Raw genomic sequence first — 115,343 nt, forward strand, 5'->3', positions numbered from 1 at the left:
TGACGTCGATCACTACCAGATCGGGTGTTTTATCTTTCGGTTGAGCTTCGTAAGCTGTAAGGGTACCAAATACTTCCACTTCATAATCAGACTCTCTAAGCACATATTCTACAATAAATCTGATGTCTTCATCATCCTCCACGACGTAAATTAGTTTACCCATATGTCCAATTTCATTTGTTTTTTTATTAACGAACCAAGATAGGAAAGGTTTAAATTAAATGTATGAAATTTTAGAAAAACACGACTGGAATCGAAGAAATGTACGTTTATTTCCAAAATAATATATATTTGGCGCTTAATTAAATAATCACAACATGGAAAAATTTTCAAAAATTAAAGAATTACTGGCTGCTGTTGAGGCGGATGCAGAGAAGTTTTACAATTCAGGAAACAACGCTGCAGGAACAAGAGTACGTAAAGCAATGCAGGATTTAAAGGTGCTTGCTCAGGAAATCCGTACAGAAGTAACAGAAAAAAAGAACAGCGATAAATAATATCATTTATTCTTATACCTGGAGGCCCTTAAAAGCTTCCAGGTAAATTTAACCATTATGTCATATACAGCATCCCCAACCAGATATCAAAATATGCAGTACCGCAGGTGCGGTAAAAGCGGCCTCATGCTTCCTGCAATTTCTTTAGGCCTATGGCATAATTTCGGACATGTCGACCAGCTGGAAAACTGCAGTGACATTCTGAAGCTGGCATTTGACAACGGCATCACCCATTTTGACCTTGCCAATAATTACGGTCCTCCTCCTGGATCAGCTGAAGAGAATTTTGGCCATCTTCTGCAAAGGGATTTTGCCGCGCATAGAGATGAAATGATCATTTCTTCTAAAGCGGGTTATACAATGTGGGATGGTCCGTATGGAGATTGGGGCTCCAAAAAATACCTGGTATCAAGTCTGGACCAAAGTCTGAAAAGGATGAACCTAGACTATGTTGATATTTTCTATCACCACAGGCCAGATCCTGAAACACCACTGGAGGAAACCATGTCGGCATTAGACCTTATTGTACGTCAGGGGAAAGCACTCTATGTGGGGATTTCCAATTATCGTCCTGCAGAAGCCGCCGAGGCATTTGAAATCCTTAAAGGACTTGGTACTCCCTGCATCATTCATCAGCCAAAATATTCCATGTTTGAAAGATGGGTAGAAGACGGTTTGTTAAATCTGCTGGAAGAACAGGGCGTAGGTTGTATTCCCTTTTCTCCATTGGCACAGGGGCTGCTGACTGACAAATACCTCAAAGAAATCCCTTCAGATTCAAGGGCTGCAAAGTCGCACGGCGCATTACAAAAAAATCAGATTACCAAAGAAAAAATACAGCAGCTGAACCAGCTGAATGCGATTGCGGAACAACGCGGGCAGAAATTAGCGCAGATGGCATTGTCGTGGATCTTGAAGGACTCACGTGTCACCTCGGTGCTTGTAGGTGCCAGTAAGCCAGAACAGCTTGCGGATTCTCTGAAATGCCTGGACAACATTGTTTTTAGTGATGATGAACTTCGGGATATTGAAAGTATATTATCCGGGTTAACCATGATTAAGCCTTAATTTTTATCTTTAAGCATGGAAGAAAAACAAACTTTGCCAGTATTGAATGCAGAGGAGCTTCGTGTACTGGGGGTGCTGATGGAGAAATCCAAAACTACACCAGAATATTACCCGATGACAATCAACGCTTTAACTGCTGCGTGCAACCAAAAAACATCACGCAAACCCGTTGTGAATTATGACGAACAGACAGTCGTCCTGACATTGGACGGGTTAAAAAGAAAGGGTTTGATTTCAACAGCTACGGGAGGATCAAGCAGAAGTATAAAGTATAAACATAATTTTGCCATTGTTTTTCCGGTACTTCCACAAGAGGTGGCAGTGCTTTGCCTGCTGATGCTCAGAGGTGCGCAGACACCTGGTGAGATCAATACCAATTCTGGCCGTTTATATGAATTTGAGTCGCTGGATGATGTGCAGGATGTGCTGGAGCGTTTGTCCGATCCTGAATTGCCTTACGTCATACAACTGCCTAAACGCGCAGGGCAAAAGGAGGTCCGGTACGTCCATCTACTTGGTGGAGTTCCTGATCTTCAGGCAGAAGAAGAATATGAAGCTCTCGGTGCCAGCAGATCTGCAGTAGCACTGGAAACACGGCTGGCAAAAGTAGAAGAGGAGCTTGCTGAGCTTAAAGCTGCATTCGATAAATTAATGGCGGAACTGAGCTGATCTGCTTATAACCAAACTCACTTTTTAATATGATTTGAGGCACTAATTTTAATGTCCCCTCAGCATAGATTTGTTGTATCCCACAACAATAACTCAACTATGCTTATGGAAAAATACGTCATTAAAAGAAACGGATCCTTTCAGTCTTTTGAGAGCTACAAAATTGAAGATGCAATTAGGAAAGCCTTCAGCAGCGTCAATGTTCCACACCAGCATGACCTTGTAGTGCGCGTACTTTCACTGCTCATCCGCAAAGAAAAATGGGCAGTAGAGGAGATCCAGGATGTGATTGAAAGAACACTGTTTGATGCTGGTCTTTTTGAGGTTACCCGTTCTTTTATGCGTTATCGCCATACCCGGAAAATGCAGCGCGCACATAGCAATGGGCTGAATGACGATACCACCTACATCGACAGTACACAGGCCATAGAAGAATATATCCGCCAGACCGACTGGAGGATCAATGCCAATGCCAATACTTCTTATTCCAACGCCGGTCTGGTCAATAATACAGCAGGTAAAATCATTGCGAATTACTGGCTGGACAAGGTCTATTCACATGAAGAAGGATATGCACACCGGAATGGCGATATTCATATTCATGACCTCGATTGCCTTACTGGTTACTGTGCAGGATGGAGCTTAAGGGCATTGTTGAATGAAGGTTTTAATGGTGTACGCGGGCGTGTCGAAAGTAAAGCGCCGGGGCACTTCCGGGAAGCCCTCGGGCAAATGGCCAATTTCCTCGGCATTCTGCAAAGTGAATGGGCCGGTGCACAGGCTTTCAGTTCTTTTGATACTTATCTTGCGCCGTATGTATTTAAAGATCGATTGTCCTATGTTGATGTGCTGAAAACTGTAAGGAGTTTCATCTATAACCTGAACGTTCCTGCAAGATGGGGTCAGTCGCCTTTTACAAACATTACATTGGACTGGGTGGTTCCGCAGGATCTTCAGGATCAGATGCCTACCAAAAAAGATCTCCATCTGTTTAAAGATGTTGAAGATCAGGGGTTGGTATCGGAAGCCATCGGGAGAGGAGCACCTGCACTTTCCGAAATGCGGTATGCGCATTTTCAGAAAGAAATGAATATGATCAATAAGGCGTACTACGAGGTCATGACAGAAGGGGATGCCAATGGCCAGCCTTTCACTTTCCCGATCCCAACGGTGAATATCACGGAAGACTTTGACTGGAACGGTGAGAATGTCGACCTCTTATTTGAGAACACAGCCAAGGTTGGTTCCTCCTATTTTCAGAATTTTATTGGCAGTCAGTATACGCTGGACGAAACCGGTCTAAGGGTAGAAAATCCCGAAGCATATAAACCAAATGCGGTGCGTAGTATGTGTTGCCGGCTTCAGCTGGACCTCAGGGAGTTGCTTAAACGTGGTAACGGATTATTTGGAAGTGCCGAGATGACCGGTAGCATTGGCGTGGTCACCATTAATATGGCCCGGCTGGGATTTCTGTATCATGGTGATCCGGAGAGCTTTTATGAAGAACTGGACCGTTTGTTATACATCTCGAAATCCACATTGGAGAAAAAACGTGTCTTTATTCAGGAGATGTACGACCGTGGCCTCTATCCCTACACAAAAAGATACCTGCCGCATTTTAGAAATCACTTTTCTACAATTGGAGTAAATGGCATGAACGAGATGATTATCAACTTCAGCTCGCATGAAGATGACATTACGACTGAGTCAGGAATGGCCTTTGCCGAGCAGGTGTTGGAGCACATCAGAAAGAGAATGAAAGAATTTCAGGAAGCTACGGGCAACCTGTATAACCTGGAAGCAACGCCCGCTGAGGGCACGACATATCGCTTTGCCAAAGAAGATAAAAAACGTTACCCGGATATTTTCCAGGGCGGAACCATTCAGAATAACTATTATACGAATAGTTCGCAGCTCCCCGCCGATTATACAGATGACCCCTTTCTTGCACTTAAATTGCAGGATAACCTGCAGTGTAAGTATACCGGGGGAACCGTACTGCACCTCTATATGAGAGAAAAACTCAGCTCTGCTGAAGCTTGTAAACGTTTTGTACAAAAGGTATTGACCAATTTCAGATTACCCTACATCACTGTAACTCCGGTCTTCAGTATATGTCCGGTTCATGGATATCTGAATGGTGAACATGAATATTGTCCTAAATGTGATCAGCTCATTATCGAAAATCATTTAAAAAAACTAGAATATGAAAACCACTGAAACAACAGAAGTCAACGAAATCCTGATCAAACATCAGAGAAAAAGAACCAAATGTTTAGTTTATACACGTGTAATGGGTTACCACAGGCCAGTAGAAACATTTAATATCGGTAAAAAAGGAGAACATCAGCAGAGAAAGTGTTTTGAAGAAGATCAGAAAGACAAATTCGATTTTTAGCATTACGCCATTTACGCTGCTGGACTATCCTGATAAGTTGGCTTGTATCGTTTGGTTCGCCGGCTGTAATATGCGTTGCATTTACTGTTATAATCCTGACATTGTACTGGGAAAGGGAAGGCTAAGTGCACCGGATGTCATTACCTTTCTGCATTCCAGAAGATTGCTTCTTGACGGCGTGGTGCTTAGTGGTGGAGAATGTACCATGCATAAAGACATTATTCCACTAGTGGCAGAAATCAAGAGGATGGGCTTTTCAGTAAAGCTGGATACCAATGGTTCCATGCCGGGAGTTTTAAAAAAACTTCTGGATGCACAATTGATCGATGCCATAGCCCTTGACTTTAAAGCGTTGCCTGGAAATTATGAAATGGTGACCGGAGCGGATCTTTTTCGACCATTTGCTGAGAGTTTATCATTGTTGATTCAGTCCGACATACCGTTTGAGGTACGCACCACCTTACACAGTGATCTGATTAGCGTTGATTACTTTCAGCAGATGATGTCCTACCTGCAGAGTAAACATTATAAAGGTGATTATTTCATTCAGCAATTCCGGAATAATGTTCCTGTACTTGGACAACTGAATTATTCCTTGCCTGAATTTGATGCTTCCCGGTTTTCCACATCTGAGATCAGGGTGTTGGTCCGGTAAATGAGGTTCTAATCATCTTCCAATACCGTTTTAAGGTTGATGAGTCCGGTTTGAAGGTCTTTGCCAATCATGTCATCCATATCCATAAACAACAGCATAATGTTCATCGGGTAAGTCATCCGTCCTTTAAACCCCCACTTCACCAAGGTCCCGGTATTTCCGTCATCTTCGGTAATGAGGTAGGCATCATCTTCAGCGTCAAATGGCTCCTTAAAACGGAGTTTTGTGTCTAGCCTTCTGCCATACGATACGCCTGTAATTTCCTGTTCACCTTTACCCAGATCCTTATTCTTACTGTCCCAGGTAGCAATGAAGCCGACTTTTCCGTCAATACCACTATACGTTTTTTTCATTGAAGGATCCATTCTATTCCATACGCTGAATTGATCCTGGTTGCGTAGCAGTCTGATAAAATTATACACTTCCAGCCTAGGCCGCTCAATTTCAATATGCCTTTCAACAGCATAGTCTTTTTTTGTAAATATCGCGGCGATGAGTGCCAGGACAATTAATCCTAATAGTCCCAATAAAATTCTTTTGATCGTTTTCATGACGCAGGTCTGTTATCTGGTTCGTTGCAGGCTAATTTAAAGTATTATTGACCATAAATGAAATTGGTGACTGCTCTTGTATCATTGCTGTATCTTTCATAACACTTATTCTTATAAATGTCTATATTCATATGTTAATCAACTAAAACGTTTTTAATTTATGTACCAACTGTCATGAACCGGATAATGACCATTTGTTCGATTGCTGTGGCTGGCTATTTGCACCAGCTTCCCGCATTTGCACAGCAAAAGACAAAGCAGATAAGTAATGTATCTGCTGTTTTGATCAACAAAAATCCATACATGGAACTGCCGCTTGGCGCAATAAAGCCAAATGGCTGGCTGAGGGAAATGCTGCAGCGTCAGAAAGATGGGGCTACTGGTCGTCTGGATGAACTCTATCCGCAGGTCATGGGTAAACGTAACGGCTGGCTTGGGGGAGATGGGGATCAATGGGAACGTGGCCCTTACTGGATAGACGGTTTGCTGCCATTGGCTTATCTGCTGGAAGACCAGTCAATGATTGCCAAAGTAAAACCCTGGGTAGAATGGGCCATCAATAGCCAACAGCCGGATGGATACTTTGGTCCCTCAAAAGATTATCCCTACGAGCAGGGCCTCCAGCGAGACAGCAGCAGGGATTGGTGGCCGAAGATGGTGATGCTGAAGATACTTAAACAATATTACAGCGCAACTGCCGACCCACGGGTTATTAAACTTATGACAGCGTATTTCAGGTTTCAGCTGAAGGAGCTTCCTTCAAAGCATTTGGATCACTGGTCGTTCTGGGCGAGGTATAGAGGCGGTGACAACCTGATGATGGTTTATTGGTTGTACAACATCACCGGCGACGCCTTTTTGCTTGATCTGGGAGAACTACTGCATAGACAAACTTTCGATTTTACCAATGCATTTGCGAATACAAATATGCTTTCATCACTATCCAGTATCCATACAGTTAATCTTGCACAGGGTATGAAAGAACCGGTAATCTACTACCAGCAGCATAAAGATCAAAAATACCTTGATGCAGTAGATAAAGGTTTGGCGGATATCAGAAAATATAACGGTATGGCGCATGGTGGCTATGGTGGCGATGAAGCGCTGCACGGCAACAATCCTACGCAGGGCTTGGAGCTCTGTACCGCTGTGGAGATGATGTTTAGTCTGGAAAGTATGCTGGAGATTACCGGAAAAACAAGTTATGCGGACAAACTGGAAAAACTTGCATTTAACGCGCTGCCAGCGCAGGTCACTGACGATTTTATGGCCCGGCAGTACTATCAGCAGGCCAACCAGGTGATGGTTACACGAGGTACACGCAATTTTGAACAGAACCACAATGGCACTGATGTCTGTTATGGACTCTTGACGGGTTTCCCATGCTGTACTTCAAATATGCATCAAGGCTGGCCTAAATTTACACAGAATTTATGGTACAAGACCGATGATCAAGGAATTGCTGCGCTTGTGTATGCGCCAAGCGAAGTGCATGCCCAGGTTGCAAATGGGATAGAGATTTTTTTTAAAGAACAAACAAATTATCCTTTTGAGGAGCGGATCAGATTTACATTGGAAATGCCAAAGAGGATCAAAAATCTTAGTTTTCCTTTTCATCTACGTATTCCGGAATGGTGCAAACGGGCAACGGTAAAGATTAACGGAAATACATGGAAGGAAGTGGATGGTAATCAGGTTGTAAAAATTAGTCGGCAGTGGAATACAGGTGATGTTGTGGAGTTATTGCTACCCATGGAAATATCCAGGAGCAGATGGTACGAAAATTCGGTATCTATAGAACGGGGACCGATTACCTATGCTCTTAAAATTGAGGAGGAATTGAAAATGGTAGAAAATACTAAAGATCCACAGGAATACGGGAGCAGCTACATAGAGATACGTCCAAAATCCGCATGGAATTATGGCTTGATTGACCACAAGGATGATCAACTAGAGACACTTTTTCAGGTGGAAGATTCTAATTTTAATGGAAACTTTCCATGGAACCTCGAAAATGCACCGATCAGCATCAGGACGAAAGCGAAACAAATTCCTTTCTGGGAATTATATAACGATATGACCGGCCCGCTGCCTTTCAGTACTATCTACGGGTTGGAAAACACTGCAACGACTGAGATTAAGCTAGTTCCGTATGGTTGCACATCTCTTCGCATTTCTCAGTTTCCAATTGTAAAATAGAGATGAAAATGAAATAAAAATTGAGACAGTGCTTATAAGTGCTTGTTCATATTGTAGTTAGCGTCTGACCTGTGGATTTGTTGATAACTAATTTGTGAAATGGAGGATCTGAATCGGTAAATTGTTGTTATGATATTGAGGTAAGAATAATTATAAAAAAGTCCTGTGAGCGGGCGATCCGTGAAGGGCAGGCAAAGCATAATCTGACAATTGTTAGAGCCCTTTAAACGAAATTCCCATTGTAAACACCTGCACGATCGAAGGTCATGCAGGTGTTTTTTTAATTTTTGGTGGTTACATTCACAAATTAAGCTGTTACATTTGGGGTATTACCATCCATGAAATTTTCGGAGTTAATCAATACCTAAGAAAAAACTCAATGAGCCTGATTAAGGATATTTATTCCCATGGTTTTTACAACCGTTTTGCAGCACTTGCACAAACAATAGTGCCGGATTTCGATCCTGAAAAGTTTGTCAACGAATGTTTATCTCCCTCATTTGAGACGATGGAGTGGAAAGCGCGTATGCAGCATACTACTGCAGTCTTACGTCAATTCATGCCGGCAGATTTTGCTGAGGCGACACCGCTACTCCTGAAATTAGTAGAAACACTGACGGTCCGAAATTTCGGAGTAGACAGTTTCGTATTCATGTTTTTGCCGGATTACATTGCTGCATATGGATTGGAGGACTTCGGAAACTCGACACAATTGTTGGAACGTTTTACCATGTTCGTAAGTTGCGAATTTGCAGTCCGCCCTTTTCTGCTTAAATATCCGGAAGAAATGATGGAAGTCATGGTCCGGTTTTCAAAACACCAGAATCACAAGGTGCGTCGTTTCGCATCCGAGGGAAGCCGGCCAAGATTACCCTGGGCAATGGCCATTCCATCGTTAAAAAAAAATCCTGCACCTTTGATTCCCTTATTGGAGAACTTAAAAAATGATCCTTCAGAATGGGTGAGGAGAAGTGTAGCAAACAATCTGAATGACATTTCCAAAGACCATCCTGACTTGGTCATTGAGATCGCCAGGCGATGGTCAGGAGTGACTAAGGAAACGGATGCAATCATCAAACATGGCTGCAGGACCTTACTAAAACAGGGACATATTGATGTGCTTGCCCTTTATGGGTTATCAAATGAAGGAATCGAGGTCTTGGATTTTGAAATTATAACTCCCGTGGTAGCGTTTGGTGAGTCTGTTGAATTTAAATGTATGATACGGAATCACACTCAGGTACCAAGGATGATCAGGCTGGAATATGGATTGTATTATCAGAAAGCGAATGGTCAGCTTAACCGGAAGGTATTTAAAATCAGTGAGAAGGTATATGATGCGGGGATTACTGGTGCAATATTTAGAAAACAATCTTTCAAGGCAATTACTACCCGCTTATTTCATCCAGGCGCACATGCGGTATCCATTATTGTAAATGGTATTGAAATACAGACGCTCCCTTTTGAACTCAAAGCTTAAAATTGGGCGGTGATGGTTCTGACAGTGTCCATACTGATGAACTTGTCCTGTTCTGTACTACGGTCTCCCTGACAATAAAATAACAGACTAATTTTTCAGGATTCACAATTGCGTCAATATCTCGTAAATGGGTGTTAGAATGTGAATTGAAGCATTAATCTCGACTTGGTTTGCTGTTGCCATCCTTATGTTATTTGAATTGATGTTTCATCTTTATAGATGGCTGTCTTTGCTCCTGTTGCGTCCGATACCAGGCAATCCGTTCGATATCGGACACTTATTTTTGTTTTATTGTTGTTAACTATCTGATAATTAGTTTATTATTATTGGTATCGCGCTTGCAATGACATAGGCAAACTAATAAGAATGGACAGACAAATTGCAGAAGAAGTATCTACTAAAAAAAAGAAAAAAACGCTGATCATCATACTTATTGTCGTCACTGTACTGACGCTCTCTCTACTAGCCATGAGGTATTACATAAAACCGAGTCTCCGCTCTTCGGAATTCAGCACGTCAATAGTGGAAGTTGGAGATGTTGCGAATACCATAAATGCAACAGGGGAGGTGTTGCCTGAATTTGAAGAGATCCTCACCAGTCCAATTCAGGGGGCGCTACGTAATGTGCTGATGGATGCTGGTGCACAGGTGAAAGCAGGACAATCTGTGCTGACACTTGATAAATCGGCGGCGCAGACAGAGTATGAGAAACTCCGGTTTCTCATTGAGTCTAAACAAAATGAAATTAATAAACTCCGACTTGATCTGGATAAAAGTTTTTATGACATCAGGTCCAACAATAAAATCAAGCAATTGCGCATTTCCAATTTCAAAGATGCCGTTGCCAGTGCTGAACGGTTGTTAAAAGCTGGTGGCGGGACACGGGAGGATGTTGAGCAGGCGGAACTGAACCTCAGCGTTGCTGAGTTGGAAAAACAACAGCTGGAAAACGAGATACGGAATAAACAGCAGACCATGAAAATTGAGATTCGTGAGGCGGAGTTGTCTCTTGCTATTCAGAAAAATGATGGACAGGCACTAAAGAGGAAGCTGGCACTAGCGGAAATTATCGCTACACGCCCGGGAGTAATCACTTGGGTAAACAAAAACATTGGCGCAAGCATTAGTGAGGGTGAATCATTGGTCAGGATTGCCAATCTAAGTAGCTACAAAATTGCAGGCAGTATCTCAGATAACCTGATGGATCGTTTGCATACCGGCATGCCCGCAATTGTCAGGATTAATGATGTCCAACTGAGAGGGCAAGTGATGAGCATTTCACCATCGGTCAGCAATGCCATCGGTTCTTTCGATGTGCAGCTGACCGAGAAGAATAACAAATTGCTGCGGCCCAATATGAAGGTCGATGTTTTCCTGATTACGAATGCCCATAGCAAAGTACTGCGTATTACAAATGGGCCTGCTTTTAAGGGCTCGGATTTACAGGACGTATTCGTGATGCAGCAAGGAAAAGCCCTACGCCGGACAGTAAAAACGGGACTCAGCAATTTTGACTTTGTAGAGATTCTAAGCGGACTAAAAGCTGGCGATCGGATCATCACATCAGATATGAGTAAATATGAATTTTCAAATGAAATTTCAATTACCAATGAATAAATTTATGAATTGCAAAGCGTATGGTCTGATACTGTTTGTTGTGCATTTATTTTGCATGACCGAGAATGTGGCTGGTGTTAATTTTATTAATATTCAGATCATTAAGTCTGATACATTAAAGCTTACTTTATATGAATTAGTACTTCAGGCTAAGGCAAATTCTATTGCCGCAAAGCAGGCACTAACCATCAAGGAGACAAACTATTGGAAATGGAGGACCTATAAATCCAATTACCACCCGCAGCTGGCGTTAACAGGAATTCTTCCGGGATATAATAGAACTTATGCCCAGGTCTTACAGCCTAATGGTACGGTTGCTTTTCAGCCTATACATAACGACAACTCATCCCTGAAGCTGGATTTCAGTCAAAGTATTGCCGTAACGGGGGGTACCATCTATGGTACAACTGAATTGCAGCGGTTCAATGATTTTGACCGTAGCAACGTGCTCTACAACGCTATCCCTTATGGGCTCGGCTATACCCAGCCGCTTATGCAGTTTAACAGTCTTAAATGGGACAAAAAGATTGAGCCGCTGAAGTATAATGAAAGCCAGCAAGGTTATATTGAATCGCAGGAAAAAATTGCAGTATCTGTTACTGATTATTTCTTTGACTTGTTGTTGTCACAGGTAAATCTCCACCTGGCAGAGATGAATTTATCAAATACGGGTAAAATTCTGAAAATTGCAAATACCAAATTTGAACTTGGCAAGATTGCTACCAATGAAATTCTCCAGTTGCAGCTGGAGGAAGTGAATGCGAAAAAAGCAGTTGGTGCGGCAAAACGGGACATGGAAATTGCAAGCCTTAATCTACGGAGTTATTCCGGTATCGAAGGGGACGAACGAATTGTGGTCATCATGCCCGAAGCGGTTCACGATATTGACATTTCCATAGATCGTGTACTGACGGAAGCAGTGGAAAACAGAAGTGATGCCATAGCCTTTGTACGACGTATTGCTGAGGCGCGGAGGGATGTTGCTAAAGCAAAAGGCGAAAATGGTCTCGTGGCAACTTTAAAAGCAAACCTTGGTTTTTCTAACGCGGCAACGCACCTGTGGGATGTATATCGGTCCCCAAAAACGCAGCAGTCGATAGAGTTGCAGCTATCCATTCCTGTCCTGGATTGGGGGCGATCCAAGTCAAGAACCAAGACTGCAGAAGCCAACCAACAATTGGTGTCCTACGAGGTGGAGCAAGATAAGCAAATCTTTAAGCAGCAGATTGTGACACAGGTAACGCTGTTTAATATGATGAAGGAACAGATGGTACTCACCGCTCAGGCAGATAGGATTGCCTCTGAAAAATACAAGATCGCAAATGAGCGCTATATACTTGGAAATCTGAGTATCACTGACCTGAGTATCGCCTTTGAGGCTAGCGATCGTGCAAAAAGAGATTACATTACGGCGTTGAGGGATTTCTGGGGTGCATATTATCAACTTCGCTACCTCTCGCTGTATGATTTTGAAAAGAACCAGAAAATTAGCTATAAATAAATATTATTCATTAAATATACATTATGATACGCTTAGAGAATATTGAAAAAGTTTACCGGACGGATACTGTGGAAACACTTGCCGTTAACGGAATCAGCCTGGACATTGCAAGGGGGGAGTTTTTGTCTATCATGGGGCCGTCTGGTTGTGGTAAAAGTACCTTGCTGAACATTATTGGCCTGCTCGACAGTCCTTCAAAGGGAGTGGTGAATATTGATGACAAGGATATTTCCGGATTTTCAGACCAGCAACTGGCAGGTTTCAGGAATCATACACTGGGTTTTATATTTCAGAGTTATCATTTGATTAATGACCTGCAGGTTTTAGATAATGTGGAATTGCCTTTGTTGTATCGACAAGCATCAGCAAAAGAAAGACGTGAGCTTGCCCAGGAGGCTTTGGGTAAGGTGGGGCTGCATAACCGGATGAAACATTTCCCTTCGCAATTGAGCGGTGGTCAGCGCCAGCGCGTTGCCATCGCCCGTGCAATCGTTGGCAAACCGAAAATTATACTTGCCGATGAGCCTACGGGCAATCTGGACAGTGCCATGGGAAATGGAATTATGGACATCCTCATCCACCTGAATAAAAATGATGGAACTACCATTGTGATGGTGACACATGATGAGCAGATGGCTCACAAGACCCATCGTCTGGTGCGTTTATTTGATGGATCTCAAGTACTATAGTCATGCTTAAAAACTACTTTAAAATCGCTATTGCCGTATTGAAGAGGAGAAAGTTCTTTACTTTCATCAGTCTTTTCGGCATTAGTTTTACTTTAACCATATTGATGCTAACAACAGCGTTTATCGACAAAATGCTGAGCCCTGATTATCCTGATTTCAAACGGAACCGCTCCTTATATGTATCCAAAGTAGAGCGGTTAAATACTAAAGAAGGTTGGTTCAATGGCGGTTCTGCTTCATATTATCTTCTTGATCACTATGTATCTAACATGAAAATACCTGAGAAAATTGGGATTTACACCTTCTCTGATCCTGTAAACTCATTTGTGAACGATAAAAAGATCGTACTTGAATTAAAATACACTAATGCCGATTACTGGGAAATTGCAGAATATAACTTCATTGAGGGGAAGCCATACCGTAAAGGGCAATTGGAGGCCTCCGAACTTGTTGCTGTTATTTCTGAGTATACAAAAAAGCAATATTTTGGCGACGTCCCTTCGGTGGCAGGAAAATATATTGAAGTTGATAATATCCGTTATCGGGTGATCGGAGTGGTAGCCAATATACCCAGAACCCAGCGGCATTTTTATGGTGACATCTATTTGCCTTACACGCTCTCGAAGGCCGACTATAAAAAGGTCGAGCCAATGGGAAATTTTGGCGCAGTATTGCTTGCCAGGAGTGCTGATGAACTGCCTGCAATGAAAAAAGAATACGAGCAGCTGATTTCAAAAGTACCCACAATGGACGAAGGCTATGACAAGATGTACAGCAACGCAGACACTATACTCGAGGGAATTACTAGAAATATATTTGGCAGTGGCAATGATTCTGGAATGGCCAAGTCAATGAGCTTTGTGACCGCGGTGATGCTGTTGTTTATGTTGCTGCCGGCAATAAATCTCATCAATATTAACATGACTAGAATCATGGAACGTTCGTCGGAAATAGGTGTACGTAAAGCCTTTGGCGCTTCCTCAAAAACATTGGTATACCAGTTCGTGGTGGAAAACGTAATATTAACACTGATCGGTGGTTTGATTGCACTCCTCATGTCGCTCCTGGGTATTTACATTTTCAATGAGTCGGACATGCTACCCGGTCTTTATCTGGAAATTAATGTGCGGGTGCTGCTGATGGGGGTGGCAGTATGTCTGTTCTTCGGCCTGTTATCTGGTGTTTACCCGGCATGGCGTATGTCGCGCGTGCCCGTCGTCCAGGCGTTGAAGGCGCAATAGTCTATTTACTTAACATATATTACGATGTACAAACATTTATTTAGGCTGATCTGGAACAAAAGAAAACAGAATTTCCTGTTTCTTTCTGAGATATTGGTGTCTTTCCTAGTCATTTTTGCGCTTAGCTCATTTCTGGTTTTCTATTTTATGAACTTTCGGAAGCCGCTGGGTTTTAAATATCAGCATGTATGGGCGGTTAGCTACTCAGAGCCCTTAAAAACTAAGAATCTGGATTCCATACGGACATTTTATGACCTCCTCAACGCAACGTTAATGTCAATGCCAGAGATTGAAGCGCACAGCCTGAGCAGCGGGAATTTTCCGTATGCCAACAGTGTATCTACCAGCGGATTTACAGTAAAAGGGAAAAACTATAGTTATATTCATAACTATACCGTAGAGGACAGCTATCTTCAGACCCTTGACCTGAAGTTGCTGGAGGGACGTTGGTATCGTCCGGAAGACGCCATCAGCAAGAACAGAAATGTTGTAATTAACGAAAGCCTTCGAAAGCAAATCTTTGGTAGCGCTCCGGCTTTGAATCAGGTGATGGGCGACAGTAAAAAAGAGAATGAAAAAATGAAAATTATCGGTGTTGTTAAAGATGTGAAGGCAAATGGTGACTATTGGCCTTCAGGAAGTGCTATATACTACAGAATGGACAGTAGCAGTTATACCTGGGTGGGGACGATGCTCATTAAAATACGTCCTGGTACCGGTGCGGCTTTTGAGAACAAGCTGCATAAAGTACTGGCTCAGCATATGAAAAATTCCAACATCGAGATTAAACATATGGATGAAATGCGCAGCTCTAAAAATGCAGATACAATCGTCCCAATGACTATATTTGTGATCATTGCCGCTTTTCTGATCATAAATGTAGCGCTCGGACTTTTTGGAGTATTGTGGTACAATATCAACAGGCGGAAGGGAGAGATTGGACTGCGGAGGGCAATGGGAGCCACAGCGAATTCCATTACAAGGCAGCTAGTGGCAGAGTCCAGCATTATGGCAACCATCTCAGTGCTTACAGGTACTTTCTTCGCCATACAATTTCCTTTACTCCACGTTTTCGACATTAACCCAATGGTATATGTCTTTGCTTTGCTCATCACTATTGCCTTTATTTATTTGCTTGTGGTGCTTTGCTCCATTTATCCGGGACGTCAGGCTGCGTCTATTCATCCGGCAGTTGCATTACACGAAGATTAATCACTATATTAAGCTGAACTATGATACTTATTGTTGACGATGATATTGCTGTAAGAACTTCTCTATCGCTGTTGCTCGAACATGCTGGCTATCAGGTATGCATCGCCGAGCATGCGCAAGCAGCATTGGTAGTGATAAAAGAGCAGAATCCGGAACTGATCATACTTGACCTTAATTTTTCCATGGATACTTCGGGGAAAGAGGGGATGGATTTCCTGGCAGACTTAAAGAAAATGGACAACGGTCTGCCGGTGATTCTGATCACAGGATGGGCAAGCATCGCACTGGCTGTGCAAGGAATGAAACTTGGTGCCAACGATTTTATTCATAAACCATGGAATAACGAACACCTCCTCCAGTCAGTCGGCACGCTGCTGGAGTTACATGCGTCAAAACCTTTATATGGGACACGCAAGCAAATCGATAAAAAGTATAATTTTAAGCAGATCATAGGCGAAGATCCTGCAGTGGTGTCCATACTGGAAACGATCGGGCAGGTGGCCCATACTGATGCTGCGGTTTTGATCCTTGGTGAAAGTGGTACCGGGAAAGAATTAATTGCGGAAGCCATTCACGAAAATAGCAGGAGGAGCAATAAGCCCTTCGTAAAAGTGAACCTTGGAGGTGTGTCCTCTTCGCTATTTGAAAGCGAGATGTTCGGGCATATGCGTGGTGCATTTACCGATGCGCGCTACGACAGAATAGGGCGCTTTGAGATGGCAAATAAAGGTACGATCTTTCTGGACGAAATCGGTGATCTGGAAGCTGGCAGTCAGGTGAAACTACTGCGTGTCCTGCAGGATCGTACTTACGAGGTGCTGGGGAGCAGTCGAAGTAAGATCGCAGACATTCGTGTCGTCTGCGCAACAAATAAAAATCTAAATGACATGGTAAGGGCAGGAACTTTCAGAGAGGATCTTCTGTATCGCATCAATCTGATTACCATCAACCTGCCTTCATTAAGGGAGCGAAGGGGGGATATTCCTCTGTTGGTCCATTTTTTTATGGAGAACCTGCGTGAGATCTACAATAGGCCGAATTTGTCCATATCTCCATCAGCAATGCGCTGGCTGCAGCAGTTAGATTTGCCAGGAAACATCAGGCAGCTGAAAAATCTGGTAGAGAGGTCTATTCTTATCAGCAGAAATGACCAGCTTGATATTGCTGACTTTAAATCTCAGCTGGAGGTGCTTCCGCAGAAAAGAAATGCCGATGGCCTCCCTGAGGTAGGAGCGCTTACACTTGAAGAAATGGAAATAGAGATGGTCAGGCGTGCCATGAACTACCATCAGAATAAAATCAGCAAAGCGGCAGCGGCACTTGGAATTACCAGAAACTCCCTCTATCGACGACTGGAGAAATATAAAATCTCTTTTAATGAAGCTGAGGACTAAGTATATCATTCTCATTTCTTTGCTGCACCTTATCTGCCTGGTGTTGACTTATTTTATTTTCTATGAGGAGCGGTTATTGTTTATTGTCGCTGAAATACTGATTGTCTGCTCAGTTTTATTGTCTATCAGTCTGTACCGACAGTTGATTCGTCCTTTACGCCAATTGAAAGAAGGTGTTCATGCCATTCGCGATCGCGATTTCAATGTTAAATTTATGCCAACGGGAAAGAAAGAGATGGATGAGCTAATTGATGTTTATAACCAAATGATTGATGAACTCAGAATGGAGCGGACTAAACAAGAGGCGCAACATTTCTTTCTTGAAAAGCTGATTCATACATCACCTACTGGAATTGTCATCATGGATTACGACCATAAGGTGACGCAGGTAAACCCAAGAGCAACAGCGATATTGGGAGCTGAGCAGCAATCTTTTCTGGATCAAACGGATAGCCTGGGTATCGGCGAGTCTAGGGTTTTCAGAAAAGAGGGGGGGAAATCCTATAAAGTGCAAAAATCTCATTTTGTGGACCGTGGCTTCCCAAGGGTATTTGTGATGATCGAAGAGCTTACTGCGGAGCTTTTCGAGGCAGAAAAGAATGCCTATGGGAAAGTAATCCGAATGATGGCCCACGAGGTCAACAATACCATAGGGGCAGTAAATTCCATCATTAGTCTCGCATTGGGCACTGAAAGCCTTTGGAATAAAAAAGAATACGGCTCCATAAAAAATGCGATGCAAATTGCTGTAGGGCGTAACCAGAACCTTAATCTTTTCATGAGAAACTTTGCTGACCTGGTCAAGCTTTCCCCCGTGAACCGTGTGCAGACAGACATGTGTGCGCTGGTTCATTCTGTAGCAGAATTTATGACTGCCAAGGCCGCTGAAAAAGAGATTGTTTTTGAATTTGACTTGCCGGAGTCGCCTTTTTATGTGTCCGCAGATGTTCAGCAAATGGAACAAGTACTAGTCAATGTCGTAAAAAATGCCATAGAGTCCATCGAAGATGCAGGCCGCATTTCCTTCCTGATGGATGTCTCCCGGAAGGAACTTGTGATCTCCGACACCGGCAGGGGAATTTCTACGGAAACAAATGAGCTTTTGTTTCAACCATTCTTTAGTACAAAAAAGGGCGGACAGGGGATCGGCCTGATGTTGGTAAGGGAAATCCTGGTGAACCATAACTTTAGCTTTTCATTGAAGACGATTGTTCCAGGTCAGACAGAATTCGTGGTAAAATTATAGGTAATGTGATCATTTTGAGCTTGCTTAGTCTGCTGGCTTTGAAAATGATATTGTTGAGCAGTGAGCTAGCTAGGCCTACAGCAGGCTTGTAATCTTTGAGTACAGGAGTTGCTGATCTACGGGCTTCGTCATGAAGTCGTCGACGCCTAATTCAAATACGCCTTGCCTTGTAGAGTCAACAAGATCGGCAGTCAGTACAATGATAGGGACTGAGACGTTCTGTATCCCGGCTTTTCCTGCGCGGATGCACGAAATGGCCTCGTATCCATCCATCACCGGCATTTGTAAATCCATGAGCACTACGTCTATACTTTCATTTTTTAATACGGTGAGTGCTTCTTCTCCCTGGTCAGCGAAGAAACATCTGGTATTTTCCCATTTGTTGAACATCATTTTGAGTACCATCTGATTCATTTTATTGTCTTCAACAACCAGCACATTTTTGCCAAGCAGATCATACCTGTCTACGGGAAAAACATTGTCTTCCACAGGAACATTGATGACAACATCATAGAAAAGGTCTACCGTGCAGATCGTACCCACGTCGATTTTGCTTTTAATGTTGATGGCTCCCTTATGCAGGTCTACTAATGTCTTGACAATCGAAAGACCGATTCCAAATCCACCGAATCTGCGTGTATTGCTGGCTTCCACCTGGGAAAAGATTTCGAATATGGTATCGAGCTTCGATGCGGCAATGCCAATTCCAGTGTCGGTGATGCCTATAGAGATCTGCATCCGCTGATCTCCGACCTGTTTTGATGTGACCTCGAAGCTGATGTATCCATGTTGGGTAAACTTGATCGCATTACCAAGAAGGTTGTTTAAAATCTGCTCCATACGGGCTTGATCACCCATCAGTAGCACTTCTTTATCGATGTCGATTTTTGAAATGAAAAGCAACCCTTTTTGTGTGGAATGAGAATTGAAACGCTGATTGATCTTCGTCAATACCTCTGGTAAAGAGAAAGGTACGGCATCAAGTGTAAGTTCACCTTTTTCAATCTTTACAAAGTCGAAAATGTCATCGAGCGAAGAGATGAGTGTATCGGAAGCATTTTTGATCAATTGCAGATTCGCCCTTGTTTTTACATCGCTGTTTTCGTCACTGATGATATCGGTTAGCCCAAGTATCGCATTTAGTGGTGTTCTCAATTCATGGCTCATATTGGACAGAAAGAAAGACTTCACATCATTCATCTCTTCCGATCGCTGTAAAGCAATGGCACTGAGCTCTTTTTCTTTCTCTTTCATTAAACTAATCCTGCTGGCCATGGACAATGACAAAGCCATAATCTGCAGTCCAATGCCAATCTTGGAAATATTGTCCATAAAGAACGCAGGAAGCATCAGGCCAAAGTTCCGCAGGATTACTAAAAGAAAGCACACAAACAGCACGGTTACACCGCCTGCAAAAAAGCGGTCTATGGGCTGACGACGCACTGACTTTACGATGATCCCCACAGCAATGAGGATCATTCCGCTTAAGGTCATCACATTGACCAAGGGATAACTGTACCTCAGGGCGTGTGGAAAAACGACTACTGCAAGGAAAATCAAGGCGAGAATGATGTACATGACCTGTAAACAGCGGTATATGCTGCGAAGGTCTCTTTTAATACTAAGGATCAGTTCGCTATATTTTCCAAAAAAATACGCGCCACAAATGGCAGACAGGATCACCGCATGGAGGTTTAGCCAGGAGTCGCTCCTGAGAATATACTGGTGAAAGAAACCATCTAGTGCGGCATGACATACCATTAGACTGATTACATATAATGAATAGTAAAGTAGGGAAGCCTCTCTTGTTGCAAAATAAAAGAAGGCGTAAGTGATGGCGATGATGAGCAATATTCCGTAGAAGATCCCCAGAATAAATTGTGATTCGTAAGTGGCCTTCAATAACTTTTCCTGACTGATCAGACTGAGTGGAAGTGTATTCTTCTCCCCATCATTTCGGACCTCCATAAGATATGCTTTTTCTTCGCCGGCTTTCAGATGAATTTTAAAAATGGTATTCCTAAAGGGTAGTGCCTTTGCAGAAAAGTTGTTATGATCCCCACTTCGTTGCACTGCCGACTGTCCATTTGTTCTAAATTCATAGAGATTGACATAATCGGTAACTGGTTCTGAGGACTCAAGGTAGTATAATACTGACTCCGCCGATTTGTTGATAATGTGGAACCTGACCCAGTAATTATGGTCAGTAAAACCCAGGTTTCCAAAATCCCCGGATAGCCTTTTAAATTTTAATTGAGTTTGATTGTTCTTGATCTCAAGGGCACTGTAAAGCTTGTACCCCGCATCTGCAATTTCGCTCTTATCCAAAATAGATACCTCTTCAGGAAGATGGCCATCCTGAAAAATATACTGTGCCCCGGCGCCGCCAGCATACATCAGGAAGATGCATACCAGACAGATCTTCTTCAACATTTGTCCCCCCTATGTATTTACCCCGGGATAATATTACAGTTTTTTTAAAAAACAACGATAAAGAAAGTGATAAAAAGATAAAATAAAATCACAAAAAGTACTTTGTTTTGAGTTTTTAACCCCTGTAGGAATTAAACGTAATCGAGGGCCGTTTAAATGAAGCTGATCTCGGTATTATGTTTAACCCACGCAATTCGCACAGACTGGTCGCTGCGAGGTGATTAAACAGCTAGCCTAAATTTTAGGTAATGTTTGGTTATTGGTGATCCCGCTGAGGCTCGAACTCAGGACCCATACATTAAGAGTGTATTGCTCTACCAACTGAGCTACAGGATCTGCAACGCCGGGATCAGAATGACCCGGCACGCATAGGCAATCTACAAAATAATTAACCTAAATAATCAATTATAAAGAATATAATTTCTAACATTTAAAATTTTTATTTGTGCTTTTGTTTGTATAGGAATTGTTGTCTGGCAAGCACCTAGGTTGCGGATCTAATGTGGTTTTTGGTATGTGTTTATCCAATGTTGCTGTGTTTAGGAGTTTAAAAAATATTTTATATGTTGCCATTCTGGATAAAACCAGAAGAATGTTGTTTGTTTTTAGCGAATCTTCATGCAAATTGAAGCTTATTCGCGTTTTCAGGTAATTAATAGATTTTGATTTTATATAATGAGCTTAATTTGTTGATGTTGTGACGATTGTCATATTAATTTTGGCTGTGGATGTGGACATTTGTAGGGTAATCTAATACATATCATCATGGAAACAGACACAAAGACTATCCTTTTTACTCCCGGAGAATGGAATTCTACAATTAACGTTTATGATTTTGTTGTCAAAAATATAAGTCCTTACCAGGGAGATGCTTCTTTCCTGAGTAAATCAACCAACAGAACCCGTCGTTTATGGGAAGCTTGTAAGGATGTGTTGTTGCAGGAGCGTGCTAATAATGGCATTCTTGCAATTGATACCGAAACCATTTCTGACATTACAGCCTTTAGACCTGGTTACATTAAACAGGATGACGAAGTGATCGTCGGATTGCAGACCGACCAGTTATTAAAGAGAGCTATGAAGCCTTTCGGAGGAATCAAGCTGGTAGAATCTGCAGTAAATGAGCGCGGATTGAAAGTGTCTGAACGTGTGACCGATATCTTCAGTTATGCTAAAAATCATAATGAAGGTGTGTTTAATGCTTACGATACGGAAATCAGAGGCTTCCGTTCTAAACATGTTTTAACTGGGCTGCCGGATAATTACGCACGCGGACGGATCATTGGAGATTTCAGAAGACTTGCATTGTACGGACTTGACCAGATCATTAAATCAAAAAAAGATGACCTGCAGAGAGTCAGTGGTGAAATGACTGAGCATAAAGTACGTTTGCGTGAAGAAATCAATGATCAGATCAGTGCGTTGAAAGACATGTCTACCATGGCAGCTGAGTATGGATATGACATAAACCGTCCTGCTGAAGATGCTACAGAAGCGGTACAATGGGTATATTTTGCGTACCTGGCCGCAGTAAAAGAGCAGGACGGCGCAGCCATGTCTTTGGGGAATGTATCGTCATTTCTGGACATCTTCATCCAAAGAGATCTGAAAAGTGGAATACTTACTGAAGCAGGTGCTCAGGAACTGATTGATCAGTTTGTTATGAAACTCCGTGTCATCCGTCACCTGCGTCCGGCTTCTTACGACGAGATCTTTGGTGGAGACCCAACATGGGTAACCGAATGCCTGGGAGGAATTCTGCATGACGGCCGTACAAAAGTAACCAAAACCTCATTCAGGTTTCTGCAGACCTTATATAACCTAGGCGCCTCTCCTGAACCCAACCTCACTGTGCTGTGGTCAGATCAACTTCCGGAGAACTTTAAGAAATTCTGTGCCAAAGTATCCATCGATACTTCTTCGATCCAATATGAAAACGATGACCTGATGCGGCCTAACCGTGGTTCAGATGATTATGGCATAGCCTGCTGTGTATCTTATCAGGAAATCGGTAAATCTATCCAGCATTTTGGTGCAAGGGCCAACTTACCTAAGGCACTGCTGATCGCCCTTAACGAAGGTCGTGAGGAACATGATGGTGTGAAACTTATCAATAATATTCCTGCAATTCCTGAGGGTGTGCTGGACTATGATATCGTATTTGATGTCTTCAAACGTTCACTAAGTGAACTGGCAAGGGTTTATGCCAAGGCCATGTACATCATTCACTACATGCACGATAAATACTACTATGAAAGAGCACAAATGGCTTTTGTAGACAGCGACCCAAGGATTGACATTGCTTACGGTGCTGCAGGTATCTCCATCATCGCAGACTCACTTTCTGCCATTAGATATGCAAAGGTAACTCCCGTACGCAATGAAAAAGGGCTGACTGTCGACTTCAACATTGAAGGTGAGTATCCTCAATATGGAAATGATGATGACCGTGTAGATCAGATTGCTAAAGAGGTGACTAACTTCTTCATCAATGAGCTTCGCAAACACGCTACCTACAAAGAATCTACACCAACATTGTCGTTGCTTACCATTACTTCTAACGTGATGTACGGCACCAATACAGGAGCGACACCTGATGGCCGTAAAGCTGGTGAGCCTTTTGCGCCGGGTGCAAACCCAATGCACGGCAGGGATGGCAGTGGCGCCATTGCTTCATTGAATTCTGTATGTAAACTGGATTATAATGATGCACAAGATGGGATCTCCAATACTTTCTCCATGGTTCCAAAATCATTGGGAGACAGTGCGGAGGAACAGGTTGCAAACCTCGTTGGTACCTTAACAGGATACTTCAAACAAGGCGCACATCATCTGAATGTCAACGTCCTCAACCGTGAAACGCTGATGGATGCCTATGAACATCCTGAGAATTATCCTCAGCTGACCATCAGGGTTTCTGGATATGCGGTTAACTTCGTAAGGTTGTCCCGCGCACACCAACTGGAGGTCATTACGAGGACCTTCCACGAGACCATGTAAAAGCCAAAGTTTAATATTTGTTAGCATGGAGCCAGGTCGTTACAGATCTGGTTCCTTTTTTTCTAGAAAATGTACTTCCCACTCCAAGACATCGAAGCTGCCGCCCTCAACATGAATGACCCGCAGCATTTACGCATCCATTCACTGGAAACTTTCGGAACTCACGATGGGCCCGGAATCCGGATGGTGGTGTTCGTCCAGGGCTGTCAGTTCCGTTGTTTATATTGCCAGAACCCAGACTCGCTGGATGTTAAAGGTGGTCGTCTGGTTGAAATTGATGAGCTTGTCAAACGGGCATTGAGACAGAAAACCTACTTTGGGGAAGAAGGAGGCGTAACCGTTTCTGGTGGTGAGCCATTGCTGCAAAGAAGCAAGCTGACTGCCTTTTTTAAGAAACTTCATGAACATGGAATTAATACCTGCCTGGATTCCAATGGAAGAATGAATACTCCGGAGGTACATGAACTCATGGAGCACACTGACCTGCTACTTCTTGACGTTAAACATATCAACGAAGAATGGCACCTCCGGCTTACCGGACAATCCAACCGCACCTCACTTGGGCTGGCTGCTTACCGTGAATCCATCGGCCGTAAAATGTGGTTGCGTTACGTACTTGTTCCAGGTTGGACCGATCAACCTGAGTATCTGAAGGCATGGGCACAACATTTTACCAGTTACAAAACTGTAGAACGGGTAGAAATTATTCCATTTCATCAATTGGGCATGCATAAATGGGAGATGATGAATATGGCATACCCACTCAAATATACACCTACACCAGCCCTGGAACTTAAGGAATCCACACTCGAGCTGTTTAATCAGTACTTCAATCAGGTTATCCTCAAGTAACCATCGGTCAATTTAGAATTATTCTTTTTTAGTAAAACTGATGGTCATCAACTCATGCATTGTCTAACGTCATTTATATAGTGTAATATGTACACTATCTTTATTAAAACAAGGAGCTTGAATAGCAGGGCTTTGAGTGAAATAATTTCAAATCGGAATGCATCTTATGATAAGGTGATGTAGGATGTGTGCCACATTAATTCCTTTACAAATGGAAACAAATGCAGAAAAGTTAATTAAAAAAATTGAAAAGATCAGGGAAGCGCAAGTGCAATTCTCTACATTCAGCCAGGAGCAGGTTGATGAGATCTTTCGTCAGTCGGCAATTGCGGCCAATAATGCCCGTATACAGCTGGCAAAACTTGCCGTAGAAGAAACTGGCATGGGACTGGTAGAGGACAAGGTTATAAAAAACCACTTTGCCTCCGAGTACATCTACAATCAGTACAAAGATGAGAAAACCTGCGGTGTCATCGAGACTGATGAAGCCTTTGGTATCACAAAGATTGCGGAACCAATAGGTGTCATCGCGGCTGTAGTGCCAACAACCAACCCCACATCCACTGCAATATTTAAGGCTTTAATTGCCTTAAAAACACGTAATGGGATCATCTTCTCACCGCACCCACGTGCGAAAAATGCTACCATTGCCGCAGCTAAAATTATCCTTGATGCAGCGGTGAAAGCAGGAGCACCAGAAAACATCATTGGATGGATTGAAGAACCCTCTGTAGAGTTGTCGCAGATCGTGATGTCGCAGGCGGACCTGATCCTTGCAACCGGTGGTCCGGGAATGGTAAAAGCCGCCTACTCATCCGGTAAGCCTGCTATAGGAGTGGGCGCAGGTAATACACCGGCAATTGTGGATGAAACAGCTCACATCAAGATGGCTGCTAACTCCATCCTCTTGTCGAAAACCTTTGACAATGGAATGATCTGCGCCTCAGAGCAAAGTGTAATCGTTGTTGATAAGGTGTACAACGAAATGAAACAGGAGTTCCTGGATCGTGGCGCTTATATCTTAAGCAAGTCAGAAACAAGTAAAGTAGGCGCATTACTGCTCATCAATGGTGTTTTAAATGCAAATATCGTTGGTCAGCCTGCATCAAAAATTGCTGCGCTCGCTGGAATTACAGTGCCTGAAGAAACCAAAATCCTGATTGGGGAGGTGACTTCCGTAGAGCTCGATGAACCTTTCTCTCACGAAAAATTGTCTACAGTACTTGCAATGTACCGCGCAAAGGATTTCGATGAAGCACTGACAAAAGCAATCAGATTGGTTAAGTTGGGCGGATTTGGACATACTTCAGTATTGTATACTGACCCGGCAGTTTCACAGGATAGGATTGATAAGTTTGGTGCAGCGATGAAAACCGGACGTACCATCATCAATATGCCATCATCTCAAGGTGCCATTGGCGACATCTTCAACTTTAAATTATCCCCTTCACTCACACTTGGCTGTGGTAGCTGGGGAGGGAATTCCGTTTCAGAGAACGTGGGCGTTAAACATTTACTAAACATTAAAAGCGTGGCTAGCAGAAGAGAAAACATGCTCTGGTTCAGAGTGCCTGAAAAAGTATATTTTAAATATGGATGCCTACCCGTAGCATTAAGGGAATTGAAAGAGCTGGGTAAAAAGAAAGTGTTCATTGTAACCGATAAGGTCTTATTTGCCCTGGGTTATGCGGAGCGTGTTACCAGGATCCTTGACGAACTTGACATTGCCCATACTGTCTATTTTGACGTAGATCCTGATCCAACATTGATTACAGCACGTAAAGGTGCAGCTGAGATGATCAACTTCCAGCCGGATGCCATTCTTGCGCTTGGTGGTGGTTCGCCAATGGATGCAGCAAAAATCATGTGGGTACTTTATGAACACCCAGAAGAAAGGTTTGAAGACCTGGCTATGCGTTTCATGGACATCCGTAAACGTGTATATCCATTCCCTAAAATGGGGGTTAAAGCCAATTTTATTGCAGTCCCTACATCTGCAGGAACAGGATCTGAGGTCACTCCGTTTGCGGTAATTACCGATGAGCTGACCGACATCAAATACCCACTTGCGGATTATGAATTGACGCCTGACATCGCCATTGTGGATGCAGAGCTCATGATGAACATGCCTAAAGGACTGACATCAGCTTCCGGTATTGATGCCTTGACTCATGCGCTGGAATCTTATGTTTCTGTTCTGGCTTCTGAATTCACTAACGGACTCGCACTGGAGGCAATCAGGCTCATCTTCAAATACCTGCCAGATGCTTACAATGAAGGTACAACCAATATCAAGGCCAGGGAAAAAATGGCCCATGCGTCAACCATTGCAGGTATGGCCTTTGCCAATGCCTTCCTGGGTATCTGTCACTCCCTGGCACACAAGCTGGGTGCTACCCACCATGTCGCACACGGCGTTGCTAATGCTATGCTGATTTCGGAAGTGATACGTTTTAATGCAGTGGAAAATCCACGCAAACAAACTGCTTTCCCTCAGTACAAATATCCAAACGCGAGATGGAGATATGCCCAGATTGCGGACTACCTGAAACTGGGGGGCGAAACTGAAGCGGAGAAAGTTGAACTGCTGATTGCAGCAATTGAAGACCTCAAAGTGAAAGTAGGTATTCCTAAGTCCATCAGGGAATATGGTATTGATGAGACCAAATTCCTGAATAGCCTGGATACGATGTCCGAGCAGGCTTTTGACGACCAGTGTACAGGTGCAAACCCACGCTATCCACTGATCAGCGAGCTCAAAAAAATATACATCAAGGCTTATGAAGGACCACAGGAAGTGACTCCGGAGGAGCTGAAACTAGAGGAGCTTGCTGAGGCCTAACGTCATTATTTTCTAATCCTAATAACCGACCAGAGTGGGCCAGATCAGGCTCACTTTGGTTTTTGAAATTTTTACCTTATGTCTGTCTACGAATCACGCCTGGATGTACAATCACGCAAAAAGGTCTTTTATCCTATAAATGATAACCTTCGGACTTATCTCGGAAAATATAACCGGGACCTGAAGCTCATGGTTCAATACTGCGACCTGTTGCGATTTCAGCTTAGCGTACCTCTGCTGGATAAAGAAGGCAATGATACCTTGTGGGAGACGGTTTACTACGAGCAGCGTGAAATGGAAGTTTTGTTTCCTGCACTAACGCAGATCTATGCCATAATGAATACTTCGGGAGATATAGAGGTCACGGAGCATCTGCAGATCGCACAGATTGATTATTGCACCTTTGGCAACTCCAAGCCATTCAGAATCAGGGTAATCAATAAGTTTAATGACAACTATGACTATTTTTATGTGAAAGTAGCGGATGCCTCCCGTGTGTACGGACTTGAGCTGGAACACATTCTTTCTCCAAACCGTATTGGTTACCTTACTGATGGGGAAACGTTAATCGAGGATCACATCTCAGGACTGCCCGGTGATGTATTCATTAAGACCAGACTGGAGACTTCCAAGTTCAATCAGATCCGCATCTGCAAAGAGTTTGTAAAATTTAATGAACGGTGTTTCATACGCCTTCTTGGTGATATGCGTTCTTATAATTACGTCGTACACATTACTCCCGACATTGAAGGAAACCAATACCGTATCCGCGCAATCGACTTCGATCAGCAATCTTATGAAGGAAGGCGTCAGTTCTATCTGCCTCATTATTTCAAGGAAAATAAACTGCTTGTATTGTTAGGCATCAAACACATGGACAGCAAAACTATGAGACAGTACCAGGAAGAGGAGCGCAGCCTCATCAATAATAGGATTAAGCTTGTGCATTACAGATTGATGGATTTGCTGACCTGCATGAAAATGGATGTGATTGCACCACAACGAAAGGTCGATCAGCTGGCGGAGGAGCTGAGTGAATACCACAATGTCTCGGCCTTCAGCCATTGCAGGAGCATGGGGGAGCTTGTTGAAGAACAACTCAATCTTTACCTTTCTGAACGCATAAAATCTACCTGGTAATCGTTTATGGAAAGTTGTAACCTGGATTAGAAAAATTGCATGAAATAGAAGTATTCGTCTGTGGATTAAACCACTGATTAAAGTGTGCGTTTTCCAGGTTTCCTGAATCGCAGTTGTTTCGCAGATTCCTTCCTTGTCACCAGCATTGGTAAAGCAACACCCGCAGCAAGACTCATTAATATGAACATCACTGTCAGTCCGTTATGAACGGTGTCTGAAAGTATCTGTTCATTCATTGTCGGCCGGTTTGCACTGGCCAGACTCATCAGACCAAGCATCATCCGGTAAGCAAGAATCCCCGGCACCATGGGAATTACCGCCGGAATAGCGAAGATGGTTGGCGGTGCATGTTTTTTATGTGCGAAAGAAATGCTGAGGATGCCGATCAGTGCGGATCCGCAAAGAGAGCTCAAAATGATGTTAAAGCCGAGTTTCATCATAAATATTTTGGCTATGCCGCCTAATGCCCCCATGATAAATACAGCAATCAGCGTCCTGGCAGGTACATTAAAAAGCACTGCAAATCCTACTGCGGCCAATCCAAACCAGATACATTTTTCTGTCAATAATAACCACTCCATCCTAAAACCGATAAATTGCCATGGACGTAAGGAGTCCAAGTGCGATAAAAAATGAAACGATAAAACCGTGCAGCCCTCTGATCAGACCATTTTGAATGTTCCCGTCGATCATGTCTGAGAAAGCATTGATGAGCGGAATTCCGGGAATCAGGAACAGGACAGAGGTTACAAAGGCGGCCTCATGATTGATCTGAGGATCGAGGCGGATCAGGCAGCCCGCGACCAGCGAAGCGCACAATGCGGAGAAATAAACACACACATAGGGATTGAACCTCATTCTTGAGGTTTCCTGTCTGACCAGCAGGCCTGCAAAAGTCCCTAAAAACACAAAGGCCATGTCGGTCATGCCGCCATTGGCCAGTCTGCAAAAAGAAGCGCCAGCTAATCCTGTTAAACCAAGGACCATCAATCTTGGATAATGAGGAATAGCGCTCAACTTCACTAGCTCATTATGGATTCGCTGAACGCTCCATTTTTCTTCAACTATCAACCAGCTGATGCGGCTGATTTCTGATACGGTGCTAAAGTTCGTCGTATGCGCAAGGGTGCGCTTGAAACTATTGAACACACATTCGTTGACATCGTTGTAAATGCTGATGATGATCGTCCGCTGGGAAACAAGTATATAAGTCGTGAGCTCAAAGCGGCTGGATATCCTGTCTACTGTTGTTCTCACCCGCTCGGTGCTTGCTCCTGACACCATGAGCAGGATGGAAATTTCTAATAGCGTTTCACCAAGTGCTTTGGTATCCTTATGCAGCGTTGCGGTGTTCATTCATCAGTTTTTGTTTAGGTCAAAGCTAATGTTGTAAATGGTCCTGCAAAATGACGTATGGCATATTTTACTTGTTAATCTACTGATAGTCATCATTTTTATGTATCATTATAGCACTTAATTTGCGTCGTTATTTTAATTGAAATACTATGAACCAAGTTAAGAACAGGTGGTTAATTGCAGCATCTGCTGTAGGCATCCACCTCTCGATCGGATCTGTCTACGCATGGAGCGTCTACACAAAACCATTAATTGATAAACTGGGCTGGGGACTGAAGGAAACACAATTTACCTTCGGGCTGGCCATCTTTTTCCTCGGGATGTCGGCGGCTTTTCTGGGAAGCTATGCAGAGAGAATAGGCCCAAAGAAGTCGGGCATGCTTTCTGCCATTTGCTTCGGACTGGGCATTGCTGGTTCCGGGCTTGCAGTACACCTGGGGTCTATCTATTTATTGTACCTATCTTATAGTGTGGTTGGCGGGATCGGACTTGGGATAGGTTATATTACTCCTGTCAGTTCATTGATCAAATGGTTTCCGGATAAACGGGGACTGGCAACGGGGCTTGCAATTATGGGTTTCGGTTTTGCCGCACTGATCAGCAGCCCGCTGATTGTTTCATTGATCTCTTCAGTAGGAATCGCCAATACTTTCTTTATCATGGGTGGTAGTTATTTTCTGATCATCTTTGCTTCTTCAAGATATATATCCGCTCCGCCTGAGGGCTGGGTGCCTGAGGGCATGAAAACAAGCGATGTCGCCACAAAAAAAATCGTCAGCGGGGACCTTTCACAGATGACTGCGAAGGAGGCGATCAAGACAAAACGTTTCTGGTACCTATGGGTGATGTTTTTCATCAACATCTGCTGCGGCATCGCCATTATCTCCGCCGCATCACCAATGGCACAGGAATTTGCCGGACTTACAGTTGTTGCGGCGGCAGCAATGGTGGGATTTATGGGAATCTTTAATGGTGGCGGCCGCATTGGATGGGCCACCTTGTCGGACTACCTGGGAAGACCCAATACCTTCATCGTATTTTTGATGCTGGAAATCGTCGCCTTCATGTTGGTGCCAAGTGCCACAAATCCACTGATGTTTCAGGCCCTGATATTTGTGATCATTTCCTGTTATGGCGGTGGTTTTTCATCCGTCACGGCCTATGTAGGAGATTTGTTCGGAACCAAAGAACTTGGAGCTATAGTAGGCTACATGCTGACGGCATGGGCAGCTGCCGGTATGGCAGGACCATTATTTGCCGCATTTACCAGGAGTGCGACAAACAGCTATGATGGTACGATGTATGGCTTTGCCGCATTGCTCGTAATTGCTTTGGTGATTTCTGTTTTACTCAAAATGGAAGTCAGAAAGATGCGTGCAGCAAAAGAAAAAGAACTGGAAATCAGCATGGCATGGCTGGAAGAAGTTCCGGAATTTGTCGATTAAGCTAAACAGCGCCTTTTTAACTTTAACTATTCTAACCAATTTATTGCTACCTCGTTCTGATGCGTTTCAGAATGAGGTTTTTTGTTTACGCCTTCTCGATATCTCAGAATAGGTGAACATAGAATATAATCCCGAAAATTCGCACAGTATTTTGAATGCTAAATGCTTTAGTATATTTTTGTGACTGCTAAGTTTTTGCTGCATTCGGGTATGGAGTTCAATTCTAATTTATTTCAGGAGAAAGAGAAGGTATGGAAAAGCTATGGAGAAACATCATGGCACAGAAACTGGAAGAAAGTATTTCCTGCCTCATTCCGGGAACTCAGCTTTACCGATCAATTGCTGGGAGATTTACACCGCGCCGATGTGCATACCCCCTGTGGCACTACACTCGAATTTCAGAACTCACCGATCAGTCTGGAAGAGCTAAGAAGCAGAGAAGCTTTTTATCCCAAGCTGGTGTGGGTATTGAACGGCAAGAAATTTAAGGGCTTCAGGATTCTTAAGAGCCTCCCTGATGTGGACGATCCGAGGCTGAATGGTTTCGATTTTTGTCATAGTGATCACCTTTCCATGATCAGGACATCTGAGTTCCTATATGGCCATGGAGCCGCTAAGGTCATGAATTTCTATCACCCGGAGCTTAAAAATATACCGCTTACCTCATATTATTATTCATTTTGTTGGAAACAACCTCATCGGGTGTGGTACGAAGCAAAGGCACCTATTGTAGTTGATCTCGGCGGGCACTTTTTGTATCAATTGAAACAAAGGCCGCAGGTCTCCGGAGATTATGCCTATCTGCATATGATCAGCCGCAAATCTTTTATTGATCAATATCTGGTGAGTGTATAATAGATTTCACACCTCCACAACCTGTTGCACACTTCTGTAAAAATCCTTTCACATCCTTGCACAATCTGTTTCACAATCACTAAAAACCTAATGCTTTAATAAAATTTAGTCTCTAAATTTAATTCATAGTAATTAATGCAAAGTAATCTGTATTAATAATAAAACATTGGTTATGAAATTTAAGATTATTATTTATTCCTTATTCTTAATAATTGTATCAGGCTGTGCCAGACAGCGTAATTTGGTGTATTTCAGTGATCTGAGCAACAAAGATGGTCGGAGCGGCATGATTTCCGGTAATGGGGAGTCCCGGATTCTAAAAAATGATGTATTGAGCCTTACAGTCAAAACCAGTAGTGAGGCAACCAATGCCTTGTATGCTTCAAACTCCAGCTCGATCAACGCAAGTGGTGTCTATGAAAAGGAAGGCTACCGTGTCAATGAACTCGGGATGATTAACCTGCCTTTACTTGGCGAAGTGAAAATTGGAGGGCTGACGCTGGCTGAAGCGGAATTTGCTGTAACTGCTGCCCTTAAAAAGAATACCGTCAAGGGTGACGTCATGGTTAATATAAAATTCATGAACTTCAGGATTACTGTCATCGGCGAGGTCAATCATCCCTCAACTTTCAGCGTGCAAAATGAAAAGATCACATTGCTTGAAGCATTGGGAATGGCAGGAGACATGACCGCCTATGGAAAAAGAGAAAATGTATTGCTCATTAGGGAGGTCGATGGTGAGAGGGTACTTGCGAGGGTAAACTTAAATCATAAAGAGGCACTCAACTCTCCCTATTTTTACCTTAGGCAAAATGATGTGATTTATGTTGAACCAGATAAAGCCAAATCCGTCGAATATAGCAACAGCAGCAGGACGATGCCACTTGTGGTAGCCACGATATCCGCTGTTGCGGTACTTGCCACAGCCCTCCTGAACAGATAAAAATACAAACACCACCACCAAAACAAACACCATGTCAACCTACCTGCAGTCTGCACATCAAGTACCTGACTTCAAAAGCCAGCTGCTTCAATACCTCAAATACTGGTATGTGTTTGTCGTTATGCTGGCTTTAGGCATAGGTGGAGCGTATGTATATCTGCTGATGACAGTACCACAATATAAGATCACGACAGTTCTACGTGTGGAGGAGGATGCCAAAGGTGATGGTTTTCTCAAAGGAACGGCTTTCAGCGATCTCAATATGTTCCAGTCCAAACAAACCGTAGATAATGAAATGGAGGTACTTCGTTCTAAGAAATTAATTGGGGCAGTTTTGAAGGATATGTCTGCTGAGACCCGATATTTTCTGAATAGGTTGCCACGCAGGAAGGAACTATATGGACCTGAGCTTTCATTCCGGATATTGCCGGATACGATAATGCCTGCCGGATACGTAAAAAGAAAATTATCTATTGAAATTATCAATTCAGGGCAGTTTATTTTTAGAGATGGTGCGCATCAACGCATTTGTCGTTTTGGAGAGCGACTGGTTAGCCCTGATTTTAAAATTACCGTTTTTAAAGGCCCCGCATTCAAAAGTGGAAGTAGGCCGATACAGATATCGTTTGTCAACATACAGGGACTTGCGGAATCTTACAGTGTTTCGCAGCTGCTTATCATGCCCGTAACAAAGGATGCCAATAACATTGTGATCAGTATGATGGATGCGGTCCCTCAGCGTGGGGTGGATTTTCTAAACCGGCTTATTGAAAGATATAATGTGGAGAGTGTAAAGCGCAAAACAAGACTCGCCCAGTTGAGCATCAAACAGATCGACGAGCGGCTTCATTCTCTTTCTGCAGAATTGTCCGGCATCGAAAAGGGAGTAGAGCTTTATAAACAGGACAACAGGGTCACGGAACTCAGTACTGATGCGGAGATGGACCTACAATCGTCAACTCATTACAATCAGCAGCTTGCGTCCAGCAATATGCAGCTGAGTCAGGTGAGATCTCTCATAGGCTACCTCTCGGGCAATGAAGGTAAATTTCAGATGGTTCCTGCAACGCTTGGTGTCAAAGACCCTACTTTTCAAAGTCTCGCAGATAAATATAATAACCTTCAGATCGAAAGACAGCGTTTGCTGCAAACGAGTCAACCAGGCAACCCTCTGGTAGTCAACATCACAGATCAACTCGCAGCATTGCGTGGAAATCTGATGGAGAACCTGAAGGTAATCCGCCGGGGACTTCAGCTGGAGCGGTCCAGCCTGGGGAACAGCAGCTCGACCTATACAGCAAGGTTAAGAAGTATACCTGGACTAGAAAAGGGATTGATGGAAAGGAGCAGAGAGCAAAGTGTTCAAACGGCTATCTATCATTATCTGCTTCAAAAACGCGAAGAAACGCAGCTGTCCCTGTCTGCTACCATCCCTACTTCAGAGGTTGTGGATGATCCCGCAGCGGTATCCATTCCGGCAAAACCAAGAGTACAGGTGATCTACCTGATGGGCATCGTGCTCGGACTTGGATTTCCGGCCGCGATCATATTTGCAACGCGCAAATTGAGCAATAAAGTGAAAGATATCAATGATGTGCCATTCCAATTGGGAGGCGCACGTATACTGGGTGAACTAAGCCATAAATCAATAGGTAGTTCCATCGTGGTGCACGAAGACAGGAGCACGACGATCTCGGAGCTCTTCAGGTTCATCAGGTCGAATTTAGACTTCATGGACACCAGTGGTCAAAATCAGACGCTTCTGGTGACCTCAACGACCAAAGGGGAGGGGAAAACATTTTTCGCTATCAACTTAGGGATCACACTGTCACTGGTCGGGAAAAAAGTTGTATTGCTTGAGTTTGATTTGCGTAAGCCGGATTTGTTGAAGCATATGAATATGAGGGTGGAGCTCGGGTTATCAGACTACCTAAAGTCCGGCAGTCTTACCATCGATGATCTGCTCGTGCCCGTAAAAGACAGCAACTCCCTCTTTGTCATTGGATGTGGAGATCTTCCGGAAAACCCGGCGGAGCTGCTCAGCAGCGAAAGGCTTCAGGATTTATTTGCAGAACTTAAGCAACGGTTTGAAGTGATTGTCGTTGACACTTCCCCGGTGGGTAGGGTTGCTGATGCTTTCAGTCTTGCCAAATACGCCGATGCGAGTATCTATCTGGTGCGGTACAATTATACCGATAAAACTGAGTTGGGCATCTTTGCTGATATCTGCGAAAATCAAAAGCTCAGAAATCCGATGCTTGTATTTAACGATGCCAAGAAAGAAAATAGAAACGTCTATCGGTATGGACGTTATGCTTATACTGCTTGATGATTAAGTAATCCATTCAGGATTACAGGGGGGATTCAGATTTTTTTCAATTTATTAAAAAGCAATCATGTAAGTGAGGTAGCGAAGCTATGTCCGCCGAAATGACCATCAGTTCACCTAAAAATAATGCCTCAAATGGAAACACCAATCGCTGCAGCTCGTGGAGTTCAAAAATGGTTTGCCGTCTATACCCGCCCGCGTTGGGAAAAAAAGGTGGAGCAGCAACTGAAGATGCAAGGCATCACGTGTTATTGCCCCCTTAGAAAGGTTCAGAGCCAGTGGGCCGACCGCATCAAGGTGGTTGAGCTGCCCCTGTTTAGCTCCTATGTCTTTGTCTGTATTCATCCCCGTGAAGAGTTAAATGTCAGGCTGAATATCGGTGTGGTCAACTTTGTGTATTACATGGGGCATCTGGCCGAGATCCGGCATTCCGTGATTGAGGAGATCAAAAGCAACCTGGAAAAATATCCAGATGCAGAAATTGTCAGCATGCGCGATCTGGAGGTGGGCGACCGTGTCAGAATTAAAGCGGGGCTGATGGGGGAGCAGGAGGGCAAGGTCCTTCAGGTAAGAGGGAAAAATGTGCTGCTGGTTATCGATAACCTCAGCAGCATACTCATTTCCAAAGTAATGGTATCGGCGCTGGAGCTGAACTGAGTGAATTAAATCTATAGATGTCAGCATATGAATCCGCTTGAAAATACTAAAATAGCAGTAATCGGCCTCGGTTATGTTGGGCTACCCCTCGCGGTAGAATTCTCGAAAAAATATAAGGTATTTGGTTTTGATATCAATGCTGAGAGAATCCGTCAGCTAAAAGCCGGGCACGATCATACCCATGAAGTGGATGAGGCTGAGCTGTTGACGGTACTCACTAACGACTGCACTACCCTGACAGGGCTGTTCTGTACAGATAGCATCGCACTGCTCAAAAACTGTAACGTTTTCATTGTGACAGTACCTACACCTGTAGATAAAAACAACAGGCCGAACCTTGAGCCTCTTCTTGCAGCCAGCAGAACAGTAGGCAAGGTGCTGAAAAAAAAGGATATTGTTGTTTATGAATCTACGGTATATCCTGGTGTAACGGAAGATGAATGTGTGCCGGTACTGGAAAAACAATCAGGCCTGTGGTTCAATGTCGATTTCTTCGCCGGCTATTCCCCTGAGCGGATCAATCCTGGTGATAAAGACCATACCGTGGCCAATATCCTAAAGATCACATCGGGATCGACCCCCGATGCTGCGGAAAAAATCGATTGCCTTTACCGCTCGGTTATTAACGCGGGTACCTACAAGGCTTCCTCCATCCGGGTAGCGGAGGCCGCTAAGGTAATTGAGAATGCACAGCGCGATATCAATATCGCTTTCGTCAATGAACTGGCCATGATCTTTAACCGTCTTGGCATTGATACCCAGGAGGTACTCAAAGCTGCGGGGACTAAATGGAACTTCATGAAGTTTCAACCGGGACTGGTTGGAGGGCACTGTATCGGGGTAGATCCTTACTACCTTGCCCAGAAGGCTCAGGAAATGGGTTATTATCCAGAGATCATCCTCGCAGGAAGGAGGATCAACGACCGTATGGGTAGTTATATTGCCGACGAGTTGGTGAAGAAGATTGTTTCCCGTAAAGGCGTATATAATAGTGATGTACTGATCCTGGGTTTTACCTTTAAGGAGAACTGCCCGGATGTGAGAAATACAAAAGTTATAGATATCGTCAGGAGGCTAAGGGAATACAATATTAACGTGGTAATTCATGATCCCTGGGCAGACCCCAAACAGGTCGAGAAGGAATACGGGGTCATTTGTCAGAATGGACATGCAAAAGACAGAACCTACGACGCCATTATCCTCGCAGTTGCACATCTGAAATTTAAAGATATAGATGTTTCTGCAATGTGTCATCAGGAGACCGTTGTGTATGATATCAAGTCGATGTTGCCCGACAGCATGGTGAACATGCGATTATAGGCCATTCAGACCTTCAACCCATTTCAATGAGCCTAAAACAGAAAACCATTACCGGCCTGGTGTGGACCTTCATCCAACAATTCAGCGTACAACTTATTGGTGTTGGCATGACCATCATGCTGGCCAGGATGCTTATGCCTGCAGAGTTTGGCCTTATTGCCATGCTGGGAATAGTGATTGCTATTGGCAATTCGCTGCTGGATAGTGGATTGGCTTCGTCACTGATCCGCTCTAAGGACCTGACACAGGCTGACTACTCTACGGTGTTCTTTTTTAATCTTATAGGTAGCCTGCTGATGTATGGCCTGGTCTACCTGATTGCGCCAATCGTTGCCATATTTTATCATCAGGCGGTACTCAGCATGGTGTTGCGGGTGTATGCGATTGATTTTATTTTGAATGCTTTCTTCAGCATTCAGAACGCACGGCTCACCAAGGAAATGAATTTTAAACTACAGATGAAGATTCAGGTTCCCTCTGTGCTGGCTGGTGGAATCATTGGCTTGTTACTGGCAAGCAGTGGTTATGGCGTATGGAGCCTGGTATGGATGAACCTATGCCAGTCACTATTCTCCACGGTATTGCATTGGATCTACTCCAGGTGGCGCCCCAGTTGGATTTTTGACTATGCCTGTTTTAAGAGACACTTTCATTTCGGATACAAAATGACACTTTCGGGGCTACTGGAGATTATTTTTAAAAACATTTACGTATTGATCATCGGAAGGAGTTACCCTTTGGCTCAGCTCGGTTTCTATTCGCGTGCCGATTCCGTCAGCCAGTTGCCGGTCAGCAACATCACTGTGGTCATCAATAAAGTAACCTATCCGATGTTTTCCTCAATTGCCGATGATGAGCATAAACTGAAGGCTGTATACCGGAAGTTGATGCAACAGGTGTTGTTCTGGAATACGCCGGCATTGGTGTTGCTTGCGATCATTGCCGAACCGTTTTTTGCATTTCTCCTTACAGAAAAATGGCTTCCTGCAGTACCTTACTTTCAGATTTTATGTCTTGCGGGGATCATGTACCCACTGCATTCCTATAACCTGAACATTCTGAAGGTAAAGGGACGGAGCGACCTGATCCTTCAATTGGAGTTCATAAAGAAAGGCATCTGCATCGCAGGTATTGTTGCCGTCATTCCTTTCGGTATTTATGGACTATTATATTTTCAGCTGCTGTTTAGCTTTCTGGGCTATTATATCAATGCCATCTATAGCGGCAGGATGATCAGCTACCCCATCGGAGAACAACTGGCGGATATGTTTCCCGTCTTTGCCACCTCTGCCTTCGCTGGTACATTGTGTTTTCTGGCGGATCACCTTTATTTTAAATCCATGCAGCTGCCTCATTTCAGCAGAATCCTGGTCGACACCCTGTTCTTCATGGTCATTTACCTCGGGAGCAGCAACATGATGAAACTCCCTGCTATTGATGATTTTAAACAACTAATCTTAAAACGATGATACCTGTAACCAAACCATTTCTTCCTAAAGTTCAGGAGTATGAATCCTATGTAAGTAGCATATGGGAGCGCCAGTGGCTTACGAACAACGGTCCTCTGGTCAACGAGCTGGAGCTTAAACTTAAAAATTATCTTGGACTCAGCCATTTGCTTTATGTGTCAAGTGGCACCATGGCCCTGCAGTTGGCTATCAATGCGCTGGAGCTGATGGGTGAGGTCATCACAACGCCCTTTTCTTTTGTCGCCACCTCCAGCAGCCTTGTATGGGAGGGCTGCAAACCTGTGTATGTGGACATCGATGTGGAGACCTTCAATATCGATCCCAGAAAGATAGAAGCGGCGATCACCCCTCAAACCTCAGCGATCCTCGCGACTCATGTCTACGGAAACCCATGCGACATTGACGCCATTCAGGAAATTGCCGATCGTTATGACTTGAAAGTTATTTATGACGCCGCCCATTGTTTTGGTACCAAATATAAAAACAAGTCGGTGTTTGAATATGGTGATATCAGTACGGTAAGTTTCCATGCCACGAAACTTTTTCATACCATTGAAGGGGGCGCTGTTTTTACCAGAAGTCCCGAGCTGTTGAAAAAGATGGCTTCTATGCGTAATTTCGGATATCATGGCCCAGAAGAATTTTCAGAGCTAGGCATCAATGGCAAAAATTGCGAGTTTCATGCAGCCATGGGTTTATGCAATCTGAAGCAGGTAGATGAAATCCTGGATAAACGGCGACTGTTGTCTTTCTATTATTGGCGGGCACTGGCTACCCTGAAGGCAAGTTATCCAAAGCTGAATACAGATCTGGACTACAACTATGCTTATTTTCCTGTGCTTTTTGATGATGAGCAACTGATGCTCAAATGCATGAAAGCGCTGGAAAATGAGAAAATATACTGCCGCAGGTATTTTTATCCTTCGCTGTCTGCCCTTCCATTTCTAAATCCGGCACATATGCCAGTCTGTGAGTCTGTTTCCCGAAGGATGTTATGTCTTCCATTGTACCATACCCTCACCAGCAGTGACCTTGACCTGATCACCAGGGTGATCCTAAGGGTACAGCAATATGAAAACTCAAATGATTTTATTCCTTCAATGTTTGCCATCGAGACGGACAGAAAGCTTAATGCGGCCTTCTAAAATTACACCTATGACCTCTAACGACACAGAAGAACTGATGCTGAGCATCTGTTGCATCACCTATAACCACGAAAAATATATCGAACAGTCGCTGGAGAGCTTTCTGATGCAGGAAACAACTTTTAAATATGAGATCCTGATCGGTGAGGATTATTCTACAGATGCCACTAGGGCGCTAATTGAAGCTTACATAAAAAAGTACCCTGGCAGAATCAATCTCATAACGCACGAAGGAAATGTTGGCGCTATCAAAAATCAGCTTGCGGTATTGGCGGCTGCGAATGGTAAATATATTGCCATGTGTGATGGTGACGACTTCTGGACCGATGTAGCCAAACTGCAGAAACAGGTGGATTTTCTTGAAAAACATCCTGATTATGTGATCTGTTGCCACCATACAGAGGTTATCGATGAGCAGGAGCAACAGGTATACTGCAAAAAAGAACGGGAAGGAATGGAATTCTCCTATCATGACCTGCTGCTGGGCAGGCGTGAAGAAACGCGTACCTGCTCCATGGTCATGCGCAATATAGACGCCGTGAACGCCATCGGCCGACAAGCCTGGTATCATAAAAGCTACGGAGCAGACACCTTGTTTAAACTGTATGCATTGGCAGCCTCCGGCAAGAAGATTTACGTTTTACCCGATCTGATGGCCTGTTACCGCCTGCATACCGGTGGTGTGTGGAGCATGATTGACTCCCGGGTCCGCAAGCGCAGGATGATCATGGACTTTAACCTGATGATCCGCAATTTTAGATATTCGACGGTACTCAGGAAGGCATTGTTACGGTTCTACCTAAAGAGATATTTCCTGTTTGACCTCAGAACCTTGAAGCTGAACAGTGCATGGACAACTATCAGCAGTTTATTATAACAGGCCATGGAAAGGACAAAGCTGGTTTTTGTAATTTATTCGCTGCATAAGGGAGGAGCCGAACGGGTGTTGTCTACCCTCAGTAACAGTTTTAGCTCCCGGGATTATGAGGTGACAATCATCTGCATAGATGAGGCCAATCCCGGTTATCCCATAGCTGCAGACGTCAGGGTGATTTCGTTGATGCGCAGAGCTGACAATCAGCATCTGCTCAACCGGATCAGGTATGCAGCGCTTACCTATACACGCATGCTGCGCTTGTTCAGGAAAATCCAACCCTACTGCGTAATTTCTTTTATGACCAGCGCGAACCTCTGGACTGGAATCTGCTGCGGGATGCTCGGTATTCCCTATATCGTGTCCGAAAGAACAACTCCAGACCATACCATTAACAGCTCTGGTTATCTCCTGAGGCAGCTTTCTTACCGGGTATATCGTCGGTCAAAAGCCATAGTACTGCCAGCTAAAGGGATTGAAATCTGTCTGAAAAAGAACAGGACTTTTAGCAAACTGCTGAACTATAACATCATCAAAAACCCTGTATATGAATTCAAGGAAACCACTGAGCAGTGTGTACACCATAAAAAATTCATCCTCGGTGTAGGAAGGCTATCGAAGGTGAAAGGCTTCGACCTCCTCATCACTGCTTTCAGTCAATTGAAAGTAAACAATATTGATCTCCTCATTCTTGGCAATGGGCCAGAACGCAACCAACTTGAAGATCAGATCAGCGTCTTGGGCCTGGATGGGCGCGTATTCCTTCCTGGAGCAAAAGATGAACTTCAGGACTATTATGCGCAGGCATCGCTTTTTGTGTTGCCCTCCAGGAATGAAGGTTATCCCAATGCACTGATCGAAGCCATGGCTGCAGGATGTGCCTGTATTGCTGCCGACTGTGAGTTTGGGCCCTCAGAAATTATTACGCATGAAAACAATGGACTCCTCGTACCTGTCGCTGATACCCTCGCGATGACGAAGGCCATGTTTGAAGTGCTGTTCAACAAAGGCCTAAGGCATTATCTTGGGCAAAATGCAAAAACTATCAATGAAACAAACTCCCTTCAAGTGATCTCTGATCAGTGGGAGGAGTTGATCCTGGCCAAATAAACCTAAAGTATATGAATATTCCATTTTCACCACCATTCATCGATCAGGCAGTGATTGATGAGGTATTGCACTCACTTCACACCAACTGGATTACCTCAGGGCCGAAAGTGAAGGCTTTGGAGTCTGAAATTCTGGAGCTCACGGGCGCTGATGCTGCAATATGCGTAAACTCCTGGACTTCTGGAGCCATTCTCACCCTCAAATGGTATGGGGTTGGTGAGGGAGATGAAGTGATCGTACCCGCATATTCTTATTGCGCAACGGCCCTTTGTGTACTTCATTGTGGCGCAACGCCGGTCATGGTCGACATTCTGGACGATTTTACCATCGACCCCGAAATGGTGAAAAGTAAGATTACCTCAAAAACCAAAGCGATCATTGCTGTCGATATCGCCGGCTTGCCATGCCTGTACAATGAGTTGATGTCTATCGTGAATGATACGGAGTACCAGTCTCTTTTTGTCCCCGGTTCCGGCCGTCAGGCCTTGCTGGGCAGGATACTGCTCATTGCCGATGCCGCCCATTCAATAGGCTCCAACTTTGATCAACTACCTGCCAGCAGAAAAAGTGATGTGACGATTTTTTCTTTTCATGCCGTCAAGAACATTACTACTGCTGAGGGTGGATGTATCTGCCTTAATCTTCCAGAGTGTTTTGATAACCAAGAGGAGTATCGATTTCTTAAATTGTTTTCCATGAATGGCCAGAATAAAGATGCGTTTGCAAAATCCACCGGCGCCAACTGGAGATACGATATTTTGTTTAAAGGTTTCAAAATGAACATGCCCGACATATGCGCTGCAATAGGGTTGGCGCAAGTCAGGAAGTATAAAAATACGTTGCTACCTCTACGTAAGCAGGTGTTTATGAAGTACTGTGCTGCCTTCGATGCCTACGACTGGTTCATAAAGCCTGTAATGGAGGACGAACACCGCGAGTCATCCTGCCACATTTTCCCCTTACGCGTTAACGACATCACTGAAGCACAGAGAGATCGCGTCATTGACGAATTGGTGGCGCTTGGCATCATTGTAAATGTTCACTTTATGCCGATGCCAATGCTGACTTACTTCAAAAGTATCGGCTACGAGATAGAGCATTATCCAAATAGCTACAAACAGTATTCCTGCGAAATATCACTACCCATATATCCGCAGCTCTCCGAAACCGAAATCGATTACATCATCAGTTCGGTAGTCAGCTGCGTACGTTTGGTGAAAGGAATAGTGCTGTTGAATGACATAAATGAATTAGTTAAGATTTCACTGTAAAGTCATTGATTATGAAAAGGTTGTTTGATGTGCTTTTTGCTATCTCTACATTGTTCTTCCTAGCCCCGGTATTTTTTGTTGTGGCGATATTGCTGAGGCTGGATTCTTCAGGACCTATATACTACAAACAGGTACGGGTCGGCCTCAAGCAAAAACCCTTTAGACTGATTAAATTCCGGACTATGTATTTGAATGCTGAAAAACATGGCTTGTTGACCGTTGGTGATGCAGATTGCCGCGTCACGAGAATCGGATATTGGCTTCGTAAATATAAAGTCGATGAGCTGCCTCAGCTTTTCAATGTTCTAATTGGAGACATGAGCCTTGTCGGACCACGACCGGAAGTTGCAAAATACGTGGCATTGTACGACCCTGAACAACAAAGGGTGCTGTCTGTGAAACCTGGGATTACTGACTGGGCATCAATCGCTTTTGTTAACGAAAGCCAGCTGCTCGCGGGAACAGACGACCCGGAAGCCTTTTACATCCATACCATTATTCCCCTTAAGATCAACCAAAACCTCAGGTACGTCGATCACCATAGCTTGTGGATTGATCTGAAAATTATCAGCTGTACATTGAGAAGTATTATTCTGAAATGAAAGTACTAAAGTTGCTCGATTGGCCATCAAAAAGATATTACGGCGAAACACACCCCTTACACAGGTGGCGCCGTTCTTTGTTGGATCAGGAGCTGAAAGTTGAGATCTACACACATCACATGCAGCCGGGGTTGAGGGATAGTGATTATCTCATGATCCATTCCCGCTATTTTGAAAATGGATGGCAAAACCTGGCACGCAGAAATACTGAAAATGAAATCGAATTGATCAGCTACCTCGAGCTGATGAAGAAACACTGCGGAAGGCTGATATGGTTCGATGCAGCAGACTCATCCGGGTGTGCCGATCTTGCTCTGTTGCCATTCGTAGATGTACTCCTAAAGAAACAATTGCTGAAAGATATGGATCAGTATACTGATATTCATCCTGAAGCGTCACTTAGGGTATGGCTTGATGCCGAAATCGGAAATACCCGTCATAGCTTTGTCCGCTGCAGCAAACACCAGCTTCATAAGTTAAAACTTGGTTGGAATATCGGGTTCAATGATTACCGTTACTTTGGCTATAAGTTAAGTCGTCTGAGCAATTACCTAAATTATCGCTGGTATCCACCGAGATATACCGACATAGGGAGCGCAAGACCATACGACCTTACTTTTCGCGGTACGCTACATCAGGACTTGAAAAGCGCGAAGCACATCTCTTATCAACGCAACTACCTGATCGCCCTTTTTGATCAGCTCAAACTGAATATTGCCCGAGGCAAAAATGTAAGTAAAAACCGCTATTGGAGGGAGCTACGCAGCTCAAAGTTGAGTGTCAGCCCCTTTGGATGGGGTGAGATTTGCTACCGCGATTTTGAAACCTTTATATCCGGCGCGTTACTGGTAAAGCCGGACATGGACCACCTGAAAACCTTTCCCGATATATACAGGGCGCAAGAAACTTATATACCCGTGTCATGGGATATGATGAACCTGGAAGACACCATCGACATGCTGGTCACCAATTATAAGGAGCTCAATGCTGTCGCCCGACAAGGACAGGAATATTATAAAATGGCGGTAGGCGATTCCGGCGCATTTATTCATCAGCTCAAGGCCGCCTTGCAGGACTGAAACAATCCGACATAGGATGCCTAACTGAATAATCAACAAAACCATTCCGATGAAAATCATTACCACAGTACTGGTCTTACTATATCTGTATACCCTTGCATTTGGCATATTCATGACGCCAATATTCAGGATTCCGGCTCCTATGATCTTCTGCCTGCCCTTGCTGTTGTTTTGTAAAGATGACTTGCCTACTGGATTCAGATATGGGAGAACGCTGCTACTTTTGCTCGTTGCCTGTCTATTGTATGATGTTGTCGGGCTATCGGCAATCAATAGCTTTGCGGCACATGGAATTGCCATCTTCCTGTGTGTCTGTTTCTTTAATTATTATGTGGGTAATGATTCCGGGCGGCTTCGACTGACTATCTATGTTTTCTTCGCATGGCTGGTCTGTTCTTCGATGGTTATGGTGATGGATCATTTTGTAGACAATACCTTTGTGCTACGTACGCTCTTAATGGGAGAGCCCATACAGCAAAGCCCCTCTGGTATATCCATCTACCAGTTTACTTTCGGCTACCAGGTTGCTGCGTTAACGTCTTTCGCATTCATCCATTCCTGCGTATATCGTCAGCCTTTCATTATAAAAAGCACTGTGTTTCTACTTTGTATTGTTTTTCTGTTTCTGGGGATGCAGCGGTCGGCATTTATCGCTTTTATGGCTGTAGTAGCAGTGTTCATGCTTTTCTATTACGGAAGTAGTGCCTTGTTTTCACTGTCGTTGGTAACCATCATCTGCATCGGTATTTACAATTATGTTCTGAAAGACAATCTCGGTAACATGGAAAATATCGTCACTAAAAATGTCCATAATGACGCAGCATACAATCGGTCCGGCCTGGTGGAAGAAAACCTGCGCATTTACCTTGACTATCCCTATGGACTGATCTTTTATGGAAAGAGCTGGGGTGATGTCATCTATCGCGATTACGTTTTTGCGTCAGGCATTACGTCACACAATGCCTATCTGATGTTCTTCACCTATCTGGGACCTTTTCTAGGCCTGGGACTGCTCATTGCGATCTATTTCAAAGTAATGACCGTTATCGTGTATGCCATCCGTTTCATCAGAAACCCTGCGAATGCCATGCTCGTGGCACTTAGTTTTTCGTTTATTGGGGTATCCATCAATGCTTTGTCTCATAATCCATGGCTCATTGCTGCAGATGGCCCGACGCTTTTTCTCTATTTCGCAATGATACATCAGTACCGTCAGCAGGAACAACAAATCCTGCAGCCTGATGCTCCGTTCAATAAAATGGCCTATGTGTAAAATTAAAATCGTCCATGTCATCGGTAACTTAACTCTAGGTGGAGCAGAGCGCTTTGTGATTGATCTTTGTAATGAACTGTCCAAAAGTGAGAAAAATGATGTCTGGCTTGTTTCGCTGAGCGATCATTCTGGTACAGATCATTTTTCTAAGGAAATTGATAAAAAGGTAAGTTATGTTTCATTCGGAAAGCAACCTGGCTTTAGTCTGGCTGTGCTCATCCGGTTAACAACATGGCTAAAGAACCTTAACCCACATATAGTCCACAGCCATCTTAACGCTTTTGAATACCTGATGCCCATCGGTTTGTTCAGCACAGCAGCTTTTTTTCATACCATTCACAATATCGCCCAGGTCGAATGTCCCGGATATCTGGCCAAATCGCTGCGAAAGCTGTTTTACTTTTTTCGTAAGGTGAGGGCAGTAACCATCTCTATAAATGGTAGTTATACATACCATGAGTATTACGGCCTCGAAAATGAGGTGTTGATTGAAAATGGACGTCATGAACCCGTTGTTACCAACGAAGACATTTTGCCAGGTGAGAAGACCAGTGCCGGTTCAGTTGCTCCCATATTGTTGCTGCACGTTGGCCGAATCTCCGTAGAGAAGAATCAGATGCTGCTCATAAAAGCTGTGCAGGCGTTTAACAAAACCGAAAAGGAGCAGTGTCGCTTGCTGCTGATTGGTCAGGTGCAGGATGAGCCATTGTACGATAATTTAAAAAATCAAGTAGGCAGCGACGCCAATATTGTCTTTTTGGGTGGAAGAAAGGACGTGGCCGATTTCCTTCGTATAGCCGACTTCTTTTGCCTTTCCAGCGTATACGAGGGGATGCCGATTTCACTAATCGAAAGTTTTGCCATGGGATGTATTCCCATCTGCACGCCTGTTGGAGGTATTCCAGAGATGATCAAAGAGGGTGTCAATGGATTTTTAAGTGAAAATCTGACCGTCTCCGCATATAGGGATGTACTCAAAAAGGCAGTTTACCATCCTGATAAAGATGCCATCCGTGCCCAGGGTAAAGCGGAGTTCAGCTCCAGGTACCACATCCGGATTTCCGCCCAGGCCCACCTTCTGGTTTACGAAAAGGCGTTGGGGAAATCCGCACAGGCAACAGATCAACTGGATTATTATACCTATTAAAATGGAATCAACATGATAAAATTTACTGAGCACGAATTGAAAATTGTGAAGAAATTGGAAGTACTGAAGGATGAGGCGGGGTCACACTCGCCAAGCATCATTACCTTCCGGCAGAAGATGCCAGAGGTTGCCATAAAGGTGGATGCCTGTTTTCTTTCTAACCCTTACGCCACAGACCTTTTTCTGGAATACTTCGAAGCAGAAGTGTTGAATGGTGCCAAGATCAGGGATCTCCTGGAATCTTATCCTTCGCAAAATGCCGTGATTGCTGAGATCCTGGCCGATTTCCTCCATATCGATGCCAGTCATATCTTCATTGGCAATGGTGCCATCGAGATCATTCAGGCTGTCGTCCACAATTTTACGGAGAAGAAGATCATGATCAATATCCCTACTTTTTCTTCCTATTATGAATATGTAAAGGAGGGAGTCGAGGTAGTCTTTAATGAGCTGCTCCGGGAAGAAGACTACGGTCTGGACGTCGACCGTTACATTTCAAAGGTGAGGGAGCAACAGCCGGACACCATTGTGCTCATCAATCCCAACAATCCAAACGGTGCATATACAAGGATAAAAGACGTTCAGCGCATCCTTGAGGAGCTGCATTTCGTCAAAAACATCATTGTTGATGAGAGCTTCATTCATTTTGCATACGAAACGGAGAATTATCAGCTGGTGTCATTGTCGCACCTGGTCGATAAATACCCTAACCTGATCGTCATTAAAAGTATGTCCAAGGACTTTGGTATTGCCGGTGTACGGGCAGGATATGGCATCATGAATGCCAGCTATGTGCAGAAACTTTTGAATAACGGTTACTTGTGGAATTCTAATGGTTTTGCCGAATATTTCTTCAGGCTATATACCCGGGAGGATTTCGCAGTGAGGTACGATAAGGTAAGAATCAAATACATCCTGGAAACGCTGGACTTCATCCAGGAACTCAAGCAGCTGCCCGGCATTAACGTATATCCGAGCATGGCTAATTTCGTGCTGATTGAGTTGCAGGAAGGCATCCGGTCTACCGACTTTGTTGCCAAACTGTTGATTGGATACGGGATCTATGTGCGGACCTGTGATGATAAAATAGGGCTTAAGGGCCAATATATCAGGTTGGCATCCCGTTCCAGGATGGAGAATGACTATATTATTCAAAGTATCAAAGCTTGTATTGAGATGAACCTGGTTTTGGAGGGCGTCAATGAAACGGCTGGTTAAAAACCTGTATTACTTTCTAGGCAGGTTTTTCTTTAAAGCGAGGTTTCGCAAGCTGATCAGAAAGCTCGGCAGGCATACAGAAGTTTACCTTGTCGACATTGACAATACCCTGGCACACACCTGGCCTTCGCTGCAACAAAGACATTACAGTGCTGAAAACAAGCGCTATCGCTCGCTTCCCATTTTTATTGGGATGCGCAGTTACCTGTTGGAAAAGATGCATCAGGGACAGCCATTAATTTTCCTGTCTGCAAGAAGTTACCTGAACTATCGCGTTACCTGCCAATGGTTATCCGGAAACGGCTTACCTGGTCGCAACGTCATTCTCGTCGCAGATCCACAGGAAAAACTGGAATACATTACTGAACTACTTTGTCGCGGACTGAAAGTCGTTTATATCGACGATCTGAGTCATGGTCACGAGTTTGGGAATGTCAACCTTTATGAGGACCTGATTCTCGATCTGAAAGCACTGCCGGTGGCCTATCTGGGCATCAAAGAAATATCCTTAATTAATTCTGATGATAAAATTGACAATCAAAGTGTTAAAGCGACTGTCCCGTGTCCTTAGGGTAATGGCCTCGCTCAGTTGGCTGAAATTATGGCGCGCTTACCGGCGTAACGCCCGGGTAGTACTCTGGATTCCGGAGAAGTCATTCCGTTACCTCTGTTCCGACGCTTTTGTATGGGATGCAGCAACCATTGCAGGGCTGCTTGATGCAGGCGTTAGCTTTCGCATTGTTGCGGGTCTGAACATTGGCCATTGCCATCATAAGGCGATATTTTATACCATCAGTAACAGGTACAACGTTTTTGGCTTTGACGATTACACCGATGTGTTGCAACACATCACCAATCGTCTGGAAGCGCAGGGAAATATGGTATTTCCCAAAAACAGCGAAGCTGTCTTCTGGGAAAATAAAGCGCATATGCATCACCTGTTCAGATCTGCTAAGGTACATGAGCCCAGAACAACCATCTTTAAGGGCTTTGAAGCTTTGCTGTCTGCCGACCTTACTTTCCCTTTTTTAATCAAGGCTGAACATTCCTGTTCCTCGGAGGGGTTATATAAGATTGATTCCTGGTCTGATCTCGCTGACTTGGTCTCCAATGATCAGTTCGTTATGGAGAATAAAAACATCATTGTCCAGGAGCTGATTAATATGCGTAAGGACCTGAGAGTTATTTTGGTGAAGGAGGATATCGTGTTGCATTACTGGAGGATCAATACTGCTGAGGAATGGAAGCCGACGTCAACAAGTTATGGGAGTAAAGTAGACTTTGACTTTTTTCCTGAGCAATGGCGCGCGCACATCATTGATACTTTCAAATCCCTCAAGCTGACCACAGGAGCATTTGACATCACCTGGGCAAACGACGATCTGGCTACCGAGCCCATTTACCTGGAGGTGAGCCCTTTTTATCAGCCCAACCCGCCAATGGTACTTAAAGAGAAAGCATACGCCTTTTATAAACAAAACTTTAGCTTCCGCAACTCATGGGATGTTAAATATGTAGATGTCGTGTTCAGTATAAAATCCAAACAAGTAAAGGCTTACCTAGATGATGCACCGGTGGGATGAATCAGAGCTGCTTTTAAAGGGATAGTTAACACCATTATCATGAACACTTCTATGCGGATTATACTGATGACACCTTCCATGAGCAAAGGAGGGGCAGAAACACAGTTATTAAAAATTGCAGACTTTCTTCGGTCAAATGGCCATCAGGTACAACTGTTGTCGCTGAAACCCATCAACGAATTTGGAGGAGCCATAGAGCAGATGGGTATACCTGTAGTATTCCTTAAATCATGGCGAGGGCATATCTGGCGCAATATCGGGAGGATGATCAGGTTGATGCTTAGCTTTAAACCTGACGTAGTGATTGCATTTATGTTTATCGCAATCATCTTCGCTCGTCTGCTGAAACTACGGTATCGCTTCTGCCTGATCTCTACCATCCGCATCTCGGTGATCCCAAGGAAGTGGAAATACCTCTTTCAGGCTACTAATGGCCTTGACGATGCACTGGTTTACAATTCGGTAGCAGCACAGCGAAATTTTGAAGCGCATAATGCGCGATTAAAGCGTGGCATGGTGATCCATAATGGCATTTCACTTCCTGACTTACCTATGCGTGTTTCTTTGGCAAATCAAGCTCAGGAGTCCCCTGTGTTTAGCTGGGTTTGCATTGCTCACTTTAGATGGAATAAAGATTACATGACTTTGTTTAGAGCCATTTCACTGCTAAAAGGGCACAATTTCAACGTGAAGGTAATTGGCGAGCTGGCTGGGCTCAGTTGGCCGCAAGAGGTAATCAACACATTCTCCATACAGGAACATGTCAGTCTGTTGGGTTTTCAGTCTGACAGCACTGCTTACCTCAAATCTGCGGATGCTTTTGTGCTGTCCTCATTCTCTGAGGGTATGCCCAATGCAATACTGGAGGCTATGGCTCATGCAAAGCCCACCGTTGTATCAGATATTGACGGTAACAGGGAGCTGATCTGCGCCGCGAACTGCGGATTTCTTTGTGAGCAGGGAAATGCAGAGCTGATGGCTTCGAATATGTTGAAGGTGATGAACATGACCGATGCAGGGCGCCTTAGCCTTGGGGATAATGGTCGCCGTTACATTGAAGACTGTTTTGCCGAAGCGAAGGTGATGAAAGAATGGATGCAGCTGATAAAAGAAATTACGGATTAATAACAACTTATGTGTGGCATATTTGGAACCATAAATTACCGGTGCAGCCTGAGCGACGAGGAGGTGTTTCGGGGGCTGTGGCATCGGGGGCCTGATCAGCAGGGTGCGGAAAAATTGGGACAAGTAAGTCTGTACCATACCCGTCTGGCCATCCAGGATCTTAGCGCCTCCGGAAAGCAGCCCATGGCATATCATGGTCTTGTGATCGTGTTCAATGGAGAGATCTACAATCATATGGAGCTGCGTAAACAATTTGGTCTTTCAGCGGCGTCCGGCTCTGATACGCTGACCATCCTGATGATGTTCGAGTTGATGGGCATGAAAATGCTCGACGAATTTGATGGCATGTTTGCCTTCATGTTATATGACACCCGCGAGGCCAGAGTCTACTTCGCCAGGGACCGCGCGGGTAAAAAACCTTTGTATCTCTATCAGAAGGGCAGTAGTTATGTGTGTGCCTCGGAGCTAAACATCCTCTATCAGGCGGTGAAGCCCGAAATTGATCATGACACACTTGCAGACTACCTTTATCTTGGTCACCACTACCGGAAGTCAACACCTTATGTCAACGTGACCGCACTTGAAAATGGCCATTACCTCGAGGTTAACCTTGCAGACGGCACCCGGGCTGAGCATTGCTGGTTCCGCATGGCTGATCAATACCAGCGAAAATCTCAGTATGGCTTTGAAGAAGCCCGACATTGCCTGGATGGTTTACTTCAGGGAGCTGTGCAACGAAGAATTGTGAGCTCAGACCTTGATGTAGGCGCTTTTTTAAGCGGTGGGATTGACAGCGGCCTTGTAACCGCAATAGCGGCGCAACATACACAGCGATTGAAGACTTTTACCGTAAAGATGGATGGGGCATTTGATGAATCTGTACTCGCAAAATTGGTGGCCGACAGGTACTGTACCGATCATACGGTGGTCGAAATCGACTTTAAAAATCTGGAGCAGGACATTACCCGAATTCTGACCAATCATGGCGAGCCTAACTCCGACAATTCCATCATCCCCAGTTACTATGTTGCGCAAGCGGCAAAAAAGAACATTACCGTGGTGTTAAATGGTGATGGTGCCGATGAGCTGTTTGGTGGCTACCGCCGGTACGTACCCTTTAAGAAAATTGATTTCTTTAATACGGGAAAGCTGATGAAGGCTACCGCACGATTGATGACCTCCATATTGCCCATCGCCCATCACAAACAAAGCCGTTACACCTATATCTACCGCATGTTGAAGTTTGCTGGTTGCGAAGATCTAGTGAGGATCTATTGCTCGGCTTCGTCAGACGTCTTTGTCGGTCATGAGTCGGAGTTCATCCGGACGCCACTGATGAAAAACATGTCTGCTGATCTGGAAAAGATCAACGGTTATGAGATGACAGCACTTAAAAAACTCTTGCTGGTGGATTTCGACTCCATGCTCTTCAGCAGGCTGCTCCCTAAGATGGACATTGCAACTATGGCGCACTCCCTGGAAGGGAGAAGTCCTTTTCTTGCCAGGGAACTGCTTGAGTTTGCACCTTCATTGGCCGACGATTTTAAAATCAACGGCATCCAGACCAAATTTATCCTTCGGGACCTCGCCAGGAAATACTTGCCCGAGGAGCTCATTGGCCAGCCAAAACGAGGCTTTGAAGTTCCATTGAGCACGTGGGTAGACCGGGAGCTGAAAACCATTATGGCCAGTTACCTCCTGGCTGCAGACGCATTATATCCCTCCATCATCAAAAAGACGTTTGTGGAAGGGCTCTGGTTCAGAAAAATTAAACTCTCTGATGAGAAGAGGGCAAAAATGCTCTTCTGTATTTTCAGTATGGAGGTGTGGTATAAAAATCTGTAACATTTTAAACGCTGATTGTATGAAAGTATTGGTAACCGGCACCGCCGGATTTATTGGATTTCACGTGGCAAAATATCTGCTGGAGCGTGGTGATGAGGTTGTTGGCATCGACAACATCAATGATTATTATGATGTAAGCCTGAAGTACCGCCGACTGGAAGAGACGGGGATTACCAAAGGGGATATCCATTATGGAGAGCTGCTCCAGAGCAGCCGCTACGAGAACTACCATTTCGCAAAACTGGACATTACGGATCATGGACGTCTCAAAAAAATCTTTAAAGGCTGCCATTTCGATGCCGTCTGTCACCTGGCAGCGCAGGCAGGGGTGAGGTACAGTCTTAGTAATCCCAAGGCGTATGTTGACGCCAATATCGTAGGCTTTCTCAACATTCTGGAATGTTGCAGGCTCCACAAAACCAGGCATCTGGTGTATGCCAGCTCTTCAAGTGTGTACGGACTGAATGAACAGATGCCTTTTTCGGTTGAACACCATGCGGACCATCCGGTATCTTTATATGCTGCATCTAAAAGAAGTAACGAGCTCATGGCGCACAGTTATAGCCACCTCTTTGGCCTTCCCACCACAGGTCTAAGGTTTTTTACAGTGTATGGACCCTGGGGAAGACCAGATATGGCACTCTTTATTTTTACAAAGGCGATGATGGAAAAACAAGCCATTGACATCTATAATCACGGCAGGATGAAGCGGGATTTTACATATATCTCCGATATCGTCAGCGGTATTGTCGGAACCTTAGACCGCCCTGCAAAAGCAGATCCCGACTGGTCTGGCTTGTTACCCAATCCTTCAAACTCCTGCGTACCCTACAGGCTTTTTAATATTGGACGAGGTCAATCGGTCAGCTTGATGGATTTCATCACCGAAATAGAACACAATACGGGCTGTGAAGCCATCCGAAACTATCTTCCGTTACAATCTGGTGATGTTGCCGAGACCTGGGCTGATATCTCTAAAATTCAGGAGGTGATGAATTATGCGCCAAAGGTTTCTGTCACCGAAGGGGTGCAACATTTCGTTGCCTGGTATAAAGATTTCTATGGATTAAATGCCCTAAAAAAGAAACCCTCAACTGGAGAGCAAATGACAGCGATTTACCCCGTGTAATTTTGGGGTTTTTTGTGCAAATTATTTCTCGATTTTAAAGTCATCCCATCAAAAATAATGTAATAACGATGTGTCAGCAACTATTTTGTGACCAAAAAATTACAGTAATTGCGTGTTTTAACATCTATATCAAAGGCTAATTTTGATGTTTTTCAAAATAAAATACGTTTTTTTAATTATTTTTTTTAAAACTGCACTGTTAAACATTTTTCGATAATAGGTAGAATGGTGGTCATCCTGGTTATTCTATTTACCCCATGTAAAATCCTTATAAATGAATAATAATATGAGATGTTATCAATTAAATGTACCGGAACAGCTCATTTGTTCCGGTGGGTAAAAAGGGTGTTCCTTACTGAAAATCAGTATGTTTAGGTAATTTTTGAAGTGTATAGTGACCGCCGGATAAGCGTTACCATTGTATACTTTTAAAATTACAAAATGGAAAGAAAAAAAAATCTAACAAATCGATTGCCCATGAGCCTTCTGTTACTGCTGGTTGTATTGACTTTTAGTAAATGTAAAAAAGATTCGGATGTGGCAGCTATTAACGGGTTAACCAACAGTGGGGAGACTAGTGCGGTGTCTACAGGGACATCATTAAAAGTTTTAAATGTGAGTACTGCAAGAAAAGATGAAGGGTATGCGTACAAACTATCTGTCGACCTCGGCACAGCTAGTGATACTGAAACGAGGACAACCGCTTCTAAGTTGAGGCTTTTTGAAGATGGTAAGGAGATCGGGCCGGCACACAGTCTGCACACGGACATCAGAACCAAAGGAAGTGGCCGTTTTAGTCACTGGTCAGGAAGTCTTTATCTCTCCGCGTCGGATAACACAGATCCTAAAACAAATGGCAGAAAATACACTTATACCATTGATGGTACTGCAGGGGGCAGCACAGCTCTGCCTACTGCGCCAGTAACACCTGTGGCTCCGGAAACATCTTCAGCTTCTACCTCAAAGATGATTGGCTATGCCGCTGTTGACGGAAATACCACAGGAGGACAAGGAGGGGCAACAGTACTTGTGACGAGTTTCTCTGCCTTAACAAAAGCACTGGCCTCCAATTCGCCATCTATCATTAAAGTTTCCGGCCAGATTACAGGGACGGGATTTCTAAATGTGAAATCCAATACCACGGTACTGGGTACGAAAGGCTCAAGCCTCGTAGGCGTGGGGCTGCTGATTTATGGTACCAACAACATCATCATCCAGAACATGACCATCAAAAATGTAGTCGGTTTTTCCAATATTATCATTAAAGAAGGCGCACATCATGTTTGGGTTGATCACTGTGATTTGTCTTCAGACAGGAATCATGGATGGGAATATTACGACGGTCTCCTTGATGTCGGAAAAAGAGCCGATTATGTATCTCTTTCTTGGAACAGGCTGCATGACAGCCACATCCCAATGCTGATTGGTTTCGGTGATGAGAATACAGATGATATCGGCCACCTGCGTACTACTGTATACAATAATTATTTTTACAATGTTTCTGAACGTCAGCCAAGTACAAGGTTTGGTTACATGCATTGCTTTAATAATTACCTATCCAACGGCAGCGGTTATGGCATTGGGGTAACGATGGGTGCAACGGTGCGTACAGATAACAACTATTTCGAAAACCAGGCTGTTCCGATCTATTCAGAATACAACTCCAAACCTGGATATGTCAGTGGCGCAAGTACCAATATTTATAAAGGCTCAGGAGCCAACAGGGTGTCTACTGCGGCCTCGACATGGGTGCCTGCCTACGAGTACAAATCAGTGTTGATTCCAGCGGCTGATGTGCCGGCCAAAATATCTGCCGGCGCAGGAGCGATCCTGAGTATCTAAGCAGATCTTCTTTTTGCACTAACAGCATTTTCACTGTTCATCTTGTCATCCTGGGCCAAACCCAGGGTGACTTTGTGTTTATAACCATTATTGTTTATCCATGACTTTGATTTATGAAACCGGGCAGCAAAAAAACATTAGAAAGCGATAGTATCGGCACGACGGAACAAAAAAGGAAAATTCTCATTTCCTGCGATGATCCACGTTCCTTGCTTGATTTTCGGGGTAGGTTGATTGAAGCATTGCTGCCTGGTCAGGAAGTAAGTGTTTTTACACCCCGCATCACGCAGCCAACCATAAGACGCCGGCTGGATGAACTTGGTGTCCGGGTGTACGAAAATAATCTCCAGGCCAGTAATGTATCGGTCTGGTCTGACCTCCGGTACATGATGCAGCTGAGAATACTCATTCGTGCCCTTCGGCCTGATGTATTTTTCCCTTACACTTTTAAACCAGTCATCTATGGACTCCTGGTCGCCAGGTACTGCCGAGTGCCGCTCATGACGCCAATGTTAACGGGGCTGGGCAACAACTTCATCAACGCCGCTGGGCGGAGAACTATGGTGCAGCGAATCACACACATCCTCTTGAAAATCAGCTTGCAGGCCCGCGGACGTCAGACCATTATTTTTCAGAATCACGACGACCGCGGCACACTTTACAATGCGGGAATCCTATCCCATGATCATAAATCAGTGGTGGTGAACGGCTCTGGTGTCGACCTCAGCCACTATTACTATCTGAAACCTGATCGGCATAGGCCGACGTTTGTCATGATTTCGCGCCTGATCAACACCAAAGGGGTAAAAGAGTACTTCAAAGCGGCCAGCTTATTGAAGGCCCGTTACCCGAAGGCTATCTTTCAACTGATCGGACCCTATGATGATAATGTTGACGCCATCAGTCCTGCGCTCTTCGAGGAAATCAAAAGCGGGACAGTGCTGGATTACATGGGCCGCGTAAACGACATCAGACCGTACATCTGCAGTGCCTCCGTGGTGGTGCTCCCTTCTTATTATGGCGAGGGCGTGCCACGCAGCTTGCTGGAAGCCATGGCGATGGGCCGTGCCATCATCACCTGTGATTCTGTGGGCTGCAGGGATACTGTAAGCACCATCTCAGATACCGTAAATGGCTTTCTGGTACCACCCGCCAATGTGGCTGCGCTCTCAGCGACAATGGAACATTGCCTCCTTCACCCGGAGGAACTCATTGGCATGGGACTTAATGGACGCAGATATGCGGAAGAGAAGTTTGATGTCCACAAAGTAAATAAGCAGATGCTGAAGATACTCTCCGGCGACTCCAGTAGCCCGCAGTCTTACGTAACGCCATCCTTAATTTTATAATACATGAATTACCAAAGTCATATCGTCCGCGGCCGACTGGAATGGAACGAATACACCGGGCGTTCTCTCTTACATGAGGTTTACCATACCTGGGAGTACCATACGATGAACGTTGAAGGTGAGCCGCTGATGTTTGTGTTTCTTCAGGGGGTCATTTTCATCGCTCTGCCTGTCATCAAACGCATCATTTCCGGAACGACCTATTTTGACCTGACTTCTGTTTATGGTTATGCAGGCCCGATTTCCAATATAGATCTGTCGATGGTCACCACCCAAACAGCGTCCTCTTTTAGGGAAGCATTGGATGCCTTTATGAAAACAGAGCAGTGCATTTGTCTGTTTTCCCGCCTGCATCCACTGCTCAATCAAGAACACCTGCTAAAAAATATAGGCGGCCTCAGAGAAAATGGGCAGACGATCTACATCGACCTGCAACAGTCGCTGGAGGGACAACACCTCCGCTATCATAAACGTCTCCTCAGGCAGGTACGCGCACTGCGCCAGCGCGGATTTTCCATCCGGGAGGCTACAACGTCCAGTGAAGTATCGGGATTCGCCGACATGTATCGCAAAAATATGGATCGTCTGAATGCCTCTGAAAGCTACTACTTCGATGAGGGCTATTTCCAGAAACTACTCGACGCCACAGAGTTCTCCTGTAAGCTAATCCTCATCTACAAAGATGCAGACATGATCTGTGGTGCAATGATCTTCCTGTCAGATGCCATCATCAGGAATCACCTCTCTGCTACCGATCCTGAGTTCCTGTCGGAGTCGCCCAGTAAACTGCTTACAGACGAGATCAGTAACATCGGCAGGAAGCAAAGGCTGAAAGTCTTTCATCTTGGCGGTGGGGTAAGCGGCAAACAAGATAGCCTGTTTACCTTTAAAAGTTACTTTTCCGACCTGAGGCTGGCCGACAAGATCTGGTGTTACGTCCGGGATCAGGTCACCTATAACGAACTTGCTGCTGCCTCAGAGGTTGCCCCCTCATCCTCTTTTTTTCCCATATACCGTGCGGGTAGATTAAAAGAAATAATTAAATAATTCGCTTTCAACTGAACCAAACCAAAATACAAAATGAACAATACATTCGATTATCAGCAATCACAACTCGTCGTATTCGAGGAAACCATTTATGAACATGGCTGGGTAATTTTTGAAAATGCCCTGGGAGCAGATTTTGTCGAGGAGATCAACGAAGCCCTAACTCCGGCATATGAAAAAAGACGCGCTATACAGATCCTAAATGGTATTTCCAACCATATGGACGGTACCCTGCACCATCTGGTCGAACCCGATAATTTTGCCCTCAAATTCCTGGAGCAGCAGTGTTGTGACCAACAGATCAGGCAGCAGCTAGGCGGGCAATACATCATCAATTCCTTGGGGGCCGTTATCAATGTCAAAGACATCAACCCTTACGTACAGAACGTCCACCGGGACATCCGCAGCTTTACTGGCAACATGAAACTAATGGTGATGATGCTCGTTGCCCTGGATGATTTTACCATAGACAATGGTGCCACCTATTTCCTTTCGGGATCACACCACCATGAGGAAAAACCAGATGATGAATATTTTTATGCGCATGCCGACCGCGCCCTTGCTAAAAAAGGAAGCGTGATCCTGTTTGATGCCAACCTTTGGCATGCTGCGGGCAGGAACCATACTGATTTGCCACGAAGAGCGCTTACAATGGCTTTTACAAGACCCTTCCTGAAACAGCAGCTGGACTATCCGAGATTTCTGGGATATGAATACGGCGAGGAGTTGAGCGGTGTGCTCAGACAGGTGCTCGGTTACAATGCGCGCATACCTGCAGACTTGCAGGAGTATTATCAGCCAGTGCCAAAAAGAATGTATCAGCCCGGACAGGGATAACGCGTATGCAGCAGATGTCATGCAACAGCACTATTCTACAAAGATGAAGCCTTTAGGTGGATACCTGGAATTACAAAATGAAAAAGGGCTGGATTTTTACCCTGATATGCTGAGGTTGAACACGGCCAGGAATGCGTTTGAATATATACTGAAAATAAGAAAATACAGATCCATCTTTCTGCCATATTTTACCTGTCAGGTCCTCATGGAACCCATCAGAAAGCTCGGGATCTCTTATCAGTTTTATACCATCAATGAACACCTGGATCCGGTGCTCGATTTTGAGCTGGAGCCAGGGGCCTGTTTTTTATATACCAATTACTTCGGGATCAAACAGGATACTGTCATTGGACTTAGCAAAAAGTTCAAGGCGCTGATAATTGATAACTCACAGGCATTTTTTTCTGAACCCATAGCAGGGCTGGATACTTTTTATTCCTGCAGAAAGTTTTTTGGCGTGCCTGATGGTGCCTACCTTTATACGGAATGTCCAACACGCCTCAAGCTGGAACGCGACGTGTCCTTCGACCGCTTTGCTCACCTTATTAAAAGTATAGACCTGGGAATTGAGCAGGGATATGCTAATTTTCAGGAAAATGAAAAAAAGCTCTCCAATAACCCCATACGCAGAATGTCGTTGCTGACGGAACGCCTCCTTACTGGAGTTGATTATAAAGAATGCCGCTATCGGAGAAATGCCAACTTTATGTACCTCCACGACTTCCTCCTGGACTATAACGATTATGTATTTGATGCTTCTTTTGTCAACGGACCTATGTCATATCCATTGCTGACCACCTCTACCGAACTGCGCCAAAAGCTGCTCGAAAAAAGGATATATGTAGCTACCTACTGGCCGAATGTGCTGGAATGGACTACGCCCAAAATGTACGAAAACTACCTCACCAGACACCTGCTTGCACTTCCTATAGATCATCGGTATAATCATTCTGATATGAAAAGAATGCTCAATGCATTGAAACAACTCCTATGAAAACACCTATCTTTTTACGGCCGCTTGCATTTTCGGATGCCAGCGTCTCTTTCCATTGGCGCAACAATGTGGACGTCTGGAAATTCACAAATTACACACCTTCGGTTCAGGTCACCCGCGAGATAGAAGAAGAATGGATGCATAAGGTACTGAGCAGGACCGATGAACGGCGATGCGCCATCTGCCTTTCTGAAAATGGCCGGTACATCGGCAATGTGCAACTCATCAAAATCAATAAAGGGGAAGCAGAATTTCACCTTTTTATTGGTGAACCTGCATTTTGGGGGATGGGCATCGGCAGGCAGGCCACAGCCATCATGCTCAATATTGCATTCGGCGAACTTGAACTGGAAAGGGTACTGCTTCAGGTATATAAAGACAACCAGGCTGCCATCAACATCTATAGTAGCTTTGGCTTTGAACATCAGGCGGAAGAGCCTGAACGGATCGTTATGCAGCTCGCCCGCGAAGCGTACCTACAGCAACACTTAGCACATTTGTTATGACAAGGGTCATCACTATGGATGAGCAGGACGCCTGGGTCACCTGCGTGCGGCAATGTGCCCATTACGACTTCTACCACAGTTGGTCTTATCATGTCCTTCACCTTGATCAGGGAGTGCCACTGCTTTTTGTATATGAAGAGGGGGAGAACTTCATTGCCATGCCCTTTCTAAAGCGGAGCATTCCGGGTACGGACCATTTCGATATGACTTCCGTATACGGTTACGGAGGACCGATTTCTAACCTCAGATATGAGTCCCTGGACCTTCAGCTCATATTGGGCTTCAAGGCTGGGCTCCTTCTTTTCCTGGAGCAACAACAGATTGTCTCGGTTTTCGCCAGGTTGCATCCTTTCTTCAACCAACGGCTGATCATGGATCATTTTGATGGAATTACCAACAATGGAAAGGTGGTTGCCCTTGACTTGGGAATTGCGATCGAAGAGCAACGTGCACAATATCAGGAACGCGTACAGAGAAAGATCAGGCAATTGCGTAAACGTGGGTATCATGTCAGGGAAGGGAAGACATCTGAAGATATAAGGGTGTTTAGCGCCATCTATAACGACAATATGCTGCGCTTGCAGGCGGCAGATAGTTACCTGTTCGATGAAGCGTATTTTGAACAGATGTTATCCTCAAAGGAGTATGATGCACGGTTGCTTTTTGTCAATGATGAATCAGGAGATCCGGTATGTGCAGCAATAGTTGTATTTACGAATGACCTTATACAGGCGCATCTGCTGGGTACCAGAGCGGAATATCGCGCGGAATCACCGGCAAAACTGTTGATTGATGAAGTGACGCTGATGGGCAGGCAGAAGGGGATGCGTTATTATAATCTGGGTGGCGGACTTAGCTATAAAGAAGATTCCCTGTACGAATGGAAAAGAAGCTTTTCACGCTCAACCTTTGAATTTCACAGCTGGCGACTGATTGTCGACCCCGCTCAATATAACTATCTGCTCCATCAAATGGGAGTTGATGCCAGCAGCCAGGTTGATTTTTTTCCCTTATACCGCAACGAAACGGCCAAAGTCTAAATCTGCACTAAAACTATAATTATGAAACAAATTTTGTTCTGTGAGAAAGTATATTCACGCTGGCTGATCCTACTGATCGATCAGCTCATTGTCAGCTTTGCCTTGGGCTTATCACTCCTGATCATCAGTCGCGTCGGTTATCAATGGGTCTTCAACTCCGACCTCTTGCTCTGCCTGGTGGTTTACAATGTAGTGACGATGACTGTTTTTATTGTCATGCGCATTCACACCGGCATTATCAGGTATTCTAACGTTGCTGATGTCTTCAGGGTATTTAAGGCCGTACTACTGGCAAACCTGGCCTTTGGAACGGTTAGCTACCTGGGCGCAAGTAGTTACCTCGGACTGGAGTGGCCTTGGTTTATGGTGATGCTCCTGGTAAATTTCTTCATCTCTGCATCTGTACTGATCGCCATGAGGATTGGTGTGAAGTTGCTTTTTTACGAACTCAAAGCGCTTAGCATGACCAACAGGGAGGTGCTGGTGATCTTTGGTGCAGATGCTTCGGCGCTGCTGATCAAGCATGGGCTGACTGCATCTCCAGAAAAGAACTTTAAGCTGCTCGGATTTATCGACGACAACCCGGACAGAACCAACAAATATATCGAACAGAAGAAAGTATACCATTCGTCCTGTATTGCCACACTAAAGGAGAAATACGGAGTCGAAAAGATGATCGTACTGGAGGACTGTAGTGACATTGAAGGCCGTAAGCGCGCCGTAGAGCAGTGTATGGCTTGCGGAATCCGTGTGATCTCCGTTCCGGCATCAAGACATTGGCTAAAGGGAAACCTGCGCCTGAGCCAGCTACCGGATCTTAAGATTGAGGATCTGTTGCAACGTGAACAGATCCTGCTGGATGCGGCCCATATCATTGCCGATCTACAGGGAAAAAGAGTCCTGATTACGGGCGCTGCCGGTTCGATCGGTTCGGAGATTGTGCGCCAGGTGATGAAGTGCGCCCCGGAAATGGTATTGCTCTGCGATCAGGCGGAAAGCCCGCTACATGAGCTGCAGCTTGAGATGTCGGATCATTTTCCAGGAATCAGCTGCTCGGCGGTGATGCTGAACATTCAGAACTCTGGCCGTGTAAAATGCGTATTTGAACATTACAAGCCACAAATTGTATTCCATGCGGCTGCACTAAAACATGTTCCACTCATGGAAGATCATCCATCAGAGGCTATCCTGACCAATGTGTTGGGCACAAAAAACCTGGCGGATATGGCCGTCGATATTGGTGTGGAAAAGTTTGTGATGATTTCCACCGACAAGGCCGTGAGGCCGACAAATGTAATGGGTGCCTCAAAAAGGATTGCTGAAATGTACATACAGTCCCTCCAGAACCAACAGTCGGCCTCTAATGGTACCCGTTTTATTACCACCAGATTTGGAAATGTACTGGGATCCAATGGCTCAGTGGTGCCAAGGTTTAAATCGCAGATTGCCGCGGGGGGGCCGGTAACGGTCACTGATCCTGAGATAACGCGTTACTTCATGACCATTCCTGAAGCTGTTCAACTAGTGCTGGAGGCCTCAGTAATGGGCAATGGGGGAGAGATTTTTATATTCGACATGGGGGAGCCGGTGAAGATTGCAGACCTTGCCATCAACATGATCCGACTGGCCGGATACATGCCGCATACGGATATCAAGATTGTGTATAGTGGATTGCGTCCCGGAGAGAAATTATTCGAAGAGCTGCTCAACCAGCGTGAACTTGTGATTCCGACCTATCATGAGAAGATCAAAATCTCGAAGGTTATTGACTATCCTTATCTATATGTATTGCGCCAGGTTGAAGAGTTGTTTGTGATGAACGCCATGAATGACGACCACGCATTGGTGAAAAAGATGAAAGAAATTATCCCGGATTACATCAGTGCAAACTCTCCCTACGTTGAGATGGATGTGGTTTGCTGAATCCAATGTTATTACCTATATTGTTAATCGATTTTAAAACTAATTGGGATAGATTTTAAAATGACTTCAGTTAACGAACCTATGTCGAGCATACCTGAATCAGGTGAGATCAATCTTTTGTCTTACTGGGATCGTGAACTGCTATGTAAGTTTGCGAACACCGCTTTTTTCAGGTTGTTGAACAAAGTACCCGAAGACGTGTTGGGGACTAGTATTAAGAGCTGTCTCGGCATCAGTTATGAACAGCATGAACCTTACATAACGGGAGTTCTTGATGGCATTTCACAAAGTTACAGTTCAGAGATCCATTTGGAATCTGGCGACCGCCATAGGGTAGAGGCTAGCTACTATCCGGATGTAGAAAATGGGAGAGTCCTCGGCTTCTTTGCTCATATAATCAAATTGACTGATGGTGCCAGTCAACAGCTCCATCAGTATAAGCGAATTTATGAGATTGCCGATTACCTGAAAGCTGAAATCCTATCTGAATTTCCGTCCATACCGCATCTCGCAGAACGCTATTTCCTGTCGGTCTCCAAGCTGATGCGCGATTTTAAACGTGTCTTTCAGACCAGCCCATACCTCTACTACCGGCAACAGCAAATGGAGTTTGCGCAACGCTATCTGACCGAAACGGGTTGTAGCAAAAAGCAGATTTCCCTGATGCTCGGGTTTTCCAATCCAGCAAATTTTGCGGTTTGTTATAAACGATATCTGTCGGGACTTGCCGCCGATAGGGTCGTCAGAATGGTACGGAACGGCGTCGATGAGCAGCACAGGATCATGGTCAATCAGCTTCCTTTTGCAGTGGCTATGGTAGACCTGGAGATGAATTACCTTTTGGTATCCGGCCAGTTTTACGCTGATTTTAATTTTTCGTCGCAAGCACTCACCGGGCGTAGTCTGTTCGACTTTTTCCCTGGAACCGATGCAGCACTCGAGGCCTTTAGAGCAGGCTTTGTGGAGCATGGGATTGCTTTCTTCGTGCGTAATCCCATCTTTTACGTTGCCGTCGGCAGTCTCGAGCTGAAATGCCTGTTCAAGGTTTGGTCGGTGGAATCCGGAAAGCCGGGAGGACTCATGATCTATGGGTTGCATAATTTTGAACATCCACGGTAACATTTTGATCATCAGCAGGTTTAGTTGTATCCTTTTATTGATTAGTTTTACTACAGCCAAATGTAGTAGCGCTCTCAGTTTTTAAGCCGTTACTGCCAATTGCCACCAACAACAACGTCCCTAGCGTTTAAACAGTTTATTAATGGTTATCAATTTAATAGTTAAGGCTATGGAATCAATTAATGCGGGCGAAATTGTTGAACACGCAGTACGCCGACAACATGTGAACATCAGTGAGCTGTCCAGACGTATGAATGTCAACAGGAGAACATTGTATAACTGGTTTCAGCAGAAAAAACTACATCTTGATGTGATCATTGCCATAGGTCAGGTCATCAATTACGACTTCTCAAAAGAATTTAAAGATGAGTTTCAAAACTCCGGATTCAATGCCAGTCTTCCAGACTTTGATAAACCTTCGGACGTAACACCTGCAGCGCTTCAGGATAGTAAATACTATTGGATGGAAAAGTACATCACGCTGCTGGAGGATTACAAATGCCTGCTTCAGGCTGCACAGGATAAAGATACCAGCCATTTAAAAAAAATAACCGACACAAATCTCGCGTAGTAATGAATGATTTACGGACAGGAAAAGTCTGGTAGCCTAAGTGTTATCAGACTTTTCTACGTTCCTTACATCCTTATGGTTACATCGTGCAGTAATACTCCTTTCCGGGAGACCACCATCAGTGCTAATCTCTTAAACTAAACAAAATGAAAAAATCAATCTTTTTGCTGGTGCTCAGTATATCTGGCATGTGCGGCAGTTTTGCTCAAAAAAAGGAAAATGGAACAGTTTACATCGATCATCCCGCCATCAATATGGTCGCAGAGTTTATTAAAGCTTCCGTAAGCGGTGAGGAAGCCAAAATCGCTAGCTTTTTAACGGATGACTTTAAGTCCTACAATGGTACCTCTACAGTTTTCAACGATAAGGGAACTGCGAAAGCTGCCTTCGTTAAGAATACCATGCGCTACCCTAAGGAGCTCGATTACTTTTCAATTGAAACGCTGCCCGGCGCTTACGCGGATGCGGTAGAATATAAAAAGGACAACAAAGATGGGGAGGTGTGGGTACAGGACTGGAGTTTGCTGAAAGGGGTACATAAGGCTACAGGTGTAAAAATGAACTCGGCCACACATCGCCTGTACAAACTGACCAAAGACTACAAAATAAAAACCATTATCAATTATAGTAATGCGGTCATTCTAAATGAAGTTGGTTCCAGCTTTGCGAACCGGACTAATGGAAAGATCTACAATCATCATGAGAACATCAATACCATCCGTAAGTCGATGTACGCATTTGAAAAAGCGGATATTGACAAGGCTTTAAGTTTCTTTTCCGACGACGCCACATTTTCGGACATCAATATGGAAGCCGGTAAATCGCTCAGCAAAACTGAGATCAAGGTGGTCTGGAAAAAGTTTCTTGATGATTATGAAATCCAAAGTATTGACATGGTCGGTTATCCCGATTACCTGGAATATGAAATGGACAACGGACGTGAGGTCCTTTCCTGGTGGAAATACAACCTGATCCGGAAATCTGATAAAAAAACATTGGTGATTCCAATGCATTTTAGCGACAGCTTCGATGCTGACGGAAAAATCACTGCCGAAATGGCCTATTTCAGCGATTCATTAATGGCGAAAAACAAATAACGATAGGAAGGTGATCCCGGAGCGTAATGCAAGTGATTTTTAGAATATCAGTAAAATCCCGCCTGGGTTTCAGCAAGGGGAATGGATGAACGAAAATTTTAATTATGGGGCGATGAAGATGTGGGAGCCGAAAACTCCCATTCTTTTTTTGTGTAGCTTTAGCGACGCCCTAAACCCGGCGTATAAGGGAGTATGATCATCAGAAAGGCCAATATCGGCGATGCAGAAGCGATTACAACGTATCTCTTACTTGCGATGGGGGACATCATTTATCAATTCATTGGGAGGAAAAATGACGAACAGGCGAAAGCCTTTATGCTGCATTTTGTCAAAGGGCGAAACAACCAGTATGCCTATGAGAATTGTTGGGTGGCGGAGGATGATCATCGGGTCGTTGCTGCCGCATGCTGCTACGAAGGTGGAATGTTGCGTCAGTTACGGCGGCCGGTCCTGGACTACATCAAAAATGAATACCAGCATACGCTTTCTTTGGAGGATGAAACGCAGGAAGGAGAGGTCTATCTCGATTGCCTGTGTGTGGATCCCAGTCAGCAAGGCAAAGGTATTGGTTCCAAAATGCTTCAGTTCCTGATTAACGAGTATCTATTAAAGCAAAACCACCCACTTGGATTACTTGTCGACCCAGACCGTCTTGCAGCAAGGCGATTATACCTCAGGATGGGATTTAGGGTGATGGGGCACAAGGATTTTGCAGGAAAAAAGATGGAGCATCTGCAAATCAATCAAAATTGAAGTCAGGAATGTTTCTTTTTCATACGCAGAAACGCAATCGCGCCTGTTGACCACAACGCACAAAAAATTAGAATCGGCTGAAAAAACAGCCTGATTAACCTCATAACATCAGTGTCCAGTCCAAAGGCGTCAGTGCCATTTAGGTATTGGGCGATATTCCCTGGAAAAACCAATAGAAAAAATATGCCAAGTAACAGGCCTATCCTCGGTATCTGTTGCCTCCGAAAGAACAGGGCAAGTCCGAGCAGCATTTCTACCACACCGGACGCAAGGACAATGAAATCCTTGCCTAAGGGTACCCAATCAGGCACCTGCGCCAGAAATTCAGCCCTGCTAAAAGTAAGGTGGCCGATGCCTGCAAATATCATAAACAGGCTCAGCGTTATCCTGACTGCCTTCTGAAAGTTATTGGTTTTTATGGTTTCCATGAATCGGTTTGCACACATAACAAGTGACAAACATTTTTGATTGAAAACTCATCATATAATCGTCCCATAATTTTAAATTATTGGAATAAATAAATTGAAGGTAGAGCAGATCCTTCACCAGGTCATGGCTGCGCGTGTGCCAGACTAGTGGAGGTTGATGTGCTGAACGTTTTTCGCCACCGACTGAAGGATTTTTTTGATTTCGATTACCAGATTGAATGTTTTGTGCCGGCAGCAAAACGTAAATACGGATATTTCTCGTTTCCTGTGCTGGTTGGTGATTCGTTTGTGGCCAAGATGGATGCCAAGGCCGACGGTAAGCAGAAAAAGCTAATCGTTCATAACCTGCATTTTGAGTAGATTGAGTTGAAGGAGGCCACCCTTGAGAAAATCCTGGAAGCGATTAAATTGTTTGTTCAATTCAATGGATGCAGAGAGGTCCTCTTCAAACAATCAAACCGGCAGGATTATCTGCAGATGATCATTGCAGGGCTTTCCTGAGTGAATATCATCGGTTTTTTTATTTTTTTTGCTACTTTAGACGAAAAAAATAGAAAAGAGGCCAATTCTATTCTGATCAGTTATTTGTGATGTAAATGAAAATACGTAATCTTATTTTAGTGCTTGGCTTGCTGCCGGCAATCGCTTTTAGTCAAAAAACAATCGTTCCTGGCAGTCCGGACATCAAAACCACTTACCTTAAGCCAGAAAAATCGGCATATACAGTTTATTATGTAAAAGATACCAGCTGGAATAAAATGGGAATGCTGGATTACGATATTGCTTTCTCTGGTAGCCAGTTAAATTTTAATTATAAATACACCGATAAATCTAATACCTGGTCCAAACGCAGGACTTCGGTCGTTGATGCAAAAACCCTGAAGCCAATCAGTTTTATGTCTGAGGGTGTGGAAACTAAATTGGTCCTGAACTTTGGAGAAAGCATCAAAGGAACTTATTATTCCAAAAAGAAGAACAAAACTACACAGGTAAATGTGAAGCCAAAAACTAAGTTTATTGATTTCAATCTGGCAGATCACTTGTTCTGTACTTTGCCACTTGATGTGGGCTACAAAGCGATCATACCGGAATTCTATTATGCTGAAAACACGGATACGCTGATTACAAATTACATCATCAAAGAGGTGAAAAGTTATGTTTACCAGTCTCCGAGAACAGGAAAACATCAGGCCTGGCTGGTAACCGTATTGGAAGAAAGTACCGGAGCGATTTACAATTACGTTGTCGACAAGAAGGATCGCCGACTTTGGCAGAGGGAAATGTCTATGGGAAAAGGGATGTGGGAAATCTGTGTAAATGAAGAAATCGACTACCAGCCAATAAAGAATAAGTTTGATAGCAAATATGCAATCCGGCAGGTCACAAAAGGAAATAGTGTGGTTATCGGAACTGCCTATGCCCGGGAAAGTTCAGGCAAGAAGCTTGGTGGTTTGGTCAATACGGCCAAAAAACAATTTGCCCCTAAAGGAACGGAGATCACACTTTTTCCGAGTTCTGCCTATTATGAGGAATGGCTGTCGGTAAATAAGCAAATCAAAAAGCAAGGAAAAATGCCGGAAGTACCCCTGGTTTCAGACTTTGGTACTGCGATCAAAAAAACTAAAGTTTATGATGATGAAGGACATTTCGAGTTTCTGGATCTGATGCCGGGTACTTATGTGGTCATGGCTAGTTTTGATTTTACCAACTCCTACAACTACTCTTACGTGTCCGGATATACAAACTATTATAATTATTGGGGATATACTGGCTCTACTACAAATTATGGTTCCGCCAGACAAAGTTATCGCGACAAGGCAAACATTGAGAAACAGGTGACCATAGATAAGGATGGCGAGAAGAAAGAAGTCAGTCTGAAAGAAAAATAAGGACATGGCACCTGGCAAATAAATCAGTGATTGATGAATCAAGAACAAACACAAAAGGCATCTCCGTGGATCCCTTTCGTGTTTCTATGATATTGGGTGTTATGCCGGATTGGTCACTGATTACCATTCCACTTAATGCGCTTTAAGTTTTCCAGCTATTGTTTCAAGCTTGCTTTTTAGTTTTGCTATTGCGCCATGGATCGCCAGATCATAATTGTTTCCTAAACTGGAAACAGCAACAGGCTCTCGGCCTGAAATTCTAGCCTCGAGTAAACAACGTTTGTCATCTAAACCTTCCTTGCTTCCATTTTCGTCTGATAAATGTACTTCTAAACGGGTAATTAAGTCATCGAATTTTCCAATGCCTTCTTTGATCATGCCTTTTATCTTTTCTTCGTATTCCTGATGTACTGTTAAATTTTTGTCGGTGTTAAGTTGAATCGTCATAAATATTCGAGTTAAATGTTTGTGTAAATTAAACAATAAAAACCGGCTTCAGTTTTAATATTGCCACTTTTCTTTCATAATGAAGTCATGACTTTTTTCACAGGAATTATACACTACCAATCATCAGCACAGTCACACAAAGCAGGGCTGTACTGATGGTTGATAACTGAAGTCAACAGTTCCTGTTATTTGTCGTTGGTCATGAAGCCAAGACCTAATAACTCAGCTTGTACGCATAACACTTAAGACAGTTAACTATCTTTCTTAAGCCATAATGAGGAATCGTTCCTGAGCAAGGATTACCAGGAACATGAGCTTAAGATTCAGGATCTTCCTCCGGCGGACTTTCCTGAATTTTTATTTTAGAGTTGAAATAAACTGGCGTTGATATCCAGGAACGGCTTTTAGTTTTTGCAAATTTCCCTTCATGAATGCTGAAATCACAGATCATCGCGGGGCTGCATTGCTCGCTATTTAATGATATCTTAAGCCTCCGGTTGTTGTAGTAGTGTAAAGCCATTGCTGTAACACAATAACAACCTGCCGGAACTTCAATTGCCCATTGCTGTGCTGGAATAGTAACAGCATCTCTTGAAACATCGAACATGATACTACTTTGATCATCCGGCCTCCGGTAAAGGCCATGATAAAGGGCTGCAATTGCTATTTCAATACATATCGTACATGAATTGCCGCCAACAGGGAAATACAGATCTTCTTTGACGTTTATTTCCGGCAGCAATATATTTAAATTTCCATCTTCCAGTTTAATCTCAGGAAATATCCAGAGATTCTCCCGGAGTGGAGAATTGACGTTCATCTCGAAATATTGCAGGCTTTTGAATGCCTTAGATTTTAATTCGATTTTGCCTGTGTCAGCTTTTTTATGCCTGGCGATAATAAGGCCCATTATTTTATTGAGCCTATTGATCATCTTACCGTCGCTGATAAAATAAAGCTCCCGCAGGCTTGTTCTCACCTTTGCAGCAAAAGCGCTGGCAATACCAAATGTGGTTGCAGCTCGTTTTGTGCTTTCATTTTGTTTGACATTGCCCTTGCCAGGTTTGGTCTGTACCACCTGTTTGCCCCTGCGTCTGCGATTGGAGGTAGGCCCAACTGGCCCTCTGAGGTAGCCATCATCGTCAACTGTTGCCATAATATTGATTTTAAGTAAAGTTTACAAATAAATGCGCTCCGGGCAGCGTCTAGGTAAAGATATGTCTAACTCTGTATTGTGTCAAGGGTTTACCCACAATAAAGCCAGTATATAGCCGCATAAAAGGCGTAGAAACGTGGACTTGACGTGGATATGATGTGGAAATATATTGGCGTTGATACGGCGATGCCATATGCCTGATGCCTGCTTGGTGTAGGCTAAGGAAATGCATTTGCGATTTCTTAAAGAAAGGCAATAAGAGATGGTGATATTTAGTTTTGTTGAATCTTTTTAGGTGTTATTTGACAGTGAAGCCTTTCTATTTATGGTCTTACGGCCAGCTGCACATATTTCATGTTTAATTGTTTCTAACTTAAATTCTTTGCATAAGTCAAATCCATATTAAGGAAAATTTCAATAATCTTAAACATTTCCAAACGGATTCCGTCCATTGTAATTCTTAAATAGATGAAATAAATGTCAACTTTTTTTGTAGTTCTTTAGTTTCTTCAAAAAGAAAAGCATGCTGACATTTCAAGAACGACTCCCCAATTAAGCTCATTTATAGGTTATTTATTGCATATTTTGATATGTCCACCAATAACAAAAGCCCTGCAACAATTTTATTTTCAGGGCTTTAATTCTTTTTAAGATTGTTGTCTGTGATACCGCTGAAATTTGCACCTAGTGCTAAAATAAGCGTTTAAATAGTATTTTAGGCTGTTTTGTAATTCTGCTCATTGAATTACTCACTATTTTTTTTAATACGTTTTAGCTGCAATTGCTATCTGCAAAGATGTGAAATAAAAATGTTAGTTTACATAATAGACAAAGAACGCTTTACTTTGATTTACAGAATAGCGATAGAAGTTCATTGGGACAACAACGTACTTTTTCTTTATTCACCAAAACCAAGAGAATGGACATATTTTAATTGGTTTAGACACATTACAGGTGTTGCAGAAACTGGATGTAATTGTAAACTTGTGTTGACAGACCAAACTTTATGGACAAACATTTCAGACGAACTAAAAAAACAAATAATTAACATCAAAAAGCGACCGTATAACATCGTATTGGTAATAGGCGGCACGTTACATCCCATTTTAAAAAACCGATAAAAATGAAAGACGAACTAAAGCGAGCTGTAGAAAACGAAGACGAAATAGAGCTTATTAAGTGTCTTGACTTTTCAAATCATAATAAGTTTGAGACTTATAATTTTGAATATATTGAAAAAGCATTGATTGAAACTTGGCATAGTCAACACGAAGGCTTAGTAAATACAATTTACTAGAAAAATATACGTGATGACAGATTTGTAGAACCGATTTTAAACATTGCCTTAAATAGAGAACGGTTTCGATGGTATGATGATGAGTTATAAGCTACTTTGAGAAGATGTGTTCACGCATTAAAAACAATCAATTCAGAAGTTTCTAAAAGCGCTTTAAAGAAATTAAAAGACCTGAATAACGACAACGTGAAATTTGCACTTGCAATGTATAAATAAAAATGGCACATAATATTTGTGCAATAGTTGGTGGATATTCCGCTGCATAGTACGCCACGATTCCGCTACAAAATACAAAAGTTGCTGCTAAAAACTAAGGTGAGCAGGGTTCCTCATCCATTTATAGCATTTTAAGAAGGATTAAAATCACCCTAAAAATAGAAAACCACCTTTAAGTTTCCTCGATGGTGGTTTTTGTACTTCTGTGATCCCGCTGGGATTCGAACCCAGGACCACTACATTAAAAGTGTAATGCTCTACCAGCTGAGCTACGGAATCATCGTTCTTTCGAACATTACTGTAAGCGTTTCCGTTTAAAGTGATGCAAATATAGGGGTACAAATTATAGAGTGCAAATTAAAATCTCAAAAATTATATACTCCCCTGATTTTTAGAGAGATTATTTAATGATAAGCTAATATTATCATTAAAAACAACCACTAAAACCCATTATTTGACGTCCATAAGCCTATTTTTGCATCCATCAAAAAGCTGAATTTTCCAGTTTTACCAACTTAATTTTTCAAAAAGTTGATCAAAAGCTGATTCACTTCATCTTTATGAGTGATAAATAATCCATGCGAAGCATCTTCGAGGATATAGTACGCAGCATCAGGGAGGTGCTTTGAAGTGATTTCACTTGTGGCCTTTAAAGGAACGATCTTGTCGTCATTACCATGGATGATCATCAATGGAACATCAATTGCATTTAAATCTGCCCTGAAGTCTGTTTCTGAGAAAGACCTGACGCAATCTACCGTTGCCTTCGGACTAGACACCACGGCCAACTGGTGCATCCAGTTTTGGATCTCCTGACTGACAGGTTTATTCAATACCCCTTCACTGAAAAATTGCTTTCCAAATTCTGTGAGGAAGGCAGGGCGGTCCTTATGAATATTGAATACCATTTCATCGAATACTTCCGCAGGCACGCCTTCTTCGTGATCCTCTGTTTTCAGCATCAGTGGAACAACCGTACTGATGAGGACAGCCTTTGCAATTTTAGAAGAACCGTACCTGGAGAGGTAACGCACAACTTCACCACCGCCCATAGAAAATCCAACAAGGGTAACTTCTGATAACTGTAATACCGTAATCAGCTCATTCAGGTCATCTGCAAGCGTATCGTAATCGTAACCAGTCCAAGGCTTGTCAGACTGACCAAAACCGCGCCTGTCGTACGCAATGACCCTATAGCCACTATATACTAAGCTAGATACCTGGTATTCCCACATTTCGTGTGACACCGGCCATCCGTGGATCAGGATGACAGGTTTCCCTGCACCAAGGTCTTCATAAAAGATATTTACAGAGGAAGCGTTTTCTGGATTTTTCTTGATATAAGGCATATAATATTTTTTTTGATCGTATGATTTTAACAACACAGGGCGTGTTCAATTGTTTAACAAAAACAACAACACCCCAGGTTACAATATATATTCTCATATTTGCGGCAAACAACCTAATTAATGAGTAACACTGCAGCAAAGAATAAAGCGATCTTTTTAGACCGCGACGGGGTATTGAATCATGAGATTTACGATTACATCACAAGACTGGAAGATTTTGAAGTGCTGGAATATCAGATTCCACCATTAAAGAAATTACATGACGAGGGATTCCTGCTGATTGTCATTACCAACCAGGGAGGTATTGCCTTGCAGCGCTATACAGAAGAGACACTTGCAGAGATGCACCGCATCCTGAATGGGAAATTCAAAGCGCAGGGAGCAGAGATTACGCATGCTTATTACTGTCCGCACCACCCAACTGTTGGAGGAGAGTGTGCCTGCCGTAAACCTAAATCAGGGATGATCCTGGAAGCGATCGCTACCTATAATATTGATCCGGCTTTATCTGTCATGATTGGCGACAAACCAAGGGACGTAGATGCTGCAAATGGGGCAGGAGTGAAGGGGATCCTCATCGAGCCTGATGAGCAGATCAGCTATGATAACATTAAAAAAGTCCTGTCGAATTAATCAACAGGACTTTTTTGCTTTGACCATGCGGTCAGATGCAATAAACAGATTATTTACCTGCTGCTTTAGCGTGATCTGCCAGGAACTGAGCTAAACCGCTGTCAGTTAATGGGTGTTTCAACAAAGCAAGGATTGCCGAAAGTGGAGCGGTCATGACATCAGCACCTAATTTAGCGCAGTTGATGACATGCATTGGACCTCTCACCGAAGCCGCAAGGATTTCGGTTGGGTATTCGTAATTATCAAAAATGGTTCTGATGTCTTCAATCAGCTGGTAACCATCAGTAGCAATGTCATCCAGACGACCAAGGAAAGGAGATACATAAGAAGCTCCTGCTTTTGCAGCCAATAATGCTTGTCCTGCAGTGAAGATCAATGTACAGTTTGTTCTGATGCCTTTTGATGAGAAATATTTGATGGCTTTGATACCGTCTTTCACCATAGGTACTTTAACAACAATTTTAGGATTCAGTTTAGCAAGTGCTTCACCTTCCTTAACGATGCCTTCATAATCAGTAGCAATTACTTCAGCACTTACATTAGCGTCAACGATATCGCATATTGCTTTATAGTGAGCAATTACGTTTTCCTCGCCGGTAATTCCTTCTTTAGCCATCAGGCTAGGGTTGGTGGTTACACCGTCTAATATCCCAAGGTCTTGAGCTTCCCTGATTTGATCAAGATTAGCTGTGTCTATGAAAAATTTCATAAATTATATAGTTTAAGAAAATATGTGGTTTTATTTAATTCGGAGTGATTGTTAGAAAGAAGAGTATGCATTTGAAGCATGGTCAATCTAAAAAAAGTAAAAAAAGGGCAAGCACCTTTTATCGCACCGCTACAACCTTCTACCCTTGCTTCGTTCCCGCCCTGGGGGAGTTCAAAGGGAGCTGATCGTAAAAGACTTGCCCGTCACAAAAGTAGGAATTTACATCAATCTACAAAACATAAATCCGCTTTTATTTCAATTATTTTCGCTATTTTAGGGTAATCGACTGAGATTAAACTCATTGTGATGTAAATTATTTTTTTGGAGCATCTGCCGAAATTTGACTAATCTATTTTAAACGTGTAAACAGTAATATTTGTCTGAACCACAGGAGAAGGTGATGAAAGTCATCTTTACGAATGTCGTAATTTCAGCTATGCTATTTTGTCAATATAACAATATAAAGGGGTTATATTTTAAACATACTGTATAAGTGTTAAAAAATTTATAATAATTATAATGGGTTAAAATTTTTTACTAACTTAGTGTTTCAATCACACTATACCAACCAAATACTTAATTAAATTATGGAACAAGCACAAGATAACCAGGGGTTATATGACCAGCGTTTTGAGCACGACGCATGTGGGATAGGATTCGTTGCACATATCAAGGGGAGAAAGTCGCAACAGATTATATCAGACGCCATAACCATTCTTGAAAATCTTGATCACCGCGGAGCAGTCGGAGCAGAAATTAACACCGGAGATGGTGCAGGTATAATGATACAGATTCCTCACGAATTTCTGTATGATGAATGTCTGAAAATTGGATTCAGTCTGAATGAATCCGGCGATTATGGCGTAGGAATGCTATTTTTACCCAAAGACGTTAAAGCGAGAGAAGAGTGCAGGGAGATCATCTACCGGGCAGCAGAGAAGCTGAGCCTGGAGTCTTAGGATTCAAAAAGGTGCAGACCAATATTGACGGCATCCGCGATATGGCCTTGTCTGTCCAGCCGGAAATGGACCAAGTATTTATTGCCCAACCCTACTCCATTGCTGCACGCGCAGATTTTGAACGTAAACTATATGTATTCAAAAACTACCTGACGAAAACAATTAACAATACCGTGAAGGGCATTAATGGTGACTTCTATATCGCGTCGTTCTCCTCCAGAACAATCGTATATAAAGGTCAGCTGACCTCCCTTCAGGTAAGAACATATTTTACAGAACTAAGCGACAAACGAGTGGTATCGGCTTCGGACTGGTACATAGCCGTTTTGCAACCAACACTTTCCCTTCATGGAGACTGGCACAACCTTTCAGGTATATTGCCCACAATGGAGAGATCAATACCCTTCAGGGTAACTTAAACTGGTTCAGGGCCAGCGTTAAATCACTTGCTTCACAATATTTTACTCCTGAGGAACTGAACATCCTGCTTCCTGTAATCGATGAATCCAACTCGGATTCGGGATGTCTGGATAACATCGTAGAACTGCTGTTACATGCGGGCCGTTCACTGCCACATGTATTGATGATGCTGATTCCTGAAGCCTGGGACGGCAACGATGATATGGATGAGCTGAAACAAGCCTTCTATAAATTCCATGCGACTTTGATGGAGCCATGGGATGGTCCTGCAGCGGTTTCCTTTACAGATGGCAACCTGATCGGGGCGACACTGGACAGGAATGGTCTGCGTCCGCAGCGTTATGCCATTACAGAAGACGACCATGTGATCATGGCTTCTGAAGCGGGTGCCTTATCATTGGATCAAAGTAAAATCATCGCTAAGGGAAGACTGACTCCTGGTAAAATGTTCGTCGTGGACATGGAGCAGGGCAGGATCATCAGTGATGATGAAATTAAATATCAGGTATGCAGCCGCAGGCCGTATGCCGACTGGCTGAATCAGTACCAGATCCGCCTGGAAGAACTTTCCAGCCCGCGTGTGGTATTCAGCGGTCTTTCTGAGGAGTCGATTTTCAAATATCAGCAGGTATTTGGTTATACCAGGGAGGACATCGATCTGATCCTGAAGCCTATGGCGAAAGATGGTAAGGAGCCGATCGGTTCTATGGGTACCGACATCCCACTGGCTGTACTTTCTCAGAAACCACAACACTTGTCTTCGTATTTCAAACAGTTATTTGCCCAGGTAACGAATCCGCCTATTGACCCGATCAGGGAAAAGGTAGTAATGAGTCTTGCCGGTTTCATGGGTAACAATGGAAATATCCTGGAAGAGAATGCTTTACAATGTCACTGTGTGGGTATCAAACATCCGATCCTCACCAATCTGGAGCTGGAGAAACTGAGAAGTATCGACACAGGGGTGTTCCAATCCAAAACATTGCAGACGTATTTCAGGGCCAGCGGTAAGCCTGGGGCAATGGCAAAAGCGCTGGACAGACTTTGCCGTTATGCGGTGGATGCTGTGGAAGATGGATTCCAGGTGATCATCCTTTCGGATCGTGCGCTGGATTCTGAGCATGCTGCGATTCCCTCTTTACTGGCGGTATCTACGGTTCACCATCACCTGATCCGCAAAGGGTACAGGGGTGATGTCGGCCTGGTGGTAGAGGCTGGTGATGTGTGGGAAGTACACCACTTTGCCTGCCTGATCGGTTTTGGTGCTACAGCGGTAAATCCTTACCTGGCTGAAGAAACCATTACTGGTTTTGTGGATGAACTGGAGACTGAAAAAGAAACATTAATCAAAAACTATATTTACGCGGTAAACAATGGCTTGCTGAAGATCTTCTCTAAAATGGGAATCTCTACGCTTCAGTCTTACCATGGTGCGCAGATCTTTGAAATATTGGGGATCAACAAAAGTGTGGTCAACAATTACTTCACGGGTGCGGTATCGAGGATTGGCGGTTTAGGTCTGGATGAGATCGCTAAAGAAGCGCTCATTAAACATAACCGCATCTTTGGTGTAGCTACACGTCCGGACAGCATCCTGCCGACTGGTGGTAACTACAAGTGGAAACGTAAGGGAGAACAACATTTGTTCAATCCTCAAACGATTCACCTGCTTCAGAATGCAACCCGCAAAAATGATTACAGTGTATATAAACAGTACGCGAAACTGGTCAATGAGCAGACACAACAGGCTTATACCATCAGGGGGCTGTTTGAATTCAACTACAAACGTACGCCTGTTCCTTTGGAGGAAGTGGAGCCAATTGAGAACATATTGAAACGTTTTGCTACGGGAGCGATGTCATTTGGCTCAATCTCGCACGAGGCGCACTCGACATTGGCCATTGCCATGAACCGCATTGGTGGAAAGAGCAATACGGGTGAGGGTGGTGAAGATGAACTACGTTATGAGGTGCTGCCAAATGGCGACTCCATGCGTTCGGCCATCAAACAGATTGCCTCTGCACGTTTTGGTGTAACAAGTTATTACTTAAGTAATGCGGATGAGCTGCAGATTAAAATGGCTCAGGGTGCTAAGCCTGGTGAAGGTGGGCAACTGCCCGGGCATAAGGTAGACGACTGGATTGCAAAGGTTCGTCATGCTACGCCTGGTGTAGGTTTGATCTCGCCGCCGCCGCACCACGATATTTATTCTATTGAGGATCTTGCACAGCTGATCTTTGATTTGAAAAATGCAAACAGGGAAGCGCGCATCAATGTGAAGCTGGTTTCTAAAGCTGGTGTGGGTACGATTGCTGCAGGTGTGGCGAAAGCGCACGCTGACGTGATCCTGGTATCTGGTTTTGATGGCGGTACGGGAGCTTCTCCATTGACCTCTATTCAGCATGCCGGTTTACCTTGGGAGCTTGGACTGGCGGAAGCACACCAGACATTGGTGAAAAACCGCCTCCGTAGCCGTGTGGTTTTACAGACGGATGGTCAGCTGAAAACAGGCCGGGACATTGCCATTGCGGCACTGCTTGGTGCTGAGGAGTGGGGTGTGGCTACGGCTGCACTGGTTACTGCAGGCTGCATCATGATGAGGAAATGTCACCTGAACACCTGTCCGGTTGGTGTTGCAACCCAGGATCCTAATCTGAGGAAATTGTTTACCGGTGATCCTGATCATGTGGTGAGTCTGTTCAAGTTCCTTGCGGAAGATCTGCGTGAGATTATGGCTGAGCTGGGCTTCAGGACCATTGAAGAAATGGTAGGCCAGGCGGATGCGTTAAGCCTTCGCCAGATTGATCCTAAGGACTGGAAACTGAAAGACCTGGATCTTTCTGCGATTTTATATAAGGCACCGGACAACGGACTGAGCCTGTACAATACGGAAGCTCAGGACCATGGCTTGTCGGAAGTACTGGATCATGCCTTGATCAAAGCGGCAGAGCCTGCCTTGTTTAATAAGGAGCCGATTTATAGAGAGTTTGCAGTGAAAAACACCAATCGTGCTTTAGGTACGATGCTGTCCAACGAGGTTTCTAAGAAATATAAGAGTCAGGGTTTACCTGCGGATACGATCAACTTTAAGTTTAAAGGTTCTGCGGGTCAGAGTTTCGGTGCTTTTGCAGCTAAAGGGATTTCCCTGCAGCTGGAAGGTGAGGCGAATGACTATGTGGGCAAAGGGCTTTCGGGTGGTAGGTTATCCATTTATCCATATAGCACAATCAGCTATGTGCCAGAGCAGAACATCATCATCGGTAACGTAGCGCTTTATGGTGCGACTTCCGGTGAGCTGTATGTTCGCGGACAGGCGGGTGAGCGTTTTGCAGTAAGGAACTCTGGTGCTACAGCAGTTGTAGAAGGACTTGGAGATCATGGTTGTGAATACATGACGGGTGGAGAAGTACTGGTAATCGGTGATACAGGAAGCAACTTCGCTGCTGGTATGAGCGGTGGTGTGGCCTGGATCTATGATGTAAAGGGTGAGTTTGCAAACAGATGTAATAAGGAGATGGTGGATCTTGATCCGCTGGATGAACAGGATGAACTGCGCATAAACACTTTACTTAAAAAACACATTCAGCTGACAGACAGCAATATTGCTAAGTTTATCCTAAGCGATTGGGCAACTCAGTCTGCACATTTTGTAAAGGTATTCCCTAAAGAATACAAAGCAGTATTGATGAGCAGAGCAAAAGCAACTGTCTAAATTAAACACCAAATGATCAGAACCACTAAACTAAACAGAGCATAACGATGGGAAAAGTAACCGGATTTTTAGAGTATGAAAGAACTGCTCCTTCAAAAGAAGATGCTAAAGCACGTTTAAAACATTATAACGAATTTGTACAAAACTTTGAATTAGAACAGGTAAACAAGGAAGCGGCCAGGTGTATGGACTGCGGTGTTCCTTTCTGCCAGTCTGGCTGTCCTCTGGGCAACGTCATTCCGGAATTCAATGACGCGGTATATAAAGGTGACTGGCACTTAGCCTCCACCATTTTGCTGAGTACCAATAACTTTCCTGAGTTTACAGGAAGAATTTGTCCGGCACCTTGCGAATCTGCATGTGTGTTGGGCATCAATAAATCGCCGGTATCCATTGAGGAAATTGAGAAGCACATCATTGAGATTGCTTTTAATAAAGGGTACATCAAGGCGGAAGAGCCATTGATCCGCACCGGCAAAAAGGTAGCGGTAATCGGTTCGGGTCCTGCGGGACTTGCTGCTGCTGCACAGCTGAATAAAGCGGGGCATGAGGTGACGGTTTTTGAGCGCGATGATACACCTGGGGGATTGCTGAATTATGGTATTCCTGATTTTAAACTTCAGAAAGATGTAGTTACCAGACGTATCGCATTGATGGAAAAGGAAGGCATCATTTTTAAATGTAATGCCAATGTGGGTGTCAATGTGGAGTTGAACACTTTATTGAGAGAGTTTCAGAGCATCGTACTTGCGGGAGGCTCAACAATTCCACGCGACCTGCCGATCACTGGTCGTGAAGCTAAAGGGGTGCATTATGCAATGGACTTCCTGAAACAGCAGAACAAACGCGTCAGAAACTTCGATGTGCTGGATGAAGCGATCCTGGCCACAGGAAAAGACGTCATTGTGATTGGTGGCGGTGATACAGGCTCGGATTGTATCGGTACTTCAAACCGTCAGGGTGCGAAATCGGTCATGCAATTTGAGATCATGCCTACACCTCCGTCGGCGCGTACTTCAAACATGCCATGGCCTACCTATCCAATGTTAATGAAGATCACTTCTTCGCATGAGGAAGGTTGTGAGCGTGCATGGGGTGTGAACACAAAAGAGTTCATCAAGGATGAGCAGGGTAATCTTAAAGCCTTGAAGGTTGTGGATGTGGAATGGGAAATTGATGCAGCAGGCCGTCCGGTAAGCTTTAAGGAGAAACCGGGTACAGAGCGCGATCTGCCTTGTCAGCTGGTATTGCTGGCGATGGGTTTCCTGCATCCGCAGAAAGAAGGATTGATTGAGAAACTGGGTGTCGAGCTTGACAACAGGGGTAATGTGAAAGCAGAGGAAGGTAAATTCCAGACGAATATTGCCAAGATCTTCGCCGCTGGTGACATGCGCCGTGGTCAGTCGCTCGTGGTATGGGCCATCTCTGAAGGCAGGGAAGCTGCCCGTAAGGTAGATGAATACCTGATGGGACACAGCAGATTGGCCAGCAAAGACGGTATTCCGTACGCCTAAGCTTTATATACAGAAAAGCCGGTTCGTTCATGCGGACCGGCTTTTCTATTGAATCGTGTTTTTTTGATTTCGTTCGATCGCTCTGGTAGCTGGATTTACAGGCGCAGTTTGGCAAAGAAATCCCAAAGCACAATACCCGCTGAGATCACAATGTTAAAGGAATGTTTGGTACCAAATTGTGGGATCTCTATGCATTCATCAATGACTTCCATCACTTCGTCACTGACACCATTTACTTCATTTCCAAAGATCAAGGCATATTTTTGATCTTGCTGGGGCTTGAAGGTATTCAGCATGGTGCTTCCGCTGGCCTGCTCGACGGCGATGATGAGGTACCCCTCTTCACGCAATGCTTTTACCGCTTCAAGCGTGCTTTCATAATGTTTCCAATCTACAGACTGAGTAGCTCCCAAGGCTGTTTTTTCTATTTCGCGATGTGGAGGCTGTGCAGTGATGCCACAAAGGCAAAGCTGGGTAATGGCAAATCCATCACCGGTACGGAATATTGATCCGATGTTGTGCATGCTGCGCACGTTATCGAGTACCACGACAAGAGGAAGTTTCTCCTGCTCCTTGAATTCCTCAATGCTCACCCTGTTTAACTCATCGAGCTTCAATTTTTCCATTCCTGTATTGTTTGTCGTTTCATCTGTTTTTTTTCGTTTTTCACGGTAACTGGCACCTTTATTGGCGTTCAGATCAGCTGGCGACACTAAACGTTTTAGTTCAGCAGGGAAGCTACCATGAAAATGCAAATGTAAAACTAAATTAATTACGCTTGCATTGTAATATTTTAAATTAATGCTTTTGTTTTAAGCAAAGTATTGATAGTATTGATAAAAATTAAAGAGCCGAATATACCACTATGGAAACAAAGCTGATCAAAACAGGAACATTCGTAGACAACCAGGAGATCCTTGGCATCGAACTGACGAATACTCATGGAACATATGTCAAGATATATAATTATGGTGCCATCATTAATAAATTTGTCATCAAAACTAAAGACGGAAGGCAGCAGGACATTGTTCTTGGCTTTGACGACTTTGAGCATTATCTGAATGAGGATTATCTCGCCAATTATCCTTATTTCGGGGCTGTGATTGGCAGATATGCAAACCGGATTAAAAATGCCAGGTTTACGATAGATGGTGAGGTACATCAATTGTCGCAGTCTAAGGGGCCGGATTGCCTGCATGGTGGCGATCATGGTTTCGATAAAAAGGTATGGCAGGTATTGTCGACCATCGATCCCTCATTGACGCTGGAATATGTGAGTCCGGACGGAGAGGAGCATTTCCCCGGTAACCTTACCGTACAGCTTACTTTTAAACTGACGGATGACAATGAGCTGATCCTTGATTTTAAAGCAGTAACTGACGAGCCTACGGCTGTAAATTTAACGCACCATGGATATTTCAACTTGTCGCCAAATGGCGGGAATGTTGGGAGTCATCTTCATCACATGCCTGCCAGCCATTACCTGGAGCAGGACGACAACTATACAGTAACGGGCAGATTGATCCCGGTTGAGGATACCCAATATGATTTCCTTGCGGAGAAACCTTTTGCGCGCGACTGGGACCCTGCGGAGGGATATGACCAGAGTTTTGTGCTCGATGGCCCTGCTGGGGAGCTGGTACTTGCATCTGAAACGCGGTCTAAGGAAAGTGGCCTGAAACTTTCGGTATATACGACAGCGCCTGTAGCGCACCTGTACACGGCGAAATACGTAGATGTGAAGGATGGAAAAGGCGGACAGCATTATGGCCCATTTTCGGCATTCTGCGTCGAAACGCAATACCATCCGAATGCGATTAATATCCCCTCATTTCCATCAACGGTACTAAGGCCGGGGGATACCTACAAAATGACAACGATTTATAAAATAGAAGAACTTTAATGAGAGTAGATATCTGGTCGGACGTCAGGTGTCCGTTTTGTTACATTGGCAAGCGTAAGTTTGAACGCGCCCTGGCGGAATTCGTGCATAAGGACGCTGTAGAAATTGAATGGCACAGCTTTGAGCTGGATCCGAATGCAGAGACACTGCCTGACCAGTCTGCCGAAGTCTACCTGGCTGAAAAGTTCGGGCGGAGCAGGGAATGGGCAGCTGAAATGCAGCAGCAGGTGACGGATACGGCGGCAGAGGTTGGCTTACGCTTCGACCTTTCACGTTCTGTAGTCGCCAACTCCTTTGATGCGCATCGGCTGATCCAGCTAGCAAAATCCAAAGGTCTGGACAATGAGATTGAGGAAGCTTTGTTTGAAGCTCATTTTAGCAATGGGATAAATATTGCTGATCATGATGCGCTGCAGGCTGTAGGTGTAGCTGTGGGGCTGAATGTGGTGGAGATCGCGGATGTGCTCAGTGGTGATGCCTTTACGGATGAGGTACGTGCTGATGAGCATGCTGCACAGACCATCGGTATTCGCGGGGTTCCCTTTTTTGTCATTGATCAGAAGCTAGCGGTTTCGGGCGCACAGCCTCCGGAAACCTTCCTTGGGGCTTTAAATAAAGCCTGGGATGGAAAGACTGCTGTTTAACTGGTAGGGTTGACCACCTTTGCTTCAGCGGTTGCGATTGGCAAGGTAAGGTTGATGGTGCAGCTTTCATTTTCGCAGTTTTCAAAATGAAAAATCACGTTGGTACCATACAATTGCCGGTAGTCATATCCATAGGCTTCGAGATCTGCGACGAGTTGCGGTGCGGCTCCTGCATTGTAGTACATCTGCAGGATTAACTCCTGCTCTTCAATGAGCAGCATAATGGATAAGGTTGCCGGGCTTTGAGGGTTGGCTTTACAAAAAGGTTCCAACAGGTTCACCAGTGACAGCGGGGAGATGATTTTGTCTTCAGCTTCGCCCTGCATCGTCAGCTCGACGGACAGGTGGTGCTGGTGTTTTTCAAGATCAATGAAATGGATGAAGGACTGAAATGCTGCGAGCTCTTCCTTTAATGCAGAGGATGCATTTCTGCCGCGGTAGAGCCGGTAGCGGAGCAGGTCTGCAAAAGTGAGAATGGCCTCGGAAGTATATTCCTCAGGTACCGCTGCAGCCTGTTTAAGCTGACGCAGCGACCTGAGCAGAAAGTCAGGGCTGATGTTGGTCTTCAGCATATCCAGTTTTACTTGTTCAATCTTTTTCTTTTCATCTTCCACCTCTTTCAGGGTGTCATTCTCTTCATTTTTTTCCATGAAGTATAACATGATGGAAAAGATGAAAAAGTTCATCAGGTAGCCTGATAAACGGGTCTGGTAGTGATCCATAAAGCTTTTTGCCTGTATTGCAGGCTCATGTGGCCAAATGACTGTTTTATACCAAACGACATCAATGGCTGTGATGCCGAAATATCCGATGACGACAAGAGTCCAGAACAGCAGGTAGCGGTTGCGTCTGAAGAAATAAGGAATCAGGATGAGGCAGTGGACATAATAAAAGATGGCAATCATGATGTTGTCCAGAAAGAAATCCCTGTAGATGAAGTCGACGGTGATCGGCTCGTCGGTGTGTGAGAAGGTCCCTGCAAAGAGTACCCACAGCCAGTAGCCGACATGTGCGAGCCAGCGGTATTTGCTGAAATATACCCATCTGTTTTTCTCATTGATTTCTAATTGAACAAAATTATTCATGGCTAAAATCTCCTATTGTTACCTCTAAAACCGTTTATCATATTCTTCTGATTTTTAAGTTAAAAACTGATGGTTAGGTTTACTTCAAAGTGTTCCGGAAAGTTATCGATGGCCAGTACATGTCTTTTCGGATATAGGATCTCCAGGCGCCGTCTTACATTCACCAAACCGATCCCACCAGTGTATTCCGACCTGACCGCATTCGCTGGTTTTTGAGGTTTGCTGTTCTGCAGTTTAAAATGTAGGGTTTCTGCTGTGGTTTCTATTTCCATATTGATCCAGGATTTCCCAAATGACGTTTTCGTACCATGTTTAAATGCGTTCTCCAGGAAGTTAATGAGCAGCAGGGGCGCAATGACGAGGCCGTTTGTGTCCCCGGTAATCTTGACGGTGACCTTACAGTGGTCTTCATTGTGACGCAGTTTTTCGAGCTCTATATAACTTGTTGTAAACTTGAACTCATCATCCAAAGAAACCCGGTCGACCTTACATTCATACAGCATGTAATGCAGTAGCGCTTCCAGTCGCTCGATGATAATCGGTGTTTGCGCCGATTTTTTCAGGCTGAGAGCGTAGATGTTGTTCAGCGTGTTAAATAAGAAATGCGGATTGACCTGTGACTTTAGGAAGCTGCTTTCCAGGGCTATCTTTTGAGCTTTAAAGTCGCCGAGGCGCTGAATTTGCTTCTGCTGGTCGTGGATATCTACGAAGTAATAGAAAGCTATAAAAATCGAGGAGGCGAAGAGATGAGAAGTGAAACTATTCTTAATGATGCTCAGAAAATCCGTATCTGGCTTTGATGCCATGGCGGGGTTACCAAGAACGGCATGGTAGATCAATGCTGCGGCACTGGTGTAACACAAGAGGAACCACAAAATAAAGGTACTCCAGAAAATCAGTTTTGAGCGATTGCTGTTCAGCTTGATGATGCCTACGATGCCGTAAGCCTGTATCATCATGATGAAAATGTAAGACAACTTGTAGATGGCAGAATAGCTGTTTTGCTTGCTGGAGAATAAACCTCCACTACGTTCAAACTGGTCGAACACTACCAGTGAGAACAAAAACCAAAAAAGGAAATGCAGCAGCCAGCGGTAATTGTAAAATACTTTTGAATAATGCTGCCTTAAAGCATCTAACATACAAAAAGGTTAATCGTGATCAGACAAAGTTATCATAAATTTGCTTTTTTCAGCTTCCGTTATTAAACATAAAAACCAAGCTCAATATCGTTAATTAGGCTTGGTTTATCGTAAAATTAATCACTTGGAATAATCAGGTCATCAGCAGTTGTTAGATCATTTTTGAGATCGACATCCAGATGATGCGCAGACTTGAGATGATGACAATGGTAGCAACTCCGATGAACATCTTTTTGATGGGTAGTTTACCCACCAGACGGGCTGCAAGTGGTGCTGCGATGACACCGCCGACGATCAGTCCCAGGATGGATTGCCAATGGCTGACCCCTAGGATGAAGAAGAAAGTGATGGCACTGGCCATGGTCACAAAGAACTCTGTGAGACTTACAGAACCGATCACATATTTTGGTGTGCGTCCTTTTGAAATCAGGGTAGAGGTGACCAGCGGGCCCCAGCCGCCGCCACCGAAGGAGTCCAGGAAACCACCGGCACCGGCCAGCCAGCCTGCTCTTTTTACTTTTTGTGGTTTTGCTTTTTCCTTAAAGGCATTACTCAGGATCCTGATCCCCAGCAATAAGGTATATATAGAGATTACCGGGCGTATGTATTGAGAAAAGGCTTCTCCGGCATATCCGAGCAGCAAAGCTCCTGCAATTGCGCCCAGGACACCGGGAACAAGTAATGTTTTAAAAAGCTTCTTGTTGACATTGCCGAAACGATAGTGACTGAATCCGGAAGCACCGCTGGAGAACATCTCTGCGGTATGGATACTGCCGGAAATGACAGCCGGGTTTAATCCGCCGGACAACAGCAGTGTGGTAGAAACTACTCCATAGCCCATGCCAAGGGCACCATCCACCATCTGGGCCATAAAACCGACCAGCAGCATCCAAAGGAATTTTTCATCGATCTGTGCATATACCTGCTCACCAAAAGCGACAACAGTGTCGTAGGTAAGGTGACTGTAAATGGCAAATCCGATGAACAATACGGCGAGTATGATCAGGCATAAGTAAGCTATTTTTCTCCACCTCTTCTCCTGAACTCCGTTGTTGAGGGCTACATTCGTTTCTTTTGTTTCTAAACTCATTCTTCTTCATTTAATGTGTAAAATCCGGCTCGCATTTTTCAACGCAAGGCCGGATATCGTTTCTGCTTATATTCTGATTAAAAGTTTGTTAAATATATTTTATTAATTGATAGATTGTGGTCATTGTTTATGGTATTTATCTGGTTAACAAACCGTCAAAGGTAATGGCGACATAATACAGGCCACCCAAGGTAGGGCCACCCGCATATTGTACGTAACGTTTATTGAAGATGTTGGTTCCGCCGACTTTGATGGTTGCTTTTGCTTCCGGAACTTTGTAGGTAGCCTGTGCATCGAAGGTGTGGTAGGCAGGCACGGTGCCATTGACGAGCGGACTTTCCCAAAGGAACTCCTCCTGCCATCTCCATACGACGTTGAATCCAAAGTTCTTCAGGATTTCGCGGTTTCCAAAAGAGATGTTGGTGGTCCAGTTGGGTGTATTGAAACCTGTTACGAACACATCCTTTTCTTTGTTTTCTGTAATGTCATTATAGCTAACGTTACCTGCAACAGTAAACTTCTGGTAGAAATTGTAGGTCAGTCCTAATGAAGATCCATAATTACGGTACTTGTTACGGGCATTGGTATACACACGGTACCGGGTTTGCTGGGCATTTCTGTTGGAGGCGAGCATGGCGATCACGGCTTCATCCGTTCCTACCGCAGCCTGTGCGGAAAGGGGGCTGGTGCTGTTTGGCAGGTAGGGTACGGAAACCTCCACCTGTCCTAGGAAACCACTGTATTCATTGCTGTAAGCATCTATATCAACGACCAGCTTATTGTCCAGCAGCACGCTCTTGTAACCTACTTCAAAGGAGTTGATGCGTTCTGGCTGTGTTGCCGTAAGTGTGGTCGCCTCTAGCAGCGCCCTGTTTTTGAGTGCTGCATCAGTTGCAGTAAGTCCCGTAGCTACATCTTTGTTGACCGCTGCGTTGAAGGTATTGATGGACGCGAGTGTGTAGGAATTGTCCAGGTAATTTAATCCTTCATTGATGTAAGGTAGTCCGCCAACCCTGCGGATATTTCCGTTGTTCACGAAAGAAATGGCTTCAAACAAAGCCGGAAAGCGGTATCCGTTTTGAAAAGAGGCCCTGAAGTTGTGTTTCTCTGCAAGTGTGTATACCGCGGCAACGCGTGGGTTGAACTTTGGATCGAACTCAGGATTGTAATCCAGTCTTAATGATCCGAATACTTTCAGTTTATCCTCAAAGAACTTCCTGGTCACCTGTGCGAACCCACCGAACTTTTTGTAATAGACATTGTCGCCAAAACTGCCATTGGCCAGCGGCTGGTTGCGTTCTGCATTAGGTCTTTTAAAATCAACGAAGTTGTTACCGTCGGGGATAACCTCATACATACGGGCATCAGCGCCCACCAGCAGCTCCACGAACTTAACTTTGCTGGAGAGGTCCCATTGTGCATCGGTATGGTAGGTGCGACTTTCCTGGCGAAGCCATGCACCACCTGTGGCGGGTGCATTTCCACCGACTACCGCCTGGTGGTCCCAGTTGTTGATCTTTACGATGGTATTTTTTAGTGCATTAAACTCGGGAGTTCCGGGCTCAACACGGCTGGCATCTGCGGCGCTTCGTGCAACCCTTAATGCTTCGGCCAGTGCGACACCATCATTTATGGACGCCTGAAGTGAGGTTTTAAATTTTGCTCCCCAGATGGAGTTGGTACCACCACTGGTGATGTCAAGGTTGTCGACCAGGGGTTTGATGTTATAGGAGTCGCCGGTGTTCTCAATTGACACATAACCTTTGATAAAGTAATCTGAGCCTTTGAGTTCCAGTTTATGGTTCTGCACCACTACATTGTCCAGCTGGATCTTGTTTCCACGTTGAAATACACCATCCATTTTACCGATGCGGTACTGGTAGGAAAGCTCGGCATTGTCGCCGATCCTGTAATGAAGGGCGGCATCAAATTTCAGGTTGTCGACAATAGGGTTGACCACATCTTTCTCATAATAGCCAGTACGTCTGACAATGATACTCTGATTCCCAGTTTTTCCGGGGATTCCGGTGATGCCGCTGATGGTAACGGCGTTGCTGCCATTGTCATCGCCATATTTGTTCCAGGCATCATAAGCAGGGTTGTTGTCGTTTCCGGCAAGCTCCGGAAAGGTCGGGTTTGCGGTGTTCAGATTATTCGGGTTCTGGTCTGTCCGTGTATCGGCGAGCCAGTCTGTTCCACGCAGGTAACTCACATTCACTTTGAACGCAAATTTATTATTAAAAGCCTTGGCATAGCGGACGGCCGTTTCTGTCAGGTTGCTGAGACTTCTGCCGGTACCACCGACGTGGTTTACACCTGTTTTGCTATACACGCTGAGCCCCTGATATTGAAAAGGGCTTTTGGTGATGAGGTTGGCCATACCGTTGATGGCATTCATACCGTAGAGTGCAGAAGCTGCGCCCGGGGTGATTTCGACACTGGCAATGTCAAGCTCTGTGGGACCGATGGCATTACCGAGCGGTACACCAAGCGTGGCGGCCTGCATGTCTACACCATCTACCAGCTGTACGAAACGAAAGTTGTTTGGAATATTGAAACCCCTGGTATTGGGTACTTTAAAGGTTAAACTGGAGGTGGTCATCTGTACACCCTTTACATTTTCCAGGGCGTCGTAGAAACTTGGCGCTGGTGATTCTCTGATGGCACGTATATCGAGTTTTTCGATGGCTACGGGAGATTTCAGGATGTTCTCTTCCACGCGGGAGGCGGTAATCACCACCTCATTGCCGAGAATAGTCTGAGTGACCAGTGCAATATTGAGCTGTGATCCTGCTTCCTTCACTTCAAACTCCTGAGACTTAAATCCTACACTGGTAAAAACAAGAGTGAAAGGGAACTTCAGTCGGGAGCGTAGTTTGAACTTTCCACTGTTGTCGGTAGTAGTTCCGGCAATACGGCCTTTGATGAGGACGTTTACACCGGGCAATGGTTTTGTGGTTTCCTGGTCGGTAACGATGCCTGCTACTTCTATGAGTTGATTTTCCTGTGCTTCCGACCGATAGGAGTTGAGGACCAGGAGGCTAAAAATGACAGTGATTATGAGGAATTTGATTTTCTGATGGTGTGTTTTCATTTGATAATGGAATTTTTAGGTCGCTGAAAGATTACTTGATGTTTGACAATAACTGGCATGGTTGAGATGGCCGCAACAACAAGCATAGGATTCAGGATGAATTCCAGAACTGGTAATGGAATACGAGGGTATTAATTTATTCATATATAAAGTCTATGTATTTAGTAGACAATATTAGTAGAACTTTATGAATAAACAAAATGATTTCACATAATTAATTTGTTTTTACAGAGTTATCCTGCTAAAAACATAACTTTTGTTATGATTTAGCAGGATAATATTCGTTTACAATGGAATGAAATTAGTCCAGATGGTTTGCTGGATGACTTTAGGTAGGAGCACCGGACTGGCCGGCATGCAGTGCCCTGGTCTTGTTCTGGAAGCGGATAAACAACAGGAGGGATGCAGTTAACAAGCCAAAGGTCAATCCGTACCATATTCCGTTTACACCAAGGCCGTAGGTGATGCCCAGGAAGTATCCCAGGGGAATGCCGATGATCCAGTATGCAATAAAAGTAATGATGGTGGGCAGGTTGACATCTCCAATACCCCTCAAAACGCCTAAGCCCACCACCTGGGTACCATCAAAGAGCTGGAAGAAACCAGCAATGATGAGCAACTGGGCGGCGATATTGATGACTGCAGGATCTTCTGTATAGATAAAGGGGAGCATCCTGTTGGCGAGTATAAAAAGGATCGCGGTGATGCTCATAAAAAGTATAATCACATGATAGCTGGCAATGGCCGAACGGCGAAGGTCTTTAAAATCTCCTTTACCAAAGTTATTTCCGGTTTTAATGGTTGCAGCTGAGGCAATCCCGCTGGCCATCATATAGGTGACGGCAGCAAGGTTGATGGCTACCTGGTGCGCAGCCTGTTCTACAGCACCAATGGTACCGATGAGGATGGCCGCCCCACTGAAGGCGCTGATTTCAAAGGAATACTGGAGGGCCACAGGCGCGCCGATTTTAACGATCTTCAAAGCACGCACCTTGTCGAACAAAGCCATCCTGAATTCAGTAATGTACTTGCGGAAATGTTTGGAGCGCAATACATATATGGTCATGACGATCGCCATGATACAACGGTCAATCAGCGTACTCAAACCAACGCCTTTGACACCCATAGGACTGATGCCGAACATGCCTTTCACGAAGATGATGCCGAGAACGATATTGATCAGGTTGCCCCAGATGGAGATGTACATGGCCTGTTTTGTAAATCCAAGGCCTTCTGTAAACTGTTTGAAAGTCTGGAAGATGAGCAGCGGAATGATGGAAATCCCCAGGTAGCCAAGATAAGGCTTTGCAAAGGCCACTACTTCCGGCGACTGGCCCAGGTGGTCTATGACCATCAGGGTACCCATATGAACAAATGCATACAGCACAAGGGAGGTCAGGATGTTGATCAGAAGGCTGTTAGACAGCAGTTTCCCGCATTCACTGTAATTTTGTCGCCCGTTTTGCTGTGCGATCAGTGGTGTAAGTCCGTAGGCAATTCCCATGCCGATCACCAGGATGAGCATAAAGATACTATTGACAAGCGATACCGCCGCAAGTTGTATGGTTCCGGCGAAATGGCCGACAATAACACTATCGGCAAGGTGGACGAGTGTATGTCCGAGTTGAGATACGACGATAGGCATCGCCAACCTCAGATTATCAGAATAATAGGGTTTGTATTTGTTGTAAAGGCTCGCTAACATTGCCGCAAAAGTCGGCATTTTAAACCTGATCTATGTTAAATCGCAGTCAATTTAAATGATCATTTGAGCGTGCTGGTGAAAAACTCTTCTTTCTCATTGGTATGTGGTTGTATGACACCGCTGATGATCAGATTGACCAATATTTTTTGTGCTTTTTTATAGGAAGCCCTGGTGATCTTGCTGAATTGTTTGAGTGTGATCCGGCCTTCTTGTCCGAGGTATTCAAATAATTTCTGCTCCAGCTCGGAGTAGGCGATGAGCTGACCCTGCTCACTATTCCCTCTTTTGATGACATCAACGATGATCTTGCTGGCGAGAATACTCTTGTCTTTTACCCGGTAATATACCCACCATTTTTTATTTTCATCCAGGGCGTAGTGAGGTTTGGTATCGCTGGGGGCAATCTTTACCACGAGTACGAGCTTATCGTCGACATACACTTCTTCAAACTCAGGTTCTATCGCAGGCTTGCAAAACTGGTGCGCCGACTTGGTGATCATGTAACGTTCTTCATCCTCAGACTTTACGCCTTTGATGGTGCCGTCGTCGGCCACACCGATCAGCAGCTGCCCGCCTTTGTTATTGGCAAAGGCAACCAGGCTTTTAGCAATTTTCTCATTGCTGGTAATGGTTTTCTTGAAATCCAGTGTGGTCCCTTCGCCCTGAAAAATTAGTCTCTTGATGTTCATGGTTTCTTTGCTTAAAACAAGGCTAATAAGCTACCCTTGAGGCTTCTCCCTGGTGTAAATTTCTAATGTATACTTCATTAACGACCGTAGCGCAGCATTCGCCCGCTCTGTTTCTGAGCTCCATGGGGTAGGCTTTCACAAACTTTCCCGAGGTATTCAATGAAGTAATGGCTTCATCCATCATCTCGTCGCTGATATGAATGGTAAAAAAAAGGTCGCTTCTGCCGGGTTTAAGGTATTGAATCGAGGCACTCTTGAGCCATACGCGAACTTTAAATCCCTCTCGCTGCAGCAACTGGTCAAACAATATGGCGTAAAACGGATCTGTGGCAGCATAGATGGTTCCTCCGAAGATGGAGCCATTGTAGTTCCTGTTAAACAGGCTCTTATTGATTTTTACATCTACCCCCCTGAACCCCTTATGGAATCTCTTGACCCAGATGCGCTGAAAAAACAGAGGCGGATATAAACAAAGGCCCCATTTGAGGGTGTTTTCGGATACCATCATGATGTTTAAAGATCAGAAAGATTCTTGAACTATAAAATTTAATATGGATCCTGTAGGTAATTTTTTAGTTAAATATGATAGTTGTCTGATGCGCTGTTTTTCGGAGGAGAGAGCTCCGTCGTGGATGGGCTTTAGGTCTGTAGTGGTGTGTGGTGCTGTTCGTAAATGTTTGGATGATAATATTTTAAAACATTTGCTCAGCAGAAATGTTCACCCTTTACAAGTCCCCCGGGATGGAAATAAAATGAGCTAATCAAATATATCAACATCATGAAAAAATTAACATTAAGTCTTGCGATGGCAGGGGCACTGATGGTGGCCACATCCGCATGCAATTCGACAAAAAGTGTTTCCGGCGGCGGAACAGATACGACAATTATTGATACTACTAAAAGTATGCCCGTCGATACCACGATCCGGGACACTACCAGAACAATGCCTCCAGATACGATGAGAAAAATGTGATAACTAATGTTCTCTCGTTAAAACCGCTGAATTTCTTTCGAAACAGCGGTTTTTTTTGTCAAAAAAATGTACTATCTCAATTTAAAGAATGCCATAGCCTTTATTATAGGTTAACTTTGAGTTTAGTTTTAAAGAAATGGTGTTTAGAGATAAAGTAGTAGCTGCCTTTAAGGAGGTTCAGGACAGTATCTGTGCTGGTCTTGAGCAGGCAGATGGAAAGGCCCGTTTTGAAGAGGAATTGTGGAACCGCGAAGGCGGAGGCGGTGGGCGTACGCGCATTCTTCAGCATGGTAACGTCATCGAGAAAGGAGGTGTCAATTTTTCAGCTGTCCATGGTAAGCTACCAGAGGCGGTCAAAAAAGCCTTTAAAGTAGAAAACGACGATTTCTTTGCCACCGGTGTTTCCATTGTAATGCACCCCTCTAATCCTTTTGTGCCGATCATCCACATGAACATCCGCTATTTTGAGATGGATGACCAGACCCGCTGGTTTGGCGGAGGAATTGACCTCACACCTCACTATGTCATTGATACGGATGCAAGATATTTTCACCATCTGCTTAAAAAAACCTGTGACACTTATGATGCTTCATTCTATCCAAAGTTTAAACAAAGGGCAGATGATTATTTTTACATTGAACACAGGGCAGAAACAAGGGGCGTAGGCGGTATTTTTTATGACAGGCTCAAACCTGATCAGACTGGTCTGGATTTCGATCAGCTGCTCGACTTTTCAGTTGCGGTCGGCGATACCTTTCTACCGGCTTATACCGAGCTGATCGACAGGAACAGGGATGCTGAATTTTCTGCAGAAGAGCAGGAATGGCAATATTTGCGCAGAAGCAGGTATGCAGAGTTTAACCTGGTGTATGATGCAGGAACAAAATTCGGCCTTGAAACCAATGGCAGGATTGAATCGATCCTGATGAGTCTGCCACCAACGGCCAAGTGGCACTACAACCACCAGACGGTTCCGGGCAGTCCCGAGGCAGAAACCCTGAGCAAACTGAAAAAAGGTATTGAATGGGTTTAACCACCCGCTTTTAGAACCGGATTTACACGATATATTTTTTCCACAATGCGCCTTAATGGCGCATTTTTTATTAAATTCGCAAGGTTATAAGAATACCAACTTTAAATCGTTCTTAGGGAACATCATATTTTATGGCAGAAGATTTAGAAAATCAAGAAAACGACAAAATAATTAAAATCAATATTGACGAGCAGATGAAATCTGCCTACATCGATTACTCGATGTCGGTAATTGTATCCAGGGCTTTACCTGATGTTCGCGATGGATTGAAACCTGTACACCGCCGTGTGCTTTTCGGCATGCTCGACCTCGGTTTGGCAAACAACAAACCTTATAAGAAATCTGCCCGTATTGTTGGAGAGGTACTCGGTAAGTATCACCCGCATGGTGATGCCTCTGTTTATAATACCATGGTAAGGATGGCCCAGGAATGGAGCTTAAGGTACCTGATGGTCGAAGGACAGGGAAACTTTGGATCTATTGATGGTGACTTCCCCGCAGCAATGCGTTATACGGAGGCCCGTTTCCAGAAAATTGCAGAAGATATGCTTGCCGATATCAATAAAGATACGGTGGATTTCCAGCTGAACTTTGATGATTCCCTGCAGGAGCCAACAGTGCTTCCTTCTAAAGTGCCGAATCTTTTGATCAACGGTGCTTCCGGTATTGCGGTAGGTATGGCTACAAATATGCCGCCACACAACATTACGGAAACAATCAATGCCACAGTAGCCTATATTGACGATAACGACATCGAGATTGCGGAGCTGATGAAACATGTTAAAGCACCTGATTTCCCTACTGGAGCCATCATATATGGCTATACTGGTGTTCAGGAAGCTTTCGAGACCGGCCGTGGACGTATTGTGATGCGTGCTAAAGCTGAAATCGAGACCAATAAGGAACGTGAAACCATTATCGTTACGGAAATTCCTTATCAGGTGAACAAGGCGATGATGATCGAACGTACTGCTGAACTCATCGGTGAGAAGAAAATTGAAGGCATCTCCAACATTAAAGATGAATCCAACAAAGATGGTATCCGTATCGTTTATGAGATTAAGCGTGATGCTAATGCTTCTATTGTATTAAATAACCTGTTCAAACAAACTGCATTGCAGACATCATTCAGTGTGAACAACATTGCGCTGGTGAATGGCCGTCCGCAATTGCTGAACCTGAAGGACCTGATCCGTCATTTTGTTGACCACAGGCATGATGTTGTGGTCAGAAGAACCAAGTTTGAGCTTGCTGAAGCTAAAAAAAGAGCGCATATCCTTGAAGGATTACTCATTGCTTTAGACCATCTTGATGAGGTGATCAAGCTGATCCGTGCTTCGGAAACTCCTGAGGAGGCAAGAACAGGCTTAATGGAACAGTTCGGTCTGAGTGACATTCAGGCAAGGGCAATTCTGGACATGACCTTACGTAGGTTGACGGGTCTGGAGCGTGATAAGATCAAAGATGAGTATAATGAATTGATGAAAACTATCGAATACCTTCAGTCGATCCTCGACTCCAAAGAGCTTCGTATGCAGATCATCAAAGACGAACTCAACGAAATGAAAGAAAAATATGGTGACGAACGCAGGACGACTATTGTCCATTCTGCTGAAGACATGAGTATGGAAGATTTCATTGAGGACGAGGATGTCGTGATCACGATCTCTCATGAAGGGTATATCAAACGTACGCCAGCGACAGAATACCGTACGCAGGGCAGAGGCGGAAAAGGTTCTAAAGGTAGTGATTCAAGAAATGAAGATTTCATTGAGCACCTGCTGGTAGCATCTAACCACAACTACATGTTGTTCTTTACTGAATCCGGACGTTGTTTCTGGTTAAGGGTATATGAAATTCCTGAGGGCTCAAGACTGAGTAAAGGAAGAGCCATCCAGAACATCATCAACATTCCTAAAGAGGAGAAAATCAAGGCCTATATCAAGGTTAAAAACCTGAAAGATCAGGAGTATCTGGAGAACAACTACATCATCATGTGTACGAAAAAGGGAACAATTAAAAAGACTTCCCTTGAAGCATACTCCAGACCGAGGGTAAATGGTATCAATGCCATCAATATTAATGAAGGCGATCAGCTGTTAGAAGCAAGTTTAACAACAGGCAGCAGTGAGATTGTGATGGCCTTACGTTCAGGAAGAGCGATTCGTTTCAATGAGGAGAAAGTCCGCCCTATGGGGAGAACTGCTACAGGTGTAAGGGGTGTAACCCTGGCCCACGACCAGGATGAGGTTGTTGGCATGATTGCTGTTGACGATCCTAATGTAACTGTTCTTGTTGTTTCTGAAAAAGGTTATGGCAAGCGTACCGACATTGAAGATTACCGCGTTACAAATAGGGGTGGTAAAGGGGTTAAGACAATCAGTGTTACTGAAAAAACCGGAGCTTTGGTAGCCATCAAGAACGTGACCGATGCGGATGACCTGATGATCATCAACAAATCCGGTATCGTCATCAGGATTGTGGTGAGCGAATTGAGGGTAATGGGCCGTGCGACACAAGGTGTGCGCCTGATCAACCTGAAAGGAAATGATGCCATTGCTTCGGTAGCGAAGATTGAACATGAGGATGAGGAAACTGAAGAAGGTGAAGTTTTAGATGCTGAAGCTTCTGCAGTGGTGGTGAATCCTGACAGTGAGGAAGCAGAAGAAATCATCGACGAGGAAACTGAAGAAGAAGAGGAAGAAGATGAAGCTGACGACACTGAAGAAGAAGAAAACTAATTGTTGAACATAAATTAATAAAATGAAAAAAGTACTTTTTAGTATCTTATTTGCTGGTGTTGCCACGTATGCGAGTGCACAAAAAAGTGAAGTGACTGCAGCAAAAAATGCCTGGGCCATGTTAGCTTTAGCTAAGGAACAGACACTGCCTGAAAACTTAAAAACACTGAATGAAGGCCTTGCGCACACTGACAAAGCTATTGCTCATGAGAAATCAAAAGGGATGCCTGAAGCATGGTCTTACAGGGCGTTGTTTTCTTCCAGGATTGCACTTGTAGATACACTGGATCTTGCCAATGCGATGGCAAATCAGAAAATCGCTGAGGATGCAATTGCACAAGCGAAAACACTGGACGCTAAAGGTGATGAAAAAAGCAACCTGGAGCAGGCTACCTTAAACGTCGACAATGCTTTAAGAAACCGCGCAATTCTTGCATACAATAAAAAGGATTATGCAACTGCTTTAAAAGCTTTTGATGAAATCACAGCAAAAACACCAAATGACACAGCAATGTATGTGAATGCTGGTGTGACTGCTAAAGAGCTGCAGGCTTATCCGGAAGTGATCAAAAACTTCAAAAAAGCTGTCGAGCTGGGATATAAAGATTCTAAAGTCCTTTATTCTGAAATGGTGAGCATCACATTTGATAAATTGAAAGATAGCGTTGCCGGACTTGCATTGGTTCAAGAAGCTGGTGCTAAGTATCCTGATGATTCTTATTTCATCGGTATGGAAACTGACCTGTACATCAAAAAAGGCGACATCGCTAAATCACAGGAGATGTTGAACAAATTGATTGCAAAAGATCCTAAAAATGCAACCTATCAATATTTGTTGGGTGATACTTACTATAAACAGGCACTTGCACTTCAGACACAAAGAAATGCACTGGATCCTAAAAAAACCAAAGAGTTTGCGGCTATAGGTGCTAAAATGACTGCCTTTATTGATCAGTCTATTCCTTACTACAAGACAGCTTTAGATATAGATCCTAAAAATGAAAATGCTTTGGAAAACCTGAAGATCATTTATGCATTTAAAGACGATAAGGTAAATTACGAAGCAACAAAGAAAAAACTTGATGCTCTGAAAGCTAATCCATAATCGGGATAAAACCCAAAGTAAAAGGAGGGATGATTTTTATCCCTCCTTTTTTTTGATAAATTTGTATTAAGAAGACATCATCGTATGAGCAAGATCAAATTATTTAGCACTTTAATACTGGCCCTTATCGGCTGCAACTTTGCATCTGCACAGAAAAGCCAGCTGCAGATAGCGAGAAATAGCATAGGGAAATTACAGGTTGCTATCAATAATAAGGAAGACAGCAAGAAACAACTCAGTGTGCTAGGAGAGGGGATAAAGGCTGCTGAAGCTGCACAAAATGATAAGAAAACCAAAAAATGGCCGGAAACCTGGGCCATTAAAGCTTATCTGAGTTCTTATGTTGCGATCCTTGATGGTGATGCCGGTAATTCAGACAGATATTATGGACTTGCAAATGAGGCAATTGATTCTGCAAGAAGATTGGATAAATTTCAGGCAAATGCGCGTTTGATTGCCGCAGCTGTATACAATACAACTTTAAAAAAACAACAGAAAGCCGCTGCAGCATTTGATAGCAATGATTTTCCATTGGCATTTGATCTGTTTAAACAAGTAAGCGATTTCTTTCCGACTGACACAACACTGGCCTTAAATACTGCTATTGCCGCTCAAAGTAATCAGAATTTCGATCAGGCTATTGTTTATTATAAACGAGCTAAAGATAACGGGATCAAAAATCCAGTTGTTTTCCAAAAGCTAAGTAGCATTTATAGTTCTAAATTTGAAAAAGAACTGGCTATCCGGACTTTGGAAGAAGGAATCCGCGTAAATGCATACAATGCAAACCTAACCAATGACCACATTAACCTGTTGCTGGACAATGAGAAATATGCTGAAGCTACAAAAGCAATTGAATCAAGTATCAAAACTGATGAAAAAAATAAACTTTTGTATTTTCTTTATGGATATCTCCAACAGAACAACAATAACAATAGCACTGCGATACTAGCGTATAATAAGGCGCTGAATATTGATGAAAACTACTTTGACGCTTTGTATCAGACAGGCCTGGCTTATGTTGACACCGCAAATGAAATGCTTAAATCAACGAAACAGGAAGATAAGGATAAGTTCGTATCTTATATCAACCGTGCGGAACTGGCATTGTTGCAGGCGCATGAAATCAATCAAAACGATAAGTCAACAGTGCAATTGCTGATCGATATCTATACACGCAAAAATAAGCTGGATAAAGTTCAGGAATTACGCGGGAAACTAGAAGAGTTTTAAAGGTACTCAACCACAGATTTGTAGGATGAAAAATTTCCATTATGAGCACCTTAAATAGGGTGCTTTTTTTGGGACCAAAAATCTACTATACATAATATTAATTATGTACATTATTATAATATTTGGGTTCAGTGCTGAATAAGGGGATTTTTAGTAATTTTGCGGCATTACATTTGTCACGGTGTGATTTCATCAATCATGGCATAATTGATGATTGTAAATCTAAATTTGCGTTATGTTTAATCGTCCGGTCAGATCCATTCAGGATTTCTTATTAAGTACTTACTTTTCTGATGGGCTACGCATTACGCTTGGCGTTTTATGTCCTTCTTTGATTCTTGCGCAGTTCGGTTTGTTACAATACGGGATGAGTTTATCTTTAGGCGCACTTTGTGTAAGTGTTGTAGATTCTCCAGGCCCAAGTGTACACCGCAGAAATGCCATGCTGGTGACTACGGGATTGATTACCGTCATTTCTTTACTCGTCGGACTGACAAATTCAAATGTATACATCAGCGGTATCATTGTATTTGTATTCAGCTTTGTATTTTCAATGCTGTTCGTCTATGGTATCAGAGCTGCCGCAATTGGTACGGCTTCATTGCTGATTATGGTATTGAGCATTGATGATGTGCGTCCATGGAATGAGTTGGTTACCTTTGCTTTGTTGATTTTGGCAGGTGCTTTATGGTACAGTTTTCTGAGTTATTTCTTTTATAAGCTTCGTCCGTTCCGTCTGGTCCAGCAAATGTTAAGTGATTCCATTCATGAGGTCAGCGAGTTTTTGCGTGCAAAAGCGAAATTTTACCATCAGAACGCGAATTTTGAAAGCAACTATGCGGACCTGTTGCAGCTTCAGGTTACTGTACATGAAAAACAGGATGCAGTACGCGAGCTGCTGTTTAAAACAAGAGAGATCGTACGGGATTCTTCGCCCGAAGGTCGGTTCCTGCTGCTTGTTTTTGTAGATATGGTTGATCTCTTCGAACAGGTCATGTCCACGTACTACAACTACCAACAGTTACACGAACAATTCGGCGAATCAGGTATCCTTAGTCATTACGAGTCTGTGATCAATAAAATTGCTGACGAATTGGATGAAATCGCATTCTCCCTAAAAACGGGAGGCACCCCTAGCCTACCCATTTCACTCATTGAAGATGTGGCGCTGCTGCGTTCAAAAATTGTTGCGCTGGAGAAAAGTAATACAGACGGAAGGTTTAACACGCTGGGCATCATTGCACTAAAGAACATTGAAGTCAATATTGAGAATATTCTTGCCCGGGTGAAAACCATTAATGGTTACTTCAACAAAAAAGAGAAAAAGAACCTTAAAACACGAGAAATTGAGGTTGAACGCTTTGTCACCAGACAAAAGGTAGATCCTAAATTATTGCTGGAAAATCTCACTTTCAGCTCTTCTACATTTCGTCATTCACTAAGGGTGGCCATCGTGATGATTATTGGGTTTATGGTTTCCAGGGGCTTGAATTTTTCTCATAGCTACTGGATTTTACTGACCATTCTGGTGATCTCAAAACCAGGTTTTAGCCTGACAAAACAGAGAAATTACCAACGTCTGATTGGCACCCTTGTCGGCGCTTTTGCCGCTATGCTGATCCTGGAATATGTGCATGACAAAAATACCCTGTTTGTGATCTTATTGTTCTGCATGATTGGATGTTACAGCTTCCAGCGCAAGAATTATGTAGTCAGCGTCTTATTCATGACTCCTTATATTATTTTGCTTTTTGAGTTTTTGGGTATGGGAGGTTTTTCCATTGCCAGGGAAAGGATTTATGACACATTGATTGGTTCAGGAATCGCTTTATTGGCCAGCTATTCCCTGTTCCCAAATTGGGAGCATGAGAAGCTGAAGGAAGCAATGATGGCCATATTGAAAGCAAATAAAGAATATTTTGAAGAAGTGGTACAGCTTTATAGCACACCGACGCAGAATTTCACCAATTATAAGGTTGCCAGAAAAGGAGTTTATGTAGCTTCGGCAAATCTGGCGTCCCTATTCCAGCGAATGTTCTCGGAGCCGAAGAGCAAACAGTTTATGATCACTGAGCTCCACCAGTTCACCACCCTTAACCACCTGCTTTCATCCTACATTGCGACATTATCCTTATACAATAAGGAGCATGCTTTCGTGGTTTCCAACTATGATGACCTGAAGCCTGTAGTCAATAATACGGTTTATCTTTTGAACCTATGCACGGAGCGGCTACTGAATCATGATGCTACCATCAGCAATGTGCCCCTGATCAGGAAAACGGTAGAACAGCAGCTGATTTTGGAAAATGAAACTGTCATTTATGAGCAGTTCGATCATGTGCAAAAGGTCGCATATGACATTTTCAAGCTGAGTGAAAAAATTAAAATATAAAACCATTAGCTCTTCCTGCTTGTTCTAAAAGCATTAAATATCAAATTTAGATTATGGAAAAGTTATATACTGCCTCCGTTACCGCTAAAGGCGGACGAGATGGCCATATCAAATCGAGCGACGGAACAATAGAATTTGACCTTAGGAAACCAAAAGAAATGGGTGGACAAGGTGGAGCAACAAATCCGGAGCAGCTATTTGCAGCTGCATGGGGTCCTTGTTATCTCGGCGCTTTAGGTGCGGTGGCACAACATGACGGGGTAGACATTTCTGAGGCAACTGTAGATGTACAGGTTTCTATCAACAAAGATGACAATGCTTTTGTATTGTCTGCAGACCTGGATGTACACATTCCTGGTATTACTATTGAAGAAGCTCAGAAATTAGCCGATAAAGCACATCGTGCATGTCCCTATTCTAAAGCAACCAGGGGAAATGTCGATACCAGAGTAACCGCAATATAACCTTGATTGTTCAACAGCAATCTTATTTATAAAAAAAAGCAGTCCTTAGTGACTGCTTTTTTTATTCAAGATCTTTTATAAGATGATGTGTTTAAGGCTTTTTATAACAAAAGTTTACTTGCCAATCCAAGTAGCAGCAAAAATCCAAAAACATCTGTAAAGGTGGTGATGATGATGGACGACGCGATCGCCGGATCAATTCCAACACGTTTCAGTATCAACGGAATACCTGCACCGGTGACACCTGCGATCAATAAATTTCCGGTCATGGCGAGGAAAATGACCAGTCCGAGTAAGGGATTGCTGTCAAAAAAGAAAGCAAAAAGAAAAACAATAAGACCCGTTACAGCACCATTGATTACTCCTACCGTAAACTCCTTGAGTACTGTACGATAAGCCTGCTGATCCGTCAGGTCATAGAGTGAAATCCTTCTTACTGTAACAGCCAGGGCCTGTGTTGCAGCGTTCCCTCCCATTCCCGCAATAATGGTCATATAGGCAGAAAGCACGGCAATTTTTTCGATAGTGGGCTCAAAATGCCTGACAACACCGGAGGCAAGAAAGGCTGTACCCAGATTCAGGATCAGCCATGGCAATCTTGATTTTACCGCTTCAATCCAGTTACCACTCAGCTCTTCATCTTCAGATACCCCGGAAATCTTCAGGATATCCTCCGTATTCTCATCCTCAAGTACATCAATCACATCATCGAAGGTCACCCGGCCAAGGAGTTTCATTTCATGGTCGACCACAGGAATACTGGTGATGTTGTATTGGGAAATCAGGCGTGCAACCTCTTCCTGATCGGTGTCCGGGCTCACCCAGGCGACCTCTGCTTTGACCAGCTCGGTGATGTGGACATTTCCTTTAGCCTTGATGATGTCTTTTAAGGAAACAATACCCTGGAAAACATTATCGTCATCGATGACAAAAATCGTATAGAATTCTTCTATTTCTTCACTTTGTCTGATGATCTCATCAATTGCATCTTTTTTTGTCAGGTGTAAATTGATGCGGATAAACTCCGTATTCATCAGACCACCGGCGGTTTCTTCGTGATAGCTCAATAAGTTTCTGATGCTCGAAGCATCGTCCTCACTGAGGTCTTTGAGAATCTCCGTTTGCTCATGTTCTTCCAGCTGCGAGATGATGTCGGTCGCATCATCGTAATCAAGCTCTTCTACGATCTCGGTACGCTTTTCAGGATGCAGCTGTAGTAGCAGCTCCTCAGGGTGCGATTCCTCATGCATCTCTGAAAGTACTTCTGATGCAATTTCGACTGAAAGAAGATTGATGATCCGTTCCTGGTCATCTTTATGGAGGCTTTCAAAGAGGATTGCAATTTCTGAGGCATGATATTCCTCAAGAATGAGCTTAAGTTGCTCATCATCACCATTTAAGGCGGACTTAATCTTGGAGATATCAGTTTTGTCTAGATCAAAAGATTGCATGTGTAGCCAAAGTTACAATAATCAAGCCTATTTAAACCATCCTTTACGCCAGAAATATATGATTTGGGCAACTGCAATGATCCCCATGATGATCATCGTGTATAGATATCCATGCGGCTGATACAATTCCGGCATGTTTTGCGGCATGACTTTGCCTGTCACCGGGTCTTCAGCAGCGAAGTTCATCCCATAAATCCCTGCAATGAATGTCAGCGGAATAAATATGGAGGAAATGATGGTCAATACTTTCATAATTTCGTTCATTCTGTTGCTAATGATCGAAAGGTACATGTCTATATTGCTCGCCGAGATTTCCTTCAGGGACTCTACGAGGTCTATGATCTGTATGCAGTGATCGTAGGCATCTTTGATGAACAATTTAGTCTGATCAGGTATCAGCGGGCTATCTGTCCTCAGGATGTCATTGAGTTTATCCCTTTCAGGCCAGGCCACTCTGCGAATGTTAATCAGGTTCCTTTTGATGACCTGCGTGTCGAACATCACTGAGCGGTCTGGTTTGTCGAATAACCGGTCTTCGATGGCATCCAGTTCATCCCCCCATCCACCAAGAATTTCAAAATATTTATCAATGATGATGTCCATCAGCGCATACATAAGATAGCTGGTGCCGGCAACGCGGATATTGCCTTTACCACCTTTCAGGCGGGCTCTGACAGGCGCGAGGCAATCTTCATAGCGCTCCTGAAAGGTGAACAGCACTTTTTCCGTGAGTAAAAATGAGAACTGGTCGTTGTCCATGTTTTTCTGTTCATCAAGACGAAGCATCCTGCTGACAGCAAAAACATAATTTTCATACTCATCGACTTTGGGCCTTTGGTAGGTACGGGTAATGTCTTCCAGCACGAGTTTGTTGATCCCAAAGTCGTTGTGCAACACTTCAAACATCGCCATAGAGTCAAAACCTTTGATTTCGACCCAATAGGTGAAATTAGGGTCAGCAATCAGCGATTTTAATTTGTCCAGGCCGTTTAACTCCTGAACCTCGTAACTTTCGGCATGATAGCGATACAATTTGATCACAGGCTTTAGTGCCTGATCATCAATATATACCATCCCCGGGCTGGAACCCGCATCTGGCAATGCATAGTGTTGTCTTTTCTTCTTACGGCTTGTATTTTTACCCATGGCTACACTTAAATCCGGAACCGAACTGTCAAAAATAAGATTTGGACTGCGGCCCCTGGTTGAATAACAAATCCACGATACTTAAGTTAGGCTTAAAACCCTGGCGGTCTTCAAAAACCTGGAAATATGGCTTAAAGTCTCCCTCCTGTTGTTTGAACAGTGTTCTGGCGCGAAAATCCAGCTGCTCCGGCCATTCCTTAATGTATTCGTCAGATACTGCTGTTGACTTGCTAATCTTTAACTGTTTGAATAACCAGTCGTTAAGCTCCTGGTTATAGTCGAACAGATATTCAAACTTTTGGGTGTAAAATCTGGCAAACTCATCCTCATAATACTCGAAATAGGCAGAATTGCGGTAACAGCTCTCCAGGCTCTTCCAGTGCAGGCGCTGCCATTTGAAATCATAGCTGATCTTTACGTCTTTTATCTTGGTATGCACTTTGGCTCCCCGGATTACCGGAACGATGAGGTCCAGGCTTCCATTTGGGGAACATATTGTGGCCCGGTTGCGGAAGGTCTGTTTCGGGAAATGTTCCTCTTTTTCTATCATAAAATGATAATCTGCCTTCTTGATTTCTGTAAAATAGCTGACGGGAGGAAGATAAAAAAGTGGGAATATAGCTAAACTTTGCATCTGATAATTTATGTTTGCATTCTTAATCCGCCAAAATAATGATAAAAAAAGGCTTTTCGTATATAGGAGTGTTTTTTTTGAGCTTTTTATCACTGTTCCCAACTGCATTGCTTTACGTTCTGGCGGACCTTTCCTACTATGTCGTTTATTATCTCGTGGGTTATCGAAAAAAGATTGTGCGGGAAAACCTTCAACGTTCATTTCCTGAAAAATCTCCGGAAGAACTTCGTAAGATTGAGAAGCAATTTTTCAGATTTTTTGCTGATCTGACCTTTGAAACTATCAAGATGCATTCCATCTCCCGATCGGAACTGGAACGGAGGTTCAAGTTTAAAAACCTCGAACAGATAGAAAAGTATTTTAGAAAGGGAGAAAGCATTCTGGCTTGCACCGGCCACTACGGCAATTGGGAATGGGGCATGATGGCATTAGGTATGCACCTTTCGGAAAAATGTTATGTGATCTACAAACCACTGAATAACAGAATCTTCGATCAGTGGTTTCATAACATGCGCACTAAGTTTGGCAATGTGTTTGTGCCGATGCGGCAGACCCTGAGGGTGCTGAGCAGTGTACGAAAAGAGCCCACAATGTTTTGTTTTGCAAGCGATCAGAGTCCTGTAAAGGGAGAATCCAGGTATTGGATGAATTTCCTGAATCAGCCTACCGCCGCCCTTCTTGGCCTGGAGAAGATTGCCGTACAGACAGACAGGCCTATTTTTTACTTTAAGCTCAAGGTCATCAAAAGAGGTTATTATGAAGTGGAATGTGTTCCCATTGTCCTTCATCCAAAAAAAACAGGAACACATGAAATTACCGATACGCATTTTCAATTTTTAGCATCAATTATTAAAGAAGACCCCGCATATTGGCTTTGGAGCCATAGGCGGTGGAAAAATAAACCCGATAACGAAGAATGGCAGAACCAAGTGTTGCAGTAGTAATTTTAAATTGGAACGGACAGGCGCTGTTGGAGCAATTTTTACCTGGAGTAATGAAATCCCTCTACCCTAACTTGCAGATCGTTGTGGGCGACAATGCATCGACAGATGATTCCGTCTCCTACGTCAGAGAAAATTATCCGGAGGTTACCATTATAGAGAACGAAAAGAACTTTGGTTTTGCCGAAGGCTACCGTAAGCTGCTTGACCAAGTGAATGCCGACTATTACATCCTGCTCAATTCAGATGTGGAGGTGCCGCCCGATTGGATCATGCCAGTCATCAGAATGATGGAGGCGGATACTCAAATTGCCGCGGCACAGCCTAAAATCAAGTGGCAGAAAGATAAGTCCAGCTTTGAATATGCGGGGGCTGCCGGTGGTTACCTGGATTTACATGCTTTTCCTTTTTGCAGGGGCCGCCTTTTTGATACCGTAGAGCTGGATAATGGACAATATGACGATGCACAGGAGATCTTCTGGGCAAGTGGAGCAGCGCTCTTTATCAGAAGTGAATGCTGGCGGCTGTCTGGTGGACTCGATCCTGACTTCTTTGCACACATGGAAGAGATCGACCTTTGCTGGCGACTGAAAAATATGGGTTACAAGATTATGTATTGCCCGGATGCGGAAGTTTACCATGTTGGCGGCGGGACCCTCAATGCTAACAATCCATATAAAACCTATTTAAACTTCCGGAACAATCTGATTATCATGCAGAAAAATCTGCCCTTGACGGATGCATGGTTTAGGATCTTTATCAGGATCTGGATCGATTTTGTTGCCTGGATACATTTCCTGATCCAAGGCAAAACAGTATTTGCAATGGCCATCAGTAAAGCCCATTACCATTTCTTTAAATATCTGACTGTCAATGGTCGCAAGAGAGGCAAAGTACAGCGTCGCTTCAGCAGCCTGAGCGGACAATACAACTCCAGTATCGTTTACGACTATTTTGGAAGAAAACTAAAATACTTTAGTGAATTAAAGTGGTAAACACTTACGAAATCCCTGCCAATTCTAGCCTTTCAGAAAGCTCTCCATTGCCAGGCGGTATCCATCCATTCCAAATCCGGTGAGTACGCCCCTGCAGTTTTTTCCGGTCAGGGATACATGGCGGTGTGATTCCCTGGCGTAGATGTTGGAGATGTGGACTTCGATCACAGGAGTATTGATGGCTGCAATGGCATCCGCAATGGCAACAGATGTATGTGTATAGCCCCCCGCATTCAGGATGATACCATCGTAAGTAAAGCCTACCTCATGAAGTTTATTAATGAGCTCACCCTCTACATTGCTCTGATAATAATCAATTTCAATGATGCTGTAAATTGACCTCAGCTGGCCAATATATGCGTCGAAGCTTAAATTTCCATAAATCCCAGGCTCCCTTACGCCTAAAAGATTTAAATTTGGGCCATTAATAATTTGTATCTTCATCTGTTCAAACTTAAAGTTTAATTGTTACAGTATAAAATTTTTGTGTGATAAATCCTCCCCACCTATTGTCCTTCAGGAACTACCTGAAACTGGAGCGGGCATTGTCAGTCAATTCCATATCAGCCTATATCAGTGACGTAAAGAAATTGTTTGAATACTTCGATTCAACAGGTAAAAGCTATGATATTCAGGAAGTAAACACATCAGATCTAAAATTATTTATTAGCTGGGTAAATGAACTTGGAATGCTTCCTGTCACACAAGCCAGGGTGATTTCAGGTATCAAATCCTACTTTTCTTTCCTTTCACTTGAGCAACTCATCAGCAGTGACCCTGCTAGTTCACTGGAAACACCAAGGTTGAACAAAAAGCTCCCTGATACGTTAAATATCGAGGAGATCAACGCAATGATTCAGGCAATAGACCATTCAAAAGCCGAAGGTTTGAGAAGCAGGGCGATGTTGGAAGTGCTCTATGGCTGTGGTCTGCGTGTTTCGGAACTAATTCAGATGAAGATCTCTAATATATTCATTAATAGTGAATTTATAAAGGTGGTTGGCAAGGGTGACAAAGAGCGTATCATCCCAATTGGAAGCGCCGCACTTAAGTACATTATGATGTATATCAATGAAGTAAGAATTGAAGTTCCGATAAAAAAAGGACAGGAAGATTTCGTGTTTTTAAACAGGCGTGGTACTGCGTTGACCAGAATGTTGATATTCAATATGATCAAGGGACTTGCAAAAGATGCCGGTATCCAGAAGAACATCAGTCCCCACACCTTCCGCCATTCTTTCGCGACACACCTGATTGAAGGCGGTGCTGATTTGAGAGCTGTCCAGGAAATGCTAGGGCATTCCAGCATAACAACAACGGAGATTTATACCCACCTGGACAGAAATTATCTCAAAGAGGTAGTCACTACATTTCACAACAGGAGTTAGCATAATCTTGTCATCAGCATCCGGTCTTTTCCCTGCATATCTTTTCTTAATTCTATGGTTTTAAATGATTTACTAGCTAACATATCAATTGTTTCCTGAGCTAGGTGTTCATTGATTTCAAAAAATAAATAGCCCTGTTCATTCAGTGATTTTGCGGCCAGATCGGCCAGGGCTTCGTAAAACAAGAGCGGACGTTCGTCGGGTACGAACAGTGCCAGATGGGGTTCATGTTCTAATACATTCTTATGCATCTCAATTCGCTCTAAATTCTTGATGTATGGAGGGTTACTTACCATCAGGTCATATTTTTGTTCAGTTTTATAATTGCACATATCTGCCTGTATGAACCGAATTTCTGCATTGTTCATCAGAGCATTATGTTTTGCAACTTTCAACGCAGTTTGAGAAATATCCACTGCCTCTACAACAGCCTCAGCAATGTGTTTTTTTATCGCGATTGGGATACACCCACTGCCGGTTCCAAAGTCTATCACGCGCAGCGGACCTGTTTCGGGGGCTTGCTGAAAATCAGATCTCAATGTGGTTAAGATCCAATCCACCAGTTCCTCCGTTTCCGGCCGGGGAATCAATACGTCGGGACTAACCTGAATGCTGAAGCCGTAGAAGGTGGTTTCTCCAAGGACGTGTTGAACCGGTCGGCCTTTTGTCATCGCTGTTGCAATTTCGGAATACCGTTGCTCCTCCTGATCCAATAAAATCCGCTCCCAGTTCATCCTGACATCCATGCGGTTCAGTCCGGATACGTGTTCTATACAAACGTAGAAGATTGCCGTAACCTCCTCTTCCTCATAAAGATCAGCAAGCATTTCATTAAAGTGCTGCAATAAATGCCTTAAATTCATCTGTTACAAAAGTAACGAAATCGAACAATATAACTTACTTTTGCCCTCATGGGCGACGAATTATATATGCGAAGGTGCCTCGAACTGGCCACACTTGGAATGGGAAATGTAAGCCCAAATCCTATGGTAGGCTGTGTCATTGTCAGTGAAGGTAAAATTATTGGTGAAGGATACCACGAGCAATTTGGCGCAGCACATGCAGAGGTTAATGCCATCAATTCAGTATGGTCGGCATACCCTGACCAAGCTGCAGCACTGCTTGCACAGGCAACAGCCTACGTGAGTCTGGAACCTTGTGCACACTTTGGGAAGACGCCCCCCTGCGCGGACCTTCTGATCAAAAACCAACTACAAAAGGTCGTGATTGGAAACCGGGATCCCTTTCCTGATGTCAACGGCAAAGGGATTGCAAAGCTTAATGCCGCAGGCATTGAAGTTATTTCCGGAATTCTCGAAGAGGAATGTACAGCCCTTAATATCCGTTTTTTTACAAGGATCAGCCAACAGCGGCCTTTTATTATCCTTAAATGGGCTAATACTGCTAACGGCTATTTTGCACCTAAGACTGATATCCCGCAATGGATCAGCAGTCCCTTATCAAAAAGACTGGTACATAAATGGAGGACTGAAGAAGATGCTACCCTTGTCGGAAAACGTACTGCGATCATTGATAACCCCCAGCTGAGTGCCAGAGATTGGCCAGGCAAAAATCCTGTCCGTATCCTGATCGACCGCCGTCTTGAAGTTCCCGCGGACCGCCATCTGTATGACGCTGCTGCGAAGACCATTATATTTAATGAAGTTAAAACGGCCGTAGATGGTCACATTCACTACATCCAAATGGAGGACATGCAGTACTACCTGCCTCAAAAGATTGCGTTTCAGTTGTACCTGATGGACATACAATCTGTAATTATTGACGGAGGGGTAAACATTATCAACCAGTTTATCGCAGGCGGATTATGGGATGAGGCCCGGGTGTTTACCTCTGCACATTCCTGGCCAGATGGCATCAGATCCCCAGAGATCAACGGGATCATCACTTCTGTCCAGACAATCGGTGCAGACACCCTGACTATTTATAAAAACGAGCGTTAATTATGTTATTTCTCTTTATTAGTATCTGTTGCAGTGTAACGGTTGCCGTTTTATTAAAGCTGGCAAGACGTTACAAAATGAATGTGATTCAAGCTGTAACATGGAACTATCTCTTCGCCATTGGTTTATCATGGTTTTTCTTTCGTCCTTCTTTAACTGAGCTGACCCGGAGTGATACCCCTCCGCTGTATTTATTTCTCGGCATCCTGCTTCCTGTAGTCTTCTGGTTGCTGGCCGCATCCGTTAGAAATATAGGCATGGTCAAGACAGACATCGCACAACGGCTATCGTTATTTATTCCGATCCTTGCGGCGTATTTTATCTTTAAGGAGCATTTTAACGTATGGAAAGTTGCTGGTGTTGCAACAGGTTTTGTTGCGATTTTTTTTACCCTGTATAAAAAGTCAAATCAGCAGGATTCCAGTAAGAATTGGTTGTACCCGTTGCTCGTATTCATTGGATTCGGTACTATAGACATCCTCTTTAAACAAGTGGCACAGCTCAGACAGATACCCTATACCAGTTCCCTAGTGCTCATATTTATCATTTCCTTTGTCATCTCACTAATCTGCGTTCTTTATATGGCGGTGGTAAAAAAGCAGAAATTGGAGCTCATCAATTTTATCTGCGGATGCATCCTCGGATTTTTCAACTTTGGCAATATCCTTTTTTACATGAAGGCACATCGCGCGATGTCGGAAAGCCCGACTGTTGTATTTGCTGCAATGAATATGGGGGTCATTATTTTCGGCAGTCTGGTCGGTATCGTGATATTTAGGGAAAAATTCAATAAGCTCAATTACATCGGGCTGTCACTTGCACTGGCGGCCATCATTCTCATTACCATATCTTTTTACCATGCTTTTTGATGACACCTATAAGACCATAGTTGCTGCCACTGAAGGACTGTTCAAAGACCGTGGCAGTAGATTTATCGCCTACGCTTACCCGTTACGTACAGAAGAAGAAATCAAGCCGATACTGGCTCATCTTCGTGCTGAACACCCTAAGGCAAGGCATTTTTGCTGGGCTTATCGGTTGAGCCCAGACCGCAGCATTTTTAGGATGCAGGATGATGGGGAGCCTTCAGGGACTGCCGGTAGACCTATCCTGAATACCCTTTTGTCTGCAGATCTGACCAACCTGTTTATCGTAGTGGTCAGGTATTTTGGTGGAACTTTACTTGGTGTTCCCGGGCTAATCAATGCCTACAAGTCTGCCGCCGTGGAGGCCATACAGGCAGCGACCATCACGGAGCGTACGGTAAATGATGTCTACAACCTTCATTTTGAATATATGGTAATGAACGATGTCATGCGCGTATTTAAGGAAGAAGCACTCACTGTACTGTCGCAGGAGTTTGACAACACCTGCGACATCCGATTTGAAGTAAGGAAGTCCATGTTGAACATGGTGCTTGGAAAACTGGAGAAAATTGATGGCATCAAACTCTCCTACCTTTTCAGTTCTTGATGCCACTTCGTTTCTGTAAGATTGCAAACGAACAATTTTGCAAGATTTCTATTTATCAACAGTGTTTCATAGGTTTGTAAGATCATTCCCCTACCTATGGAACATACCTTATCTGAAGCCGACCTGATTATCAATCCCGACGGCAGTATTTATCACCTTAACATTCATCCAGAAGATCTTGCAGACACAGTAATCACGGTTGGAGATCCCGATCGCGTATCATCGGTTTCCCAGCATTTTGACCAGATAACTGTTCAAAAAGGAAAAAGAGAATTTTTAACGCATACCGGTTACATCGGCTCTAAACGGATTACGGTTATTTCTACAGGGATAGGTACTGACAACATCGACATCGTGTTGAATGAACTCGACGCCCTGGCCAATATCAACTTTGAGACCAGGCAGGTCAGAAGAGAACTGCGTTCGTTGTCAATCATTCGCATTGGCACATCAGGTACCATACAATCCGATTTGCCGATGGGCACCATTCTGGCCTCTGCCTATGGTTTGGGAATCGATGCGTTGATGCGGTATTACGACTCTACTCCTACTATTGAAGAACAACAACTGTTAGCTGCCTTTAAAATGCATATTGCGGGTCACGAGGAAATAACGCCTTACCTTACATCTGCTGACCCGGACCTGCTCACTACCATAGGCGCCGGCATGCCGCGGGGAATTACGGTCACGGCGCCAGGTTTCTATGCTCCTCAGGGAAGGAAGGTACGTGCAAAAAATGCTATCCCCGGATTGATTGAACTATTGAACACCTTTCATTCAGGTAACGAAAGAATTACTAACCTGGAGATGGAAACCGCAGGGATTTATGCCCTGGCGAAGCTGCTTGGACATAAAGCACTGTCTGTAAATGCGATATTGGCCAGTAGGGTTGAATTTAAGTTCAGCAGCAACCCCAATGAGATCGTTGATAAAGCAATTAAAACCGTACTGGAGAGACTGACTATTTAACTAATTGTGTCTAAGTGACTTTGAGAATTTTCAAACAAAAGACAAACCGCTATGTTCATTTGATAAGATTAGAAAGGATCAGTTATGTTTAAAACAATAAAAAATAAGATTGGCAGTATGGCTGCACTCTCATTACTAAAGTCATACGAAACAGACGAGCTCGACGCTGGGAAAAGGATTGTTTCCGTTATTGCGGGAGTATATATGTTGCAACGTGGTATCAGGTGTATTCGTAAACATCCACTTCTGGGTGTTCAGGAGACTCTACTAGGTGGAGTGTTGTTGTATAATGGCGCCATTGGCATCAATAAAAAAATTACCCGCCGGCCTAAGGAATTATCAGACATCAGGAGAAATCAGATTCAGGGAAATGATCCCGACAGTGCAGTTCCTGCCTTTGTCTAGCACAGGTTACTTTCATTGATTAAAATCTCCTTTCTGAGCCTTTAAGTCAATCCACAACGATGATCCGGAAGTCCATGAGCTGATGATCCATTCCCGAAAATCAGCGTTTGCAAGAAAATAAAATGAGTAAAAAAGAAAGACCCGATCATTACGATCGGGTCTTTCTTTTTTAAGACGAAGCTGTTTACCGAATTCCTTTAAGGAAAGCGCTCCTTATTTATTTTTTAGGCTTTGCAGACATATAGAAAGTCAGCTTGCCGCCATTTACAATATCAGCATGTTTGATGGTCTGATTGGTAACCGGACTGCCATTGAGCAATACTTTTTGTACATATACATTCTTGGCACTTTGGTTGATGGCTTCTACCTGGAAGGTTTTTCCGCCTTCAAGGCTAAGCGTAGCCGATTTCACAGCAGGACT

The 115,343-nt window shown here is 43.9% G+C and carries 99 protein-coding genes, 2 tRNA genes, 1 other RNA gene and 1 pseudogene (2 of these 103 cut by a window edge); 76 read left to right on the plus strand and 27 right to left on the minus strand.

The genetic code is table 11. The annotated features are described in order from the left end of the window. Positions 1–163: the beginning of a response regulator transcription factor gene (locus PBAL39_RS03505; protein WP_008238383.1), read on the minus strand. 206 nt of this gene lie to the left of the window's left edge; the window shows 163 of its 369 coding nt (coding positions 1–163); it begins with the start codon at positions 161–163; its stop codon lies off the left edge, out of view. Between the two features lie 154 nt (positions 164–317). On the opposite strand from PBAL39_RS03505, the gene PBAL39_RS03510 reads away from it, so the two are divergent. The 6 genes from PBAL39_RS03510 to PBAL39_RS03535 all read left to right on the plus strand — a co-directional run bounded on the left by PBAL39_RS03510 (position 318) and on the right by PBAL39_RS03535 (position 5,287). Continuing rightward, positions 318–497 (plus strand): hypothetical protein, encoded by a 180-nt coding sequence (locus PBAL39_RS03510; RefSeq protein WP_008238385.1) that lies wholly within the window; start codon positions 318–320, stop codon positions 495–497. Between the two features lie 57 nt (positions 498–554). Next, positions 555–1,565 carry an L-glyceraldehyde 3-phosphate reductase gene (gene mgrA / locus PBAL39_RS03515; protein WP_039866023.1) on the plus strand — a complete coding sequence of 337 codons (1,011 nt, stop codon included), beginning with the start codon at positions 555–557 and terminating at the stop codon, positions 1,563–1,565. 15 nt (positions 1,566–1,580) lie between these two features. Further along, positions 1,581–2,234, plus strand: a complete 654-nt coding sequence (locus PBAL39_RS03520; RefSeq protein WP_008238389.1) for a YceH family protein — start codon at positions 1,581–1,583, stop codon at positions 2,232–2,234. Positions 2,235–2,339: 105 nt separating this feature from the next. Next, the gene (locus tag PBAL39_RS03525) at positions 2,340–4,454 is read left to right on the plus strand and encodes a ribonucleoside triphosphate reductase (RefSeq protein ID WP_039866024.1); all 2,115 of its coding nucleotides are present in this window, start codon (positions 2,340–2,342) and stop codon (positions 4,452–4,454) included. Then, a complete protein-coding gene (locus tag PBAL39_RS25775) occupies positions 4,441–4,632 on the plus strand; it encodes an anaerobic ribonucleoside-triphosphate reductase (RefSeq protein WP_008238391.1) in 192 nt (63 codons plus the stop codon). Before PBAL39_RS03525 ends, PBAL39_RS25775 begins: the two co-directional genes overlap by 14 nt. Then, entirely contained in the window at positions 4,598–5,287 is a 690-nt protein-coding gene (locus PBAL39_RS03535; protein ID WP_232282891.1) for an anaerobic ribonucleoside-triphosphate reductase activating protein, read from the plus strand. Before PBAL39_RS25775 ends, PBAL39_RS03535 begins: the two co-directional genes overlap by 35 nt. 8 nt (positions 5,288–5,295) lie before the next feature. Here the strand turns inward: PBAL39_RS03535 and PBAL39_RS03540 are convergent, their stop codons facing one another. After that, complete coding sequence (locus tag PBAL39_RS03540; RefSeq protein ID WP_008238393.1) at positions 5,296–5,838, minus strand: SRPBCC family protein; 543 nt, start codon at positions 5,836–5,838, stop codon at positions 5,296–5,298. A gap of 174 nt (positions 5,839–6,012) precedes the next feature. Between PBAL39_RS03540 and PBAL39_RS03545 the strand changes: the two genes are divergently transcribed. The 9 genes from PBAL39_RS03545 (at position 6,013) to PBAL39_RS03585 (ending at position 18,417) form a co-directional block, all read left to right on the plus strand. Next, positions 6,013–8,037: a beta-L-arabinofuranosidase domain-containing protein gene (locus PBAL39_RS03545; protein WP_083801688.1), complete on the plus strand. Its 2,025-nt coding sequence runs from the start codon at positions 6,013–6,015 to the stop codon at positions 8,035–8,037. 379 nt (positions 8,038–8,416) lie between these two features. Next, a complete protein-coding gene (locus tag PBAL39_RS03550; RefSeq protein WP_008238396.1) occupies positions 8,417–9,517 on the plus strand; it encodes a hypothetical protein in 1,101 nt (366 codons plus the stop codon). Between the two features lie 366 nt (positions 9,518–9,883). Then, entirely contained in the window at positions 9,884–11,134 is a 1,251-nt protein-coding gene (locus tag PBAL39_RS03555; RefSeq protein WP_008238398.1) for an efflux RND transporter periplasmic adaptor subunit, read from the plus strand. A 55-nt stretch (positions 11,135–11,189) separates the two neighbouring features. After that, entirely contained in the window at positions 11,190–12,635 is a 1,446-nt protein-coding gene (locus PBAL39_RS03560; RefSeq protein ID WP_039866068.1) for a TolC family protein, read from the plus strand. A gap of 23 nt (positions 12,636–12,658) precedes the next feature. Then, positions 12,659–13,324 (plus strand): ABC transporter ATP-binding protein, encoded by a 666-nt coding sequence (locus PBAL39_RS03565; protein WP_008238402.1) that lies wholly within the window; start codon positions 12,659–12,661, stop codon positions 13,322–13,324. 2 nt (positions 13,325–13,326) lie between these two features. Next, positions 13,327–14,565 carry an ABC transporter permease gene (locus tag PBAL39_RS03570; RefSeq protein ID WP_008238404.1) on the plus strand — a complete coding sequence of 413 codons (1,239 nt, stop codon included), beginning with the start codon at positions 13,327–13,329 and terminating at the stop codon, positions 14,563–14,565. Between the two features lie 24 nt (positions 14,566–14,589). Further along, positions 14,590–15,777: an ABC transporter permease gene (locus PBAL39_RS03575; protein WP_008238405.1), complete on the plus strand. Its 1,188-nt coding sequence runs from the start codon at positions 14,590–14,592 to the stop codon at positions 15,775–15,777. Between the two features lie 20 nt (positions 15,778–15,797). Next, on the plus strand, positions 15,798–17,171 hold the full coding sequence (locus PBAL39_RS03580) for a sigma-54 dependent transcriptional regulator (protein ID WP_008238406.1): 1,374 nt from the start codon (positions 15,798–15,800) through the stop codon (positions 17,169–17,171). Continuing rightward, positions 17,155–18,417, plus strand: a complete 1,263-nt coding sequence (locus PBAL39_RS03585; RefSeq protein ID WP_008238407.1) for a PAS domain-containing sensor histidine kinase — start codon at positions 17,155–17,157, stop codon at positions 18,415–18,417. Before PBAL39_RS03580 ends, PBAL39_RS03585 begins: the two co-directional genes overlap by 17 nt. 75 nt (positions 18,418–18,492) lie before the next feature. Here PBAL39_RS03585 and PBAL39_RS03590 read toward each other — a convergent pair whose 3' ends face one another. Continuing rightward, a complete protein-coding gene (locus tag PBAL39_RS03590) occupies positions 18,493–20,850 on the minus strand; it encodes a hybrid sensor histidine kinase/response regulator (protein WP_008238408.1) in 2,358 nt (785 codons plus the stop codon). Positions 20,851–21,110: 260 nt separating this feature from the next. After that, positions 21,111–21,186: transfer RNA gene (locus tag PBAL39_RS03595), tRNA-Lys, on the minus strand. A gap of 429 nt (positions 21,187–21,615) precedes the next feature. On the opposite strand from PBAL39_RS03595, the gene pflB reads away from it, so the two are divergent. The 4 genes from pflB to PBAL39_RS03615 all read left to right on the plus strand — a co-directional run bounded on the left by pflB (position 21,616) and on the right by PBAL39_RS03615 (position 28,684). Then, positions 21,616–23,850 carry a formate C-acetyltransferase gene (gene pflB / locus PBAL39_RS03600; RefSeq protein ID WP_008238409.1) on the plus strand — a complete coding sequence of 745 codons (2,235 nt, stop codon included), beginning with the start codon at positions 21,616–21,618 and terminating at the stop codon, positions 23,848–23,850. A gap of 69 nt (positions 23,851–23,919) precedes the next feature. Beyond that, entirely contained in the window at positions 23,920–24,702 is a 783-nt protein-coding gene (gene pflA, locus PBAL39_RS03605; RefSeq protein ID WP_008238410.1) for a pyruvate formate-lyase-activating protein, read from the plus strand. Positions 24,703–24,913: 211 nt separating this feature from the next. Beyond that, a complete protein-coding gene (adhE, locus tag PBAL39_RS03610; RefSeq protein WP_008238411.1) occupies positions 24,914–27,544 on the plus strand; it encodes a bifunctional acetaldehyde-CoA/alcohol dehydrogenase in 2,631 nt (876 codons plus the stop codon). A gap of 78 nt (positions 27,545–27,622) precedes the next feature. Then, entirely contained in the window at positions 27,623–28,684 is a 1,062-nt protein-coding gene (locus PBAL39_RS03615) for a hypothetical protein (protein WP_008238412.1), read from the plus strand. 77 nt (positions 28,685–28,761) lie between these two features. On the opposite strand, the gene PBAL39_RS03620 is transcribed toward PBAL39_RS03615, so the two are convergent. Together PBAL39_RS03620 and PBAL39_RS03625 are read right to left on the minus strand one after the other, a co-directional pair. Continuing rightward, entirely contained in the window at positions 28,762–29,265 is a 504-nt protein-coding gene (locus PBAL39_RS03620) for a threonine/serine exporter family protein (RefSeq protein ID WP_008238413.1), read from the minus strand. 1 nt (position 29,266) lies between these two features. Further along, the gene (locus PBAL39_RS03625) at positions 29,267–30,040 is read right to left on the minus strand and encodes a threonine/serine exporter ThrE family protein (RefSeq protein WP_008238414.1); all 774 of its coding nucleotides are present in this window, start codon (positions 30,038–30,040) and stop codon (positions 29,267–29,269) included. A 149-nt stretch (positions 30,041–30,189) separates the two neighbouring features. Between PBAL39_RS03625 and PBAL39_RS03630 the strand changes: the two genes are divergently transcribed. The 33 genes from PBAL39_RS03630 to PBAL39_RS03790 all read left to right on the plus strand — a co-directional run bounded on the left by PBAL39_RS03630 (position 30,190) and on the right by PBAL39_RS03790 (position 67,537). Continuing rightward, complete coding sequence (locus PBAL39_RS03630; RefSeq protein WP_008238415.1) at positions 30,190–31,485, plus strand: OFA family MFS transporter; 1,296 nt, start codon at positions 30,190–30,192, stop codon at positions 31,483–31,485. Positions 31,486–31,665: 180 nt separating this feature from the next. Continuing rightward, positions 31,666–32,340 carry a competence protein gene (locus PBAL39_RS03635; protein WP_157273882.1) on the plus strand — a complete coding sequence of 225 codons (675 nt, stop codon included), beginning with the start codon at positions 31,666–31,668 and terminating at the stop codon, positions 32,338–32,340. 172 nt (positions 32,341–32,512) lie between these two features. Next, a complete protein-coding gene (locus PBAL39_RS03640; protein ID WP_008238419.1) occupies positions 32,513–33,283 on the plus strand; it encodes a polysaccharide biosynthesis/export family protein in 771 nt (256 codons plus the stop codon). Positions 33,284–33,314: 31 nt separating this feature from the next. After that, positions 33,315–35,612, plus strand: coding sequence for a tyrosine-protein kinase family protein (locus PBAL39_RS03645; protein WP_008238420.1), 2,298 nt, complete (start codon positions 33,315–33,317; stop codon positions 35,610–35,612). 135 nt (positions 35,613–35,747) lie between these two features. Further along, positions 35,748–36,269 carry a UpxY family transcription antiterminator gene (locus PBAL39_RS03650; RefSeq protein WP_008238422.1) on the plus strand — a complete coding sequence of 174 codons (522 nt, stop codon included), beginning with the start codon at positions 35,748–35,750 and terminating at the stop codon, positions 36,267–36,269. 27 nt (positions 36,270–36,296) lie between these two features. Beyond that, positions 36,297–37,589, plus strand: coding sequence for a nucleotide sugar dehydrogenase (locus tag PBAL39_RS03655; protein ID WP_008238424.1), 1,293 nt, complete (start codon positions 36,297–36,299; stop codon positions 37,587–37,589). A 26-nt stretch (positions 37,590–37,615) separates the two neighbouring features. Continuing rightward, positions 37,616–39,058 (plus strand): lipopolysaccharide biosynthesis protein, encoded by a 1,443-nt coding sequence (locus PBAL39_RS03660; protein WP_008238427.1) that lies wholly within the window; start codon positions 37,616–37,618, stop codon positions 39,056–39,058. Continuing rightward, complete coding sequence (locus PBAL39_RS03665; protein WP_008238429.1) at positions 39,055–40,203, plus strand: DegT/DnrJ/EryC1/StrS aminotransferase family protein; 1,149 nt, start codon at positions 39,055–39,057, stop codon at positions 40,201–40,203. The genes PBAL39_RS03660 and PBAL39_RS03665 overlap by 4 nt, the downstream gene beginning before the upstream one ends. Before the next feature lie 10 nt (positions 40,204–40,213). Then, on the plus strand, positions 40,214–41,080 hold the full coding sequence (locus PBAL39_RS03670; protein WP_008238431.1) for a glycosyltransferase: 867 nt from the start codon (positions 40,214–40,216) through the stop codon (positions 41,078–41,080). Between the two features lie 6 nt (positions 41,081–41,086). Continuing rightward, positions 41,087–42,187, plus strand: coding sequence for a glycosyltransferase (locus PBAL39_RS03675; RefSeq protein ID WP_008238433.1), 1,101 nt, complete (start codon positions 41,087–41,089; stop codon positions 42,185–42,187). Between the two features lie 11 nt (positions 42,188–42,198). Further along, positions 42,199–43,458: a DegT/DnrJ/EryC1/StrS aminotransferase family protein gene (locus PBAL39_RS03680; RefSeq protein ID WP_008238435.1), complete on the plus strand. Its 1,260-nt coding sequence runs from the start codon at positions 42,199–42,201 to the stop codon at positions 43,456–43,458. Positions 43,459–43,469: 11 nt separating this feature from the next. Then, positions 43,470–44,060, plus strand: a complete 591-nt coding sequence (locus PBAL39_RS03685) for a sugar transferase (RefSeq protein WP_008238437.1) — start codon at positions 43,470–43,472, stop codon at positions 44,058–44,060. Further along, positions 44,057–45,139: a hypothetical protein gene (locus tag PBAL39_RS03690; protein ID WP_008238440.1), complete on the plus strand. Its 1,083-nt coding sequence runs from the start codon at positions 44,057–44,059 to the stop codon at positions 45,137–45,139. The genes PBAL39_RS03685 and PBAL39_RS03690 overlap by 4 nt, the downstream gene beginning before the upstream one ends. Before the next feature lie 49 nt (positions 45,140–45,188). After that, entirely contained in the window at positions 45,189–46,412 is a 1,224-nt protein-coding gene (locus PBAL39_RS03695) for an O-antigen ligase family protein (protein WP_008238442.1), read from the plus strand. Next, positions 46,405–47,559 carry a glycosyltransferase family 4 protein gene (locus PBAL39_RS03700; RefSeq protein WP_008238444.1) on the plus strand — a complete coding sequence of 385 codons (1,155 nt, stop codon included), beginning with the start codon at positions 46,405–46,407 and terminating at the stop codon, positions 47,557–47,559. The genes PBAL39_RS03695 and PBAL39_RS03700 overlap by 8 nt, the downstream gene beginning before the upstream one ends. Positions 47,560–47,571: 12 nt before the next feature. Continuing rightward, entirely contained in the window at positions 47,572–48,777 is a 1,206-nt protein-coding gene (locus PBAL39_RS03705; protein WP_008238447.1) for a histidinol-phosphate transaminase, read from the plus strand. After that, the gene (locus PBAL39_RS03710) at positions 48,761–49,348 is read left to right on the plus strand and encodes a hypothetical protein (protein ID WP_008238448.1); all 588 of its coding nucleotides are present in this window, start codon (positions 48,761–48,763) and stop codon (positions 49,346–49,348) included. Before PBAL39_RS03705 ends, PBAL39_RS03710 begins: the two co-directional genes overlap by 17 nt. Next, entirely contained in the window at positions 49,299–50,360 is a 1,062-nt protein-coding gene (locus tag PBAL39_RS03715; protein WP_157273883.1) for a RimK family alpha-L-glutamate ligase, read from the plus strand. Before PBAL39_RS03710 ends, PBAL39_RS03715 begins: the two co-directional genes overlap by 50 nt. Positions 50,361–50,399: 39 nt before the next feature. Continuing rightward, positions 50,400–51,485, plus strand: a complete 1,086-nt coding sequence (locus tag PBAL39_RS03720) for a glycosyltransferase (RefSeq protein ID WP_157273884.1) — start codon at positions 50,400–50,402, stop codon at positions 51,483–51,485. Positions 51,486–51,494: 9 nt separating this feature from the next. Continuing rightward, positions 51,495–53,330 (plus strand): asparagine synthase (glutamine-hydrolyzing), encoded by a 1,836-nt coding sequence (gene asnB, locus PBAL39_RS03725; RefSeq protein ID WP_008238454.1) that lies wholly within the window; start codon positions 51,495–51,497, stop codon positions 53,328–53,330. Between the two features lie 19 nt (positions 53,331–53,349). Beyond that, the gene (locus PBAL39_RS03730; RefSeq protein WP_008238456.1) at positions 53,350–54,459 is read left to right on the plus strand and encodes an NAD-dependent epimerase; all 1,110 of its coding nucleotides are present in this window, start codon (positions 53,350–53,352) and stop codon (positions 54,457–54,459) included. A 477-nt stretch (positions 54,460–54,936) separates the two neighbouring features. Beyond that, complete coding sequence (locus PBAL39_RS03735) at positions 54,937–56,301, plus strand: polysaccharide lyase family 1 protein (RefSeq protein ID WP_008238458.1); 1,365 nt, start codon at positions 54,937–54,939, stop codon at positions 56,299–56,301. A gap of 113 nt (positions 56,302–56,414) precedes the next feature. Next, positions 56,415–57,650, plus strand: coding sequence for a glycosyltransferase family 4 protein (locus PBAL39_RS03740; RefSeq protein WP_008238459.1), 1,236 nt, complete (start codon positions 56,415–56,417; stop codon positions 57,648–57,650). A 3-nt stretch (positions 57,651–57,653) separates the two neighbouring features. After that, positions 57,654–58,697: a GNAT family N-acetyltransferase gene (locus tag PBAL39_RS03745; RefSeq protein ID WP_008238460.1), complete on the plus strand. Its 1,044-nt coding sequence runs from the start codon at positions 57,654–57,656 to the stop codon at positions 58,695–58,697. 33 nt (positions 58,698–58,730) lie between these two features. Continuing rightward, complete coding sequence (locus PBAL39_RS03750) at positions 58,731–59,534, plus strand: phytanoyl-CoA dioxygenase family protein (protein WP_008238462.1); 804 nt, start codon at positions 58,731–58,733, stop codon at positions 59,532–59,534. Positions 59,535–59,577: 43 nt separating this feature from the next. Further along, entirely contained in the window at positions 59,578–60,528 is a 951-nt protein-coding gene (locus tag PBAL39_RS03755; RefSeq protein ID WP_039866026.1) for a hypothetical protein, read from the plus strand. Next, positions 60,525–61,034, plus strand: a complete 510-nt coding sequence (locus PBAL39_RS03760; RefSeq protein WP_008238467.1) for a GNAT family N-acetyltransferase — start codon at positions 60,525–60,527, stop codon at positions 61,032–61,034. The genes PBAL39_RS03755 and PBAL39_RS03760 overlap by 4 nt, the downstream gene beginning before the upstream one ends. Then, positions 61,031–62,074, plus strand: coding sequence for a GNAT family N-acetyltransferase (locus PBAL39_RS03765; RefSeq protein ID WP_008238469.1), 1,044 nt, complete (start codon positions 61,031–61,033; stop codon positions 62,072–62,074). The genes PBAL39_RS03760 and PBAL39_RS03765 overlap by 4 nt, the downstream gene beginning before the upstream one ends. A 21-nt stretch (positions 62,075–62,095) precedes the next feature. Beyond that, positions 62,096–63,997: a nucleoside-diphosphate sugar epimerase/dehydratase gene (locus PBAL39_RS03770; RefSeq protein WP_008238472.1), complete on the plus strand. Its 1,902-nt coding sequence runs from the start codon at positions 62,096–62,098 to the stop codon at positions 63,995–63,997. Between the two features lie 81 nt (positions 63,998–64,078). Further along, positions 64,079–65,116, plus strand: a complete 1,038-nt coding sequence (locus tag PBAL39_RS03775) for a helix-turn-helix domain-containing protein (RefSeq protein ID WP_008238478.1) — start codon at positions 64,079–64,081, stop codon at positions 65,114–65,116. Positions 65,117–65,285: 169 nt separating this feature from the next. Then, complete coding sequence (locus tag PBAL39_RS03780) at positions 65,286–65,687, plus strand: helix-turn-helix domain-containing protein (protein WP_008238481.1); 402 nt, start codon at positions 65,286–65,288, stop codon at positions 65,685–65,687. A gap of 146 nt (positions 65,688–65,833) precedes the next feature. After that, the gene (locus PBAL39_RS03785) at positions 65,834–66,784 is read left to right on the plus strand and encodes a nuclear transport factor 2 family protein (RefSeq protein ID WP_008238482.1); all 951 of its coding nucleotides are present in this window, start codon (positions 65,834–65,836) and stop codon (positions 66,782–66,784) included. Between the two features lie 192 nt (positions 66,785–66,976). Continuing rightward, positions 66,977–67,537, plus strand: a complete 561-nt coding sequence (locus tag PBAL39_RS03790) for a GNAT family N-acetyltransferase (protein ID WP_008238485.1) — start codon at positions 66,977–66,979, stop codon at positions 67,535–67,537. 2 nt (positions 67,538–67,539) lie between these two features. Here PBAL39_RS03790 and PBAL39_RS03795 read toward each other — a convergent pair whose 3' ends face one another. Next, positions 67,540–67,965: a membrane protein gene (locus tag PBAL39_RS03795; RefSeq protein ID WP_008238486.1), complete on the minus strand. Its 426-nt coding sequence runs from the start codon at positions 67,963–67,965 to the stop codon at positions 67,540–67,542. 93 nt (positions 67,966–68,058) lie between these two features. Between PBAL39_RS03795 and PBAL39_RS25525 the strand changes: the two genes are divergently transcribed. Both PBAL39_RS25525 and PBAL39_RS03805 read left to right on the plus strand, forming a co-directional pair. Beyond that, on the plus strand, positions 68,059–68,325 hold the full coding sequence (locus tag PBAL39_RS25525) for a DNA glycosylase AlkZ-like family protein (RefSeq protein ID WP_255348730.1): 267 nt from the start codon (positions 68,059–68,061) through the stop codon (positions 68,323–68,325). 236 nt (positions 68,326–68,561) lie between these two features. Further along, a complete protein-coding gene (locus PBAL39_RS03805) occupies positions 68,562–69,854 on the plus strand; it encodes a hypothetical protein (protein ID WP_008238491.1) in 1,293 nt (430 codons plus the stop codon). Between the two features lie 132 nt (positions 69,855–69,986). On the opposite strand, the gene PBAL39_RS03810 is transcribed toward PBAL39_RS03805, so the two are convergent. Both PBAL39_RS03810 and PBAL39_RS03815 read right to left on the minus strand, forming a co-directional pair. Beyond that, on the minus strand, positions 69,987–70,301 hold the full coding sequence (locus tag PBAL39_RS03810) for an HPF/RaiA family ribosome-associated protein (RefSeq protein ID WP_008238492.1): 315 nt from the start codon (positions 70,299–70,301) through the stop codon (positions 69,987–69,989). A 316-nt stretch (positions 70,302–70,617) separates the two neighbouring features. After that, on the minus strand, positions 70,618–71,457 hold the full coding sequence (locus PBAL39_RS03815; protein WP_008238493.1) for a hypothetical protein: 840 nt from the start codon (positions 71,455–71,457) through the stop codon (positions 70,618–70,620). A gap of 809 nt (positions 71,458–72,266) precedes the next feature. Between PBAL39_RS03815 and PBAL39_RS25895 the strand changes: the two genes are divergently transcribed. Together PBAL39_RS25895 and PBAL39_RS25215 are read left to right on the plus strand one after the other, a co-directional pair. Then, positions 72,267–72,578, plus strand: coding sequence for a hypothetical protein (locus tag PBAL39_RS25895; RefSeq protein WP_008238494.1), 312 nt, complete (start codon positions 72,267–72,269; stop codon positions 72,576–72,578). A gap of 2 nt (positions 72,579–72,580) precedes the next feature. After that, positions 72,581–72,754 (plus strand): hypothetical protein, encoded by a 174-nt coding sequence (locus tag PBAL39_RS25215; RefSeq protein WP_008238495.1) that lies wholly within the window; start codon positions 72,581–72,583, stop codon positions 72,752–72,754. A 422-nt stretch (positions 72,755–73,176) separates the two neighbouring features. Here the strand turns inward: PBAL39_RS25215 and PBAL39_RS03825 are convergent. Both PBAL39_RS03825 and PBAL39_RS03830 read right to left on the minus strand, forming a co-directional pair. After that, positions 73,177–73,249, minus strand: a tRNA-Lys gene (locus PBAL39_RS03825). Between the two features lie 236 nt (positions 73,250–73,485). Further along, positions 73,486–74,319, minus strand: a complete 834-nt coding sequence (locus PBAL39_RS03830) for an alpha/beta fold hydrolase (protein WP_008238496.1) — start codon at positions 74,317–74,319, stop codon at positions 73,486–73,488. Between the two features lie 120 nt (positions 74,320–74,439). Between PBAL39_RS03830 and PBAL39_RS03835 the strand changes: the two genes are divergently transcribed. Then, complete coding sequence (locus PBAL39_RS03835) at positions 74,440–74,952, plus strand: HAD-IIIA family hydrolase (protein WP_008238502.1); 513 nt, start codon at positions 74,440–74,442, stop codon at positions 74,950–74,952. A 49-nt stretch (positions 74,953–75,001) separates the two neighbouring features. Here the strand turns inward: PBAL39_RS03835 and fsa are convergent, their stop codons facing one another. Together fsa and ffs are read right to left on the minus strand one after the other, a co-directional pair. Further along, positions 75,002–75,661, minus strand: a complete 660-nt coding sequence (fsa, locus tag PBAL39_RS03840) for a fructose-6-phosphate aldolase (protein ID WP_008238504.1) — start codon at positions 75,659–75,661, stop codon at positions 75,002–75,004. A gap of 102 nt (positions 75,662–75,763) precedes the next feature. Then, positions 75,764–75,863, minus strand: an RNA gene (gene ffs / locus PBAL39_RS24985) — signal recognition particle sRNA small type. Between the two features lie 385 nt (positions 75,864–76,248). On the opposite strand from ffs, the pseudogene gltB reads away from it, so the two are divergent. Together gltB and PBAL39_RS03855 are read left to right on the plus strand one after the other, a co-directional pair. After that, positions 76,249–80,752 (plus strand): annotated as a pseudogene (gltB, locus tag PBAL39_RS03850) (glutamate synthase large subunit). 47 nt (positions 80,753–80,799) lie between these two features. After that, complete coding sequence (locus PBAL39_RS03855; protein ID WP_008238512.1) at positions 80,800–82,266, plus strand: glutamate synthase subunit beta; 1,467 nt, start codon at positions 80,800–80,802, stop codon at positions 82,264–82,266. A gap of 95 nt (positions 82,267–82,361) precedes the next feature. On the opposite strand, the gene PBAL39_RS03860 is transcribed toward PBAL39_RS03855, so the two are convergent. Continuing rightward, positions 82,362–82,892: an RNA methyltransferase gene (locus PBAL39_RS03860; protein ID WP_039866075.1), complete on the minus strand. Its 531-nt coding sequence runs from the start codon at positions 82,890–82,892 to the stop codon at positions 82,362–82,364. 239 nt (positions 82,893–83,131) lie between these two features. On the opposite strand from PBAL39_RS03860, the gene PBAL39_RS03865 reads away from it, so the two are divergent. Both PBAL39_RS03865 and PBAL39_RS03870 read left to right on the plus strand, forming a co-directional pair. After that, complete coding sequence (locus PBAL39_RS03865) at positions 83,132–84,169, plus strand: aldose epimerase family protein (RefSeq protein WP_008238514.1); 1,038 nt, start codon at positions 83,132–83,134, stop codon at positions 84,167–84,169. Next, the gene (locus PBAL39_RS03870) at positions 84,169–84,813 is read left to right on the plus strand and encodes a DsbA family oxidoreductase (protein WP_008238516.1); all 645 of its coding nucleotides are present in this window, start codon (positions 84,169–84,171) and stop codon (positions 84,811–84,813) included. The genes PBAL39_RS03865 and PBAL39_RS03870 overlap by 1 nt, the downstream gene beginning before the upstream one ends. Here PBAL39_RS03870 and PBAL39_RS03875 read toward each other — a convergent pair. The 7 genes from PBAL39_RS03875 to PBAL39_RS03905 form a co-directional block, all read right to left on the minus strand. Further along, positions 84,810–85,898, minus strand: a complete 1,089-nt coding sequence (locus PBAL39_RS03875) for a histidine kinase (protein ID WP_008238517.1) — start codon at positions 85,896–85,898, stop codon at positions 84,810–84,812. The genes PBAL39_RS03870 and PBAL39_RS03875 overlap by 4 nt on opposite strands. A 59-nt stretch (positions 85,899–85,957) precedes the next feature. After that, complete coding sequence (locus PBAL39_RS24485; protein ID WP_008238519.1) at positions 85,958–87,040, minus strand: sensor histidine kinase; 1,083 nt, start codon at positions 87,038–87,040, stop codon at positions 85,958–85,960. Positions 87,041–87,191: 151 nt separating this feature from the next. After that, a complete protein-coding gene (locus PBAL39_RS03885) occupies positions 87,192–88,130 on the minus strand; it encodes a sulfite exporter TauE/SafE family protein (protein ID WP_008238521.1) in 939 nt (312 codons plus the stop codon). Between the two features lie 136 nt (positions 88,131–88,266). Continuing rightward, on the minus strand, positions 88,267–91,224 hold the full coding sequence (locus PBAL39_RS03890; RefSeq protein WP_008238524.1) for a TonB-dependent receptor: 2,958 nt from the start codon (positions 91,222–91,224) through the stop codon (positions 88,267–88,269). Positions 91,225–91,552: 328 nt separating this feature from the next. Continuing rightward, positions 91,553–92,929, minus strand: coding sequence for an MATE family efflux transporter (locus tag PBAL39_RS03895; protein WP_039866028.1), 1,377 nt, complete (start codon positions 92,927–92,929; stop codon positions 91,553–91,555). A gap of 59 nt (positions 92,930–92,988) precedes the next feature. Further along, positions 92,989–93,618, minus strand: a complete 630-nt coding sequence (locus tag PBAL39_RS03900; protein ID WP_008238528.1) for a helix-turn-helix domain-containing protein — start codon at positions 93,616–93,618, stop codon at positions 92,989–92,991. A 22-nt stretch (positions 93,619–93,640) separates the two neighbouring features. Further along, the gene (locus tag PBAL39_RS03905; RefSeq protein ID WP_008238530.1) at positions 93,641–94,126 is read right to left on the minus strand and encodes a DUF4442 domain-containing protein; all 486 of its coding nucleotides are present in this window, start codon (positions 94,124–94,126) and stop codon (positions 93,641–93,643) included. A gap of 270 nt (positions 94,127–94,396) precedes the next feature. On the opposite strand from PBAL39_RS03905, the gene PBAL39_RS24990 reads away from it, so the two are divergent. The 7 genes from PBAL39_RS24990 (at position 94,397) to PBAL39_RS03935 (ending at position 103,559) form a co-directional block, all read left to right on the plus strand. Beyond that, positions 94,397–94,591: a hypothetical protein gene (locus PBAL39_RS24990; RefSeq protein WP_008238532.1), complete on the plus strand. Its 195-nt coding sequence runs from the start codon at positions 94,397–94,399 to the stop codon at positions 94,589–94,591. A gap of 136 nt (positions 94,592–94,727) precedes the next feature. Beyond that, complete coding sequence (hemF, locus tag PBAL39_RS03910) at positions 94,728–95,624, plus strand: oxygen-dependent coproporphyrinogen oxidase (RefSeq protein WP_008238533.1); 897 nt, start codon at positions 94,728–94,730, stop codon at positions 95,622–95,624. A 131-nt stretch (positions 95,625–95,755) separates the two neighbouring features. Further along, on the plus strand, positions 95,756–98,365 hold the full coding sequence (gene gyrA, locus PBAL39_RS03915) for a DNA gyrase subunit A (RefSeq protein WP_008238535.1): 2,610 nt from the start codon (positions 95,756–95,758) through the stop codon (positions 98,363–98,365). Positions 98,366–98,387: 22 nt separating this feature from the next. Further along, positions 98,388–99,470, plus strand: coding sequence for a tetratricopeptide repeat protein (locus tag PBAL39_RS03920; RefSeq protein ID WP_008238537.1), 1,083 nt, complete (start codon positions 98,388–98,390; stop codon positions 99,468–99,470). Between the two features lie 84 nt (positions 99,471–99,554). Further along, positions 99,555–100,703, plus strand: coding sequence for a lipopolysaccharide assembly protein LapB (locus PBAL39_RS03925; protein ID WP_008238539.1), 1,149 nt, complete (start codon positions 99,555–99,557; stop codon positions 100,701–100,703). Positions 100,704–100,938: 235 nt separating this feature from the next. After that, on the plus strand, positions 100,939–103,095 hold the full coding sequence (locus PBAL39_RS03930) for an FUSC family membrane protein (RefSeq protein ID WP_008238541.1): 2,157 nt from the start codon (positions 100,939–100,941) through the stop codon (positions 103,093–103,095). 53 nt (positions 103,096–103,148) lie between these two features. Continuing rightward, entirely contained in the window at positions 103,149–103,559 is a 411-nt protein-coding gene (locus PBAL39_RS03935; protein ID WP_008238542.1) for an organic hydroperoxide resistance protein, read from the plus strand. 101 nt (positions 103,560–103,660) lie between these two features. Here PBAL39_RS03935 and mgtE read toward each other — a convergent pair whose 3' ends face one another. Genes mgtE through PBAL39_RS03950 form a run of 3 tightly spaced genes read right to left on the minus strand, consistent with a single transcriptional unit; the run spans position 103,661 to position 106,790 of the window. Further along, entirely contained in the window at positions 103,661–105,010 is a 1,350-nt protein-coding gene (mgtE, locus tag PBAL39_RS03940; RefSeq protein WP_008238544.1) for a magnesium transporter, read from the minus strand. Positions 105,011–105,037: 27 nt separating this feature from the next. Continuing rightward, positions 105,038–106,156 (minus strand): magnesium/cobalt transporter CorA, encoded by a 1,119-nt coding sequence (gene corA / locus PBAL39_RS03945; protein ID WP_008238546.1) that lies wholly within the window; start codon positions 106,154–106,156, stop codon positions 105,038–105,040. Positions 106,157–106,184: 28 nt separating this feature from the next. Then, positions 106,185–106,790 carry a WbqC family protein gene (locus PBAL39_RS03950; protein ID WP_039866029.1) on the minus strand — a complete coding sequence of 202 codons (606 nt, stop codon included), beginning with the start codon at positions 106,788–106,790 and terminating at the stop codon, positions 106,185–106,187. Positions 106,791–106,858: 68 nt separating this feature from the next. Between PBAL39_RS03950 and PBAL39_RS03955 the strand changes: the two genes are divergently transcribed. Both PBAL39_RS03955 and PBAL39_RS03960 read left to right on the plus strand, forming a co-directional pair. After that, complete coding sequence (locus tag PBAL39_RS03955; protein ID WP_232282893.1) at positions 106,859–107,731, plus strand: lysophospholipid acyltransferase family protein; 873 nt, start codon at positions 106,859–106,861, stop codon at positions 107,729–107,731. Next, a complete protein-coding gene (locus PBAL39_RS03960) occupies positions 107,707–108,726 on the plus strand; it encodes a glycosyltransferase family 2 protein (RefSeq protein ID WP_008238551.1) in 1,020 nt (339 codons plus the stop codon). The genes PBAL39_RS03955 and PBAL39_RS03960 overlap by 25 nt, the downstream gene beginning before the upstream one ends. A 24-nt stretch (positions 108,727–108,750) precedes the next feature. On the opposite strand, the gene aroQ is transcribed toward PBAL39_RS03960, so the two are convergent. After that, positions 108,751–109,170, minus strand: a complete 420-nt coding sequence (gene aroQ, locus PBAL39_RS03965; RefSeq protein ID WP_008238553.1) for a type II 3-dehydroquinate dehydratase — start codon at positions 109,168–109,170, stop codon at positions 108,751–108,753. Between the two features lie 44 nt (positions 109,171–109,214). On the opposite strand from aroQ, the gene xerD reads away from it, so the two are divergent. Next, positions 109,215–110,114, plus strand: a complete 900-nt coding sequence (gene xerD, locus PBAL39_RS03970) for a site-specific tyrosine recombinase XerD (protein WP_039866031.1) — start codon at positions 109,215–109,217, stop codon at positions 110,112–110,114. On the opposite strand, the gene prmC is transcribed toward xerD, so the two are convergent. Next, entirely contained in the window at positions 110,111–110,977 is an 867-nt protein-coding gene (gene prmC / locus PBAL39_RS03975) for a peptide chain release factor N(5)-glutamine methyltransferase (protein ID WP_008238557.1), read from the minus strand. The two genes, xerD and prmC, sit on opposite strands and share 4 nt — an antisense overlap. A gap of 48 nt (positions 110,978–111,025) precedes the next feature. Between prmC and ribD the strand changes: the two genes are divergently transcribed. From ribD to PBAL39_RS04000, 5 genes are all read left to right on the plus strand, one after another. After that, the gene (gene ribD / locus PBAL39_RS03980; RefSeq protein ID WP_039866032.1) at positions 111,026–112,075 is read left to right on the plus strand and encodes a bifunctional diaminohydroxyphosphoribosylaminopyrimidine deaminase/5-amino-6-(5-phosphoribosylamino)uracil reductase RibD; all 1,050 of its coding nucleotides are present in this window, start codon (positions 111,026–111,028) and stop codon (positions 112,073–112,075) included. 2 nt (positions 112,076–112,077) lie between these two features. Further along, entirely contained in the window at positions 112,078–112,944 is an 867-nt protein-coding gene (locus PBAL39_RS03985; RefSeq protein ID WP_039866033.1) for a DMT family transporter, read from the plus strand. Then, positions 112,934–113,548, plus strand: a complete 615-nt coding sequence (locus PBAL39_RS03990; RefSeq protein WP_008238560.1) for a YigZ family protein — start codon at positions 112,934–112,936, stop codon at positions 113,546–113,548. The genes PBAL39_RS03985 and PBAL39_RS03990 overlap by 11 nt, the downstream gene beginning before the upstream one ends. Positions 113,549–113,644: 96 nt before the next feature. Next, the gene (locus tag PBAL39_RS03995) at positions 113,645–114,517 is read left to right on the plus strand and encodes a nucleoside phosphorylase (RefSeq protein WP_008238561.1); all 873 of its coding nucleotides are present in this window, start codon (positions 113,645–113,647) and stop codon (positions 114,515–114,517) included. Positions 114,518–114,601: 84 nt separating this feature from the next. Then, positions 114,602–114,922: a hypothetical protein gene (locus tag PBAL39_RS04000; protein WP_008238562.1), complete on the plus strand. Its 321-nt coding sequence runs from the start codon at positions 114,602–114,604 to the stop codon at positions 114,920–114,922. 217 nt (positions 114,923–115,139) lie between these two features. Here the strand turns inward: PBAL39_RS04000 and PBAL39_RS04005 are convergent, their stop codons facing one another. Further along, positions 115,140–115,343, minus strand: partial view of a GH92 family glycosyl hydrolase gene (locus tag PBAL39_RS04005; protein ID WP_008238563.1) — the end only. It continues 2,079 nt past the right edge of the window; only the last 204 of its 2,283 coding nucleotides appear in the window; the start codon falls outside the window, past its right edge; the stop codon is at positions 115,140–115,142.

It is taken from the genome of Pedobacter sp. BAL39 (assembly GCF_000170795.1).
In the GTDB taxonomy this organism is placed as follows: Bacteria; Bacteroidota; Bacteroidia; order Sphingobacteriales; family Sphingobacteriaceae; genus Pedobacter.

Coding starts and splice junctions, on each gene's coding strand:
- PBAL39_RS03510 (WP_008238385.1), top strand. CDS start 318: ATGGAAAAATTTTCAAAAATTAAAGAATTACTGGCTGCTGTTGAGGCG.
- mgrA (WP_039866023.1), top strand. CDS start 555: ATGTCATATACAGCATCCCCAACCAGATATCAAAATATGCAGTACCGC.
- PBAL39_RS03520 (WP_008238389.1), top strand. CDS start 1,581: ATGGAAGAAAAACAAACTTTGCCAGTATTGAATGCAGAGGAGCTTCGT.
- PBAL39_RS03525 (WP_039866024.1), top strand. CDS start 2,340: ATGGAAAAATACGTCATTAAAAGAAACGGATCCTTTCAGTCTTTTGAG.
- PBAL39_RS25775 (WP_008238391.1), top strand. CDS start 4,441: ATGAAAACCACTGAAACAACAGAAGTCAACGAAATCCTGATCAAACAT.
- PBAL39_RS03540 (WP_008238393.1), bottom strand. CDS start 5,838: ATGAAAACGATCAAAAGAATTTTATTGGGACTATTAGGATTAATTGTC.
- PBAL39_RS03545 (WP_083801688.1), top strand. CDS start 6,013: ATGAACCGGATAATGACCATTTGTTCGATTGCTGTGGCTGGCTATTTG.
- PBAL39_RS03550 (WP_008238396.1), top strand. CDS start 8,417: ATGAGCCTGATTAAGGATATTTATTCCCATGGTTTTTACAACCGTTTT.
- PBAL39_RS03555 (WP_008238398.1), top strand. CDS start 9,884: ATGGACAGACAAATTGCAGAAGAAGTATCTACTAAAAAAAAGAAAAAA.
- PBAL39_RS03560 (WP_039866068.1), top strand. CDS start 11,190: ATGACCGAGAATGTGGCTGGTGTTAATTTTATTAATATTCAGATCATT.
- PBAL39_RS03565 (WP_008238402.1), top strand. CDS start 12,659: ATGATACGCTTAGAGAATATTGAAAAAGTTTACCGGACGGATACTGTG.
- PBAL39_RS03570 (WP_008238404.1), top strand. CDS start 13,327: ATGCTTAAAAACTACTTTAAAATCGCTATTGCCGTATTGAAGAGGAGA.
- PBAL39_RS03575 (WP_008238405.1), top strand. CDS start 14,590: ATGTACAAACATTTATTTAGGCTGATCTGGAACAAAAGAAAACAGAAT.
- PBAL39_RS03580 (WP_008238406.1), top strand. CDS start 15,798: ATGATACTTATTGTTGACGATGATATTGCTGTAAGAACTTCTCTATCG.
- PBAL39_RS03585 (WP_008238407.1), top strand. CDS start 17,155: ATGAAGCTGAGGACTAAGTATATCATTCTCATTTCTTTGCTGCACCTT.
- PBAL39_RS03590 (WP_008238408.1), bottom strand. CDS start 20,850: ATGTTGAAGAAGATCTGTCTGGTATGCATCTTCCTGATGTATGCTGGC.
- pflB (WP_008238409.1), top strand. CDS start 21,616: ATGGAAACAGACACAAAGACTATCCTTTTTACTCCCGGAGAATGGAAT.
- pflA (WP_008238410.1), top strand. CDS start 23,920: ATGTACTTCCCACTCCAAGACATCGAAGCTGCCGCCCTCAACATGAAT.
- adhE (WP_008238411.1), top strand. CDS start 24,914: ATGGAAACAAATGCAGAAAAGTTAATTAAAAAAATTGAAAAGATCAGG.
- PBAL39_RS03615 (WP_008238412.1), top strand. CDS start 27,623: ATGTCTGTCTACGAATCACGCCTGGATGTACAATCACGCAAAAAGGTC.
- PBAL39_RS03620 (WP_008238413.1), bottom strand. CDS start 29,265: ATGGAGTGGTTATTATTGACAGAAAAATGTATCTGGTTTGGATTGGCC.
- PBAL39_RS03625 (WP_008238414.1), bottom strand. CDS start 30,040: ATGAACACCGCAACGCTGCATAAGGATACCAAAGCACTTGGTGAAACG.
- PBAL39_RS03630 (WP_008238415.1), top strand. CDS start 30,190: ATGAACCAAGTTAAGAACAGGTGGTTAATTGCAGCATCTGCTGTAGGC.
- PBAL39_RS03640 (WP_008238419.1), top strand. CDS start 32,513: ATGAAATTTAAGATTATTATTTATTCCTTATTCTTAATAATTGTATCA.
- PBAL39_RS03645 (WP_008238420.1), top strand. CDS start 33,315: ATGTCAACCTACCTGCAGTCTGCACATCAAGTACCTGACTTCAAAAGC.
- PBAL39_RS03650 (WP_008238422.1), top strand. CDS start 35,748: ATGGAAACACCAATCGCTGCAGCTCGTGGAGTTCAAAAATGGTTTGCC.
- PBAL39_RS03655 (WP_008238424.1), top strand. CDS start 36,297: ATGAATCCGCTTGAAAATACTAAAATAGCAGTAATCGGCCTCGGTTAT.
- PBAL39_RS03660 (WP_008238427.1), top strand. CDS start 37,616: ATGAGCCTAAAACAGAAAACCATTACCGGCCTGGTGTGGACCTTCATC.
- PBAL39_RS03665 (WP_008238429.1), top strand. CDS start 39,055: ATGATACCTGTAACCAAACCATTTCTTCCTAAAGTTCAGGAGTATGAA.
- PBAL39_RS03670 (WP_008238431.1), top strand. CDS start 40,214: ATGACCTCTAACGACACAGAAGAACTGATGCTGAGCATCTGTTGCATC.
- PBAL39_RS03675 (WP_008238433.1), top strand. CDS start 41,087: ATGGAAAGGACAAAGCTGGTTTTTGTAATTTATTCGCTGCATAAGGGA.
- PBAL39_RS03680 (WP_008238435.1), top strand. CDS start 42,199: ATGAATATTCCATTTTCACCACCATTCATCGATCAGGCAGTGATTGAT.
- PBAL39_RS03685 (WP_008238437.1), top strand. CDS start 43,470: ATGAAAAGGTTGTTTGATGTGCTTTTTGCTATCTCTACATTGTTCTTC.
- PBAL39_RS03690 (WP_008238440.1), top strand. CDS start 44,057: ATGAAAGTACTAAAGTTGCTCGATTGGCCATCAAAAAGATATTACGGC.
- PBAL39_RS03695 (WP_008238442.1), top strand. CDS start 45,189: ATGAAAATCATTACCACAGTACTGGTCTTACTATATCTGTATACCCTT.
- PBAL39_RS03700 (WP_008238444.1), top strand. CDS start 46,405: ATGTGTAAAATTAAAATCGTCCATGTCATCGGTAACTTAACTCTAGGT.
- PBAL39_RS03705 (WP_008238447.1), top strand. CDS start 47,572: ATGATAAAATTTACTGAGCACGAATTGAAAATTGTGAAGAAATTGGAA.
- PBAL39_RS03710 (WP_008238448.1), top strand. CDS start 48,761: ATGAAACGGCTGGTTAAAAACCTGTATTACTTTCTAGGCAGGTTTTTC.
- PBAL39_RS03715 (WP_157273883.1), top strand. CDS start 49,299: ATGATAAAATTGACAATCAAAGTGTTAAAGCGACTGTCCCGTGTCCTT.
- PBAL39_RS03720 (WP_157273884.1), top strand. CDS start 50,400: ATGAACACTTCTATGCGGATTATACTGATGACACCTTCCATGAGCAAA.
- asnB (WP_008238454.1), top strand. CDS start 51,495: ATGTGTGGCATATTTGGAACCATAAATTACCGGTGCAGCCTGAGCGAC.
- PBAL39_RS03730 (WP_008238456.1), top strand. CDS start 53,350: ATGAAAGTATTGGTAACCGGCACCGCCGGATTTATTGGATTTCACGTG.
- PBAL39_RS03735 (WP_008238458.1), top strand. CDS start 54,937: ATGAGCCTTCTGTTACTGCTGGTTGTATTGACTTTTAGTAAATGTAAA.
- PBAL39_RS03740 (WP_008238459.1), top strand. CDS start 56,415: ATGAAACCGGGCAGCAAAAAAACATTAGAAAGCGATAGTATCGGCACG.
- PBAL39_RS03745 (WP_008238460.1), top strand. CDS start 57,654: ATGAATTACCAAAGTCATATCGTCCGCGGCCGACTGGAATGGAACGAA.
- PBAL39_RS03750 (WP_008238462.1), top strand. CDS start 58,731: ATGAACAATACATTCGATTATCAGCAATCACAACTCGTCGTATTCGAG.
- PBAL39_RS03755 (WP_039866026.1), top strand. CDS start 59,578: ATGAAGCCTTTAGGTGGATACCTGGAATTACAAAATGAAAAAGGGCTG.
- PBAL39_RS03760 (WP_008238467.1), top strand. CDS start 60,525: ATGAAAACACCTATCTTTTTACGGCCGCTTGCATTTTCGGATGCCAGC.
- PBAL39_RS03765 (WP_008238469.1), top strand. CDS start 61,031: ATGACAAGGGTCATCACTATGGATGAGCAGGACGCCTGGGTCACCTGC.
- PBAL39_RS03770 (WP_008238472.1), top strand. CDS start 62,096: ATGAAACAAATTTTGTTCTGTGAGAAAGTATATTCACGCTGGCTGATC.
- PBAL39_RS03775 (WP_008238478.1), top strand. CDS start 64,079: ATGTCGAGCATACCTGAATCAGGTGAGATCAATCTTTTGTCTTACTGG.
- PBAL39_RS03780 (WP_008238481.1), top strand. CDS start 65,286: ATGGAATCAATTAATGCGGGCGAAATTGTTGAACACGCAGTACGCCGA.
- PBAL39_RS03785 (WP_008238482.1), top strand. CDS start 65,834: ATGAAAAAATCAATCTTTTTGCTGGTGCTCAGTATATCTGGCATGTGC.
- PBAL39_RS03790 (WP_008238485.1), top strand. CDS start 66,977: ATGATCATCAGAAAGGCCAATATCGGCGATGCAGAAGCGATTACAACG.
- PBAL39_RS03795 (WP_008238486.1), bottom strand. CDS start 67,965: ATGGAAACCATAAAAACCAATAACTTTCAGAAGGCAGTCAGGATAACG.
- PBAL39_RS03805 (WP_008238491.1), top strand. CDS start 68,562: ATGAAAATACGTAATCTTATTTTAGTGCTTGGCTTGCTGCCGGCAATC.
- PBAL39_RS03810 (WP_008238492.1), bottom strand. CDS start 70,301: ATGACGATTCAACTTAACACCGACAAAAATTTAACAGTACATCAGGAA.
- PBAL39_RS03815 (WP_008238493.1), bottom strand. CDS start 71,457: ATGGCAACAGTTGACGATGATGGCTACCTCAGAGGGCCAGTTGGGCCT.
- PBAL39_RS25895 (WP_008238494.1), top strand. CDS start 72,267: ATGTTAGTTTACATAATAGACAAAGAACGCTTTACTTTGATTTACAGA.
- PBAL39_RS25215 (WP_008238495.1), top strand. CDS start 72,581: ATGAAAGACGAACTAAAGCGAGCTGTAGAAAACGAAGACGAAATAGAG.
- PBAL39_RS03830 (WP_008238496.1), bottom strand. CDS start 74,319: ATGCCTTATATCAAGAAAAATCCAGAAAACGCTTCCTCTGTAAATATC.
- PBAL39_RS03835 (WP_008238502.1), top strand. CDS start 74,440: ATGAGTAACACTGCAGCAAAGAATAAAGCGATCTTTTTAGACCGCGAC.
- fsa (WP_008238504.1), bottom strand. CDS start 75,661: ATGAAATTTTTCATAGACACAGCTAATCTTGATCAAATCAGGGAAGCT.
- PBAL39_RS03855 (WP_008238512.1), top strand. CDS start 80,800: ATGGGAAAAGTAACCGGATTTTTAGAGTATGAAAGAACTGCTCCTTCA.
- PBAL39_RS03860 (WP_039866075.1), bottom strand. CDS start 82,892: ATGGAAAAATTGAAGCTCGATGAGTTAAACAGGGTGAGCATTGAGGAA.
- PBAL39_RS03865 (WP_008238514.1), top strand. CDS start 83,132: ATGGAAACAAAGCTGATCAAAACAGGAACATTCGTAGACAACCAGGAG.
- PBAL39_RS03870 (WP_008238516.1), top strand. CDS start 84,169: ATGAGAGTAGATATCTGGTCGGACGTCAGGTGTCCGTTTTGTTACATT.
- PBAL39_RS03875 (WP_008238517.1), bottom strand. CDS start 85,898: ATGAATAATTTTGTTCAATTAGAAATCAATGAGAAAAACAGATGGGTA.
- PBAL39_RS24485 (WP_008238519.1), bottom strand. CDS start 87,040: ATGTTAGATGCTTTAAGGCAGCATTATTCAAAAGTATTTTACAATTAC.
- PBAL39_RS03885 (WP_008238521.1), bottom strand. CDS start 88,130: ATGAGTTTAGAAACAAAAGAAACGAATGTAGCCCTCAACAACGGAGTT.
- PBAL39_RS03890 (WP_008238524.1), bottom strand. CDS start 91,224: ATGAAAACACACCATCAGAAAATCAAATTCCTCATAATCACTGTCATT.
- PBAL39_RS03895 (WP_039866028.1), bottom strand. CDS start 92,929: ATGTTAGCGAGCCTTTACAACAAATACAAACCCTATTATTCTGATAAT.
- PBAL39_RS03900 (WP_008238528.1), bottom strand. CDS start 93,618: ATGAACATCAAGAGACTAATTTTTCAGGGCGAAGGGACCACACTGGAT.
- PBAL39_RS03905 (WP_008238530.1), bottom strand. CDS start 94,126: ATGATGGTATCCGAAAACACCCTCAAATGGGGCCTTTGTTTATATCCG.
- PBAL39_RS24990 (WP_008238532.1), top strand. CDS start 94,397: ATGAAAAAATTAACATTAAGTCTTGCGATGGCAGGGGCACTGATGGTG.
- hemF (WP_008238533.1), top strand. CDS start 94,728: ATGGTGTTTAGAGATAAAGTAGTAGCTGCCTTTAAGGAGGTTCAGGAC.
- gyrA (WP_008238535.1), top strand. CDS start 95,756: ATGGCAGAAGATTTAGAAAATCAAGAAAACGACAAAATAATTAAAATC.
- PBAL39_RS03920 (WP_008238537.1), top strand. CDS start 98,388: ATGAAAAAAGTACTTTTTAGTATCTTATTTGCTGGTGTTGCCACGTAT.
- PBAL39_RS03925 (WP_008238539.1), top strand. CDS start 99,555: ATGAGCAAGATCAAATTATTTAGCACTTTAATACTGGCCCTTATCGGC.
- PBAL39_RS03930 (WP_008238541.1), top strand. CDS start 100,939: ATGTTTAATCGTCCGGTCAGATCCATTCAGGATTTCTTATTAAGTACT.
- PBAL39_RS03935 (WP_008238542.1), top strand. CDS start 103,149: ATGGAAAAGTTATATACTGCCTCCGTTACCGCTAAAGGCGGACGAGAT.
- mgtE (WP_008238544.1), bottom strand. CDS start 105,010: ATGCAATCTTTTGATCTAGACAAAACTGATATCTCCAAGATTAAGTCC.
- corA (WP_008238546.1), bottom strand. CDS start 106,156: ATGGGTAAAAATACAAGCCGTAAGAAGAAAAGACAACACTATGCATTG.
- PBAL39_RS03950 (WP_039866029.1), bottom strand. CDS start 106,790: ATGCAAAGTTTAGCTATATTCCCACTTTTTTATCTTCCTCCCGTCAGC.
- PBAL39_RS03960 (WP_008238551.1), top strand. CDS start 107,707: ATGGCAGAACCAAGTGTTGCAGTAGTAATTTTAAATTGGAACGGACAG.
- aroQ (WP_008238553.1), bottom strand. CDS start 109,170: ATGAAGATACAAATTATTAATGGCCCAAATTTAAATCTTTTAGGCGTA.
- prmC (WP_008238557.1), bottom strand. CDS start 110,977: ATGAATTTAAGGCATTTATTGCAGCACTTTAATGAAATGCTTGCTGAT.
- ribD (WP_039866032.1), top strand. CDS start 111,026: ATGGGCGACGAATTATATATGCGAAGGTGCCTCGAACTGGCCACACTT.
- PBAL39_RS03985 (WP_039866033.1), top strand. CDS start 112,078: ATGTTATTTCTCTTTATTAGTATCTGTTGCAGTGTAACGGTTGCCGTT.
- PBAL39_RS03990 (WP_008238560.1), top strand. CDS start 112,934: ATGCTTTTTGATGACACCTATAAGACCATAGTTGCTGCCACTGAAGGA.
- PBAL39_RS03995 (WP_008238561.1), top strand. CDS start 113,645: ATGGAACATACCTTATCTGAAGCCGACCTGATTATCAATCCCGACGGC.
- PBAL39_RS04000 (WP_008238562.1), top strand. CDS start 114,602: ATGTTTAAAACAATAAAAAATAAGATTGGCAGTATGGCTGCACTCTCA.